The sequence below is a fragment of the Aquipseudomonas alcaligenes NBRC 14159 genome, from assembly GCF_000467105.1.
GTDB classification, from domain to species: domain Bacteria; phylum Pseudomonadota; class Gammaproteobacteria; order Pseudomonadales; family Pseudomonadaceae; genus Aquipseudomonas; species Aquipseudomonas alcaligenes.
Genome location: NZ_BATI01000010.1, coordinates 1 through 111,762 on the forward strand (window position 1 = coordinate 1; position 111,762 = coordinate 111,762).

The 111,762-nt window shown below is 65.7% G+C and carries 111 protein-coding genes, 1 tRNA gene and 2 pseudogenes (1 of these 114 only partly in view); 38 read left to right on the forward strand and 76 right to left on the reverse strand.

What is annotated here, in order from left to right; all coding sequences use genetic code 11:
- Both PA6_RS07410 and PA6_RS07415 read right to left on the reverse strand, forming a co-directional pair.
- A partial coding sequence (locus PA6_RS07410) for a hypothetical protein (protein WP_021700278.1) occupies positions 1–340 on the reverse strand: 340 nt, incomplete at its 3' end.
- A gap of 150 nt (positions 341–490) precedes the next feature.
- On the reverse strand, positions 491–2,095 hold the full coding sequence (locus tag PA6_RS07415; RefSeq protein ID WP_021700279.1) for a M28 family metallopeptidase: 1,605 nt from the start codon (positions 2,093–2,095) through the stop codon (positions 491–493).
- A gap of 277 nt (positions 2,096–2,372) precedes the next feature.
- Between PA6_RS07415 and yejK the strand changes: the two genes are divergently transcribed.
- From yejK to PA6_RS07430, 3 genes are read left to right on the forward strand one after another with little or no spacing between them, the layout of a single operon-like run.
- A complete protein-coding gene (gene yejK, locus PA6_RS07420; RefSeq protein ID WP_021700280.1) occupies positions 2,373–3,380 on the forward strand; it encodes a nucleoid-associated protein YejK in 1,008 nt (335 codons plus the stop codon).
- 3 nt (positions 3,381–3,383) lie between these two features.
- Positions 3,384–4,199, forward strand: a complete 816-nt coding sequence (locus PA6_RS07425; protein ID WP_021700281.1) for a polyphosphate kinase 2 family protein — start codon at positions 3,384–3,386, stop codon at positions 4,197–4,199.
- A complete protein-coding gene (locus PA6_RS07430; protein WP_021700282.1) occupies positions 4,196–5,026 on the forward strand; it encodes a DUF4344 domain-containing metallopeptidase in 831 nt (276 codons plus the stop codon). The genes PA6_RS07425 and PA6_RS07430 overlap by 4 nt, the downstream gene beginning before the upstream one ends.
- On the opposite strand, the gene PA6_RS07435 is transcribed toward PA6_RS07430, so the two are convergent.
- From PA6_RS07435 to PA6_RS07445, 3 genes are all read right to left on the reverse strand, one after another.
- On the reverse strand, positions 5,013–5,948 hold the full coding sequence (locus tag PA6_RS07435; protein ID WP_021700283.1) for a glutathione S-transferase family protein: 936 nt from the start codon (positions 5,946–5,948) through the stop codon (positions 5,013–5,015). The two genes, PA6_RS07430 and PA6_RS07435, sit on opposite strands and share 14 nt — an antisense overlap.
- A gap of 70 nt (positions 5,949–6,018) precedes the next feature.
- Entirely contained in the window at positions 6,019–6,303 is a 285-nt protein-coding gene (locus PA6_RS07440) for a GIY-YIG nuclease family protein (RefSeq protein WP_021700284.1), read from the reverse strand.
- Positions 6,304–6,343: 40 nt separating this feature from the next.
- Positions 6,344–6,814, reverse strand: a complete 471-nt coding sequence (locus PA6_RS07445; protein ID WP_043216436.1) for a nuclear transport factor 2 family protein — start codon at positions 6,812–6,814, stop codon at positions 6,344–6,346.
- A gap of 93 nt (positions 6,815–6,907) precedes the next feature.
- Between PA6_RS07445 and PA6_RS07450 the strand changes: the two genes are divergently transcribed.
- Entirely contained in the window at positions 6,908–7,867 is a 960-nt protein-coding gene (locus PA6_RS07450; RefSeq protein WP_021700286.1) for a GlxA family transcriptional regulator, read from the forward strand.
- A gap of 51 nt (positions 7,868–7,918) precedes the next feature.
- On the opposite strand, the gene PA6_RS07455 is transcribed toward PA6_RS07450, so the two are convergent.
- The 4 genes from PA6_RS07455 to PA6_RS07470 form a co-directional block, all read right to left on the reverse strand.
- Positions 7,919–8,680 carry an amino acid ABC transporter ATP-binding protein gene (locus PA6_RS07455; RefSeq protein ID WP_021700287.1) on the reverse strand — a complete coding sequence of 254 codons (762 nt, stop codon included), beginning with the start codon at positions 8,678–8,680 and terminating at the stop codon, positions 7,919–7,921.
- A 9-nt stretch (positions 8,681–8,689) separates the two neighbouring features.
- Entirely contained in the window at positions 8,690–9,787 is a 1,098-nt protein-coding gene (locus PA6_RS07460) for an amino acid ABC transporter permease (protein ID WP_021700288.1), read from the reverse strand.
- A gap of 10 nt (positions 9,788–9,797) precedes the next feature.
- A complete protein-coding gene (locus tag PA6_RS07465) occupies positions 9,798–10,982 on the reverse strand; it encodes an amino acid ABC transporter permease (protein WP_021700289.1) in 1,185 nt (394 codons plus the stop codon).
- Positions 10,983–11,081: 99 nt separating this feature from the next.
- Positions 11,082–12,110, reverse strand: coding sequence for an amino acid ABC transporter substrate-binding protein (locus tag PA6_RS07470; protein ID WP_021700290.1), 1,029 nt, complete (start codon positions 12,108–12,110; stop codon positions 11,082–11,084).
- 391 nt (positions 12,111–12,501) lie between these two features.
- Here PA6_RS07470 and PA6_RS07475 point away from each other — a divergent pair, with 391 nt between their 5' ends.
- The 4 genes from PA6_RS07475 (at position 12,502) to rhlB (ending at position 17,102) form a co-directional block, all read left to right on the forward strand.
- Entirely contained in the window at positions 12,502–13,161 is a 660-nt protein-coding gene (locus PA6_RS07475) for an alpha/beta hydrolase (protein ID WP_021700291.1), read from the forward strand.
- A gap of 245 nt (positions 13,162–13,406) precedes the next feature.
- Complete coding sequence (locus tag PA6_RS07480) at positions 13,407–14,345, forward strand: GGDEF domain-containing protein (RefSeq protein ID WP_021700292.1); 939 nt, start codon at positions 13,407–13,409, stop codon at positions 14,343–14,345.
- 102 nt (positions 14,346–14,447) lie between these two features.
- Positions 14,448–15,608, forward strand: a complete 1,161-nt coding sequence (locus PA6_RS07485; protein ID WP_021700293.1) for a dipeptidase — start codon at positions 14,448–14,450, stop codon at positions 15,606–15,608.
- 87 nt (positions 15,609–15,695) lie between these two features.
- A complete protein-coding gene (rhlB, locus tag PA6_RS07490) occupies positions 15,696–17,102 on the forward strand; it encodes an ATP-dependent RNA helicase RhlB (RefSeq protein ID WP_021700294.1) in 1,407 nt (468 codons plus the stop codon).
- 53 nt (positions 17,103–17,155) lie between these two features.
- Here the strand turns inward: rhlB and PA6_RS07495 are convergent, their stop codons facing one another.
- The 6 genes from PA6_RS07495 to xerD all read right to left on the reverse strand — a co-directional run bounded on the left by PA6_RS07495 (position 17,156) and on the right by xerD (position 22,956).
- Entirely contained in the window at positions 17,156–17,458 is a 303-nt protein-coding gene (locus tag PA6_RS07495) for a ribbon-helix-helix domain-containing protein (RefSeq protein WP_021700295.1), read from the reverse strand.
- Positions 17,459–17,599: 141 nt separating this feature from the next.
- Positions 17,600–18,166, reverse strand: a complete 567-nt coding sequence (locus tag PA6_RS07500; protein WP_021700296.1) for a DJ-1/PfpI family protein — start codon at positions 18,164–18,166, stop codon at positions 17,600–17,602.
- Positions 18,167–18,306: 140 nt separating this feature from the next.
- On the reverse strand, positions 18,307–19,716 hold the full coding sequence (thrC, locus tag PA6_RS07505; protein WP_021700297.1) for a threonine synthase: 1,410 nt from the start codon (positions 19,714–19,716) through the stop codon (positions 18,307–18,309).
- A 12-nt stretch (positions 19,717–19,728) separates the two neighbouring features.
- Positions 19,729–21,033 carry a homoserine dehydrogenase gene (locus PA6_RS07510; protein ID WP_021700298.1) on the reverse strand — a complete coding sequence of 435 codons (1,305 nt, stop codon included), beginning with the start codon at positions 21,031–21,033 and terminating at the stop codon, positions 19,729–19,731.
- A 110-nt stretch (positions 21,034–21,143) separates the two neighbouring features.
- Positions 21,144–21,872 (reverse strand): thioredoxin fold domain-containing protein, encoded by a 729-nt coding sequence (locus tag PA6_RS07515; protein WP_021700299.1) that lies wholly within the window; start codon positions 21,870–21,872, stop codon positions 21,144–21,146.
- 187 nt (positions 21,873–22,059) lie between these two features.
- On the reverse strand, positions 22,060–22,956 hold the full coding sequence (gene xerD / locus PA6_RS07520; RefSeq protein ID WP_021700300.1) for a site-specific tyrosine recombinase XerD: 897 nt from the start codon (positions 22,954–22,956) through the stop codon (positions 22,060–22,062).
- 78 nt (positions 22,957–23,034) lie between these two features.
- Between xerD and PA6_RS07525 the strand changes: the two genes are divergently transcribed.
- The gene (locus PA6_RS07525; RefSeq protein WP_021700301.1) at positions 23,035–24,825 is read left to right on the forward strand and encodes a cation:proton antiporter; all 1,791 of its coding nucleotides are present in this window, start codon (positions 23,035–23,037) and stop codon (positions 24,823–24,825) included.
- 26 nt (positions 24,826–24,851) lie between these two features.
- Here PA6_RS07525 and PA6_RS07530 read toward each other — a convergent pair whose 3' ends face one another.
- The 6 genes from PA6_RS07530 to ffh form a co-directional block, all read right to left on the reverse strand.
- A complete protein-coding gene (locus tag PA6_RS07530) occupies positions 24,852–25,262 on the reverse strand; it encodes an acyl-CoA thioesterase (RefSeq protein WP_021700302.1) in 411 nt (136 codons plus the stop codon).
- 117 nt (positions 25,263–25,379) lie between these two features.
- A complete protein-coding gene (rplS, locus tag PA6_RS07535; RefSeq protein ID WP_021700303.1) occupies positions 25,380–25,730 on the reverse strand; it encodes a 50S ribosomal protein L19 in 351 nt (116 codons plus the stop codon).
- A 39-nt stretch (positions 25,731–25,769) separates the two neighbouring features.
- Entirely contained in the window at positions 25,770–26,513 is a 744-nt protein-coding gene (gene trmD / locus PA6_RS07540) for a tRNA (guanosine(37)-N1)-methyltransferase TrmD (protein WP_021700304.1), read from the reverse strand.
- 10 nt (positions 26,514–26,523) lie between these two features.
- Complete coding sequence (gene rimM, locus PA6_RS07545) at positions 26,524–27,057, reverse strand: ribosome maturation factor RimM (RefSeq protein ID WP_021700305.1); 534 nt, start codon at positions 27,055–27,057, stop codon at positions 26,524–26,526.
- Positions 27,058–27,062: 5 nt separating this feature from the next.
- On the reverse strand, positions 27,063–27,314 hold the full coding sequence (gene rpsP / locus PA6_RS07550; RefSeq protein ID WP_021700306.1) for a 30S ribosomal protein S16: 252 nt from the start codon (positions 27,312–27,314) through the stop codon (positions 27,063–27,065).
- A 136-nt stretch (positions 27,315–27,450) separates the two neighbouring features.
- On the reverse strand, positions 27,451–28,824 hold the full coding sequence (gene ffh, locus PA6_RS07555) for a signal recognition particle protein (protein ID WP_021700307.1): 1,374 nt from the start codon (positions 28,822–28,824) through the stop codon (positions 27,451–27,453).
- 142 nt (positions 28,825–28,966) lie between these two features.
- Between ffh and PA6_RS07560 the strand changes: the two genes are divergently transcribed.
- Positions 28,967–29,767 (forward strand): cytochrome C assembly family protein, encoded by an 801-nt coding sequence (locus PA6_RS07560; protein WP_021700308.1) that lies wholly within the window; start codon positions 28,967–28,969, stop codon positions 29,765–29,767.
- Positions 29,768–29,830: 63 nt separating this feature from the next.
- Positions 29,831–30,679: pseudogene (locus PA6_RS07565) on the forward strand (transporter associated domain-containing protein); the annotation flags it as partial.
- Here PA6_RS07565 and PA6_RS07570 read toward each other — a convergent pair.
- The 5 genes from PA6_RS07570 to PA6_RS07590 are packed head-to-tail and all read right to left on the reverse strand — an operon-like array spanning position 30,660 to position 33,949.
- A complete protein-coding gene (locus PA6_RS07570; protein ID WP_081693957.1) occupies positions 30,660–31,391 on the reverse strand; it encodes an SGNH/GDSL hydrolase family protein in 732 nt (243 codons plus the stop codon). The pseudogene PA6_RS07565 and the gene PA6_RS07570 sit on opposite strands and share 20 nt — an antisense overlap.
- The gene (gene purT / locus PA6_RS07575) at positions 31,388–32,569 is read right to left on the reverse strand and encodes a formate-dependent phosphoribosylglycinamide formyltransferase (protein WP_021700311.1); all 1,182 of its coding nucleotides are present in this window, start codon (positions 32,567–32,569) and stop codon (positions 31,388–31,390) included. The genes PA6_RS07570 and purT overlap by 4 nt, the downstream gene beginning before the upstream one ends.
- Positions 32,570–32,601: 32 nt before the next feature.
- Entirely contained in the window at positions 32,602–32,808 is a 207-nt protein-coding gene (locus PA6_RS07580) for a DUF1289 domain-containing protein (protein ID WP_021700312.1), read from the reverse strand.
- Positions 32,805–33,329 (reverse strand): gamma carbonic anhydrase family protein, encoded by a 525-nt coding sequence (locus PA6_RS07585; protein WP_021700313.1) that lies wholly within the window; start codon positions 33,327–33,329, stop codon positions 32,805–32,807. The genes PA6_RS07580 and PA6_RS07585 overlap by 4 nt, the downstream gene beginning before the upstream one ends.
- Before the next feature lie 11 nt (positions 33,330–33,340).
- Positions 33,341–33,949: a CoA pyrophosphatase gene (locus PA6_RS07590; protein WP_021700314.1), complete on the reverse strand. Its 609-nt coding sequence runs from the start codon at positions 33,947–33,949 to the stop codon at positions 33,341–33,343.
- Positions 33,950–34,095: 146 nt separating this feature from the next.
- Here PA6_RS07590 and PA6_RS07595 point away from each other — a divergent pair, with 146 nt between their 5' ends.
- Positions 34,096–34,641 carry an NUDIX hydrolase gene (locus PA6_RS07595; protein WP_021700315.1) on the forward strand — a complete coding sequence of 182 codons (546 nt, stop codon included), beginning with the start codon at positions 34,096–34,098 and terminating at the stop codon, positions 34,639–34,641.
- Between the two features lie 52 nt (positions 34,642–34,693).
- Positions 34,694–34,924, forward strand: a complete 231-nt coding sequence (locus PA6_RS07600) for a DUF2789 domain-containing protein (RefSeq protein WP_021700316.1) — start codon at positions 34,694–34,696, stop codon at positions 34,922–34,924.
- A 1-nt stretch (position 34,925) separates the two neighbouring features.
- Here the strand turns inward: PA6_RS07600 and PA6_RS07605 are convergent, their stop codons facing one another.
- Complete coding sequence (locus PA6_RS07605; protein ID WP_021700317.1) at positions 34,926–35,798, reverse strand: DUF6910 family protein; 873 nt, start codon at positions 35,796–35,798, stop codon at positions 34,926–34,928.
- 128 nt (positions 35,799–35,926) lie between these two features.
- Here PA6_RS07605 and PA6_RS07610 point away from each other — a divergent pair, with 128 nt between their 5' ends.
- From PA6_RS07610 to PA6_RS07625, 4 genes are all read left to right on the forward strand, one after another.
- Positions 35,927–36,430 (forward strand): L,D-transpeptidase family protein, encoded by a 504-nt coding sequence (locus tag PA6_RS07610; RefSeq protein WP_021700318.1) that lies wholly within the window; start codon positions 35,927–35,929, stop codon positions 36,428–36,430.
- A 181-nt stretch (positions 36,431–36,611) separates the two neighbouring features.
- Complete coding sequence (locus PA6_RS07615; protein WP_021700319.1) at positions 36,612–37,061, forward strand: MarR family winged helix-turn-helix transcriptional regulator; 450 nt, start codon at positions 36,612–36,614, stop codon at positions 37,059–37,061.
- A gap of 191 nt (positions 37,062–37,252) precedes the next feature.
- A complete protein-coding gene (locus tag PA6_RS07620) occupies positions 37,253–37,681 on the forward strand; it encodes an organic hydroperoxide resistance protein (protein ID WP_021700320.1) in 429 nt (142 codons plus the stop codon).
- A 65-nt stretch (positions 37,682–37,746) separates the two neighbouring features.
- Positions 37,747–38,766, forward strand: a complete 1,020-nt coding sequence (locus PA6_RS07625) for an alpha/beta hydrolase (RefSeq protein WP_021700321.1) — start codon at positions 37,747–37,749, stop codon at positions 38,764–38,766.
- Positions 38,767–38,824: 58 nt separating this feature from the next.
- On the opposite strand, the gene PA6_RS07630 is transcribed toward PA6_RS07625, so the two are convergent.
- From PA6_RS07630 to purL, 3 genes are all read right to left on the reverse strand, one after another.
- Positions 38,825–39,142, reverse strand: coding sequence for a Nif3-like dinuclear metal center hexameric protein (locus tag PA6_RS07630; protein WP_021700322.1), 318 nt, complete (start codon positions 39,140–39,142; stop codon positions 38,825–38,827).
- 172 nt (positions 39,143–39,314) lie between these two features.
- Complete coding sequence (locus tag PA6_RS24470; RefSeq protein WP_306303608.1) at positions 39,315–39,611, reverse strand: CDGSH iron-sulfur domain-containing protein; 297 nt, start codon at positions 39,609–39,611, stop codon at positions 39,315–39,317.
- Between the two features lie 36 nt (positions 39,612–39,647).
- Positions 39,648–43,544, reverse strand: a complete 3,897-nt coding sequence (gene purL, locus PA6_RS07640; RefSeq protein ID WP_021700324.1) for a phosphoribosylformylglycinamidine synthase — start codon at positions 43,542–43,544, stop codon at positions 39,648–39,650.
- A gap of 139 nt (positions 43,545–43,683) precedes the next feature.
- Between purL and mltF the strand changes: the two genes are divergently transcribed.
- Complete coding sequence (mltF, locus tag PA6_RS07645) at positions 43,684–45,159, forward strand: membrane-bound lytic murein transglycosylase MltF (protein ID WP_021700325.1); 1,476 nt, start codon at positions 43,684–43,686, stop codon at positions 45,157–45,159.
- A 17-nt stretch (positions 45,160–45,176) separates the two neighbouring features.
- Here mltF and tadA read toward each other — a convergent pair whose 3' ends face one another.
- From tadA to PA6_RS07670, 5 genes are all read right to left on the reverse strand, one after another.
- Positions 45,177–45,662, reverse strand: a complete 486-nt coding sequence (gene tadA / locus PA6_RS07650; protein ID WP_021700326.1) for a tRNA adenosine(34) deaminase TadA — start codon at positions 45,660–45,662, stop codon at positions 45,177–45,179.
- Positions 45,662–47,032 (reverse strand): multicopper oxidase family protein, encoded by a 1,371-nt coding sequence (locus PA6_RS07655; RefSeq protein ID WP_021700327.1) that lies wholly within the window; start codon positions 47,030–47,032, stop codon positions 45,662–45,664. The genes tadA and PA6_RS07655 overlap by 1 nt, the downstream gene beginning before the upstream one ends.
- 127 nt (positions 47,033–47,159) lie before the next feature.
- The gene (guaA, locus tag PA6_RS07660) at positions 47,160–48,737 is read right to left on the reverse strand and encodes a glutamine-hydrolyzing GMP synthase (RefSeq protein ID WP_021700328.1); all 1,578 of its coding nucleotides are present in this window, start codon (positions 48,735–48,737) and stop codon (positions 47,160–47,162) included.
- A gap of 77 nt (positions 48,738–48,814) precedes the next feature.
- On the reverse strand, positions 48,815–50,284 hold the full coding sequence (gene guaB, locus PA6_RS07665; RefSeq protein WP_021700329.1) for an IMP dehydrogenase: 1,470 nt from the start codon (positions 50,282–50,284) through the stop codon (positions 48,815–48,817).
- 73 nt (positions 50,285–50,357) lie between these two features.
- Positions 50,358–50,906, reverse strand: coding sequence for a hypothetical protein (locus PA6_RS07670; RefSeq protein ID WP_021700330.1), 549 nt, complete (start codon positions 50,904–50,906; stop codon positions 50,358–50,360).
- Positions 50,907–51,005: 99 nt separating this feature from the next.
- Here PA6_RS07670 and xseA point away from each other — a divergent pair, with 99 nt between their 5' ends.
- From xseA to PA6_RS07700, 6 genes and pseudogenes are all read left to right on the forward strand, one after another.
- On the forward strand, positions 51,006–52,385 hold the full coding sequence (gene xseA, locus PA6_RS07675) for an exodeoxyribonuclease VII large subunit (protein ID WP_021700331.1): 1,380 nt from the start codon (positions 51,006–51,008) through the stop codon (positions 52,383–52,385).
- 3 nt (positions 52,386–52,388) lie between these two features.
- On the forward strand, positions 52,389–53,207 hold the full coding sequence (locus tag PA6_RS07680) for a M23 family metallopeptidase (protein ID WP_021700332.1): 819 nt from the start codon (positions 52,389–52,391) through the stop codon (positions 53,205–53,207).
- 101 nt (positions 53,208–53,308) lie between these two features.
- Positions 53,309–53,977 (forward strand): glutathione S-transferase, encoded by a 669-nt coding sequence (locus PA6_RS07685; RefSeq protein WP_021700333.1) that lies wholly within the window; start codon positions 53,309–53,311, stop codon positions 53,975–53,977.
- Between the two features lie 357 nt (positions 53,978–54,334).
- Positions 54,335–56,004: pseudogene (gene leuA, locus PA6_RS07690) on the forward strand (2-isopropylmalate synthase).
- A gap of 142 nt (positions 56,005–56,146) precedes the next feature.
- Positions 56,147–57,196: an NAD(P)-dependent alcohol dehydrogenase gene (locus PA6_RS07695; RefSeq protein ID WP_021700336.1), complete on the forward strand. Its 1,050-nt coding sequence runs from the start codon at positions 56,147–56,149 to the stop codon at positions 57,194–57,196.
- An 86-nt stretch (positions 57,197–57,282) separates the two neighbouring features.
- Positions 57,283–58,032, forward strand: coding sequence for a substrate-binding periplasmic protein (locus tag PA6_RS07700; RefSeq protein WP_043216440.1), 750 nt, complete (start codon positions 57,283–57,285; stop codon positions 58,030–58,032).
- A 1-nt stretch (position 58,033) separates the two neighbouring features.
- Here PA6_RS07700 and PA6_RS07705 read toward each other — a convergent pair whose 3' ends face one another.
- The 21 genes from PA6_RS07705 to trmJ form a co-directional block, all read right to left on the reverse strand.
- Positions 58,034–58,825: an amidohydrolase gene (locus PA6_RS07705; RefSeq protein WP_021700338.1), complete on the reverse strand. Its 792-nt coding sequence runs from the start codon at positions 58,823–58,825 to the stop codon at positions 58,034–58,036.
- Positions 58,813–59,961 (reverse strand): pyridoxal phosphate-dependent aminotransferase, encoded by a 1,149-nt coding sequence (locus PA6_RS07710; RefSeq protein WP_021700339.1) that lies wholly within the window; start codon positions 59,959–59,961, stop codon positions 58,813–58,815. Before PA6_RS07710 ends, PA6_RS07705 begins: the two co-directional genes overlap by 13 nt.
- Before the next feature lie 118 nt (positions 59,962–60,079).
- Positions 60,080–61,579: a ribosome biogenesis GTPase Der gene (gene der / locus PA6_RS07715; RefSeq protein WP_021700340.1), complete on the reverse strand. Its 1,500-nt coding sequence runs from the start codon at positions 61,577–61,579 to the stop codon at positions 60,080–60,082.
- Between the two features lie 67 nt (positions 61,580–61,646).
- Positions 61,647–62,798, reverse strand: coding sequence for an outer membrane protein assembly factor BamB (gene bamB, locus PA6_RS07720; RefSeq protein ID WP_021700341.1), 1,152 nt, complete (start codon positions 62,796–62,798; stop codon positions 61,647–61,649).
- Entirely contained in the window at positions 62,791–63,426 is a 636-nt protein-coding gene (locus PA6_RS07725; RefSeq protein WP_043216441.1) for a YfgM family protein, read from the reverse strand. Before PA6_RS07725 ends, bamB begins: the two co-directional genes overlap by 8 nt.
- 33 nt (positions 63,427–63,459) lie before the next feature.
- A complete protein-coding gene (gene hisS / locus PA6_RS07730; protein ID WP_021700343.1) occupies positions 63,460–64,746 on the reverse strand; it encodes a histidine--tRNA ligase in 1,287 nt (428 codons plus the stop codon).
- A gap of 12 nt (positions 64,747–64,758) precedes the next feature.
- Positions 64,759–65,871 (reverse strand): flavodoxin-dependent (E)-4-hydroxy-3-methylbut-2-enyl-diphosphate synthase, encoded by a 1,113-nt coding sequence (gene ispG / locus PA6_RS07735; protein WP_021700344.1) that lies wholly within the window; start codon positions 65,869–65,871, stop codon positions 64,759–64,761.
- 8 nt (positions 65,872–65,879) lie between these two features.
- Positions 65,880–66,914 carry a RodZ domain-containing protein gene (locus tag PA6_RS07740; RefSeq protein ID WP_021700345.1) on the reverse strand — a complete coding sequence of 345 codons (1,035 nt, stop codon included), beginning with the start codon at positions 66,912–66,914 and terminating at the stop codon, positions 65,880–65,882.
- Positions 66,914–67,675 (reverse strand): type IV pilus biogenesis/stability protein PilW, encoded by a 762-nt coding sequence (gene pilW, locus PA6_RS07745; protein ID WP_021700346.1) that lies wholly within the window; start codon positions 67,673–67,675, stop codon positions 66,914–66,916. Before pilW ends, PA6_RS07740 begins: the two co-directional genes overlap by 1 nt.
- Positions 67,676–67,689: 14 nt before the next feature.
- Positions 67,690–68,832, reverse strand: a complete 1,143-nt coding sequence (gene rlmN, locus PA6_RS07750) for a 23S rRNA (adenine(2503)-C(2))-methyltransferase RlmN (protein WP_021700347.1) — start codon at positions 68,830–68,832, stop codon at positions 67,690–67,692.
- Between the two features lie 24 nt (positions 68,833–68,856).
- On the reverse strand, positions 68,857–69,288 hold the full coding sequence (gene ndk / locus PA6_RS07755; RefSeq protein ID WP_021700348.1) for a nucleoside-diphosphate kinase: 432 nt from the start codon (positions 69,286–69,288) through the stop codon (positions 68,857–68,859).
- Positions 69,289–69,383: 95 nt separating this feature from the next.
- Complete coding sequence (iscX, locus tag PA6_RS07760; RefSeq protein WP_021700349.1) at positions 69,384–69,584, reverse strand: Fe-S cluster assembly protein IscX; 201 nt, start codon at positions 69,582–69,584, stop codon at positions 69,384–69,386.
- Between the two features lie 14 nt (positions 69,585–69,598).
- The gene (gene fdx, locus PA6_RS07765; RefSeq protein ID WP_021700350.1) at positions 69,599–69,940 is read right to left on the reverse strand and encodes an ISC system 2Fe-2S type ferredoxin; all 342 of its coding nucleotides are present in this window, start codon (positions 69,938–69,940) and stop codon (positions 69,599–69,601) included.
- Entirely contained in the window at positions 69,940–71,808 is a 1,869-nt protein-coding gene (gene hscA / locus PA6_RS07770) for a Fe-S protein assembly chaperone HscA (RefSeq protein ID WP_021700351.1), read from the reverse strand. Before hscA ends, fdx begins: the two co-directional genes overlap by 1 nt.
- A gap of 42 nt (positions 71,809–71,850) precedes the next feature.
- The gene (gene hscB / locus PA6_RS07775) at positions 71,851–72,372 is read right to left on the reverse strand and encodes a co-chaperone HscB (RefSeq protein WP_021700352.1); all 522 of its coding nucleotides are present in this window, start codon (positions 72,370–72,372) and stop codon (positions 71,851–71,853) included.
- 10 nt (positions 72,373–72,382) lie between these two features.
- Complete coding sequence (gene iscA, locus PA6_RS07780; protein ID WP_021700353.1) at positions 72,383–72,706, reverse strand: iron-sulfur cluster assembly protein IscA; 324 nt, start codon at positions 72,704–72,706, stop codon at positions 72,383–72,385.
- 15 nt (positions 72,707–72,721) lie between these two features.
- Positions 72,722–73,108 carry a Fe-S cluster assembly scaffold IscU gene (iscU, locus tag PA6_RS07785; protein WP_021700354.1) on the reverse strand — a complete coding sequence of 129 codons (387 nt, stop codon included), beginning with the start codon at positions 73,106–73,108 and terminating at the stop codon, positions 72,722–72,724.
- A gap of 48 nt (positions 73,109–73,156) precedes the next feature.
- Entirely contained in the window at positions 73,157–74,371 is a 1,215-nt protein-coding gene (locus PA6_RS07790; protein ID WP_021700355.1) for an IscS subfamily cysteine desulfurase, read from the reverse strand.
- Between the two features lie 31 nt (positions 74,372–74,402).
- A complete protein-coding gene (gene iscR / locus PA6_RS07795) occupies positions 74,403–74,894 on the reverse strand; it encodes a Fe-S cluster assembly transcriptional regulator IscR (protein WP_021700356.1) in 492 nt (163 codons plus the stop codon).
- A 135-nt stretch (positions 74,895–75,029) separates the two neighbouring features.
- On the reverse strand, positions 75,030–75,809 hold the full coding sequence (cysE, locus tag PA6_RS07800; RefSeq protein ID WP_021700357.1) for a serine O-acetyltransferase: 780 nt from the start codon (positions 75,807–75,809) through the stop codon (positions 75,030–75,032).
- Positions 75,802–76,581, reverse strand: a complete 780-nt coding sequence (gene trmJ / locus PA6_RS07805) for a tRNA (cytosine(32)/uridine(32)-2'-O)-methyltransferase TrmJ (protein ID WP_021700358.1) — start codon at positions 76,579–76,581, stop codon at positions 75,802–75,804. Before trmJ ends, cysE begins: the two co-directional genes overlap by 8 nt.
- A 149-nt stretch (positions 76,582–76,730) precedes the next feature.
- Here trmJ and suhB point away from each other — a divergent pair, with 149 nt between their 5' ends.
- On the forward strand, positions 76,731–77,546 hold the full coding sequence (gene suhB / locus PA6_RS07810) for a type III secretion system regulator SuhB (protein ID WP_021700359.1): 816 nt from the start codon (positions 76,731–76,733) through the stop codon (positions 77,544–77,546).
- A gap of 54 nt (positions 77,547–77,600) precedes the next feature.
- Here the strand turns inward: suhB and PA6_RS07815 are convergent, their stop codons facing one another.
- The 7 genes from PA6_RS07815 to PA6_RS07845 all read right to left on the reverse strand — a co-directional run bounded on the left by PA6_RS07815 (position 77,601) and on the right by PA6_RS07845 (position 84,634).
- The gene (locus PA6_RS07815) at positions 77,601–78,146 is read right to left on the reverse strand and encodes a glycine zipper 2TM domain-containing protein (protein WP_021700360.1); all 546 of its coding nucleotides are present in this window, start codon (positions 78,144–78,146) and stop codon (positions 77,601–77,603) included.
- A 183-nt stretch (positions 78,147–78,329) separates the two neighbouring features.
- A complete protein-coding gene (gene secF, locus PA6_RS07820; RefSeq protein ID WP_021700361.1) occupies positions 78,330–79,238 on the reverse strand; it encodes a protein translocase subunit SecF in 909 nt (302 codons plus the stop codon).
- Positions 79,239–79,251: 13 nt separating this feature from the next.
- A complete protein-coding gene (gene secD / locus PA6_RS07825; protein ID WP_021700362.1) occupies positions 79,252–81,120 on the reverse strand; it encodes a protein translocase subunit SecD in 1,869 nt (622 codons plus the stop codon).
- A 60-nt stretch (positions 81,121–81,180) separates the two neighbouring features.
- A complete protein-coding gene (gene yajC / locus PA6_RS07830) occupies positions 81,181–81,522 on the reverse strand; it encodes a preprotein translocase subunit YajC (RefSeq protein WP_021700363.1) in 342 nt (113 codons plus the stop codon).
- 107 nt (positions 81,523–81,629) lie between these two features.
- Complete coding sequence (gene tgt, locus PA6_RS07835; protein WP_043216455.1) at positions 81,630–82,748, reverse strand: tRNA guanosine(34) transglycosylase Tgt; 1,119 nt, start codon at positions 82,746–82,748, stop codon at positions 81,630–81,632.
- Positions 82,749–82,753: 5 nt separating this feature from the next.
- A complete protein-coding gene (queA, locus tag PA6_RS07840) occupies positions 82,754–83,809 on the reverse strand; it encodes a tRNA preQ1(34) S-adenosylmethionine ribosyltransferase-isomerase QueA (RefSeq protein ID WP_021700365.1) in 1,056 nt (351 codons plus the stop codon).
- A 72-nt stretch (positions 83,810–83,881) separates the two neighbouring features.
- Entirely contained in the window at positions 83,882–84,634 is a 753-nt protein-coding gene (locus PA6_RS07845; protein WP_043216443.1) for a substrate-binding periplasmic protein, read from the reverse strand.
- Between the two features lie 151 nt (positions 84,635–84,785).
- Between PA6_RS07845 and PA6_RS07850 the strand changes: the two genes are divergently transcribed.
- From PA6_RS07850 to PA6_RS07860, 3 genes are all read left to right on the forward strand, one after another.
- Positions 84,786–84,870 (forward strand) — tRNA-Leu (locus PA6_RS07850).
- A 254-nt stretch (positions 84,871–85,124) separates the two neighbouring features.
- Positions 85,125–85,337 carry a cold-shock protein gene (locus PA6_RS07855; protein ID WP_021700367.1) on the forward strand — a complete coding sequence of 71 codons (213 nt, stop codon included), beginning with the start codon at positions 85,125–85,127 and terminating at the stop codon, positions 85,335–85,337.
- A 122-nt stretch (positions 85,338–85,459) separates the two neighbouring features.
- Positions 85,460–85,954 carry an RDD family protein gene (locus PA6_RS07860; RefSeq protein ID WP_021700368.1) on the forward strand — a complete coding sequence of 165 codons (495 nt, stop codon included), beginning with the start codon at positions 85,460–85,462 and terminating at the stop codon, positions 85,952–85,954.
- 6 nt (positions 85,955–85,960) lie between these two features.
- On the opposite strand, the gene PA6_RS07865 is transcribed toward PA6_RS07860, so the two are convergent.
- Positions 85,961–86,878: a GIDE domain-containing protein gene (locus PA6_RS07865; RefSeq protein WP_021700369.1), complete on the reverse strand. Its 918-nt coding sequence runs from the start codon at positions 86,876–86,878 to the stop codon at positions 85,961–85,963.
- Position 86,879: 1 nt separating this feature from the next.
- Positions 86,880–87,449, reverse strand: coding sequence for a LemA family protein (locus tag PA6_RS07870; RefSeq protein ID WP_021700370.1), 570 nt, complete (start codon positions 87,447–87,449; stop codon positions 86,880–86,882).
- A 174-nt stretch (positions 87,450–87,623) separates the two neighbouring features.
- Between PA6_RS07870 and PA6_RS07875 the strand changes: the two genes are divergently transcribed.
- From PA6_RS07875 to PA6_RS07905, 7 genes are all read left to right on the forward strand, one after another.
- Positions 87,624–88,961 carry an imelysin family protein gene (locus PA6_RS07875; RefSeq protein WP_021700371.1) on the forward strand — a complete coding sequence of 446 codons (1,338 nt, stop codon included), beginning with the start codon at positions 87,624–87,626 and terminating at the stop codon, positions 88,959–88,961.
- Positions 88,962–89,154: 193 nt separating this feature from the next.
- The gene (locus tag PA6_RS07880; protein WP_021700372.1) at positions 89,155–90,567 is read left to right on the forward strand and encodes a di-heme oxidoreductase family protein; all 1,413 of its coding nucleotides are present in this window, start codon (positions 89,155–89,157) and stop codon (positions 90,565–90,567) included.
- Positions 90,568–90,577: 10 nt separating this feature from the next.
- The gene (locus PA6_RS07885; protein WP_021700373.1) at positions 90,578–91,639 is read left to right on the forward strand and encodes an imelysin family protein; all 1,062 of its coding nucleotides are present in this window, start codon (positions 90,578–90,580) and stop codon (positions 91,637–91,639) included.
- Positions 91,640–92,734 (forward strand): DUF1513 domain-containing protein, encoded by a 1,095-nt coding sequence (locus PA6_RS07890; RefSeq protein ID WP_021700374.1) that lies wholly within the window; start codon positions 91,640–91,642, stop codon positions 92,732–92,734. It begins immediately after the preceding gene.
- 175 nt (positions 92,735–92,909) lie between these two features.
- Positions 92,910–94,535 (forward strand): methyl-accepting chemotaxis protein, encoded by a 1,626-nt coding sequence (locus PA6_RS07895; RefSeq protein ID WP_021700375.1) that lies wholly within the window; start codon positions 92,910–92,912, stop codon positions 94,533–94,535.
- A 201-nt stretch (positions 94,536–94,736) separates the two neighbouring features.
- A complete protein-coding gene (locus tag PA6_RS07900; protein ID WP_021700376.1) occupies positions 94,737–95,864 on the forward strand; it encodes an efflux RND transporter periplasmic adaptor subunit in 1,128 nt (375 codons plus the stop codon).
- A gap of 74 nt (positions 95,865–95,938) precedes the next feature.
- The gene (locus PA6_RS07905) at positions 95,939–98,992 is read left to right on the forward strand and encodes a multidrug efflux RND transporter permease subunit (protein ID WP_021700377.1); all 3,054 of its coding nucleotides are present in this window, start codon (positions 95,939–95,941) and stop codon (positions 98,990–98,992) included.
- 61 nt (positions 98,993–99,053) lie between these two features.
- Here PA6_RS07905 and PA6_RS07910 read toward each other — a convergent pair whose 3' ends face one another.
- The 4 genes from PA6_RS07910 to PA6_RS07925 all read right to left on the reverse strand — a co-directional run bounded on the left by PA6_RS07910 (position 99,054) and on the right by PA6_RS07925 (position 102,240).
- Entirely contained in the window at positions 99,054–99,290 is a 237-nt protein-coding gene (locus PA6_RS07910) for a hypothetical protein (RefSeq protein WP_021700378.1), read from the reverse strand.
- A 141-nt stretch (positions 99,291–99,431) separates the two neighbouring features.
- Entirely contained in the window at positions 99,432–100,115 is a 684-nt protein-coding gene (locus PA6_RS07915; protein ID WP_043216456.1) for a lipopolysaccharide kinase InaA family protein, read from the reverse strand.
- 171 nt (positions 100,116–100,286) lie between these two features.
- Positions 100,287–101,567, reverse strand: a complete 1,281-nt coding sequence (locus PA6_RS07920; RefSeq protein ID WP_021700380.1) for a sensor histidine kinase — start codon at positions 101,565–101,567, stop codon at positions 100,287–100,289.
- Positions 101,557–102,240, reverse strand: a complete 684-nt coding sequence (locus PA6_RS07925; RefSeq protein WP_021700381.1) for a response regulator transcription factor — start codon at positions 102,238–102,240, stop codon at positions 101,557–101,559. The genes PA6_RS07920 and PA6_RS07925 overlap by 11 nt, the downstream gene beginning before the upstream one ends.
- A 160-nt stretch (positions 102,241–102,400) precedes the next feature.
- On the opposite strand from PA6_RS07925, the gene PA6_RS07930 reads away from it, so the two are divergent.
- Positions 102,401–104,350: an LTA synthase family protein gene (locus PA6_RS07930; RefSeq protein ID WP_021700382.1), complete on the forward strand. Its 1,950-nt coding sequence runs from the start codon at positions 102,401–102,403 to the stop codon at positions 104,348–104,350.
- The gene (locus tag PA6_RS07935) at positions 104,347–105,066 is read left to right on the forward strand and encodes a phosphatase PAP2 family protein (RefSeq protein WP_021700383.1); all 720 of its coding nucleotides are present in this window, start codon (positions 104,347–104,349) and stop codon (positions 105,064–105,066) included. Before PA6_RS07930 ends, PA6_RS07935 begins: the two co-directional genes overlap by 4 nt.
- Positions 105,067–105,133: 67 nt before the next feature.
- On the opposite strand, the gene groL is transcribed toward PA6_RS07935, so the two are convergent.
- The 4 genes from groL to PA6_RS07955 form a co-directional block, all read right to left on the reverse strand.
- Positions 105,134–106,774: a chaperonin GroEL gene (gene groL, locus PA6_RS07940; protein ID WP_021700384.1), complete on the reverse strand. Its 1,641-nt coding sequence runs from the start codon at positions 106,772–106,774 to the stop codon at positions 105,134–105,136.
- Positions 106,775–106,820: 46 nt separating this feature from the next.
- Entirely contained in the window at positions 106,821–107,114 is a 294-nt protein-coding gene (locus PA6_RS07945; protein ID WP_021700385.1) for a co-chaperone GroES, read from the reverse strand.
- A 225-nt stretch (positions 107,115–107,339) separates the two neighbouring features.
- Positions 107,340–107,789: an FxsA family protein gene (locus PA6_RS07950; protein WP_021700386.1), complete on the reverse strand. Its 450-nt coding sequence runs from the start codon at positions 107,787–107,789 to the stop codon at positions 107,340–107,342.
- 64 nt (positions 107,790–107,853) lie between these two features.
- Entirely contained in the window at positions 107,854–108,585 is a 732-nt protein-coding gene (locus PA6_RS07955; RefSeq protein ID WP_021700387.1) for a HugZ family pyridoxamine 5'-phosphate oxidase, read from the reverse strand.
- Positions 108,586–108,690: 105 nt separating this feature from the next.
- Here PA6_RS07955 and PA6_RS07960 point away from each other — a divergent pair, with 105 nt between their 5' ends.
- Entirely contained in the window at positions 108,691–109,449 is a 759-nt protein-coding gene (locus PA6_RS07960; protein WP_021700388.1) for an SDR family oxidoreductase, read from the forward strand.
- 201 nt (positions 109,450–109,650) lie between these two features.
- Here PA6_RS07960 and PA6_RS07965 read toward each other — a convergent pair whose 3' ends face one another.
- From PA6_RS07965 to PA6_RS07975, 3 genes are all read right to left on the reverse strand, one after another.
- Positions 109,651–110,538, reverse strand: coding sequence for a ChaN family lipoprotein (locus PA6_RS07965; protein WP_021700389.1), 888 nt, complete (start codon positions 110,536–110,538; stop codon positions 109,651–109,653).
- An 88-nt stretch (positions 110,539–110,626) separates the two neighbouring features.
- Positions 110,627–111,394, reverse strand: a complete 768-nt coding sequence (locus tag PA6_RS07970) for a heme ABC transporter ATP-binding protein (RefSeq protein WP_021700390.1) — start codon at positions 111,392–111,394, stop codon at positions 110,627–110,629.
- On the reverse strand, positions 111,394–111,762 hold the 3' end of the coding sequence (locus tag PA6_RS07975) for a FecCD family ABC transporter permease (protein WP_043216445.1). It continues 669 nt past the right edge of the window; only the last 369 of its 1,038 coding nucleotides appear in the window; the start codon falls outside the window, past its right edge — the gene reads right to left on this strand; it ends in the stop codon at positions 111,394–111,396. Before PA6_RS07975 ends, PA6_RS07970 begins: the two co-directional genes overlap by 1 nt.

Below are 111,762 nucleotides of genomic sequence, written 5' to 3' on the forward strand. Positions count from 1 at the left end.
AGAAGGCATCGGCCACCCAGTGGCCTTCCTGCTTGAACTTGAAACGAACGGTTTGCCCCGCGTGCTCGAATTCGAGCGTGACCGTGCCGTCCACAGCGCCCATGGTGCGCGGGTTACCGGGAACGAACTCCCCTAGCGTGGCCTGCGCGAACTCGGCCAACACACCCACATAGTGCACCGCTTCGCCGATGCACTTGGCATCAAATTCACAGATGCGCTCAGGCACCATGTGATGGAAGATCGCTTCCAGATTGGCGTTATCCCAATCCTTGGGCAGAGACTGGAAGTTAACGCCTGCTTTCTTGAGGATGGCGGTGATGTCCTTAACCACACTGTTCATGGGCAGATCCTTGCTATTTTAGGGCGCAGATATTGTCACATCCCCCGACACATGCTCTACGCCCCAAACCCACTCTCAGCCTAGGGACATTACTCGATTAAAAAAGCCCCGCCAGGGCGATCCTGGCGGGGCTTTTTGTTCAGGCGTGGATCACTTGATCCAGTGCTTGCCCCAGTGGGTGATGTCGTAGGCCTTGGCGGCGCGCTGCAGGCTCGGGCCTGCCGCCTTGCCGGCTTCGATCTGGTCGTCGATCACCTTGGTCGAGTGCGACAGCCAGCTGGTGACGAAGGCCATGGCATCACCATTGATTTCCAGCGCGCGCGCATCGATGTTGCCCAGGTTGTCACAAGCGGCGTGATAGCAGGGATCGAGGGCGATGCCGGCGGTGCCGCCGTAGCGCGCTGCCTGCTCCTCGGTCTTCAGCTCCTCGGCCCCGGTGAACAGCCCGCCGAAGGCGATGCCGTCGGTGAAGAACTGCGCATAGTCGGAGCGGAAGGTGATCTCGTCACCTTCGGACGGCAGGCCGCGCAGCGCGAAGTACTCCTCGAACAGCTTCTCGATCGCCGCCGAGCCGGGCGGGCCTTCCAGACCGAAGTCCGAGCCGTCGCCGTCATACACGAAGTAGGCGAAGTTCGGCGAGGCGATCATATCGAAGTTCAGGTACGCCTTGATCTTCGCCTTCTCTTCCGGCGGCAGCTGCTCCACGTAGTAGGTCGAGCCCACCAGCCCCGACTCCTCGGCGCCCCACCAGGCGAAGCGCAGCTTGTTGTTGGGCCTGACCTTGCGCAGCTGCACGGCCAGTTCCAGCAACGCGGCGCTGCCCGAACCGTTGTCGTTGATGCCCGCGCCCTCGAACACCGAGTCCAGGTGCGCACCGGCCATCACCACGTTGTTCGGGTTGCCGTACTTCGACTCGGCCACCAGGTTGTGGGTCTGGGTGCGCTCGCGTACCACGTCGGTGAACATGCGCAGCTGCAGCTCGGCGGTCTGCGCCAGGCCCACGCCGAGGTCGTAGGTGGCGAACAGCACCGGAATGCCACCGGCATAGGCATCGCCCAGGGTCGCATTGATCAGGCCCTTGCGGTCCTCGGTGTCACCCTGGTTGAAGATCACCACGCCGGCGGCCCCCGCGCTGGCGGCGTTCTCCGCCTTGATCGCGAAGTTGCACGCGCCGCGCTGCAGCAGGGCGATGGAGCCCGCCGGGAAGCCGGCGAAGTCTTCGGCCTCGCAGCCGCTGCTGGAGGTGTTGCCCGCCCCCAGGGCGATGTCCACCGGGGCCACGGCGGCGGTCACGTCACCGGCATCGGTCTGCGACAGGTAGGTGAAATCCACCTCCCACTGGTAGTCGGCCGGCGTCGGCGCCACGGCCTGCAGCACGCCCGGCCCCTGCGGGTAGAAGGCGCTGAACGGGAAGGCCTGCAGCGTGACCTGATAACCGGCGCGCTCCAGGGTCTCCTTCACGTAGTTCAGCGAACCGTCATAACCGGGCAGGCCGGCGGCGCGGTTGCCGTCGTTGGCCAGGGCGATGTCGTGGAGCATCTGCAGGTGCTGCTGGGTGTTCTGTGCCTGCATGCAGCGCGGCAACAGCAGCGGCGAGCTGTTCAGCAGGCCGGCGCGGCACTCCAGCGGACCCAGGCGGGTCGGACTCCAGAGCTTGTCGAACAGTTGCGAGAGGTCTTGGCTTGCGCTCGCCAGTGCCGGCGCGGCGGCGCTGGCCAGGAGAGCGGCGAACAACAGCTTCTTCTTGTCATGCATGGGGTCTTCTCCAATCCGTATTTGGAGCAAATGGATGCGGCAGCACTTGTGGCACTGCCGCGGGCCGTCCCTTTACTGCGTCGTGTGGACGCCAGAAACACTAGACGCAGTTTTCCCGGCAAGCGAAACGGATACGCACTTTTGTCCGAATAATTGCGGCAGTTCACCGAAGATACCGGCATTAAGCCATCACGCCTCCTGGCGACAGACGCGCCCGGCGCCGTTGTCGGGTAGACTTCTCGGCCTGTTTCCCGCGAATGACCGAAGACCGACACTCATGCCGATCCGCCACTGCATCGTCCACCTGATCGACAAGAAGCCCGATGGCTCGCCCGCCGTGCTGCACGCCCGCGACTCGGAGCTGGCCGCCTCGCAAGCCATGGAGAACCTGCTGGCCGACCTCAACGAGAGCTACAACGCCAAGCAGGGCAAGGCCTGGGGCCTGTTCCACGAGGAATCCGGCGCCTACCCCTTCAGCGGCTGGCTGAAGGCCTACCTGGATGGCGAGCAGGATTTCACCGCCTTCAGCCGCCAGGCCGTGGCGCACCTGCAGAAGCTGATGGAGGAGTCCAACCTGTCCACCGGCGGCCACGTGCTGTTCGCCCATTACCAGCAGGGCATGACCGACTACCTGGCCATCGCCCTGCTGCACCACAGCGAAGGCGTGGCGGTGACCGACGCGCTGGACGTGGCCCCGGCCAAGCACCTGGACCTCGGCCAGCTGCACCTGGCGGCGCGCATCAACATCTCCGAGTGGCGCAACAACGCCCACTCCAAGCAGTACATCTCGTTCATCAGGGGCAAGAACGGCAAGAAGGTCTCGGACTACTTCCGCGACTTCATCGGCTGCCAGGAAGGCGTCGATGCGCCAAGCGAGACGCGCACCCTGCTCAAGGCCTTCAGCGACTTCGTCGAGAGCGAGGACCTGGCCGAGGAAAAGGCCCGCGAGAAGACCGAGGCGCTGGTCGACTACGCCACCAGCCAGGCCAAGCTGGGCGAGCCGATCACCCTGGAAGAGCTGTCCGGGCTGATCGACGAGGAGCGCCCGCGCGCCTTCTTCGAGCACATCCGCAACAAGGACTACGGCATGGCCCCGGAATTTCCGGCGGACAAGCGCACCCTCAACCAGTTCCGCCGCTTCACCGGCCGTGCCGAGGGCCTGTCGATCAGTTTCGAGTCGCACCTGCTGGGCTCGGCCATCGAGTATGACGAAGCGCGCGACATGCTGATCATCCGTCAGCTGCCGACCCAGCTGAAGGACCAGCTCAAGCGCCGCAAGGACTGAGCCATGCGCCTGGCCGACGCCATGCTCGACGCCTGCCGCTGCGACGTGCGCGCGCCGCTGGCCGGCGACCCCGCGCGCGACTTCGGCCTCAGCAAGGAGCAGGCCAGGCAGGCCATGGCGGCGCTGCGGCCCTGGCTCAACGAGCGCCAGCGCATGCTCTGGGCGCAGCGCCGCGACGCCCTGCTGCTGATGCTGCAGGGGCCGGACTGCTCCGGCAAGGACGGCGTGATCCGCAAGGTGATCAATGCCTTCGACCCACAGGGCCTGAGCATCCACAGCTTCCAGATGCCCAACGCCGAGGAGCGCGGCGAGCACTTCCTGCAACGCTACCGCCGGCGTCTGCCGGCACCCGGCCTGCTCGGCGTGTTCAACCGCAGCCACTACGAGGCGCTGATCAGCGACCCGCTGGACGGGCTTTGCGCCGACGCGGACTTCCCCCGGCGCCTGGCCGAGGTGCAGGCCTTCGAGGCGCAGTGGCCGCCGCGCCACCTGCACGCACTCAAGTGCTACCTGCACATCTCCCGCGCGGAGCAGAAGGAGCGCCTGCTGAGCCGCCTGCAGCGCCCGGAGAAGCGCTGGAAACTGCATGCCAGGGACCTGCAGGCCTACCGCGAACACGACCTGCGCCAGGCGCGCTGGAGCGCCCTGCTGGCGGCCAGCCATACGACGGATGCGCCCTGGTACGTGATCCCGTCCGATCAGCGCTGGCTGCGCGACTGGCTGGTGGCCAGCCTGCTGGCCCGCGAACTGGAACGCCTCGACCTGGACTGGCCGGATACTCCGGCGCCCTTCTGCGCCGCCGATCTGGAGCAGCCATGAGGCGGTGCCTGGCGCTGCTCCTGCTGCTGGTCGCGCCGGCCTGGGCCGCGACGCCCGAGCCCTCGCCCGACGAACTGCGTTTCATCACCGCCAACGCCGAGTTCACCCTGCTGCACGAAATGGGACACCTGCTGATCAGCGAGCTGCAGCTGCCGGTACTCGGCCGCGAGGAAGACGCCGCCGACCAGCTCGGCTTCATGGGCCTGTTCCTGCTGTATGGCCAGCAGGCCGATGCCGACTTCTACGCCAGGCTGCTGGACGTGGCCGACTACTGGCGCCTGGAAGCCGAGCGCACCCGTGGCTCGGCCGAGCAGATTCCGCTGTGGGACAGCCATTCGCTGGACGAGCAGCGCTTCTTCAACATCGCCTGCCTGGCCTATGGCAGTGATCCACAGCGGCTGGAATGGATAGTCGCCAGCACCGGGCTGCCGGAGGAGCGCGCACTGTACTGCGATCAGGAATATGCCCAGGTCCACCATGCGGTGAACTGGCTGCTGGAGCGTTTCCACCGCCCGGTCGATCGCCCGGCGCGCGGGCGTATCGAGGTGGTGTATGACGAGCCGCCGGCCAACCTGGCCAACGGTCGCGCGATGCAGGCAGCCATCCGCGCCTCGGGCGAGCTGGAGCGGGTCGCCTCCAGGGCCAGCAGCAGCTTCGAGCTACCGCGCAATCTGACCCTGCGCGTCAGCGCCTGCGGTACGCCGGACGCCTGGTTCAACAGCGTCAGCGGGGAGCTGACGCTGTGCTACGAGTTGCTGGGGCACTTCCACGAACTGGCCAGAAGCCTGCCCGATCTGCAGCGCCGCCGCGCCGTCACACCGCGCTGAGGGCGAAGCCCAGGCGCGGGAAGTGCACATGCAGGGTACCGGCGCGCTCGTCCTGGCGCCGCAGGATGATGGCCTCGGCGGAGACGCAGAGCAGCTCGCCCTGCACCGGATCGACACCATAGTCGGTGGCCGCCACGCTGACCTGCTGGCCAACCTGGAAGCCCAACGCCTGGCTGAAGTCCTCGTCCGGCAGCGGCGCCGGTTGCGCTTCGCGGGCGATGGCGATGGCCTCCTCGCTGCTCAGCGGGCTGTGCGCGCCATGCCCGAAACCGAGCACGCGACCGAGCCAGGCCGCCACTTCCGGGTAGTCGTCGACCAGCGGCGCGGTGACGTGGGTGCCTTTGAGGAACCACAGCGGATGGGCCATGGCGAAGTCGGCGATCGACGGCTCGCCGCACAGGAAGTCGCCCTCCTCGCGCGCCAGCTGCTGTTGCAGGCGCGCCATCAGCACCGGCCACTGCAGTTTGGCCTGCGCAGCCGGCAGGCGGCTGGCGCTGCCACCGGCGAACAGTGCTGCGCGGTCGGCAACGAAGGCCTGCTGCGCCGCTGGCGGCAGCTTGCCCATGCGCACGGCAATGGATTCCGGCTGGAACACCAGGGTCACCGCGTGCTGGAACACCACGGCATCGGCCCACTGGGCGAAGCTGGCGGCGACGAACTCCTGGCCCTCGGGGAACAGGCTCGGCGTGGCCTTCTCGACCTCCAGGCGGCGGGCGATCAGAGCGGTGTCGCAGTAGATGTCGGCGCCGACCTGCAGCACCGGGGTCTTGCGATAGCCGCCGGTGAGCGCGGTCAGATCCGGCTTGGGCATGATCCGCGGGATTTCCACCGAGCGCCACGACAGCTGCTTGAAGCCCAGCATCAGGCGGGCCTTCTCGGCGAAGGGCGAGGCGTCGTAGTGGTGCAGGATCAATTCGGACATGGCGGGGCTCCGCTGCTGGTTGGAATTCGAGGCCGCAGCTTAGCCGCAGGCGGCGCCGCGGCCTACCCCTTCAATCTAATGACGGACCATCCAGCGCGCCTATCAGGGCCTCCTTGGCCGCCTTCTTCAGGCGCTTGATGGCGATCTCGCGGCGCAGCGCGGCGCCCTTGTCGGTGCAGGCCTCGACATACACCAGCGCCCGCGCCGGGCTGGCGTGGAAGAAGCGCGCGCCCCTGCCGCTGCGGTGCTGCTCGAAGCGCCGCTGCGGATCGTCGCTGATGCCACAGTAGAGCGCGCCGCTTTCGGCACGGACCAGGTAGACGAACCAGGGTTTGGCGGGTGGGGTGTCGGTCATGGCTCGGCAGCGCAGCGAAAGGCTGCCGAGCTTACGCCAGTCAGCGCCCGGCCTGCCAGGCACGCAGCCCGGCCATGGCCTGCTTGCCCACCGCCGCCTGCACCGGCGCCAGCCAGCCCAGCAGCAGGCCCTTGGCCCCCAGCGCCTGGCGCATCCAGCGCCACAGGTCGAAATGGTCGCGGTGCTCGACGATCTTGCCGTCGGCGAAGCGGAAGTGCGCCTCGATATGGTTCTCCACCATGCGCCCGGTGGCGCTGAACAGGTAGGTCGCCACCCAGCGCGCGCGGCCCTGCTGGTCGTCCGCTTCGAGCACTTGGTAGGTCAGCGAGAAATCCTTGGCCCGCGCGCAGAGCATGCGCCACATGTCGCCGGCATCGCGGCCGCGCAGGTCACGGAAGGCCGGATCGGAAAACTGCACCTGCTCGGCGTAGCAGGCCGCCATGGCCTCGGCATCGAGCTTCTGGAAGGCCTGGTAGAAACGGTCGATCAGTTCGGCATTGGGATGGACCATGGATGCTGCTCCGGATGAGGATGGACAGAGTATGGCTGCGCAGCCGATGGGCGGCGATTGGCGATAAAGACAACTTTGTGGCAATAATCGCCAATGATCCGTATCGCCCTCTACCTCTGCCCGCAGACCGTGCTGTCCAGCCTGAGCATGGCCGACGACGCCTTCCGCCTGGCCAACCAGCTGGCCGGCGAGGCGCTGTTCGCGCTGCAGCGGGTCAGCGTCGACGGCCAGCCGGTGCAGCTCGGCTATGCGCGACTGCAGGTGGACGGCGACCTGCTGCTGGCGGAAAGCGCCGACCTGCTGCTGATCCCCGCCACCGGCAGCGCGCTGGAGCGCACCTTGCAGCACAACGCCGCCCTGCTCGCCTGGCTAGCGCAGCGGCCCCTGCAGCAGCAACTGGCCAGCCTGTGCAGCAGCGCCTGCCTGCTGGCTGCCGCCGGCCAGCTGGATGGGCGCCGCGCGACCACCCACTGGGCGCTGGCGGAGCAGTTCCGCCAGCGCTTCCCCGGGGTGCGCCTGCAGATCGATGAACTGTTCACCGAGGACGCCAACCGCTTCTGCTCGGGCGGCGCCCAGGCCGGCCTGGACCTGTGCCTGCAGCTGATCGCCCGGCACGCCGGAGACTGGCTGGCGCAGCGCGTGGCCGGCGCCCTGGTGGTGGAACGCGAACGCGGCGGCCAGCGCCGCTTCGCCCCGCTGCTGCCACTGGCCGGCCACGACGACCCGCTGATCGGCCCGCTGCTGCACTGGCTGCAACTCAACCATGCCCAGGCCATCGACCTGGCGCGGCTGGCCGAGCGCGCCCACTGCTCCACCCGCACCCTGCTGCGCCGCTTCAAGGCGGCCACCGGGCTGACTCCCAACGACTATCTGCAGCGTCTGCGCATCAGCGCCGCGCAGAGCGCCCTGCGCAACCCGGCGCGCTCACTGGAACAGGTCGCCGCACAGGTTGGCTATGCCGACCGCGCCACCTTCGCCAAGCTGTTCAAGCAGCTCTGCGGCGAGACACCGGGCGCCTTCCGCAAACGCCTGCGCCAGCCGCTCAGCGAATAGCGGACAAAGAAAAAGGAGCCCGAGGGCTCCTTTCTCATGCTGCGCTCGACCTCAATGGAGGATCTGCCCGAGGAACAGCTTGGTCCGCTCGTTCTGCGGGTTGTCGAAGAAGGTGTTGGGTTCGTTCTGTTCGACGATCTCGCCACGATCCATGAAGATCACCCGGTTCGCCACGGTGCGGGCGAAGCCCATCTCGTGGGTCACGCAGAGCATGGTCATGCCGTCCTCGGCCAGGCCGATCATGGTATCCAGCACTTCCTTGACCATTTCCGGGTCGAGGGCCGAGGTCGGCTCGTCGAACAGCATGATCTTCGGCTTCATGCACAGCGCACGGGCGATGGCCACACGCTGCTGCTGACCACCGGAGAGCTGGCCCGGGTACTTGTGCGCCTGCTCGGGGATGCGCACGCGCTCGAGAAAGTGCATGGCGATCTCCTCGGCCTTGCGCTTGGGCAGCTTGCGCACCCACATCGGCGCCAGGGTGCAGTTCTGCAGCACGGTGAGGTGCGGGAACAGGTTGAAGTGCTGGAACACCATGCCCACTTCGCTGCGGATCGCCTCGATGTGCTTGAGGTCGCTGGTCAGCTCGGTGCCGTCGACCACGATGCGCCCCTGCTGGTGCTCCTCCAGGCGGTTGATGCAGCGGATGGTGGTGGACTTGCCCGAACCCGAAGGGCCGCAGAGGACGATGCGCTCGCCCTGCTGCACATCGAGGTTGATGTCCTTGAGCACGTGGAACTGGCCGTACCACTTGTTCACGCCCTGCAGCTGAATGATCGGCTCGGCGCTGGTCTGCTTGTTTGCTTCAGTCATGAATGGCTCCTAACGCTTGTGGCCGGTGTCCAGCTTGCGCTCCAGGCGCATGGAATAGCGGGACATGCCGAAACAGAAAATCCAGAACACCAGGGCGGCGAACACGTAGCCCTCGGTCGCCATGCCCAGCCAGGCCGGGTCGGTGGTGGCCTGCTTGATGCTGTTGAGCAGGTCGAACAGGCCGATGATGATCACCAGGCTGGTGTCCTTGAACAGGGCGATGAAGGTGTTGACGATGCCCGGGATCACCAGCTTGAGCGCCTGCGGCAGGATCACCAGGCCCATCATCCGCCAGTAGCCCAGGCCCATGGCCGCGGCCGCCTCGTACTGCCCCTTGGGAATGGCCTGCAGCCCGCCGCGCACCACTTCGGCGATGTAGGCGGACTGGAACAGGATCACCCCGATCAGCGCGCGCAGCAGCTTGTCGAAGGACAGACCTTCCGGCAGGAACAGAGGCAGCATCACCGAGGACATGAACAGCACGGTGATCAGCGGTACGCCGCGCCAGAACTCGATGAAGGTCACGCAGATCACGCGGATCGCCGGCATCTTCGAGCGCCGCCCAAGGGCCAGCAGGATGCCCAGCGGCAGCGCGCCGGCGATACCGACCGCGGCGATCACCAGGGTCAGCATCAGGCCGCCCCACTGGCTGGTTTCCACCTCGGACAGGCCGAGGAAGCCGCCGTGCAGTAGCCAGAAGGCCAGCAGAGGGTAGGCCACCAGGAACACCAGGCCGTACAGGGCCTTGCGCGGCATCATCGGCACGAACAGCGGCGCCGCGCCGATCACCACCAGCCACACGGTGAGGTCCACGCGCCAGCGCAGCTCTTCCGGGTAGAAGCCGTACATGAACTGGTCGAAACGCTGCTTGATGAACACCCAGCAGGCGCCTTCACTGGTGCAGTCGGCGCGGGTGGTGCCGGTCCAGTCGGCCTGGAACACCGCCCACTGCAGCAGCGGCGGCACGATCAGCCAGACCAGGTAGATGGCCAGCAGGGTCAACAGGGTGTTGAACCAGTTGGAGAACAGGTTGGACCGCAGCCAGCCGATGACGCCGACGCTCAGGCGTGGCGGCGGCAGGCTGGGACGGAATTGATGGACTTCCATGCGCTTCTCCTTACCGCTCGATCAGCGCGATGCGCTTGTTGTACCAGTTCATCAGGATCGAGATGCTGATGCTGATGGCCAGGTACACGCTCATGGTGATGGCGATGACCTCGATGGCCTGGCCGGTCTGGTTCAGGGTGGTACCGGCGAACAGCGAGACCATGTCCGGGTAGCCGATACCGGCCGCCAGCGACGAGTTCTTCACGATGTTCAGGTACTGGCTGGTCAGCGGCGGAATGATCACCCGCAGGGCCTGCGGCACGATGACCAGGCGCAGGGTCTTGCCGGCCGGCAGGCCGAGGGAGCGCGCCGCCTCGGTCTGGCCGTGGCTGACCGCCTTGATCCCGGAACGCACGATCTCGGCGATGAACGCCGCGGTGTACACGGTCAGCGCCAGGGTCAGCGCCATCAGCTCGGGAATCAGCACCCAGCCACCGCGGAAGTTGAAGCCCTTGAGCTCCGGCACCGTCCAGTGGAAGGGATCGCCGAATACCAGCGCGGCCAGGCTTGGCAGGCCGATGATCAGCACCAGGCTGGCAATCAGGGTCGGGAAACCCCGGCCGGTGGCCTCGAAGCGCTGCCGCGCCCAGCGCGCCAGGAGCCACACCGCCACCAGCGCCAGCAGCAGCGCGATGAAGCAGGCCCAGAAGCCCTCGGCCGCCGTCGGCGCCGGCATGTTCAGGCCGCGGTTGCTGAGGAAGAAGGTGTCGCTGATGTTCAGGCTCTGCCGCGGACCGGGCAACGGCAGGAACACGGCGAAGTACCAGAAGAAGATCTGCAGCAACGGCGGGATGTTGCGGAAGATCTCGATATAAATGGTGGCCAGCTTGCTGATCAGCCAGTTGGGCGACAGCCGCGCCACGCCGAGGATGAAGCCGAGCACGGTGGCCAGCACGATGCCGATCCCCGCCACCAGCAGGGTGTTGAGCAGGCCGATGACGAAGACGCGGCCGTAGCTGTCGCTCTCCGTGTAATCGATCAGGTGCTGGGAGATGCCGAAGCCGGCACTCTGCTCGAGGAAGCCGAAGCCCGACAGGATGCCGCGCTGGGCCAGGTTGTGCTGGGTGTTGTGGAACAGGTACCAGCCGATCGCCACGACGGCGACCACGGCTATGAGCTGGAATAGCCAGCCGCGCACCTGCGGATCGGTCCAGACCGATGTGCGGGGGCGCGGGGAAATGGGGGGATTCTGCATAACGGCCCTCATGGAAACTCCGCGCCCGTGGCTTGCGGCGCGGAGTTCACGAAATCAGGAACACCAGCGTCCCTCGCACGAGGGGCGCTGGCATGGCGGTCAGCGCACCGGCGGTGCGTACTGCAGACCACCCTTGTTCCACAGGGCATTGAGACCACGCTCGATCTTCAGCTCGCTGCCGGCACCGACGTTGCGATCGAAGATTTCACCGTAGTTACCGACTTGCTTGACGATCTGCACGGCCCAGTCCTTCGGCAGTTTCAGATCCTTGCCGAAGTCACCCTCGGCGCCCAGCAGGCGGGCGATGTCCGGGTTCTTGGTGGACTTGGCCATTTCTTCCACGTTGGCGGAAGTCACGCCCAGTTCCTCGGCATTGAGCTGGGCGTACAGGCTCCAGCGCACGATGTCGAACCACTCCTCGTCACCCTGGCGCACGGACGGGCCGAGCGGTTCCTTGGAAATCACTTCCGGCAGCACCACGTAGTCATCCGGCGCGGCCAGCTTGATGCGCTGGGCGTACAGCTGCGACTGGTCGGAGGTCAGCACGTCGCAACGGCCGGACTCCAGCGACTTGGCGCTTTCGTCGGAGGTGTCGTAGGTGATGGGGGTGTACTTCAGGCCATTGGCACGGAAGTAGTCGGCCAGGTTCAGCTCGGTGGTGGTACCGGCCTGGATGCACACGGTGGCGCCGTCCAGTTCCTTGGCGCTGGAAACGCCGAGCTTCTTGTTCACCAGGAAGCCCTGACCGTCGTAGTAGGTCACGCCGGTGAAGTTCAGGCCCATGGCCGCATCACGCGAGCTGGTCCAGGTGGTGTTGCGCGACAGCATGTCGACCTCGCCGGATTGCAGCGCGGTGAAGCGCTCCTTGGCGGTCAGCGGGCTGTACTTGACCTTGGAGGCGTCGCCGAACACGGCAGCGGCCACGGCACGGCAGACATCCACGTCGATGCCCAGGTAGTTGCCCTTGGCGTCGGCGTAGGAGAAACCGGGCAAGCCGTCGCTGATACCGCACTGCACGAAGCCTTTCTTCTTCACCGCATCCAGGGTGGCTCCCGCATGAGCGAAACCGCTCACACCGAGCACCGCAGCCGTGGTCAGTACTGCCAGGGTGGATTTCACCATCTTCATCAAAACCTCCAAGTGTTCTTGTTTGGTCGAGTCTCGGTCCTGCCGCCGTACCCTTGTGAGGCACGTTCGATCCCGCCACCATGGCAGGATCAACCGGGGTGCGAACCTGAAGGGAGTCTAGATGCCGATCCGCAGACCGGCGAATGACCCGCTCACTCCCCGTAGGTCTTACGGGAAAGAGACGCAGCAGAGTGTCCGGCTATTCCGCAGCATGCGGCCCCCACCGGACCCATTCGCTACAGCAAGGCGCGTACCAGCTTCGTGACCGAGCGGTATCCAAGGAAGGTCAATAGGTAAAGTTCTAGCGGTGCGACATCTTCTTAACGAAATCGACAGCACGCTGCGCACGCCCCGTACCAAAACCGATCATGCGCACCAAAGTGGAGCAAACATGCAAGAAGCCCTGATACTGGAGCCCTCCCGCGACGCCGATTCCTGCGTCATCTGGTTACACGGCCTGGGCGCCGACCGTTACGACTTCGAGCCGGTGGCCAAGATGCTGCAGCAGCAGCTGCCGAGCACGCGCTTCGTGCTGCCCCAGGCACCGACGCGGCCGGTGACCATCAATGGCGGCTGGTCCATGCCCAGCTGGTACGACATCCTGGCCATGAGCCCGGCACGGGCCATCGACAAGGAACAAATGGAAGCCTCGGCCCAGACGGTGATCGGCCTGATCGAAGCACAGCGCGACAGCGGCATCGATCCGGCACGCATCATCCTCGCCGGCTTCTCCCAGGGCGGCGCGGTGGTCTATCACAGCGCCTTCCTGCGCTGGCAGGGGCCGCTGGGCGGGCTGCTGGCACTGTCCACCTATGCCCCGACCTTCAGCGAGGACCTGCAACTGGATGCGCCGCGGCGCAACCTGCCGGTGCTCTGCCTGCACGGCAGTCAGGACGAAGTGGTGCCGCCCTTTATGGGCCGCGCCGCCTACGACGCACTCATCGCTCAAGGCGTCGCGACGCAATGGCGTGAGTACCCCATGGGCCACGAGGTGGTGCTGGAGGAGATCCAGGACATCGCCGCCTGGCTGCAGCAACGCCTGCCACGCTGAGCACGTCAAGCTTACGTCGACACCCCGACAGAGCTCGCTAACTGAACGAAATTCAGTCAAGTGAATGTCACTGTCCAGGCCCCCGTCCAGCCGCCTCGACCGCTGGTCGGGCAGCTCTAGCGCGGGGATTGCATAGGTAATAATGCTGGGAATAAGGTCAGGGGAAGTCAGGTTTTCGCCCTAAACAGGGAGTGTTTCGCGATGCCCGCCGCTCTATGCAGCCAGACAGGTTATTCATTCTTGCGATGAAAAACGCCCACTGGCAGGAGGATCTCCAGCAGATCCGCCAACTGCGACTCTTTCAGAACGTCACGGCCAGCAGCCTGCAGCAACTGCTGCGCGAGTTCCGTGCCTGCGAGCTAGAGGCCAGCGAGATCCTGCTCTCGCCCTTCAACCGCAACCAGCATCTGTATCTGCTGCTGGAGGGTGAGCGGAAGGTCTACCTCGGTTCACTCGACAACCAGCCGGTCAGCACCCTGCACCCAGGCGACTGCGCCGGGGAAATCAGCTTCATCGACAATGACCGCCCCTCTGCCTATGTCGTGGCGACGCAGCCCTCACTGGTGCTGCGCTTGCACCGCGAATCGCTGGTCAAGCTGTTCAACCAGTCGCCGGAACTGATGCAGAACCTGCTGGAACTGCTATGCGAGCGCGTGCGCCAGGGCAACCGGATCATCCTCGACAGCGAACAGAACGCCAATGTCGACATTCTCACCGGCTGCTTCAACCGGCGCTGGCTGGAGCACGTCTACGAGCGCGAGAGCACCCGCTGCGCCTTCAATGGCCAGCCGCTGAGCATGCTGATGCTCGATGTCGACCACTTCAAGGCCTACAACGACCAGCACGGCCACCTGGCCGGCGACTATGCCCTGTGCCTGGTGGCGCACACCCTGCGCAACCAGCTGCGGCCCAAGGACAGCATGGTGCGCTATGGCGGCGAGGAGTTCGTCATCCTTCTGCCGGAGCTGGACGCGGTGGAAGCGCGCACCATCGGCGAGCGCCTGCGCCAGAGCCTGGCGCAGATCGAATCGTTCTATTCGCCGGTCGGCATACTGCCGGGCGTCACCGTGTCCATCGGCATGGCGCAGATGCAGGACAAGGACGGCCTGGAAAGCCTGATCGCCCGTGCCGACTGCGCGCTGTACAAAGCCAAGCAACAGGGCCGCAACTGCCTGTACGGCTGAGGCCGCCCCGCCAAACTCCCCGGCGAATCCGCCACATCATCGCCAGCCGCTGACGCGCCTTGCTAGAGTCCGGCGAACAACAACAATGATCGGACATGCACCATGCCCAAGCTGCTGCTCGCCCTGCTGATCCTCGTGCCCGTGGGCGCGGGCACCTTCTTCACCTTGCCCAACCTGCTCGACCGGCAGATGAACAGCGTGGCGGCGCCGCCGCCCTACCCGGCCAGCGAACAGGCCACGCAGCTGCACCAGCGCCTGTTCGTCGCCGACCTGCACGACGATGCTCTGCTCTGGCAGCGCGACCTGCTCGAGCGCCACGACTACGGCCACTCCGATCTGCCGCGCCTGCTCGAGGGCCGTGTCGGCCTGCAGGTGTTTTCCACCGTCACCAAGACCCCGCGCGGCATCAACTACGAGAGCAACGGCGCCGACAGCGACAACATCACCCTGCTGGCCATGGCCCAGCGCTGGCCGCGGGAAACCTGGAGCAGCCTGCTGGCCCGTGCCCTGTACCAGGCCGACAAGCTGAAGCAGGCCGCTGCCGCCAGCGACGGTAAACTGGTGCTGATCCGCAGCCGCGGCGAGCTGGCCCGCTACCTGGAAGACTGGCAGCGCGACCCGCAGCGCCTGGCCACCGTGCTGGCCACCGAAGGGCTGCAGCCCATCGAGGGTAAGCTGGAGAACCTCGACCGCCTGTATGACGCCGGCTTTCGCATCGCCGGCCTGACTCACTTCTTCGACAACGAGGTCGGTGGCTCGGCCCATGGTCTGGTCAAGGGCGGGCTGACCCCGCTGGGCCGCCAGGTAATCGCCCACCTGGAGGAGAAGCGCATGCTGGTCGACCTGGCCCATGCCTCCAAGCCGCTGATCGACGACGTACTGGCCATGGCCAAACGCCCGGTCCTGGTCTCGCACACCGGCGTCGCCGGCACCTGCCCGGGACCGCGCAACCTCACCGACGACCACCTGAAACGCATCGCCGCCACCGGCGGGGTGGTCGGCATCGGCTACTGGGATGCAGCCGTCTGCGAAACCTCGGTCGGCGCCATCGTCCGCGCCATCCGCTATGCCGCGGACAAGGTCGGGGTGCAACACGTGGCCCTGGGCTCGGACTTCAACGGCACCGTGCACACGCCCTTCGACACCACCGGCCTGGCGCAGATCACCGAGGGCCTGCAGGGCGCCGGCTTCAGCGACGCCGACATCGCCGCGATCATGGGCGGCAACGTGCGCGACCTGCTCCTCGCCAGCCTCCCCGACTGACCGGGAGCAACCCGCGCGGCACTTCGCCGCGCGGGCATCTTGCTTTACACTGGCCTCCGTTCATTCCTTGACCAATACGAGACGGCCGTGCTCAAAGCACTCAAGAAAATTTTCCGTAAGGGCGAAGCCGAACAGCCCGCCAGCATCACTCCCACCCCCAGCGCTCCCAGCCAGCCGAGCGCCCCGCGTCACTCGCAGCCGAAGGCGGAGACGCCGCGCGAAACCAAGAAGCCGCGCACCGAGAAACCGCGCCGCGAGCGTCCGGCCAAGCCGGTGGATACCTGGAAGCTGGAAGACTTCGTGGTCGAACCGCAGGAAGGCAAGACCCGCTTCCATGACTTCCGCCTGGCCCCGGAACTGATGCACGCCATTCATGACCTCGGCTTCCCCTATTGCACCCCGATTCAGGCCCAGGTTCTCGGCCACACCCTCAAGGGCAAGGACGCCATCGGCCGCGCCCAGACCGGTACCGGCAAGACCGCCGCCTTCCTGATCTCGACCATCACCCAGCTGCTGCAGACCCAGCCGCCGAAAGAGCGCTACATGGGTGAGCCGCGCGCGCTGATCATCGCGCCGACCCGCGAGCTGGTAGTACAGATCGCCAAGGACGCCGAGGACCTGACCAAGTACACCGGCCTCAATGTCATGCAGTTCGTCGGCGGCATGGACTTCGACAAGCAGCTCAAGCAGCTGGAATCGCGCTACTGCGACATCCTGGTGGCCACCCCCGGCCGCCTGCTGGACTTCAACCAGCGCGGCGAAGTGCACCTGGACATGGTCGAGGTGATGGTGCTGGACGAGGCCGACCGCATGCTCGACATGGGCTTTATCCCGCAGGTCCGCCAGATCATCCGCCAGACCCCGATGAAGGGCGACCGCCAGACCCTGCTGTTCTCCGCCACCTTCACCGAGGACGTGATGAACCTGGCGCGGCAGTGGACGGTCAACCCGGCCATCGTCGAGATCGAACCGGAGAACGTCGCCAGCGACACCGTCGAGCAGCACGTCTATGCCGTGTCCAGCCAGGACAAGTACAAGCTGCTGTACAACCTGGTGACGCAGAACGACTGGCAGCGGGTGATGGTGTTCGCCAACCGCCGCGACGAGGTCCGCCGCATCGAGGAGAAACTGGTACGTGACGGCGTCAGCGCCGCGCAGATGTCCGGCGACGTGCCGCAGCACAAGCGGATCAAGACCCTGGAAGGCTTCCGCGAAGGCAAGATCCGCGTTCTGGTGGCCACCGACGTCGCCGGCCGTGGCATCCACGTCGACGGCATCAGCCACGTGATCAACTTCACCCTGCCGGAAGTGCCGGACGACTACGTGCACCGCATCGGCCGTACCGGCCGTGCGGGCAGCAGCGGCACCTCGATCAGCTTCGCCGGCGAGGACGATGCCTTCGCCCTGCCACCGATCGAAGAGTTGCTCGGCCGCAAGATCAACTGCGAAATGCCGCCGGAAGAGCTGCTCAAGCCGGTACCGCGCAAGCACTGATCGAACGCCCATAAAAAAGCCCGCTCAACGCGGGCTTTTTTATGGGCACTGACCTAGCGCGACTGCACCAGGCTGAGTACCTCCGCACTCTGCTGCGGGCGCTGCGCCAGGAAGCGGGTGCAGCTGACGCGCAGGAAGGAGGCGAAGTTGACCACCTCTCCACGGTAGTCCATGACCTCCTCGTACAGCTTGGTGATCAGCTGGTTGGTGGTCATGCCGTCGACTTCGGCGATCTCGCGCAGGATGTCCCAGAACTGGTTCTCCAGGCGCAGGGTGGTGACCACCCCGCGGATGCGCAGGGAGCGCGAGCGCGACTCGTAGAGGATTGGATCGGCCTTCACATAAAGCTCACACATCGCCTGCTCCCGAATCTGCTGCGCGTCGGCCATGCTGCGTTGAGAAGTGGCTCGGGCTGCTCATTTACCGTTCTTAAACTCCGCGCCCTCGCCTCTTCTCGCCTTGCCTGGCTCTAGCTCGCGAGATTCTCTTTTGTTTATTTAGCCCAGCACTTTCAGGAACGCCGCCAGCCAGGCCGGGTGCGCCGGCCAAGCCGGAGCGGTGACCAGGTTGCCGTCGACATGCACGCCATCCATCGGCACTTCCACGTACTCGCCACCGGCCAGGCGCACTTCCGGCGCGCAGGCCGGGTAGGCGCTGCAGCCGCGGCCCTTGAGCACGTCGGCGGCGGCCAGCAGCTGGGCACCGTGGCACACCGCGGCGATCGGCTTGGCGGCCTTGGCGAAGGCCTGCACCAGGGCGATCACCTCGGCATTCAGGCGCAGGTACTCGGGGGCGCGGCCGCCGGGGATCAGCAGGCCGTCATAGTCCTCGGCACGCACCTTGGCGAAGTCGAAGTTCAGCGCGAAGTTGTGCCCCGGCTTCTCGCTGTAGGTCTGGTCGCCCTCGAAATCGTGGATCGCGGTGCGCACGGTCTGCCCGGCGCTCTTGCCGGGACACACCGCATGTACGCTGTGGCCGACCATCTGCAGGGCCTGGAACGGCACCATGGTTTCGTAGTCTTCGGCGTAGTCGCCGACCAGCATCAGGATCTTCTTCGCCATCATGGCGGTGGCCTCCTCGGAGTGAATGTGGAGCCAGTCTGCTCCACTGCGCCTGCTTCAGGGTAACAGCTGGCTACTACAGGGCCAGACGCCACCCATAAAAAAGCCCCGCAGCAGGCGGGGCTTTTCGTCGCAGGGCCGCCTTACAGCGGCTTGCCGCGATTGCCGTGAGCGGCGACGAACTGCTGCACGGTCTGCAGATCGTTGGCCAGCACGGTGCAGCGCTCGTCGCGCTGGAACAGGTCGGCCAGGTGCGGCGGCAGCGCCGGCACCGCGTCGATGCCGGCCTTCTCCACCGCTTCCGGGAACTTGACCGGATGTGCGGTGCCCAGGGTCACCATGGGGATGGCCAGGCTGCGGCGGCATTCGCGCGCGGCGCGCACGCCGATGGCGGTGTGCGGGTCGAGCAGCTCGCCGCACTCGGCATACACTTCGGCGATGGTCTCGCAGGTCTGCTCGTCATTGACGGCCAGCGAGTCGAACAGCTTGCGCGCCTCGGTCCAGCGATCTTCCTCGACGCTGAAGCCGCCACCCTGCTTGAAGGTGTCCATCAGGCCCGCGATGGCGGCACCGTTGCGGCCGTGCAGGTCGAACAGCAGGCGCTCGAAGTTGGACGAGACCATGATGTCCATCGATGGCGACAGGGTCGGGTGCAGGGTGTCCTTGACGTACTGATTGCCGCTCATGAAGCGGTGCAGGATGTCGTTGCGATTGGTGGCGACGATCAGCTGGCTGATCGGCAGGCCCATGTTGCGCGCCAGGTAACCGGCGAAGATGTCGCCGAAGTTGCCGGTCGGCACCGAGAACGCCACGGAGCGCGCCGGGCCGCCGAGCTGCAGGGCCGCGTGGAAGTAGTAGACGATCTGGGCCATGATCCGCGCCCAGTTGATCGAGTTGACCGCGACCAGACGGGTGCCCTTGAGGAAGCCCTGGTCGGCGAAGCTGGCCTTGACCATCTCCTGGCAGTCGTCGAAGTTGCCTTCGATGGCGATGTTGTGGATGTTCTCGCCGAGGATGGTGGTCATCTGCCGGCGCTGCACCTCGGACACACGATTGTGCGGGTGCATGATGAAGATGTCGACATGCTCGCAGGCCTTGCAGCCCTCGATGGCGGCCGAGCCGGTGTCACCGGAGGTGGCGCCCATGATCACCACACGCTCGCCGCGCTTGCTCAGCACGTGGTCGAGCAAGCGACCGAGCAGCTGCAGGGCGAAGTCCTTGAAGGCCAGGGTCGGGCCGTGGAACAACTCCAGCACCCACTCATTGCCGTTGAGCTGGCGCAGCGGCGCCACGGCACTGTGGGCGAACACCCCGTAGGTTTCTTCGAGGATCTTCTTGAAGTCGGCGTCGGCGATGCTGCCGGCGACGAACGGGCGCATCACGCGGAAGGCCAGCTCGTGATACGGCAGGCCGGCCCAGGAGGCGATCTCCTCCTGGGTGAAACGCGGCAGGTTTTCCGGCACGTAGAGGCCGCCGTCGCTGGCCAGGCCGGCGAGCAGGACGTCTTCGAAATTGAGGGCCGGGGCCTGGCCGCGGGTACTGATATAACGCATGACTCTTCTACCTCAGACCAGTTGCTCGACGCGGATGCGCACCACTTTGCCGACCACATCGGCCAGCCCTTCGAGGGCGGCGATGGCGTCGTCGATGCGGGCTTCGACGACCCGGTGGGTGACCAGGATCATCGGCACCAGGCCGTCGTGTTCTTCGGCCTCTTTCTGCATGATCGATTCGATGTTGATGCCGCGCTCGGAGAGGATGCTCGCCACCTGGGCCAGCACGCCCGGGTGATCCTTAGCCTGGATGCGCAGGTAATAGGCGCTTTCGCACTCGCCGATCGGCAGGATCGGATGGTCGGACAGCGCGTCCGGCTGGAAGGCCAGGTGCGGCACGCGATTGGTCGGATCAGCGGTCATCGCGCGGACCACATCGACCAGGTCGGCGACCACGGAGGAAGCGGTCGGCTCCATGCCGGCACCGGCGCCGTAGAACAGGGTGCTGCCGGCGGCATCGCCATTGACCATCACCGCGTTCATCACGCCGTTGACGTTGGCAATCAGGCGGTCGGCCGGGATCAGGGTCGGGTGCACGCGCAGCTCGATGCCGGCCTCGGTGCGGCGGGCCACGCCGAGGTGCTTGATGCGGTAGCCCAGAGCCTCGGCGTAGTTGACGTCGGCGCTGGTCAGCTGGCTGATGCCTTCGGTGTAGGCCTTGTCGAACTGCAGCGGGATGCCGAAGGCGATGGAAGCCAGGATGGTCAGCTTGTGCGCGGCGTCGATGCCCTCGACGTCGAAGGTCGGGTCGGCCTCGGCATAGCCCAGGGCCTGGGCTTCCTTGAGTACGTCGGCAAAGGCACGACCTTTCTCGCGCATCTCGGTGAGGATGAAGTTGCCGGTGCCGTTGATGATGCCGGCCAGCCAGTTGATGCGGTTGCCGGCCAGGCCCTCGCGGATCGCCTTGATCACCGGGATGCCGCCGGCCACGGCGGCTTCGAAGGCGACGATGACGCCCTTCTCGCGCGCCTTGGCGAAGATCTCGTTGCCGTGCACGGCGATCAGCGCCTTGTTGGCGGTGACCACGTGCTTGCCGTTCTCGATGGCCTTGAGCACCAGTTCGTGGGCCAGGGTGTAGCCGCCGATCAGCTCGATGACCACGTCGATTTCCGGGTTGTTGGCCACGTCGAAGATGTCGGCGGTGATGGGGGTAGCGCCGGTTTCACACTTCGGGTTGGGGCGACGGGCGGCAATCTGCGCGACTTCGATTCCACGCCCGGCACGGCGGGCAATCTCCTCGGCGTTGCGTTTGAGTACGTTGAAGGTACCGCCACCGACGGTGCCCAGCCCACAGATGCCCACTTTCACCGGTTTCACGTTGTTTTCCCCATCTGCTACACGAAACGGCCGGGGCGAACCCCGGCCGCACAAAAGAGCCGCACTTTACGAAGCGCCAGCCCCCCAGGTCAATCGGCGCGACGGCCGGATCACTTGGCCTGCAGGGCAATCTCGGCCAGCTGCGGCGCCGGCTGGTAGCCCGGAATCAGCTCGCCATTACCGAGTACGATGGCCGGGGTGCCATTGACGCCGATCATCTGGCCCAGCTCGTACTGCTTGGTCACCGGGTTGTCGCAGGTGGCTGCCGGCACGTCATCGCGGGCTTTGGCCTTGTTCATCGCGGCCTGACGATCCTTGGCGCACCAGACGCTGACCAGGGTGTTGTAGCCGTGGCTGCCGACACCCTGGCGCGGGAAGGCCACATAGCGCACCTCGATACCACGGCGGTTAAGCTCCGGCACCTCGCTGTGCAGCTTCTGGCAGTAGCCACAGTCGGTGTCGGTGAATACGGTGATATGTGCCTTGGCCGGCTCCTTGGGCGAGAACACCACCATCTCGCTCAGCGGAATGGCATTGACCTCCTTGGCCACGCCCTTGCTCTCGGCCTGGCGAGTCAGGTTGACCGCGTCGTTGCCCTTCATCTGGTACAGGTTGCCCTGCATCAGGAACTGGCCGTCGGCACTGGCGTAGAGCATACGACCACCTTTGAGGTGCACCTGGTACAGGCCATTCATCGGGCTCTCGGCGATGGCCTCGATGGGCATGTCGGGTTGCAGCTTGATCAGCGTGGCACGAATGGCCTGGTCGGGATCAGCGGCCAGGGCCACGGAAGCGGCGAGGCCGAGAGCGGCTCCGCTGAGAACGCGAATTACGGACATGGAACACTCCTGTGACAGTGGCGCCAGACTACCACAGCCGGCCCGCAGCGCCGACCGCAGACGCCGGGCGGGCGCGCCGGACGGATGAATTGCGATGTGCTGCGCGGGCACGCACGCGGCGTGACTGACATCCCTGGTGCCCGGAGCGGTCGCTCGCCCTGTGCAACGCAATGCGTCGCCAGCGGGCTCACCCCCGGGGATGGTGCTGGGCGTGCAGCTCCTGCAGCCGCGCGCGGGCGATATGGGTGTAGATCTGCGTGGTCGACAGGTCGCTGTGGCCCAGAAGCATCTGCACCACGCGCAGGTCGGCGCCGTGATTGAGCAGGTGGGTGGCGAAAGCATGGCGCAGGGTGTGCGGCGACAGCGGCTTGAGAATGCCCGCCACCTTCGCCTGGTGCTTGATCCGGTGCCAGAAGGTCTGCCGGGTCATCTGCTCGCCGCGCAGGCTGGGAAACAGCACGTCGCTGGGCTTGCCATCGAGCAGAAAAGGCCGCGCCTCGCGGGTATAGCGCTCGACCCAGGCGATGGCCTCCTCACCCAGCGGCACCAGGCGCTCCTTGCTGCCCTTGCCGAACACCCGCAACACCCCCTGGCGCAGGTTGACCTGCTCCAGGGTCAGCGATACCAGTTCGGTGACGCGCAGGCCGCAGGCATACAGCACCTCGAGCATGGCGCGGTCGCGCAGGCCGATCGGATCGTCCAGCTCCGGCGCCGCCAGCAGCGCTTCGACATCCGCCTCGGACAGCGACTTGGGCAGCGGCCGGCCAAGCTGCGGCAGCTCGACCTGCAGGGTCGGGTCCTCGCTGATCAGGCCGTCGCGCAGCAGGTAGCGGTAGAAGCCGCGCAATCCGGAAAGCAGGCGCGCCGTCGAGCGCGCCTTGTAGCCCTGCTCCAGGCGCCAGCCGAGGTGATCGAGAATGCTGTCGCGCCCGGCCTGCTCGAGGGCAACGCCGCGCGCCTGCAACCAGGTATGGAAATGCCCGAGATCACTGCGATAGGCCGCCCGCGTGTGCGGCGAGAGGCCTTTTTCCAGCCACAGGGCATCGAGAAAGCGGTCGATCAGGGGATGGTCGAGAACGGGCATCGTGCGGCTGTTTTTCCTGGGCTCAGGCGCGCTAGTCTTCCACAGCCCCTCCCGCCCCACCAGCGACAAGGAGTCCTGATGAGCGAGTCGCATATCCTGCTCAGCCTCGGTGGCATCGGCGCCGCCGCACTGGCCAGCCAATGGCTGGCCTGGCGCCTGCGCCTGCCGGCGATTCTCTTCCTGCTGCTCTGCGGCATCCTCGCAGGGCCCCTGCTCGGCTGGCTGCACCCCGACGCACTGTTTGGCCCATTGCTGTTCCCGCTGGTGTCACTGGCCGTCGCCCTGATCCTGTTCGAGGGCAGCCTGACCCTGCACCTCTCGGAATGGCGCGAGATCGGCCAGGTGGTGCGGCGCATGGTGACCATCGGCGCACTGGCGACCTGGTCGGTGATCACGGTGGCTACCCACTACCTGCTGGATTTCCCCTGGGACCTGGCGCTGCTGTTCGGCACCCTGACCCTGGTCACCGGCCCCACGGTGATAGCACCCATGCTGCGGGTGATGCGGCCACGCGCCTCGGTAGGCAACATCCTGCGTTGGGAAGGTATTGTCATCGACCCCATCGGCGCCCTGCTCGCCGTGGTGGTGTTCAGCTTCATCATCAGCCGCAGCGGCAGTGCGCCACTGGGCACCTTCGCCGCCGTCATCGCTTGCGGCGCCTCGTTCGGCGCCGCAGGCGGCTTCCTCTTCGGCCTGGCACTGCGCCGCCACTGGCTGCCGGAATACCTGCACAACCTCGGCGCCCTGGCCTGCGTGCTGGGGATCTTCATCGGCAGCAACCAGCTGGTACACGAATCCGGGCTGCTGGCGGTCACCGTGATGGGCATGTGGCTGGCAAACATGCGCGGGGTGGAGGTGAAGCACATCCTGCACTTCAAGGAGAACCTCAGCGTATTGCTGATCTCAGGCCTGTTCATCCTGCTCGCTGCGCGCCTGGATCTGCAGGCGCTGCTGGCCCTGGGACCGGCCACCCTGGTGCTGCTGGCGGTGATCCAACTGGTGGCACGTCCGCTCAACGTCGCGCTCAGCACCTTCGGCTCCGGCCTGAACTGGCGCGAGCGCGGCCTGCTGGCCTGGATCGCCCCGCGCGGCATCGTCGCCGCCGCGGTCTCGGCGATCTTCGCCGAGCGCCTGCAGCAGCAGGGCTATGCCCAGGCCCAGCTGCTGGTGCCACTGACCTTCCTGGTGATCATCGGCACCGTGGTGCTGCAAAGCGCTACCGCCAGACCACTGGCGCGCCTGCTGGGCATCGCCGAGCCGGCCGCACGCGGCTTTCTGATCGTCGGCGCCAACCCGGTTGCCCGCGCCATCGGCAAGGCGCTGCACGCCCAAGGCAGCCGCGTGCTGCTGACCGACTCCAACTGGGACCACATTGCCGCCGCACGCATGGACGGCCTGCCCACCTACTTCGGCAATCCCGCCTCGCAGCACGCCGATGCCCATCTGGACCTGACCGGTATCGGTCAGTTGCTAGCCCTGTCACCCTCTGGCGAGCAGAACAACCTGGCCTGCACCCGCTTCCGTCCGGATTTCGGCAAGGCCAATCTGTACAGCCTGGCCAACGCCCGCGAGCTGCGCCTGAGCGAGAAACACCGCAGCAGCGCCGAGCACCGCGGCCGCGCCCTAGGCCTGCCGGCGCTGAGCTATGGACAACTGGCGGGGATGCTCGCCCGCGGCGCCGAGGTACGCAGCACTACCCTGACGGAGGCCTTTGGCTGGGCGGACTACCAGGCCCTGCACGGCGAGCGCGCGGTGTTGTTGCTGGCGATCGAGCCACGCGGCTGGATGCACGTGGCCAGTGAACCGCTGTCGTTCAGCCCGGCTGCCGGCTGGACCCTGCTGGCCCTGATCGAACCGGCAGCCCAATGAACAAGGCGCCCGCGGGCGCCTTGAATTCAGCTCAGATCCGGCAGCACCGGCACCGGTTTCTGGTCCTCGCCGATGGCGACGAAGCTGAACACCCCGGTGATGGCCTTCTCGCGACCACCGCAGTACATGCCCTCGACATACACCTCCACCTCGACCTTGAGGCTGGTGTTGCCGACCTTGATCACCCGGCCGATCAGCTCGACCAGAGAGCCGGCGGGAATCGCGTGCTTGAAGTCGATACGGTCGCTGGACACCGTCACCAGTGGCAGGCGGCAGAAACGCGTGGCGGCGATGAAGGACACCTCGTCCATCCAGGCCAGCGCGGTGCCGCCGAACAGGGTGTTGTGGTGATTGGTGGTGGGCGGGAACACCGCCTTGACGACGCGGGTTTCCGACAACTCGATACGCCGCTGGATCTCTTGCTCTCTGGGAGTCATGCCACTACTGCTCTCGATGGAAAATGGCCTGTTCGCCTGCGGCCCGACGGCCAGCAGGCCCCATAAACGAAAAAAGCAGCCCGGAGGCTGCTTCTTTAAGGTCGGAAGACCGTCCGATCAGGACAGTTTTTCCTTGATGCGAGCTGCCTTGCCGGACAGGTCGCGGAGGTAGTACAGCTTGGCCTTGCGCACGTCGCCGCGACGCTTCAGGGTGACGCTGTCGATCAGCGGGGAGTAGGTCTGGAAGGTACGCTCCACGCCCACGCCGTTGGAGATCTTGCGCACGGTGAAGGCGCTGTTCAGGCCACGGTTACGCTTGCCGATCACCACGCCTTCGAAGGCCTGCAGACGGGAACGGTCACCTTCCTTCACCTTCACCTGAACGATGATGGTGTCGCCCGGGGCGAAAGCCGGGATTTCTTTGTTCATCTGCTCGGCTTCGAGCATCTGGATAATCTTGTTGGTCATGCTGTGCTCCTAAGACAGACGCGGTCTGCCATCGATACCTTAACTATCGTCCCGCTGGCGGATGTATTCCTCCAGCAGCTTCTTCTCTTCTCCAGAAAGCGAGCGGCTATCCAGAAGATCGGCACGACGTTCCCAGGTTCGCCCAAGGGCTTGCTGGAGGCGCCAACGCCGGATGTGTTCGTGGTTGCCACTGAGCAACACATCAGGAACACGTTTGCCTTCGTACACCTCAGGTCGGGTGTAGTGCGGGCAATCGAGGAGGCCATCGCTGAACGAGTCCTCCTCGGCGGAATCTGCATGCCCAAGCGCACCCGGGAGCAGCCGCGTAACAGCATCGATCAGCACCATCGCCGGAAGCTCACCGCCGGAGAGGACGTAATCGCCAATCGACCATTCCTCATCGACATGCGCCTCGATGAAGCGCTCGTCGATGCCTTCGTAGCGGCCGGCGATAAGAATCAGCGCCTGCTCGCTAGCCAGTTCACGAACCCCCTGCTGAGTCAGCTGGCGGCCCTGCGGCGACAGGTAAATGACCTTCGCCGCGCCCCCGACATCCGCCTTGGCCGCAGCCAGAGCATCTTCCAGGGGTTGAATCTTCATCACCATGCCGGGGCCGCCGCCGAAAGGGCGATCGTCCACCGTCTGATGACGGTCGTGGGTGTAATCACGCAGCTGCCTGCAGTTCAACTGCAGCAAGCCCTGCTTCACCGCACGACTGGTAATGCCGTACTGACTGATGGCGGCGAACATCTCCGGAAAGATGCTGATGACTTCGACACGCATGGGGCGGGCTTCAGAAGTCCGCGTCCCAGTCCACCCGCATCTCGCCGGCGGCCAGGTCAACCTGTTGCACGCACTGCTCGGTGTAGGGCAGCAGGCGCTCACGGTCATCCAGGCTGCCCGGACAGGGCTTGACCACCATCACATCGTTGGAGCCGGTTTCCAGCAGGTGGTCGATGCGCCCGAGCAGCTGCCCTTGCAGGTCGATCACCTTCAGTCCTTCCAGCTGATGCCAGTAGTACTCGCCGTCATCCAGATCAGGTAGCAGCGCGCGGGGCACACAAATGTCGAAACCCGCGAAAGTGCGTGCCACTTCGCGGTCATCGAGCCCCTTGAGCTTGGCCACCAGGACTTTGCCCTGGAGGCGGCCACTGACCAGCTCCACCTGCTTGACCTCGCCGTCACGCTTGAGCGTCCAGGCGGTGTAGTCGAGCAGGTTGTCAATCGGGTCGGTGAAGGAATAGATCTTCACTTCCCCACGCACGCCGTGCACCGAAGTGATCTTGCCGAGGACTATCAGGTCCTCGACGGACGGCGTCGCGCTCATAGTGCTTAGGCTGCAGCCTTGGCCGCTTCCTTCAGCAGCTGAGCAACGCGCTCAGACGGCTGGGCGCCCTGGCTCAGCCAGTAGGTAGCGCGCTCTTGATTCACGGACAGCTTCACTTCGGCACCAGTGGCGACCGGGTTGAAGAAACCGATGCGCTCAACGAAGCGACCATCGCGCGCATTGCGGCTGTTGGTCACGGTCAGGTGGTAGAAGGGGCGCTTCTTGGAGCCGCCACGAGCAAGACGGATGGTTACCATTGAACTTCGTTCCTGTAATCGGTGCTAACTTAAAGGCACACACTTTTAATGGGCCTAGGCCCGAAAGGCCGCATATTCTAAGGATTATCCGGCCGTTTGCAAATCTCTTTTTCCGCCACCCATCGGCAGCCCCGGATCACAGCTTCGGCAGGCCACCCGGCATCATGCCGCCCAGGCCGCGCATCATCTTCATCATGCCGCCCTTGCTGGTGAACTTCTTCATCATCTTCTGCATCTGCTTGTGCTGCTTGATCAGCCGCCCGACGTCCTGCACCTGAGTGCCAGAACCCAGCGCAATACGGCGCTTGCGCGAGCCACTGATCAGCTCCGGATCGCGGCGTTCGGCCGGCGTCATGGAGTTGATGATCGCCTCCATCTGCTTGAACTGCTTCTCCGCCGTGCTCTGAGCACCCGCCACCTGGGACAGGTTGACGCCGCCGATGGACGGCAGCTTGTCCATCAGGCCGCCGAGGCCGCCCATGTTCTTCATCTGCTGCAGCTGGTCACGGAAGTCTTCGAGGTCGAAGCCCTTGCCCTTCTTCAGCTTCTTGGTGAGCTTCTCGGCCTTCTCGCGGTCGAGGGTCTGCTCGGCCTGCTCGATCAGGCTGAGCACGTCGCCCATGCCGAGGATGCGCGAGGCGATGCGGTCCGGGTGGAAAGGCTCCAGCGCCTCGCTCTTCTCGCCCATACCGATGAACTTGATCGGCTTGCCGGTGATCTGACGCACCGACAGCGCGGCACCACCACGGGCGTCACCGTCGACCTTGGTCAGCACCACGCCGGTCAACGGCAGCGCCTCGCCGAAGGCCTTGGCGGTGTTGGCAGCATCCTGACCGGTCATGGCATCGACCACGAACAGGGTCTCGGCCGGCTTGATCGCCGCGTGCACGGCCTGGATCTCGGCCATCATCTCTTCGTCGATGGCCAGGCGACCGGCGGTGTCGACGATTACCACGTCGATGAACTTCAGCTTGGCTTCGGCGATCGCCGCCTGGGCGATGGCCACCGGCTTCTGGCTGATGTCGGAAGGGAAGAAAGTCACGCCGATGTCACTAGCCAGGGTTTCCAGCTGCTTGATCGCCGCCGGGCGGTAGACGTCGGCGGACACCACCATCACCGACTTCTTCTTGCGCTCCTTGAGGAAGCGCGCCAGCTTGCCGGCAGTGGTGGTCTTACCGGCACCCTGCAGGCCGGCCATCAGCACCACGGCAGGCGGCGCGACGTTCAGGGCGAGGTCTTCGTTGGCCGCGCCCATCAGTTCTTCCAGCTCGGCGCGGACGATCTTCACGAAAGCCTGGCCCGGCGTCAGGCTCTTCGACACCTCGGTGCCGACCGCACGCTCCTTGACCTTGCCCACGAAGTCCTTGACCACCGGCAGGGCGACGTCGGCCTCGAGCAGGGCCATGCGCACCTCGCGCAGGGTGTCCTTGATATTGTCCTCGGTCAGCTTGGCCTTGCCGGTGACATGGCGCAGCGTCTGTGACAGGCGGTCGGTTAGGTTCTCGAACATGCGCGATCCTTTGAGCGGGTGCTTGCAGCAGGCCGCGGAGTATATCGAACTGGCCGGGCTGCCGACACCGCCGATGGTCTTTCGTGAAATGCGCCTTGTATGCCACACTCACGGCCTTTCGGGCCTAGCCATACACGGATTTATGCACCCTCTGCTGCCCAGTCTCGCCGCCGCCGGCCTGTATGCCGGCGCCACCCTCTACCAGGGATCGCGTTTCGCCCGCCACCAAGCGTCGGACAAGCGTCTGCTCGGCCTGCTCGGCGCGCTCGCCCTGCTCGCCCATGCACTCAGCCTGAGCCTGCAGCTGCTGCCGGGCAGCGGCCTCAATCTGGATTTCTTCAACGCCTCCAGCCTGATCGCCTGCGCCGTCATCGCCCTGATCCTGATCGGCACGACCCGCATCCCGGTGGAGAACCTGCTGCTGCCGCTGTTCCCGCTCGGTGCGCTGACCGTGCTGCTGGCCCAGTTTGCCCCGGCCGGCACCAGCCAGCCGATCCAGGAGGCGCCCGGCATCCTCGCGCACATCCTGCTGTCGATCCTGGCCTACGGCCTGCTGACCATAGCCATGTTCCAGGCCCTGCTGCTGTCGCTGCAGGATCACCAGCTCAAGCACAAGCACCCATCCGGGCTGATCCGCAACTTCCCGCCACTGCAGACCATGGAGAGCCTGCTGTTCGGCTTCCTCTGGGCCGGCTGGGTGGCACTTTCGCTGTCGCTGCTGTCCGGCTGGCTGTTCTTCGAGGACCTGTTCGCCCAGCACCTGGTGCACAAGACCGTGCTGTCATGCATCGCCTGGGTCGTGTTCGCCGTGCTGCTGTGGGGCCGCCACCAGCTGGGCTGGCGTGGGCACAAGGCGATTCGCTGGACCCTGGCCGGCTTCTGCCTGCTGATGCTCGCCTACTTCGGCAGCAAGCTGGTCCGCGAATTCATCCTGCATATCTGACGCGCCATGAACCTCGCCCCCTATGAGTGGTGGCTCGGCGCGGCAATCCTGCTGTTCGGCGGACTGCTCCTACTGCGCGAGCGCAACCTGCTGCCCTTCTCCCTGCGCCGCCCCAGCCGCCAGGACCGCACCCATGGTGCACCACGCCATGAGCGGCGCCGCACTCCACGAAGCGGCACGCTGCAGGAGGAACGCCAGCAGCGCCAGCACGCCCTGCTGCAACTGCTGGAGCTGGAGAAGGTCACGGTCGACGACATCATGATCCCGCGCAGCGAGATCGTCGGCATCGACCTGAACGACGAGCTGCCGCAACTGGTCGAGCAACTGCGTAGCGTCGGCCATACCCGCCTGCCGGTATATCGCGGCGATATCAACCAGATCGAGGGCATCGTGCACATGCGCCGCCTGGCGGCCCTGCTGACGCAGAACCGCCTGAGCCATGCAACACTGCTGGAAAGCTGCGTGCCCGCCTACTTCGTGCCCGAGGGCACACCACTGGCGACGCAACTGGTGAACTTTCAGGCCGAGAAGCGCCGCCTGGGGCTGGTGGTTGACGAGTATGGCGACGTACAGGGCATCGTCACCCTGGAAGACCTGCTGGACGAGATCATCGGTGACTTCAGCCACGCCGAAGGCGAGGAAAACCCGGACATCCACCCCCAGGCCGACGGCACACGGATCATCGATGGCTCGGCCAGCATCCGCGAGATCAACAAGACCCTCGGCTGGCACCTGCCCAGCGAAGGCCCGAAGACTCTAAACGGCCTGGTCACCGAAGCCCTGGAGACCATTCCGGACAGCCCGGTGTGCCTGAAGATCGGCCCCTACCGCCTGGAAATCCTCGACTCCGGCGACAACCGGGTAAAGAGCGTGCGCATCTGGCAGGGCCGGGTCAATCGCTCAGCGGAATAAGCTGCTCGGCCAGCCCCTCACCCCATACCCGGTAACCCAGCGCCGACGGGTGATAGCCATCGCGCGCCAGATACTCCTCGGCGAACTCCAGCTCTAGCCGCGCATACTGCGCGCACTCCTGCGCACTGAGGCGACGCAACTCGGCATCCAGCAGGGCCGCACGCAGCCCCAGCAGACGCCGCAGCAGCCAGGGTAAGGCGCTGAAGTGCTGGATCGGCGGCACGCCGGTGAACACAACCCGCTCCCCCCGTGCGCTCAACGCCCGACTGAGCGCACGCAGCGAGTCCTCCCAGCGCGCCAGCGAACTCAGGTGCGTGGTGTCATTGACGCCGAACACCAGCAGCACCAGGTCCGCCGGCTCGCTAAGCGCCAGGGGCAGCAGGCGCTCGCAGGCCTCGCCCGCCGTGATGCCGTTCTCGCCGCAGGCGCGCCAGGCCACCGGGCGCTGCAGGCGCGCCGCCAGGGCCTGCGCCAGCTGGCCCGCCAGCGCCGCCTCCTGGGCCTCGACACCGACGCCGGCGACCGTGGATTCGCCGATCAGCAGCAGGCGTAGCGGCGCACCGCCAAGCCCCGTGCCCGCCAGGCCGCTCTGCGCCCCGGCAGCCGGTGGCAGGCGCAGCGCGGTGCGCCGGGTATGCAGCGCCAGCGGCAAGGCCAGCGGCAATGAGGCGAGCGCCAGGCCCCACCACAGCCCGGCGCGCAGGCGGCTCACAGCTCGACCTTGACCGCCTCGGACGCCCGCATCGCCTTGGCCCGCGCCGCCTCGATGCTTTCGTCGCGGGCCAGGGCCACGCCCATGCGCCGCTGGCCGTCCACCTCCGGCTTGCCGAACAGGCGCAGCGCGGTGTCCGCCTCGGCCAGGGCCGCGCCGAGGTTGGCGAAGGCCACCTGCTGCGAGGTGCCCTCGACCAGGATCACCGAGGAGGCCGAGGGGCCGAACTGGCGAATCGTCGGGATCGGCAGGCCGAGAATCGCCCGTGCGTGCAGGGCGAACTCGGACAGGTCCTGGGAGATCAGCGTTACCAGGCCGGTGTCGTGCGGGCGCGGCGAGACTTCGCTGAACCACACCTGGTCGCCCTTGATGAACAGCTCCACGCCGAACAGACCACGTCCACCGAGGCCCTCGGTGACGGCCAGGGCCACCCGCTCGGACTCGGCCAGGGCCTTGGCGCTCATCGCCTGCGGCTGCCAGGACTCGTGGTAGTCGCCCTTGACCTGGCGATGGCCGACCGGCGCACAGAACGAAGTGCCACCGACATGACGCACGGTGAGCAGGGTGATCTCGTAGTCGAAGTCGATGAAGCCTTCCACGATCACCCGTCCCTTGCCGGCGCGGCCGCCTTCCTGAGCGTAGTCCCAGGAAGCCTGCAGGTCGGCGTAACTCTTCAGCACGCTCTGGCCCTTGCCGGAGGAGCTCATGATCGGCTTGACCACACAGGGGTAGCCGACCGCTTTCACCGCCTCGACATAGTCCTCGAAGGTGTCGGCGAAGTGGTAGGGCGAAGTCGGCAGGCCCAGCTCCTCCGCGGCCAGGCGGCGGATGCCCTCGCGGTTCATGGTCAGCTTGGCGGCGCGGGCGGTGGGCACCACGGTGAAGCCCTCGGCTTCCAGCTCGACCAGGGTGTCGGTGGCGATGGCCTCGATCTCCGGGACGATGTAGTGCGGCTGCTCCGCCTCGATCACCGCGCGCAGGGCCGCACCGTCGAGCATGCTGAGCACATGGCTGCGGTGCGCCACCTGCATGGCCGGGGCATTGGCGTAGCGGTCGACGGCGATCACTTCGCAGCCCAGGCGCTGCAGCTCGATCACCACTTCCTTGCCCAGCTCGCCGGAGCCACAGAGCAGGACGCGGGTCGCGGTGGGCGACAAGGGGGTGCCGATACGGGGCATGCGGATGTCCTCGGAAAAGGGAGAAAGGGAATTCAGGGGCGCGCGGGCTGTTGCAGAAACTGCCCGGCGGCGCGGGTGCGCTCGACGCAGCGTTGCAGCACGTCGCGGCGCTCGTCGTTGCTCATGCGCCCCCACAGGGTGATCTCGGCCGCCGTGCGCTGGCAGCCGATGCAGATGTCGTGGTCGTCCAACGCGCAGACACTCACGCAGGGCGACTTGACCGGTCGTTCGTCGCTCACGCTTCGTCCTCGACCAGGTCGCGGGCGTAACGCTGGGCGTTGTGTACGTAGTGGGCGGCACTGCCTTCGAGCATCTTCTTCTGCTGCTCGCTGAGCTCGCGAACCACCTTGCCCGGGCTGCCCATCACCAGGCTGCCGTCGGGGATCACCTTGCCTTCGGGGATCAGGCTGTTGGCGCCGATGATGCAGTACTTGCCGATCTTGGCGCCGTTGAGGATCACCGCGTTGATGCCGATCAGGCTGTAATCGTCCACCGTGCAGCCGTGCATCATCACGTTGTGGCCGACGGTGACGCCCTTGCCGAGGGTCAGCGGAAAACCCATGTCGGTGTGCATCACCGTGCCGTCCTGCACGTTGCTGTTCTCGCCGATATGGATCAGCTCGTTGTCGCCGCGCAGCACGGCGCCGAACCAGACGCTGGCGCCCTTGTCCAGGCGCACCTTGCCGATCACCGCCGCAGTCGGCGCGATCCAGCTCTCGGGATGGGCCTCGACGCGTGCGTCACCCAGGCGGTACTTCATGGTGAATCCTCTCAGACCTTGATGACCCGGACCGACGGTTGCGGCGGCTGCGCCAGGTCGATGCCGGCGCCGAAGGCGACATTGACCAGTTCGACGATCATCACCGCCGTCAGACCCCAGATCTTGTAGTTGTCGTAGTGATAACAGGGCACGTACCAGCTGCGCCCCTCGTAGTCGATGCGATGGGTGACCTCGCGCGGGGTCTCCAGGAAAAAGCGCAGCGGCACCGAGAACACCGAGGCGATCTCGTCGTCGTTGGCGCGGTACTCGACGTAGTCCGGCACCACGCCGACATAGGGCGTGACATGAATGCCGAAGCGCGACACCAGCGGGCTGAGCGGACCGACGATTTCCACCAGGCCGGGCGGCAGGCCCACCTCCTCCTCCGCCTCGCGCAGGGCGGTGAAGGCCAGGTCGGGGTCGGTGGCATCACGGCGGCCGCCGGGGAAGGCCACTTCACCACCGTGGGTGGACAGGCCGCTGGCGCGCAGGGTCAGCACCAGTTCCGGGTCGTCGCTGCGGGTCAGCGGCACCAGCACGGCCGCCTGCGGGTGCTGCCGGTCGGTCTCCAGGATGCGTGGACTGTGGCCGCGCACGCGCTGCAGGAGCTCGTCGAGCATGATGATTCTCGGTTCTTCAGGGTTCTGTTCTTCTGCCCGGCATCATGGCACGAAGGCGCGGCCCGCCCAATACCCCAGACGCGCCGGGCGGCTTGCCGAGCTCGCCCGGCGGCGCCAACATGGGCAACGAATCAGGAGAACGCGGCATGAAATTCTGCAGCCAGTGCGGCGGTCCGGTGGAGCAGCGCATTCCCCAGGGCGACAATCGCCTGCGCTACGTCTGCCCGCAGTGCCAGACCATCCATTACCAGAACCCGCGCATCGTCGCCGGCTGCCTGCCGGTATGGGGCGAGCAGGTGCTGCTGTGCCGTCGCGCCATCGAACCGCGCCGCGGCTTCTGGACCCTGCCGGCCGGCTTCATGGAGAACGGCGAGACCATGGCCGAGGCGGCCATGCGCGAGACCGACGAGGAAGCCTGCGCGCGGGTGCGTGACCTGCACCTCTACACCCTGTTCGACCTGCCGCACATCAGCCAGCTGTACGTATTCTTCCGCGCCGAACTGATCGACCTGGAATTCCGCGCCGGCGAGGAGAGCCTGGAGGTGCAGCTGTTCCACGAACACGAGGTGCCGTGGCAGGAACTGGCCTTCCCCACCGTCGGCCGCACCCTCAAGTGCTTCTTCGCCGACCGCCGCGAGCAGCACTACCCGATCCGCAACGAGGGCATGGCGCCGCTGCGCCCGCGCGACTGAGGGCGTCTATAGTCCTTGCTGGACCCGTGACCGGCCAGCACAAGGAGGCACCATGGACACCAGCGAACACAACCTGAGCGGCCTGTTCAAGCAGCTCGGCCTGGCCAACGGCAAGGCCGAGATCGAAGCCTTCCTGCGCGAGCACCGCCTGGCCGAGGGCCAGGCCCTGCCCAAGGCGCCATTCTGGAACAAGGCCCAGGCGCAGTTCCTCAGCGAGGCGCTGGCCGATGACTCGGACTGGGCCGAGCTGGCCGACGAACTGGCCGTGCTGTTGTCGCCCTGAATCAGAGCGCCAGCGGCAGCCGCAACAGGCTGGCCGCCACCAGCGGGTCGTCGGCGTCGGTCACCAGCAGCAGGTTGCCGTCTGCGGCCAGGGCGATACCCTCGACCTTCCACCGCCCCGCCAGCTGCGCCAGACGACGCACCCGCCCGTCGGCCTCCACCAGACCGATCACCGCCCCCAGACAGGCCCCGTCGTTGTAGCTGTCCGCAGTGTTCTCGGCCACCGCGCTGAACAGCCAGCGGCCATCGGCCAGTGCGGCACCATCGGTAAAGCCCAGGGCCACGCCCTGCAGTTCGCCCAGCTCCAGCCGCTGGATGGCGCGCGGCGCCGGCGCCTCGCCTGTACCCAGCAGCCAGTCACGCAGCGCGGGCCAGGCATAACGGACGGCGGCGTTGCTCGCTTGCCCCTGGTTGCCACGCTGCAGCAGGAGAAATTCGTCGCCGAGCAGGAAGCCGCCCTCGATATTCAGATCGGCAAACTGCGCGTGCAGCGGCCGGTACAGCGGCGCCAGGTCGATCAGCCTCGGCGCGGCCTGCTCGGTCAACCCCAGCAGCACCCCGCGCTGGCGGCCTGGGGTCGAACCGGAGCCCAGTGCCAGCAGCGCACCCTGGGCAAAATCGGCCATGGCCGGCAACAGCGCCAGCGCCTCCAGATCGGGTTTGGCCGCCTTGCGGGCCTTCTTCTCGGCCGGCAGGCTGCCTTCGAACAACCGCACCAGGCGTCCCGGCGCGGGGTCGCCAAGGTCGAACAGGCCAAGATGCAGCTCGTCGTCGGCCACCACGAACAGGCGCTCGGCCACCCGTACCAGGGCGCTGGCCGCACTCAGGTGCGCCTGCGGCAATTGCAGCTCACGTAACAGTTCGGGCTGGGACATCTTCATCTCCTGGGTCGGCGCCCGATGCTAACCAGGCTTCCGTCCGACTGGCGAGCATTGAACATCGTTCTCGGCATAGGCAGACTCTCGCGCTATAACAAACTCGATACTCTGCCCGGAACATCGCAATGCGCTGGTTGATCGCCCTACTCTGTATTTCTGTCGTCAGCCTGAGCCACGCTTCCACGGCCCCCACCCTGCGCGGCAAGCCGGTGGACAAGGTGCTGGTGGTCAAATCGGAGCGCAAGCTGCACCTGATGGGGCGCGGCGAAGTGCTCAAGTCCTATCGCATTTCGCTGGGCAAGGAGCCCACCGGCGCCAAGGTGCGCGAGGGCGACCTGCGCACCCCGGAAGGCTTCTACTGGATCGACTGGCGCAAGACCAGCGACAAGTACAACCTGTCGATGCACATCTCCTACCCCAACGCCCGCGATGCCGCGAATGCGCGCAAGAAAGGCGTTTCAGCCGGTGGCATGATCATGATCCATGGCACCCCGCTGGATGACGAATACCCCGAGTGGTTCTTCAGTACCCTGGACTGGACCGAAGGCTGCATCGCCATGCGCAACGCCGACATGCGCGAGGTGTGGAGCCTGGTGCAGGACGGCACGCTGATCGAAATCCGCCCCTGAGGATTGACTGCATGCCGGCCGTGCGTCGCGGGAAGACGCCCAGGCCCCAGCGCGCAGGTTCCTGGATCAGCCCCTGACCCCAGCTCCGAGTCGGGCGCCTTGTGCATGCGCCCGAACACCATTTGCCCCGCTTTAATTGGCGCGATAAATTGTTGCGCAGATATCGAGCAGGCATTCCACCATGAAACAAGCGCAATCCTGTGCCGCCCTGCAGCTGGACAACCAGCTGTGCTTCGCGCTGCACTCCACCTCCCTGCTGATGACCAAGGCCTACAAGCCCCTGCTGCAGAGCATCGGCCTGACCTACCCGCAATACCTGGCCATGCTGGTGCTGTGGGAAGGCGACGGCATCACGGTCGGCGACATTAGCGCGCGCCTGCTCACCGACCCCGGCTCGCTGACCCCGCTGCTCAAGCGCCTGGAGGCCGAGGGCCTGCTCACCCGCACCCGCAGCAGCGCCGACGAGCGCGTGGTGGAGCTGCGCCTGACCGAAAAAGGCCGCAGCCTGCAACAGCAAGCCGAACGCTTCCCTGCCTGCATCCTCGAAGCCAGCGGGCAGACACTGGAACAGATCAACGCCCTGCGTGACCAGATCGTTGCCCTGCGCGACCAGCTGCAGAAGTCTCTCTGACCCCCGCCGCCGCCCATTCCAGGGCGGCATCGGCGCACTCGCCCCCCCCCATCCTGCCGACGCATCGAATCCTTCGCATCGATTCATCTAAAAATTAACTTGCGCGCAAAATTAAATCGCACTAGATTTCGCACCAAGCACTTACTTAGTGCGCAAAATTTTAGCCAGCAAGTCAAATCGGAGATACCGCCATGCACAGCATCAAAGCCCTCTACACTGCTACCGCCACTGCCACCGGAGGCCGCGACGGCCGTGCTGTCTCCTCCGACGGCTTCCTCGACGTCAAGCTCACCACCCCGCGCGAACTGGGCGGCGCCGGCGGCGAAGCCACCAACCCCGAGCAGCTGTTCGCCGCCGGCTACTCCGCCTGCTTCATCGGCGCCCTGAAGTTCGTTGCCAGCCAGAAGAAGCAGGCCCTCCCGGCCGACGCCTCGATCACCGGCAAGGTCGGCATCGGTCAGATTCCCGGGGGCTTCGGCCTGGAAGTGGAGCTGAATATCAGCCTGCCGGGCCTGGACCAGGACAGCGCCCAGGCACTGGTCGACGCCGCCCACCAGGTCTGCCCCTACTCCAACGCCACCCGCGGCAACATCGACGTACGCCTGAACGTCAGCGTCTGACACCCACCGGGCGGGCCTGCCCCGCAGCGCCCGCCGCCATAGCCCGCGCCACGAGGACCCGAATCATGAAGAACGTCAGCACACTGCTTTCCGGCGCTGTTCTCGCAGTCGCCATCGGTAACGCCTTCGCCGCCGGCAGCCCCGGCGTGGAACACAATACCCAGGCCTTCCTCCAGGCTCTGGAAGCCGGCGGCGGCAAGCCGCTGGAAACCCTCAGCCCGCAGGACGCCCGCTCCGTGCTGGTCGGCGCCCAGGCCTCGGTCAAGGTCGATCTGTCCGGCGTTAGCGTGTCGGAGAAGACCATCCAGGCTGGCGGCCAATCGATTCCGCTGACCATCGTCCGCCCCGAGGGCGTGAAGGGCGAGCTGCCGGTATTCATGTTCTTCCACGGCGGCGGCTGGGTGCTCGGCGACTACGCGACCCACGCCCGCCTGATCCGCGACCTGGTGGTGAACTCCGGCGCCGTGGCCGTCTATGTCGGCTACACGCCGTCACCGGAAGCCCAGTATCCGACCGCCATCGACCAGGCTTATGCGGCCACCCGCTGGGTCGGCGAACACGGCAAGGAAATCCAGGTCGACAGCTCGCGCCTGGCCGTGGCCGGCAACAGCGTCGGCGGCAACATGGCCGCCGTCGTGGCGCTGAAAGCCAAGGAAGCGGGCACACCCAAGCTGAGTTTCCAGCTGCTGCTGTGGCCGGTGACCGATGCCAACCTGGAAACCGCTTCCTACAACCAGTTCGCCCAGGGCCACTTCCTGACCAAGCCGCTGATGAAATGGTTCTGGGACAACTACACCACCGACCCGAAGCAGCGCGCCGAGCGCTTTGCCTCGCCGCTGCAGGCCACCACCGAGCAGCTCAAGGGCCTGCCGCCGGCCCTGGTGCAGACCGCCGAGTTCGACGTGCTGCGTGACGAGGGCGAGGCCTATGCACGCAAACTGGACGCCGCCGGCGTCACCGTCACCGCGGTGCGCTACAACGGCATGATCCACGACTACGGCCTGCTCAACCCGCTGGCGCATATCCCGGCCGTGCAGGCCGCCCTGCGCCAAGCCGGTGCCGAGCTGAAGCAGCACCTGCAATAACCCGGCAGGCGGAAACGAAGAAGCCCCGGCATACCGGGGCTTCTTTTATTGGGGATGATCAGAATTGCAGGTCGGACAGCCGCCACACATCGAACGCCGGCGTCTCGTAGGGATGGGCCTTCTTCATGGCCTTGACCGTGTCGTGGATCAGCTCATCGGCCACCACCAGTTCCACCTTCCACTCGGCGACTTCCTCGACCTGGCCCGGCTGACCGATGAACGGCTCACTGCCGGCCAGCGGGCGGAACTGGCCCTGGCCCAGGGTCTGCCAGCAACAGCTGTCGTAATGCCCGACGCGTCCGGCACCCGCCGCGAAGATGGCGGCCTTCACTTCGTCCAGGTGGCTCTCCGGCACATAGAAACAGAATTTGTACATCCAGCCCCTCCGAGCTTCGACGAATACAGCGGCCTGAGCCGCACTGCCAAGGCGATAATGGCATTCTGCCTTATCAGCCTCGTGCGGCCTAGTTCGCAACTCTGCATTGGAGTCCCTGGAGGGCTAATCGTCCATTTACCGGATAGAGCCTTTAGCCATAAGACAGAGGGTCTTAATCACCCTTTGCGAAACGGCGCCAGCGTGCTCTCAGACCCTCGGCAGGCGGACTGTGGCTGCCATCGCAATAGGGCAGGCGCCGCGACAGGCCGCAACGACAGAGCAGCACGAACTGCTGGCGCACGGGCGCAAGACGCAGCCCTTCGGCGCATCCTGGAGAACAGTCGGGAAGCACGGGCGAGCGCCCGCAGCGGCACAGCAGATGGGTCTCGCCGGGGTTGACCTGGCGGACTTCGGGAAGCTTGGGATCTTGCGGGTCTGACACTAAAGCCCTCTCCCGCCCTCCGGGCACCCTCTCCCATCGCTGGGAGAGGGGTGACGGCCGGTGTTAGTCGACCCAGACGCGCGCGTTGCGGAACATGCGCATCCAGCCGGCGTCTTCCTGCCACTCGTCCGGGCGCCAGGAGTTCTGCACGGCGCGGAACACCCGCTCCGGGTGCGGCATCATGATGGTCACGCGGCCGTCGCGGCTGCACAGACCGGTGATACCGCGCGGCGAGCCGTTCGGGTTGGCCGGGTAGCTCTCGGTGACCTTGCCGTGGTTGTCGATAAAGCGCATCGCCACGGTGCCGGACAGATCAGCTTCCAGCAGCGCCTCCTCGCTCTCGAACTCGGCATGGCCTTCGCCGTGGGCGATGGCGATCGGCATGCGCGAACCGGCCATGCCACGCAGGAAGATCGACGCCGACTCCTGCACCTGGACCATGGCCACACGGGCCTCGAACTGCTCCGAGCGGTTGCGCACGAAGTGCGGCCAGAACTCGGTGCCGGGGATCAGCTCGTGCAGGTTGCTCATCATCTGGCAGCCGTTGCACACGCCGAGGGCGAAGCTGTCCTTGCGCTCGAAGAACGCCTGGAAACCATCGCGGGCACGAGCGTTGAACAGGATCGACTTGGCCCAGCCCTCACCGGCGCCGAGCACGTCACCGTAGGAGAAGCCACCGCAGGCCACCAGGCCCTTGAACTCATCCAGGCTGACGCGACCGGCGAGAATATCGCTCATGTGCACGTCGATGGCGCTGAAGCCGGCGCGATCGAAGGCCGCAGCCATTTCCACCTGGCCGTTGACGCCCTGCTCGCGGAGGATCGCCACCTGCGGACGCACGCCCTTCTTGATGTAGGGCGCGGCGATATCCTGGTTGACGTCGAAGCTCAGCTTGGTCGACAGGCCCGGGTTGTCCTCATCGAGGATCAGGTCGAATTCCTGGTCGGCGCAGTCGGCGTTGTCGCGCAGGCGCTGGATCTGGTAGCTGGTCTCGGCCCACTGGCGCTGCAGCAGGCGGCGCTGGCCGCCGAACACAGGCTCGCCATTGAAGCTGATGGCCACGTCGCTGCCATTGACCGGCTGACCGATCACCGCCACGCAGTCGTCGAGGCCGGCGGCGCTGAACTGGGCGAGGACTTCCGGGGTGGCATCCTGGCGCACCTGGATCACCGCCCCCAGCTCCTCGTTGAACAGCACGGCGGCCAGTTCGGCAGCCTCGTCGGCCAGGCCGTCGAGGAACAGGTTGAGGCCGCAGTGGCCGGCGAAGGCCATTTCCAGCACGGTGGTCAGCAGACCGCCGTCGGAGCGGTCGTGGTAGGCCAAGAGGTGGCCGTCAGCATTCAGGCCCTGGATCACCGCGAAGAAGGCCTTGAGGTCTTCGGCGTCGTCCACGTCCGGCACGGCCTGGCCGAGCTGGGCATGGGTCTGCGCCAGGATCGAGCCGCCCATGCGGTTCTGCCCGCGGCCGAGGTCGATCAGGATCAGGTCGGTCTCGCCCTTGTCCAGGCGCAGCTGCGGGGTCAGGGTCTGACGCACGTCCTGCACCGGGGCGAAGCCGGAGATCACCAGCGACAGCGGCGAAGTCACGCTCTTGTCCTGGCCCTCGTCCTGCCAGCGGGTCTTCATGGACATGGAGTCCTTGCCCACCGGAATGGTGATACCCAGCGCCGGGCACAGCTCCATGCCCACCGCTTTCACGGTGTCGTACAGGCGCGCGTCCTCGCCCGGGTGGCCGGCGGCGGCCATCCAGTTGGCGGACAGCTTGATGTCGGACAGCTTGTCGATGCGCGCCGCCGCCAGGTTGGTGATGGTCTCGCCAACGGCCATGCGGCCGGAAGCCGGCGCATCCAGCAGGGCCAGCGGCGTGCGCTCGCCCATGGCCATGGCTTCACCGGTGTAGACGTCGAAGCTGGTGGCGGTCACGGCGCAGTCGGCCACCGGCACCTGCCACGGACCGACCATCTGGTCGCGAGCCACCAGGCCGGTGATGGTGCGGTCGCCGATGGTGATCAGGAAGCTTTTGCTGGCCACGGCCGGGTGACGCAGCACGCGCTCGACCGCGTCGTCGAGATCGACTCGGGCAGCGTCGAAGTCATCGCCCTGCTCCGCTTCGCGGGTCACGCTGCGGTGCATGCGTGGCGGCTTGCCCAGCAGCACTTCCAGCGGCATGTCCACCGGCTTGTTGCCGAAGTGGCTGTCGGAGACGGTCAGGTGCGGCTCGGCAATGGCCTCGCCGACCACGGCGAACGGGCAGCGCTCGCGCTCGCAGATGGCCTTGAAGCGCTCGAAGTCGGCGGCGTCCACGCTCATCACGTAGCGTTCCTGCGACTCGTTGCACCAGATTTCCAGCGGGGCCATGCCCGGCTCGTCATTCGGCACGGCGCGCAGCTCGAAGCGACCGCCACGACCGCCGTCGTTGATCAGTTCCGGCAGGGCGTTGGAGATACCGCCGGCACCGACGTCGTGGATGAACTTGATCGGGTTGTCGGCGCCCAGCTGCCAGCAGCGGTCGATCACTTCCTGGCAACGACGCTCCATTTCCGGGTTGTCGCGCTGCACCGAGGCGAAGTCCAGGTCGGCGGAGCTGGCGCCGGTAGCCATGGAGGAGGCAGCACCGCCGCCCAGGCCGATCAGCATGGCCGGGCCACCGAGCACGATCAGCTTGGCGCCGACGGAGATCTCGCCCTTCTGCACATGCTCTTCACGGATGTTGCCGAGGCCGCCGGCCAGCATGATCGGTTTGTGGTAGCCGCGTACTTCCTCACCGCGCGGGCTTTGTACGGCCTGCTCGAAGGTGCGGAAGTAGCCGTTCAGCGCCGGACGGCCGAATTCGTTGTTGAACGCGGCGCCGCCCAGCGGGCCCTCGATCATGATGTCCAGCGCGGTGACGATGCGCTCGGGCTTGCCGTAGGGCTTCTCCCAGGGCTGCACGAAACCGGGGATGTTCAGGTTGGACACGGTGAAGCCGGTCAGGCCGGCCTTCGGCTTGGCGCCGCGGCCGGTGGCGCCTTCGTCGCGAATCTCGCCGCCGGAGCCGGTGGAGGCGCCAGGGAACGGGGCGATGGCGGTCGGGTGGTTGTGGGTTTCCACCTTCATCAGGATGTGCACCGGCTCCTGGGTCGCGCCGTACTCGCGGGTGGCCGGGTTGGGGAAGAAACGCCCGGCCTGATGGCCGACGATCACCGAAGCGTTGTCCTTGTAGGCGGAAAGCACGCCGTCGCGGTGCATTTCGTAGGTGTTCTTGATCATGCCGAACAGCGACTTGTCCTGGCTCTCGCCGTCGATGTCCCAGCTGGCATTGAAGATCTTGTGGCGGCAGTGCTCGGAGTTGGCCTGGGCGAACATCATCAGCTCGACGTCGTGCGGGTTGCGCCCCAGCTCGACGAAGCTTTTCACCAGGTAATCGATCTCGTCCTCGGCCAGGGCCAGGCCCAGCTCGACGTTGGCTTTCGCCAGTGCGGCGCGACCACCACCGAGCACGTCCACGGCGGTGAGCGGTTTGGGCTCGGCATGGCTGAACAGGCCGGCGGCCTCTTCCAGCGCGCCCAGCACCAGCTGGGTCATGCGGTCGTGCAGCACGGCGGCGACGGCCTGCTGGTCAGCGGCGCTGAGTTCGCCGGAGACGTAGTAGGCGATGCCGCGCTCCAGCCGCTCGATCTTGGCCAGGCCGCAGTTGCGGGCGATGTCGCTGGCCTTGCTCGACCAGGGCGAGATGGTGCCGAAACGGGGAATCACCAGGAACAGCTGGCCGCTGGGCTCCTGCACCGGCACGCTCGGGCCGTACTTCAGCAACCGGGCCAGTACCTGCTCTTCGGAGGCGTCAAGTACACCGGTCACTTCGGCGAAGTGCGCAAACTCGGCATACAGCCCGGTCACGGCAGGGACCTTGGCGGTCAGTTGCGAAAGCAGTTTGCCGTGGCGGAAGGCGGAAAGAGCGGGCGTGCCGCGCAGGATCAACATCGTGAACAGCCTCAGGGGGTGCTTAGAGGCCGTGCATTCTAGCCTAAAGCACCGCGCCGCGGCACCCTCGGCAGCGCTAGCAGAGCGCCGTAATACTGTCGAGATATGGCGCCTATCAGGCTTTGCGTATACTGCGCCGATGTTTGCACACACCGCGTTGCGCATCCGTTCGGCCGCCGGCCTGCTGGCGACTGCTTTCTTCCTGCTGCTCGCGGGCTGCGATGACTCCCCGGAGGCCCGCCAGCCCAGCACTCTCGAGCGCGTTCAGGAGGAAGGCGTGCTGCGCGTGGTCACCCGCAACAGCCCCACCACCTACTTTCAGGACCGCGCCGGCGAGACCGGGTTCGAGTACGAACTGACCAAGCGCTTCGCCGAGCAGCTCGGCGTCGAACTGAAAGTGGAGACCGCGGACAGCCTCGACGACCTGTTCACCCGCCTCAATCAGCCAGGCGGCCCGGTCCTGGCCGCGGCCGGCCTGGTCGCCAGTGAAGGGCGCAAGAGCCAGGCCAACTTCTCCCGCGCCTACCTGGATGTCACCCCCCAGGTGGTCTACCGCGATGGCCAGCGCCGCCCCAGCCGCCCCGAGGACCTGATCGGCCGACGCATCCTGGTGCTCAAGGGCAGCAGCCATGCCGAGCAGCTGGCCGAGCTGAAGCAGACCCTGCCGGAGCTGCAGTACGAGGAATCCACGGATGTCGAGGTGGTCGACCTGCTGCGCATGGTCGACGAAGGCCAGGTCGATCTGACCCTGGTCGACTCCAACGAGCTGGCCATGAACCAGGTGTACTTCCCCAACGTGCGCGTGGCCTTCGATCTGGGCGGCGCGCGCAGCCTGGGCTGGGCCGTGGCCGCCGGCAGCGATCAGAGCCTGCTGCAGGAGGTCGATCGCTTTCTCGCCCAGGTCGAGGAGAACGGCACCCTGCAGCGCCTCAAGGAGCGCTACTACGGCCATGTCGATGTACTCGGCTACGTCGGCGCCTACACCTTCGCCAAGCACCTGCAGCAACGCCTGCCGCGCTACGAGCAGAGCTTCCGCCAGGCTGCCGAAAAGCACCGGGTCGACTGGCGCCTGCTCGCCGCCATCGGCTACCAGGAATCGCTGTGGACCCCGGACGCCACCTCCAAGACCGGCGTGCGCGGCCTGATGATGCTGACCCAAGACACAGCCCAGGCCATGGGCGTGGTCAACCGCCTGGACCCACGGCAGAGCATCGCCGGCGGCGCCAAGTATTTCGCCCTGGTACACAGCGGCCTGACCGAGGACATGAGCGAGCCGGACCGCACCTGGTTCGCCCTGGCCGCCTACAACATCGGCATCGCCCACCTGGCCGACGCGCGCAAGCTGGCCCAGGCCGAAGGCCTGAACCCGAACAAATGGCTGGATGTGCAGAAGATGCTGCCACGCCTGGCGCAGAAACGCTGGTACAGCAAGACCCGTTACGGCTACGCGCGCGGCGGCGAAACCGTGCACTTCGTACGCAACGTGCGACGCTACTACGACATCCTCAACTGGGTAACCCAGCCGCAACTGGAAGGCAGCCGCGTCGCCGAGAGTGGCCTGCATGTGCCTGGGGTGAACAAGACCATCCCCAAGGAAGAGCCCACTCAGCTGTAGCTCGGATGCAATCCGGGCTACCGATCGCCGTTACGCCGCGCCTTGAAGAAGGCGCTGAGCATTTCGCTGCACTCCTGCGCCAGCACCCCGCCCTCGATCAACACCCGGTGGTTGAGGAAGTCCTGACTGAAGAACTGCCCGCGGCTGACCGCCACCCCGGCCTTGGGCTCGGTGGTGCCGTAGACCACCCGAGCGATGCGCGAATGCACGATCAACCCCGCGCACATGCTGCAGGGCTCCAGGGTAACGTACAGGGTGCTGCCGGGCAGCCGGTAGTTCTGCACGGCGGCAGCGGCGGCGCGGATCGCCACCATCTCGGCATGGGCACTGGGGTCACTGGTGGAGATCGGGCAGTTGAAGCCACGCCCGATCACCTCGCCGTCCTGCACCAGCACGGCGCCCACCGGTACTTCGCCGCGTTCGGCACCTTGGCGGGCCAGCTCCATGGCCTCGCGCATAAAGCGCTCATCCTGGCTGCGGTCGATGATCTTCGGTTGGCGCATCAGACCACCTCGATAGCGGCCATCAGGCCGGTTTCCATATGGTCGATCACGTGGCAGTGGAACATCCACACCCCCGGATTATCGGCGACGAAGGCGATGCGCGCCGTCTCGTTCTTGCCCAGCAGGTAGGTGTCGGTGAAGTACGGCACGATGTCCTTGCGGTCCGAATCCAGCACCTTGAAGCTCATGCCGTGCAGATGAATCGGGTGCTGGTACTGCGCCATGTTGCGCAGCACGAAGATGTAATGCCCACCCTGCCTGAGGCTGGCAATGGGCCGCTCGGCACAGCGTTTGTCGTTGATGTCCCAGGCCTGGCCGTTGATCTGCCAGTACTTGTAGCTGCCGCCCTGACTCACGTCGCCGGACAGCGCGGCGGCCCACTCGAAGTTGAAACGCAAGGTCTCGGCGCGCGCCAGATCCGGCTCGGCCAGCGGGTTGGCCGGCAGCGCCGGCGGCCAGTCGCCAGCGCCCTCGGCACTGGCCACGCTCCGGATCGTGGCGAGGCGCAGCGGGCCGTTGCGCAGCGGCAGCTCGGCACCGGCAGCCGGCACCTTAAGCGCCAAATCCAGGCGCATGCCCGGGCCCAGCCAGTAATCCTTGCCCAGCGGCCGCGGCGCCACGGGATTGCCATCCAGCGCATAGATGCGCGCCTCGCCACCCGGCAGGTTGAGGCGGTAGGTGATGGTGTTGTCGACGTTGATCAGGCGCAAGCGCACCACCTGACCGGCTGGCAGCTCCAGGGTCGGGTTGGGCACGCCGTTGATGCTCGACAGACGCCCGCGCGTACCTTCGCGCGCGGCCTGGCGCGGCACCAGAAACTCGGTGAAGGCACCCTGCTCGTCCACATGCCAGGTCTTCAGGCACAACGTGCGCTCATGAACGAAGCCGCTCGGCTCACGCTCCTCGACGATCAGCGGACCGACCAGACCACGCCCCAGTTGCTCGTGGCTGGCGGTGTGCGGGTGATACCAGTAGCTGCCAGCGTCCGGGCAGATGAAGTCGTAATCGAAGAACTCGCCAGGCTTGACCGGCAGCTGCGACACATAGGGCACGCCGTCCATCTCCAGCGGCAGGCGGATACCGTGCCAGTGGATGGTGGTTTCCACCTCCAGCCGGTTGATGAAACGCACGCGCAGGCGCTCACCCTGCCGGCAGCGCAGCTCCAGGCCTGGCGCCTGGCCACCATAGGCCCAGGCCGGGGTAACCCGGCCCGGCACCAGCTCCAGGTCCAGCGGCGCGGCGATCAGTTCGTAGTCGTGGGTCGCCACATTCTCCGGACGGCCCAGCCAGTAGCGCACGCCACCGGCGCCAAGGCCGGCCACACCCAGCCCGGCGATGCCGGCAAGTATCTGTCTGCGGGTAAAGGCCATCATCATCCCCATCGGCCAGGTATTTGCGACATCTTCTCATTACCAGCGCAGTGCGGCGAGTCGCAGATTGCCGCAGGCAGAAACGACAAGGGCAGCTCGCGCTGCCCCTGTTCACGCCTTCAGGCGCTTATTCCCACTCGATGGTCGCCGGCGGCTTGCTCGACACGTCGTAGGTGACGCGGGAGATGCCCTCGATCTCGTTGATGATGCGGTTGGAGACCTTCTCCAGCAGCTCGTAGGGCAGGTGCGCCCAGCGTGCGGTCATGAAGTCGATGGTTTCCACGGCGCGCAGGGCGACGACCCAGGCGTAGCGACGGCCGTCGCCGACCACGCCAACCGATTTCACCGGCTGGAACACCACGAAGGCCTGGCTGGTCTTGTGGTACCAGTCGAAGTTGCGCAGCTCTTCGATGAAGATGTGGTCGGCCAGACGCAGCAGGTCGGCGTACTCCTTCTTCACCTCGCCGAGGATACGCACGCCCAGGCCCGGGCCCGGGAACGGGTGGCGGTAGACCATGTCGTAGGGCAGGCCCAGCTCCAGGCCGATCTTGCGCACCTCGTCCTTGAACAGCTCGCGCAGCGGCTCGACCAGCTTGAACTGCATGTCCTCCGGCAGGCCGCCGACGTTATGGTGCGACTTGATCACGTGGGCCTTGCCGGTCTTGGCGCCGGCCGACTCGATCACGTCCGGGTAGATGGTGCCCTGGGCGAGGAACTTCACGTCCTGCAGCTTGGTGGCTTCCTGGTCGAACACTTCGATGAAGGTGCGACCGATGATCTTGCGCTTCTCTTCCGGGTCGGACACGCCGGCCAGGCGACCGAGGAACAGGTCTTCGGCGTTGGCGCGGATCACCTTGACGCCCATGTTCTCGGCGAACATGGCCATCACCTGGTCGCCTTCCTGATGACGCAGCAGGCCGTTGTCGACGAACACGCAGGTCAGCTGGTCGCCGATGGCCTTGTGCAGCAGGGCTGCGACCACCGAGGAGTCGACGCCGCCGGACAGGCCCAGCAGCACCTTGGAGGAGCCCACCTGGGCACGCACGGTGGCGATGGCGTCGTCGACGATGTTGGCCGGGGTCCACAGCGCTGCGCAGCCGCAGATATCGAGGATGAAGCGCGAGAGGATGCGCCCGCCCTGCTTGGTGTGGGTCACTTCCGGGTGGAACTGCACGCCGTAGTAGGCGCGGCTGTCGTCAGCCATGGCGGCGATCGGGCAGCTCGGGGTACTGGCCAGGATGTGGAAGCCGGCGGGCATGGCGGTGACCTTGTCGCCGTGGCTCATCCACACGTCCAGACCGAGCACGCCGTCGGTATCCACATGGTCTTCGATGCCGTCGAGCAGGCGCGCCTTGCCGACGATATCGACGCGGGCATAGCCGAACTCGCGCAGGTCGGAACCTTCCACCTTGCCGCCGAGCTGCTCGGCCATGGTCTGCATGCCATAGCAAATACCGAAGATCGGCACGTTCAGGTCAAACACCGCCTGCGGCGCGCGCGGGCTGCCCGCCTCGTGCACCGACTCCGGACCACCGGCGAGGATGATGCCGCGCGGGGCGAAGGCGCGAATGGCGGCGTCTTCCATGTCGAACGGATGGATCTCGCAGTACACGCCGATTTCGCGCACACGGCGGGCGATCAGCTGGGTGTACTGGGAACCGAAGTCCAGAATGAGGATGCGGTGGGCGTGAATGTCGTGGGCCATGGCCGTCTCTCGTAGCGGAATTCACAAATGACACGGGGCTGATCAGTCAGCCCCGTGTCGAGTCAATGCAATGGACCTTAGCCCACGCGGTAGTTCGGGGCTTCTTTGGTGATCTGTACATCGTGCACATGCGACTCGGCCATGCCGGCGCCGGTGATACGCACGAACTGCGGCTTGGTGCGCATCTCCTCGATGGAGGCGCTGCCGGTGTAGCCCATGGAGGCGCGCAGGCCGCCCATCAGCTGATGCACGATGGCACCCATCGCACCCTTGTACGGCACGCGGCCTTCGATACCTTCCGGCACCAGCTTCTCGGCACCAGCCGCAGAGTCCTGGAAGTAGCGATCCGAGGAGCCCTGGGCCTGGGCCATGGCGCCGAGCGAGCCCATGCCACGGTAGGCTTTGTAGGAGCGGCCCTGGAACAGCTCGACTTCGCCCGGCGCCTCTTCGGTACCGGCCAGCATGGAACCGATCATCACGGCGGAGGCCCCGGCGGCGATGGCCTTGGCCAGGTCGCCGGAGAAGCGGATACCACCGTCGGCGATCAGCGGTACGCCGGTACCGGCCAGGGCGGCGGCGACGTTGGCCACGGCACTGATCTGCGGTACGCCGACGCCGGCGACGATACGGGTGGTGCAGATGGAACCCGGGCCGATGCCGACCTTGACGCCGTCAGCGCCGGCTTCGGCGAGGGCCTTGGCGGCTTCGCCAGTGGCGATGTTGCCGCCGATCACCTGGACGTCCGGGAAGTTCTGCTTGACCCAGCGCACGCGGTCGATCACGCCTTTGGAGTGGCCGTGGGCAGTGTCGACGATAATCACATCGACGCCAGCGGCAACCAGCGCTGCCACGCGATCGCCGGTATCCGCGCCGGTACCAACGGCTGCGCCGACGCGCAGGCGGCCCTGATCGTCCTTGCTGGCCAGCGGGTAGGCCTTGGCCTTCTCGATGTCGTTGACGGTCATCATGCCTTTCAGGCGGTACTGGTCATCGACGATCAGCACGCGTTCGATACGGTGCTTGTGCAGCAGCTTGCGCACGGCGTCCTTGTCTTCACCTTCCTTGACGGTGACCAGGCGCTCTTTCGGCGTCATCACCTCACGCACCTTAGCGTCCAGACGGCTCTCGAAGCGCACGTCGCGGGAGGTGACGATGCCGACCAGATCACCGTGGTGCAGCACCGGCACGCCGGAGATGTTGTGCTGGCGGGTCAGATCGAACAGGTCGCCCACGGAAGCGTCGGCTTCGATGGTGATCGGATCCTTCACCACGCCGGACTCGTAGCGCTTGACCTTGCGCACTTCGGCAGCCTGCTGCTCGATGGTCATGTTCTTGTGGATGATGCCGATGCCGCCTTCCTGGGCCATGGCGATGGCCAGGCGCGCCTCGGTGACGGTGTCCATGGCTGCGGACAGCAGCGGAATGTTCAGCTCGATGCCACGGGTCAGGCGGGTCTTGAGGCTGACGTCCTTGGGCAGGACTTCCGAGTAACCGGGGATGAGCAGGACGTCGTCGAAGGTGAGTGCTTCTTGGCTGATACGCAGCATGGCGGGGCTCCCGGGAGGGAAAAATAAGAAGCGCGGCATTATACCCAGGCGAGTGCCTTCGCTCAATGCGCGCTCAGCGCTTTACCTGCACTTGTGCCAATGGGTAGCCCAGGCGCTCGGCAAACTCATCGAGGAAGGCCTGGCGAAAGCCGGCCTGTCCCCAGCCATTGAAGACGAAGCCCAGGTTGGAAAAGGCGCAGGGCTGCAGAAACAGGAAGCCGTTGACGTCATCCTCATGGCCGCACTGCGGACAGCTGAAGTTGTCGGTGTCACCGGGCATCCACTCATCCAGACTGTCGAACAGCGCCTCGCCGATCTCCTGGCGGCATTCGGGGCAGCCGGCCTCTTCGAGGAAGCCCTCGGTCGGCGTATAGATGCAGCGCTTGCTGACGATCTGCAGGCCGTTGAGCGCCTGGCCGAACGGCAGCAGTTCCGGCCGCTCGACGATCCGCCGCGCGCCCGCGCCGATGGAATGGGCCATGCCGTTGCCGAGGGCGCCGCAGGTGCTCGGCAGCTCCGCGACGATCTCGCGCTTGACCAGCCAGCGCAGCAGCAGGCGCGCCCGCGCCTCGTGCTCGGGCAGAGTGGAGATACGGGGGACGAGAATGATCTGCTCGCTCATGGACCAAGCCTGACATGGAAAGGCCGCGCAGCTTAATCGCGCCGACGCAGCGGTCAAGTGCGCCTATGGCCGACCGGACAAAGCCTTTATCATGCCGCCATGCTCAATGATCCCTTCCAGCGCCTCGGTCTCGACCGCGAAGCGCTCAGCGTCAGCCAACTGAACAACCGCGCCCGCCTGCTGCTGGAGGACGTGTTCGCCCAGGTCTGGGTCGAAGGCGAAATCTCCAACCTGGCCAAGCCGGCTTCAGGCCACCTGTATTTCACCCTCAAGGACAGCCAGGCCCAGGTGCGCTGCGCGCTGTTCCGGCAGAACGCCGCCCGCGTGCGCCAGGCCCTGCGCGACGGCCTGGCGGTCAGGGTGCGCGGCAAGGTCTCGCTGTTCGAGGGGCGCGGCGACTACCAGCTGATCCTCGACACGGTCGAGCCGGCCGGCGATGGCGCCCTGCGCCTGGCCTTCGAGGCGCTCAAGGAAAAGCTCTCCGCCGAAGGTCTGTTTGCCAGCGAGCGCAAGCGCGCCCTGCCCGCCCACCCGCAGCGCATCGGTATCGTCAGCTCGCCCACCGGTGCGGTGATCCGCGACATCATCAGCGTATTCCGCCGCCGTGCGCCGCAGGTGGCGCTGACCCTGATCCCTACCGCCGTGCAAGGCCGCGAGGCCACCGCGCAGATTGTCCGTGCCCTGCAGCTGGCCGACCGCGCCGGCTTCGACGCGATCATCCTGGCGCGCGGCGGCGGCTCACTGGAGGACCTCTGGTGCTTCAACGAGGAAGCCGTGGCCCGCGCCGTGGCGGACTGCGTCACGCCCATCGTCAGCGCCGTCGGCCATGAGACCGATGTGTCGATCAGCGACTTCGTCGCCGATGTGCGCGCGCCGACGCCATCGGCCGCCGCCGAGCTGCTGGCCCCGGACAGCTCCGATCTGCAGCGCCGCCTGGACAGCCTCAACCGTCGTCTGGCGCTCAGCCTGCGTAGCCGACTGAGCCGTGAACAACTGCGCCTGGACGGCCTGGCCCGGCGCCTGCGCCACCCCGGCGAGCGCCTGCGCCAGCAGGCCCAGCGCCTGGACGACTTGGACATGCGCCTGCGCCGCGCCTTCGCCCAGCAGTCCACCAGTCGCCATGAGCGCCTCGCCCGCCTGGACGGCCGCCTGCACGCCCAGCACCCGGGCCGCGCCCTGGCCCTGCTGCGTCAGCGCCTGGACAGCCTGGGCGAACGCCTGCCACGCGCCATCGAACTGCAGCTACGCCAACAGCGCCAGCAGCTGGAAAATCTCGTGCAAACGCTGCATATCGTCAGCCCGCTGGCCACCCTTGGACGCGGTTACAGCATCCTCCTCGACGAGCGCGGCCAGGCCGTGCGCAGCGCCGCCCAGACCCGCCCCGGCCAGCGCCTCAAGGCGCGCCTAAGCGAGGGCGAGCTGGACGTGCGCGTCGAAGACAACCACCTGACTCCGGTCACCCTCTCGCTTCTGGACTGAAACGTGCGCCCGCTTATCGCCCTGCTGCTCTGCCTCGCCCTGCCTGCACATGCGGAAGGCTTTATCACCCGCCTGCTGAACAAGCCGGTGCCCGGCGGCGTGGCGGTAGTCGACCTGGGCGAAGGCTCAAGCGCACCCCAGGCGCGCTACCAGGGCAAGCCGGTGCTGGTGGTCAAGGAAGAAGGCAGGCGCTGGATCGCCATCGTCGGCATCCCGCTGACGGTCAAGCCGGGCACGCAGCAGATCGAGGCGAACGGCCAGGCGCTGAGTTTCACAGTCGGCACCAAGTACTACCGCGAGCAGCGCATCACCCTGAAGAATCAGGAGCAGGTCAACCCGAGCCCGGCCAACCTCAAGCGCATCGAGCGCGAGCTGGCCGAACAGACCCGCGCCTACCAGCAGTTCAGCCCGCGCCAGCCAAGCAACCTGCTGTTCGACAAGCCGGTCGACGGCCCGCTGTCCTCGCCCTTCGGCCTGCGCCGCTTCTTCAATGGCGAGGAACGCAATCCGCACTCCGGCCTGGACTTCGCCGTGGGCGCCGGCACGCCGATCAAGGCGCCGGCAGCCGGCAAGGTGACACTGATTGGCGACTACTTCTTCAATGGCAAGACGGTGTTCGTCGACCATGGCCAGGGCCTGATCAGCATGTTCTGTCACCTGTCCAAGGTCGATGTGCAGCTGGGCCAGGAGCTGCCGCGCGGCGGCGTGCTCGGCCGCGTCGGCGCTACCGGCCGCGCAACCGGGCCGCACATGCACTGGAACGTCAGCCTGAACGACGCACGGGTCGATCCGGCGATCTTTATCGGCGCATTCAAGCCCTGAACACGACGCAGGATGTTCGCGTATAACTGGCGGCTACCCGCTGATCGCCCTGTGTGACCCGCTGTAATGGCCATCGGCATCGTCCCCGACCAGGAGCCACAATGATCATCGTCCACCACCTGAACAACTCGCGCTCGCAGCGCATCCTCTGGCTGCTCGAAGAACTGGGCGTGGAGTACCGCATCCAGCGCTATGAGCGCGACCCCAAAACCATGCTCGCCCCGCCAGAGCTGCGCGCGGTGCACCCGTTGGGCAAGTCACCGGTGATCAGCGACGGCGAGCTGACCCTAGCCGAATCCGGCGCCATCATCGACTACCTGGCCAACCGCTACGGCCAGGAGCTGCTGCCGCCGGCCGGCAGCCCCGAGCGCCTGCGCTGCAACTACTGGCTGCACTATGCGGAAGGCTCGGCCATGCCGCCCCTGTTGCTCAAGCTGGTGTTCGACAAGGTGGAAAGCAGCCCGATGCCCTTCTTCATCAAGCCGATCGCCCGTGGCATTGCACAGAAGGTCAAGCGCGCACTGATCAACCCGCAGCTGCAGCTGCACCTGGACTACCTGGAAGGCGAACTGGGCAAGAGCACTTGGTTCGCCGGCGAGGCCTTCAGCGCCGCCGACATCCAGATGAGCTTCCCGCTGGAGGCCGCAACCTCGCGCGGCGGCCTGGATGGCAGCCGGCCACGACTCAAGGCCTTCCTCGAGCGCATCCATGCCCGTCCGGCCTACCGCCGCGCCCTGGAAAAGGGTGGCGATTACGCCTACGCCAACTGAGACCGCCATCTGCCACTGATGCCGGCCAGCCGCCGGCGTCGGGGCAATAGCCGGCGACAGGGCCGCCCCGGACAGAAACGCCTCGCAATTCAGTCGCAGAAAAATCTGAAAGACTGGCAGTTATTCCTGCAAATCCGACAAAAGAGCAATAAATCACCGTTTTCCCAGCAAGGCTTGCCAGCTTTAACCTATAGCTTTAGGGTTGGCAGTATGAATATCGCCCATACCCTCATTCTTCTGCGTCAGCACGCCTGCCAGCGCCTGGTCAGCCCGCGACTGCGTGGCTAAACCGCTCGCCCCGCCGTTTCGCCCCTTTTCGTTTTGCCCGGCCTGCCTGTCACCCCAAGGATTTCCGCCATGACCATGCTCAAAGACCCGTCGAAGAAATACCGTCCCTTTACCCCGATCCAGTTGCCGGATCGCACCTGGCCGGACCAGATCATCGACAAGGCACCGATCTGGCTGTCCACCGACCTGCGCGACGGCAACCAGTCGCTGATCGAGCCGATGGACGCCGAGAAGAAGATGCGCTTCTTCAAGTGCCTGGTCGCCGTGGGCCTGAAGGAAATCGAAGTGGGCTTCCCGTCCGCCTCGCAGACCGACTTCGACTTCGTCCGCGAGCTGATCGAGGGCGGCCACATCCCCGATGACGTGACCATCCAGGTGCTGACCCAGGCCCGCGAGGACCTGATCACCCGTACCTTCGAGTCGCTCAAGGGCGCCAAGAAGGCCATCGTCCACTACTACAACGCCACCGCGCCGAGCTTCCGCCGCATCGTCTTCAACCAGGACAAGGCCGGCGTGGTCGAGATCGCCACCAGCGCCGCGCGCATCATCAAGCGCCTGGCCGCCGCGCAACCGGAAACCCAGTGGGGCTTCGAGTACTCGCCGGAAGTATTCAGCTCCACTGAGACCGACTTCGCCGTCGAAGTGTGCAACGCGGTGATCGGCGTGTTCGAGCCGACCCCGGCACAGAAGCTGATCCTCAACCTGCCGGCGACCATCGAGTGCGCCACGCCGAACAACTACGCCGACCAGATCGAGTGGTTCGGCCGCCGCATCGACCGCCGCGACAGCGTGTTAATCAGCGTGCACACCCACAATGACCGCGGCACCGGCGTAGCGGCCTCGGAACTGGCCGTGATGGCCGGTGCCGACCGCGTGGGAGGCTGCCTGTTCGGCAACGGCGAGCGCACCGGCAACGTCTGCCTGGTGACCCTGGCGCTGAACCTCTATACCCAGGGTGTCGACCCCGAGTTGGACTTCTCCGACATCGATGCCGTGCGCAAGGTGGTGGAAGAGTGCAACCAGCTGCCGGTGCACCCGCGCCACCCCTATGTCGGCGACCTGGTCCACACCGCGTTCTCCGGCTCGCACCAGGATGCCATTCGCAAGGGCTTCGCCCAGCAGGACCCGGAAGGCATCTGGGAAGTGCCGTACCTGCCGATCGACCCGGCCGACATCGGCCGCGACTATGAGGCGGTGATCCGCGTCAACAGCCAGTCCGGCAAAGGCGGCATCACCTTCCTGCTCGAGCAGGAGTACGGCATCAGCCTGCCGCGCCGCATGCAGATCGAGTTCAGCCAGGTGGTGCAGCGCGAGACGGACCGCCTCGGCCTGGAGATGACCGCCGCGCAGATTTACAGCCTGCTGGAAAGCGAGTACCTGCAAGCCGACAGCCCTACGTGCTCAAGGGCCACCGCCTGCAGGAAGAGAACGGCATCTGCACCGTCGACGTGGAAGTTGCCTACGACGGCGAAACCCGGCGCAAGCACGGCACCGGCAAAGGTCCGCTGGAGGCGCTGGTCGCCGCGCTGCCGCAGAACATCGAGATCATGGACTACCACGAGCACGCCATCAGCGCCGGCACCAACGCCCAGGCCGTGGCCTATATCGAGGTACGCCTGAACGGTGGCCGACCGCTGCACGGCATCGGCATCGACGAGAACCTCACCACCGCGACCTTCCGTGCCCTGTTCAGCGCCCTCAACCGCGCCCTGGAGCAGGCCGAGGCCCAGGCCGCCTGAGCGCACAGCGAGTGATCGAGGGGGCTTCGGCCCCCTTTTTCATCCCCGCATCTCTGGGCATGGAATCGGCAGGATCAGGCAAGCCCGCTTGGCGCCCTTGCACTAGCCTCTCCCAAGTCCACGATCGACCCAGGAGATTTCCATGAGCAAGACCCTCGCCTATGCCGCCCAGGCTCCGCACACCCCGCTGGCGCCCGTCGAGATCGAGCGCCGCGCCGTCGGCCCGGATGACGTCGCCATCGATATCCTTTACTGCGGCGTCTGCCACTCGGACCTGCACACCGCGCGCAACGAATGGCACAACACCCTGTACCCGTCGGTGCCAGGCCACGAGATCGTCGGCAAGGTCACGGCCGTCGGCAGCAATGTGTCGAAGTTCAAGGTCGGCGACGTCGCCGGCGTCGGCTGCATGGTCGACAGCTGCCGGCACTGTGCCTCCTGCAACGAGAGCCTGGAGCAGTATTGCGAGAGCGGCTTCACCGGCACCTACAACGGCCCGGTGTTCGGCGGCGAGAACACCTTCGGCGGCTACTCCCAGCACATCGTGGTCGACCAGCGCTTCGTCCTGCGCATCAGCCATACCGACCCCGCCCAGTTGGCTGCCGTAGCGCCACTGCTGTGCGCCGGCATCACCACCTACTCGCCGTTGCGCCAGTGGAAGGTCGGCCCGGGGCAAAAGGTCGGCATCGTCGGGCTGGGTGGCCTCGGCCACATGGGTGTAAAGATCGCCGCCGCCATGGGCGCCCATGTCGTACTGTTCACCACCTCGCCGAACAAGCGTGAGGACGCTCTGCGCCTGGGCGCCAGCGATGTGGTGGTGTCGAAGAACGCCGAGGAGATGGCCGCGCATGCCGGCAGCTTCGATTTCATCCTCAACACCGTGGCCGCGCCGCACGACCTCAACCCCTTCCTCAACCTGCTCAAACGCGACGCCACCCTGTGCCTGGTCGGCGCGCCGGATTCGCCGCACCCGCCGGCGGACGTGTTCGGCCTGATCTTCAAGCGCCGCCGCATCGCCGGCTCGCTGATCGGCGGCATCGCCGAGACCCAGGAGATGCTCGACTTCTGCGCCGAACACAGCATCGTCTCGGACATCGAGATGATCCCCATGCAGGCGATCAACGAGGCCTACGAGCGTATGCTGAAAAGCGATGTGAAGTACCGCTTCGTCATCGATATGGCATCGCTCTGAGTGAACGCACGATCGCCCTGCCGGGCGGTCGTGCGGCCGCGGCGAGACGCTCTAGACTGGACAATAACCCGTCAAGGAGCGATGCCATGACCTCGCCGCTGCGCAGCCTGCTGCTCATCCTGGCCCTGGCCTGGACGGGCGCTGCGCTGGCCGACGACGTGGTCATGGCCTTCGGCGAAAAGATTCCCCCCTACTGTTTTCCGGAAAGCGACAGCGGCATCGAGCTGGACGTGATCGGTGAGGCCCTGGCCTACCGCGGCCATCGCCTGGTTCCGCGCTACTTCCCACTGACCCGTGTCCCCCTGGCCTTTCGCCAGGGCGAAGTACAGGCGGCGATGACCGACCTCGGCCAGGATCTCAGCACCCAGGGCGCCCACTACGGCGAGCCGGCCGTGCTCTATCGCAATGTGCTGGTCAGCCTGCAGGGGCGCCGCCTGAAGATCGAGAAGCCCGAGGACCTGCAGGGGCTGAGCATCGTCGCCTTCCAGGGCGCCGCCAAGCGCTACCCGGAGTGGCTGGCCGCCAGCGAGGCCGCCGGACTGTACTTCGAACAGAACAACCAGGAACTGCAGGTGCTGGGCCTGAACAAGGGCCGCTACGACGTGGTGCTGAGCGACCAGCGCATCTACCAGTACTTCGAGCAACTGCTCGAGCGCACCAGCCTGTTCAAGGCCAAGGCCGTGGTGTTCCACCCCTTCGTCGAAGAAGACCCGCAGAACTACCGGCCGCTGTTTCGCTCGCAGCAGATCCGCGACGATTTCAACGCCGGCCTGCGCCACCTCAAGGCCAGCGGGCGCTACCAGGCCATCTACGACAGCTACCTGAAACAGCCCTGACTCAGTTCAGCGCAAAGGCATCCGCATCCAGGTGGGCCGGGAAGCGCTCACGGTAAGCCGCCAGCTCCTTGGCCGAAAGACTCACGCGGAACACCCCGGCGGCAGCCCCCGGAGCCAGCAGGGACTCGCCCTGGAAATCCAGCACCTGGGAGTCGCCCGTGTAGGCATGGCCCTTGCCATCCGTACCGATGCGATTGACCGCTGCGACGTAGCACAGGTTCTCGATGGCCCGCGCCGGCAGCAGGCGGTTCCAGTGGTGGCGCCGTGCGCCCGGCCAGTTGGCGGTATAGAGCAGCAGGTCGGTGTTATGCGGGTCGCGGCTCCATACCGGGAAGCGCAGGTCGTAGCAGATCAGCGGGCGCACCTGCCAACCCTTCACGTCCAGCAGCACCTGCTCGTCACCGGCGGCGTAATGCTTGTGCTCGCCGGCCATGCGGAACAGGTGGCGCTTGTCGTAGTGCGCCAGGGTGCCGTCCGGGCGCACCCACAGCAGGCGGTTGCGATAGCTGCCATCAGCGGCCTGGATGATCAGGCTGCCGGTCACCACCGCGCCGAGAGCCATGGCCTGCTCGCGCAGCCAGGCCGTGGTCGGCCCCTCTTCTGGCTCGGCCAGCTCCGCCGAGTGCATGGAAAAGCCGGTGCTGAACATCTCCGGCAGGATCACCAGGTCGGCGCCACGGGCCTGCTCTAGCAGAGGTTCGAAGCGTGAGCGGTTGGCGGCAGCGTCGTGCCAGTCCAGTTCGCTCTGGATCAGCGCCAGTTCGAGATCAGGCAACAGGTTCAGATCGCGCATAGTTTTTCCGCTGCCAGGCGCAGCGTCTCCTCGCGTTTGGCGAAACAGAAGCGCACCAGGCGCATCCCGGCCGGTGCCTGCTGGTAGAACACCGAGACCGGAATCGCCGCCACGCCGTGCTCGCGGGTCAGCCATTCGGCCATGGCCACATCGTCCAGGTCCGGGCGGATCGCCGAATAGTCGGCCAGCTGGAAGTAGGTGCCGGGGGCGCGAGTGAAGCGGAAACGCGAGCCGGCCAGTAGGTCGCAGAACAGGTCGCGCTTGGCCTGGTAGAAGGCCGGGAGCTCCTCGACGTGCTCGGGATTCGACGCCATGAAATCGGCCAGGGCGTGCTGCAGCGGCGTCACGCCGCAGAAGTTGACGTACTGGTGGATCTTGCGCAGCTCGGCGGTCAGCGCCGGTGGTGCCACCACGTAGCCGGTCTTCCAGCCGGTGACGTGATAGGTCTTGCCGAACGAGCTGACCACGAAGGCGCGCGCGTACAGCTCCTCGTGGGCCAGCACGCTGGCATGGCGGGCGCCGTCGAAGATCAGGTGCTCGTAGACCTCGTCGCTGATCACATGAATATCGCGGCCGCGGATCAGTGCGGCCAGTTGGTCCAGGTCGTCACGGCTGAGCAGCGCGCCACTGGGGTTGTGCGGCGAGTTGATGAAGATCAGGCGGGTACGCGGAGTGATGGCATCGGCCAGGCGCTGCCAGTCCACGGCGAAGTCCGGCGACGCCAGCGGTACGTGCACGCAGCGGCCACCGGCCAGTTCCACCGAGGGCTCGTAGCTGTCGTAGCAGGGATCGAGGACGATGGCCTCGTCGCCCGGATGGATCAGCGCCTGCACGGCACAGAAAATCGCCTCGGTGGCGCCGGGGGTGATGGTGATCTCGCTGTCGGCATCGCGCTGCACGCCGTAGCTGCGGGCAATCTTGGCCGCCACCTGCTGGCGCAGGCCCGGCAGGCCGGTCATCGGGCAGTACTGGTTACGCCCCTCCAGCACATGGCGGGCAACGGCCTCGCGCAGCGCCTGCGGGCCGTCGAAATCGGGAAAGCCCTGGGACAGGTTGATGGCGCCGACTTCAGCGGCGAGCTGGGACATGCGGGTGAAGATGGTGGTGCCGACATTGGGCAGCTTGCTGACGAGCATCGGGACTTCCTGCTGGCGTGAGGCGAGCCGCGAGGATAGCCGATGGCCGACAGCGGCAGAAATGAAAAAGGCGCAGGAGCTTATGCTCTTGCGCCTTTCGGATGGCCTGCCGGGAGAATCAGCGCTTTTTGTCCTTGCGCTTCTTCTCGGCCTTCTTGTGGTGGCTCATCAGGCGCTTCTTGCGGTTGACCTGGCGCTCGGTGAGCTTGTTCTTCTTGCCCTCGTAGGGGTTGTCACCGCCCTTGTATTCGATGCGGATCGGCGTGCCGACCAGCTTGAGCACACGGCGGTAGGTGTTCTCCAGGTAACGGGTGTAGGTCTTGGGGACCGCGTCGACTTGGTTGCCGTGGATCACGATCAGCGGCGGGTTGGCGCCACCCAGGTGGGCATAACGCAGCTTGATGCGGCGGCCGTTGACGGTCGGCGGCTGGTGCTCCTGCACGCAATCCTCGAGGATCTGCGTCAGGCGGTTGGTCGGCCAGCGGGTGACGGCAGCCTTGAAGGCGGTCTGCACCGACTTGTACAGGTGGCCGACGCCGGTGCCGTGCTTGGCGGAGATGAAGTGGATGTCCGCCCAGTCGACGAACATAAGCCGGCGCTCCAGCTCGGTCTTCACGTAGTCCTTCTCGCCCTGCTCCATGCCGTCCCATTTGTTCAGGGCGATGACCAGCGCGCGGCCGGTCTCCAGCACGAAGCCGAGCAGGTTGAGGTCGTGCTCGACCACGCCCTCGCGGGCGTCCATCACGAAGATCACCACGTTGGCGTCCTGGATGGCCTGCAGGGTCTTGACCACCGAGAACTTCTCGACGGCCTCGAAGATCTTGCCGCGGCGACGCACGCCGGCGGTGTCGATCAGGGTGTACTTCTCTTCATCGCGCTCGAAGGGGATGTAGATGCTGTCGCGGGTGGTGCCGGCCTGGTCATAGACGATCACCCGCTCTTCACCGAGCATGAGGTTGACCAGGGTCGACTTGCCGACGTTGGGGCGGCCGATGATGGCGATCTTGATGCCATCCTTCTCGCTTGGACCGGGGATGCGCTTGGCCTCCTGGCCCTCGGCGACCACCTCTTCGGCCTTGGGCTCCGCGCCCTCCTCGCCTTCCACCGGCTCGGGCTCGCCATCATCACGCGGGAAGATGCCCAGCGCCGCTTCCAGCATCTGGCTGACGCCACGGCCATGGGCAGCGGCGATCGGCAGCGCATCACCCAGACCCAGCGGGCTGAATTCGGCGCGGGCAATGTCCGGATCGACGGTGTCGACCTTGTTGGCGATCAGGAAGCTGCGCTTGTTCCGCTTGCGCAGGTGCTCGGCGATCATCTGATCGGAAGCGGTCATGCCCGCCCGCGAGTCGACCATGAACAGCACGGCATCGGCTTCCTCGATGGCCTGCAGCGACTGCTCGGCCATCTTCGCATCGATGCCTTCCTCGTCGCCGGAGATGCCGCCGGTATCGATGACGATGTAGGTGCGCCCCTGCCACTTGGCCTCGCCGTACTGGCGATCACGGGTCAGGCCCGCGTATTCGGCGACGATGGCGTCGCGGGTCTTGGTCAAGCGATTGAATAGCGTCGACTTGCCGACGTTGGGGCGGCCCACCAGGGCGATTACCGGAACCATTGGCTCCTCCTCAAAAACACAAAGGCCGCTGCCGGAAAACGGCAGCGGCCGGACATTGCAGAACAGCTTAGCGGATGGTCAGGCCAACCAGCTTGCCGCTGTTGCCGTAGGCGTAGATCCAGTCGCCAACCACCAGCGGACGGGCCCGCAGGCCATCGCCATCGATCTTCTTGCGGCCGACGAAATGGCCATCCACCTGGCTCAGCAGGTGCAGGTAGCCTTCGAAGTCGCCCACGGCCACGTAGCTGGAGAACACTTCCGGCGCGGACAGCTGGCGACGCAGCAGTGCATCGTTGCTCCACAGCGACGTAGTGGAACGCTCATCGACGCTTTCGACGGCACCATTGGCCAGGCTAACGTAGACGTTGCCGAAGCCCTGGGCCAGGCCGACATAGCTGGAAGCATCACGATTCCACAGCTGGCGACCGCTCTCGGCATCAAAGGCAGCGACTTTGCCCTGGTAGGTCACGACATACAGGTTGCCGCCGGAGAGCAGCAGATTGCCGTCGATGTCGACCACGCGCTCCAGTTCGGAGCGGCCCTGCGGGATGGCCACGCGCTGCTCCCAAACCGGGATGCCACGGCTGGCGTCCAGCGCCAGCAGCTTGCCGGTGGACAGGCCGGCGATCACCATGCGGTTGGTCATCACTGGGCTGCTGGTGCCGCGCAGAGTCAGTACGGCCGGGCTGTTCTCGTAGATCCAGCGCTGTTCGCCAGTGCTGGCATCGAAAGCGATCAGACGGTCGTCCTGGGTCTGCACCACAACGACGTCGCCGTTGGTGGCCGGCGCAGAGAGCACTTCGCTGGTGACGCGGGCGCGCCACTTCTCTTCGCCGTTGCTGGCATCCAGGGCGATCACTTCGCCCTTGAGGGTGCCAACCAGCACCAGGCCGTAGCCGGCGCCGACGCCACCGGAAACCGGCAGATCCAGCTCGACTTCCCAGAACTTGTCACCGGTCAGGCGATCGAGGGCGACCACTTCACCGTTAACGGCCGCGGCATACAGCCGCTCGCCATCCACGGCCGGGGTCAGCAGGTTGTACAGTTCGCCCTGACCATCGCCGATGGAGCGGCTCCACTGGGCATCCAGGCGCACTTCCTCCTGGATATCGGGCAACTCGTTCGGCGGCAGTTCCTTCTTGCTGTTGCTGCTGCACCCAACGGCCATCACGGCCAGGGCCAGCACGGCGGCATTCTTCCAACGCATCACGTCAGGCATCCCCTTTCGCCAGGTCATCGAGTTTCATCTGCAGGCCACCGACGGCAGCATCTTCGTGCAGAGCGTCCTTGGCCTTCTGATAGGCCTTGTGTGCTTCGTCGCCACGACCCAGCTGCACCAGCAGGTCGCCACGCAGTTCTTCGCGCGCAGCCAGCCAGGCCTTCTCGGCCTCGCCGTCGAGCAGCTTGAGACCTTCCTCGGCCTTGCCCTGGGCGGCGAGTACACGAGCCAGGCGCTGGCGCGCCAGCTCGCCGATGGCGGCATCGCGGGGCTTGTCCAGCAGCGGCTTGAGCTCGGCAGCGGCATCATCCAGCTTGCCGTTCTCCACGGCTACCTTGGCGACGAACAGACTCGCGTACTGGGCATAGTGAGTGCCGGCGAAGTCACTCTTGAGCTTGCCCGCCAGCTCGGTGACCTTGCCGATATCCGGCTGGCCACTGGGCGTCAGGGTGGTTTCCAGCAGTTGCTGATAGAGGGCGCCAGCGCCCTGGGCCTGGTTGGTCTGATACTGCTGCCAGGCCTGCCAGCCGAACACCAGGGCCAGAGCCAGGGCGCCGCCGGTCAGCAGGGGTTTGCCGTTGCGCTGCCACCAGTCCTTCATCTGCGCAATCTGTTCTTCTTCGGTCATGCTCACCCCAATAACTCCTTATTCGTCTCGTTCTCAGGCCTGCAGGCAGGCAGCCAGGTGCGCCGGCAGCGCATCCCAGCCAATGTTCTGTTGCTGTGCGTCGTCGCGCAGGGGCTTGCAACCTACCACGCGGGCAGCCAGTTCGTCCTCACCCAGGATCAGGGCGAAGCGCGCGCCGCTCTTGTCGGCCTTCTTGAACTGGCTCTTGAAGCTGCCGCCACCGCTGTTGACCAGCAGACGCAGGCCCGGGATGGCGTCGCGCAGGCGCTCGGCCAGGGCCAGGCCAGCGAGCTCGGCTGCCTCGCCGAAGGCGCAGAGATAGAGGTCCGCCGGGGCATTCAGCTCTTCCGGCAGCAGCTGCAGGGCTTCCAGCAGCAGGATCAGGCGCTCGACACCCATGGCAAAACCCACGCCCGGCGTCGGCTTGCCGCCCAGCTGGGTCACCAGGCCGTCGTAACGACCACCGGCGCACACGGTGCCCTGGGCGCCGAGTTTGTCGGTAACCCACTCAAACACGCTGCGGTTGTAGTAATCGAGACCACGCACCAGCTTGTGGTTGATCTCGTAGCGGATGCCCACCGCGTCCAGGCGCGCCTTGACGCCCTCGAAGTGCAGACGCGACTCCTCATCGAGGTAGTCAGCCAGGGTCGGCGCACCGACCAGCAGGGCCTGGGTCTGGGCATTCTTGCTGTCGAGGATACGCAGCGGGTTGGTGGTCAGGCGGCGCTGACTGTCCTCGTCGAGCTGCGCGAAACGCTCCTGCAGGTAGGCCACCAGGGCGTCGCGATAGGCGGCGCGCGCCTCGCTGGAACCCAGGCTGTTGAGCTGCAGGGTCACCGAATCGGCCAGACCGAGCCTCTGCCACAGGCGCCAGGTGAGCACGATGAGCTCGGCGTCGACATCCGGCCCCGCCAGGTTGAAGGCTTCCACACCGATCTGGTGGAACTGGCGGTAGCGGCCTTTCTGCGGCTTCTCGTAGCGGAACATCGGCCCGGTGTACCAGAGCTTCTGCACCTGACCACCGCCGGACAGGCCATGTTCGAGCACGGCGCGCACGCAGCCGGCAGTACCTTCCGGACGCAGGGTCAGCGACTCCTCGTTGCGGTCGAGGAAGGTGTACATCTCCTTGTCGACAACATCGGTGCCTTCACCGATGCCACGGGCGAACAACTCGGTGAACTCGAGGATGGGCAGGCGGATTTCACTGTAGCCATAGCCGTCCAGCAGCTCGGCGACCGTGCGCTCCAGGTAGCGCCAGGCAGGCGTCTGCTCCGGCAGGATGTCGTTCATGCCACGGATGGCTTGTAGGGACTTGCTCACGAATCTTCCTTATCAGCCGCGGGCGATCACAGCCGCGTCGGCCTCGGCCTTCTCGGCCGCCTTGCGGCGGATCAGCTTCTCCAGCTCATCCACCAGGTTGTCGTTGGTCAGCTTCGAGGCCGGAGCGCCGTCGATGTAGACCAGATTGTTCGGCGTGCCACCGGTGAGGCCGATGTGCGCCTCCTTGGCCTCGCCAGGGCCATTGACCACGCAGCCGATCACGGCAACGTCGAGCGGTACCAGCAGGTCTTCGACCCGCTGCTCCAGCTCGTTCATGGTCTTGACCACGTCGAAGTTCTGCCGCGAGCAGCTCGGGCAGGCAATGAAGTTGATGCCGCGCGAGCGCAGACGCAGGGACTTGAGGATGTCGTAACCGACCTTGATCTCCTCCACCGGATCGGCGGCCAGGGAGATACGGATGGTGTCGCCGATGCCCTCGGCCAGCAGCATGCCCAGGCCCACCGCCGATTTCACGGTACCGGAACGCAGGCCACCGGCCTCGGTAATGCCCAGGTGCAGCGGCTGCTCGATCTGCTTGGCCAGCAGGCGGTAAGCCTCGACGGCCATGAACACGTCGGACGCCTTCACGCTGACCTTGAAGTCAGGGAAGTTCAGGCGATCGAGATGCTCGACATGGCGCAGCGCCGACTCGACCAGCGCCTCGGGCGTCGGCTCGCCGTATTTCTTCTGCAGGTCCTTCTCCAGCGAACCGGCATTGACGCCGATGCGGATCGGAATGCCTTTGTCACGCGCAGCCTCGACCACCGCCTTGACGCGGTCTTCCCGGCCGATATTGCCCGGATTGATACGCAGGCAGTCGACCCCCAGCTCGGCAACGCGCAGGGCGATCTGGTAGTCGAAATGGATGTCGGCAACCAGCGGTACGCGCACCTGCTGCTTGATCCGGCCGAACGCCTCGGCCGCCTCCATGGACGGCACCGAGACGCGCACGATATCGGCCCCGGCGTCTTCCAGACGGCGAATCTGGCCGACGGTGGCCTCGACGTCACAGGTTTCGGTATTGGTCATGCTCTGCACGGCGATCGGCGCATCGCCGCCGACCGGTACCGAGCCGACCCAGATCTTGCGGGACGGGCGACGCTTGATGGGGGATTCGCAATGCATGTTCTGGCTCACTGCCCCAGTTTGAGGCGGGCGGTCTCACCGTGGGTGGAGGAAGCGACATCGACCGCCTGGCCGTTGACCAGTACCACGGCGCCGCGGGCGTATCCGAGGCGCAGCTCCAATGGGGCCTTGCCGACCAGTTCGACACTGTCGCCACGGCGCTTCAGGGCACTGACCAGCACCTTGCCATCGGCATCGGTGAGCTGGGTCCAGCAGTCGGCGGTAAATTGCAGATTGACCAGCGCCTCACCGGCAGCCGGAGCGACCGGAGCCGCGGGGGCCGGGGTTTCAACGACGACCGGGGCTGCAGACTGAGCCGGCGGGGTGACCACGGGCGCAGCGACCTGCGCGGCAGGCGCGGTCTCACCGGCTTCAGCCGGCACCACAGCACTCGGAGCCGCGGGCGCTTGCGGGTCAGACGGTGCGCTCTGCGCGATCGCCGCGGGTGGTGCTACTTCGGGCGCCGCCGGATCAGCGGTAACGGGCGCCGGCTCCAGCGGAGCTTCGACCTGCGCCTCGGCAACGGCCTGGTCTTCCGGCTCATCCAGGGGATGAATCTCGGTGGTGCCGTCGGCGGTCTCCACTTCGACGTGTTCCATTCCGGCGCCCGCTGCCGAGCCGGCCAAGCGCTGGCTCTCGCCCTGCCACCAGAAGAAACCGGCACCGCCGAGGGCGACCAGCGCCACGACGCTGAACACCTTGAGCAGGCTCTGCGATACCCGGGCCGGCTCCTCGATGCGTGCCAGGCTCGATACGCTACTGCCGCTGGCATCGGTGCCGGTGAACTGGTCGAACTCCAGGACCAGCCGATCGCCGTCCATGCCCATCAACTTGGCATAGGCACGCACGTAACCACGAGCAAAGGTGTGTCCCGGCAGCTGCTCGAAGGCCCCCGCCTCCAGATTGCGCAGGGCCTGGGCCGTCAGATTGAGCTGCACGGCGACATCGTTCAGGGCCAGGTTCTTGCTTTCGCGTACCTTGCGCAGCGTCTCCCCGGGATTGACCCGATGCGCGGCGGCAACTTCAGGGTGCGAGGCTTTCATCACTGCTCCGACAGGTATTGCTGATATTCGGGCGTACCCGGGTAGAGGCGCTTGAGCTGCAGCCCCAGACTGGCGGCCTGGTCCCGGTCCTCGAAGACACGCGCCAGGCGTATACCGAGCAGCAGGCTCTGCGGCGTCTGCCGCGCCTGCTGGCTGAAGCCGGCATAGTAACTACGCGCAGCCACATAGTTCTTGTCTTCGAGGGAGAGCTGCGCCATCTGCAACAGCGAGGTGGGTCGCTGGCTATTGAGACGCAGCGCCTTTTCGAAATGCTGCTTGGCCTCTTCGCGCTTGCCTAGTTGCAGCGCCGTCAGGCCAAGGTTCTCGAAGACCCGGGAGCGCTCGGAGTAGAGCGTGTCCTCGGAGGCCTTCAGGTACTGGGCATAGGCTTCCTTGTAGCGCTTCTGCTCGAAGAGGAAGCCACCATAGTTGTTGAGTACACGCGTCTCACCATCACTCAGCGAAATGGCCTTGCGGTAGCTATCATCGGCCAGCTTGGGCTCCAGTTCATACTGATAGACCACGGCCAGAGCGGAGTAAGCTTCTGCGCTGGAAGAATCGAGCTCAAGCGCCATGCGCAGGGGCTCCTTGGCCTTCTCCGTCGACCCCTGCTGCAGATGGCCGATACCGAGCTGGATATAGGCGTCGCGCGCCTGGGCGCGGCCTTCCTTGGTGCTCATGGGGTCGACCGTGCCGCCGGTCCTGACGCAGCCCGCCAGCAGAATGGCAAAAGACAGATAGAGCGCAGGGCGCAAGGTCATGGAGTTCCTCCCCTTCAATTTCGGTTGGCGGTGCGCGGCTCTTCGGCCTCGCTACCCAGCTGACGTACGGCGATATAGCGTTCGCTGCGACGGGTGCGGTCCTGTACCTGACCGACCAGCTGCCCACAGGCGGCGTCGATGTCATCACCGCGCGTGGTACGCACGGTGACGTTGAAGCCGGCCTTGTGCAACAGGTCCTGGAAGCGACGGATAGCGTTGTTGCTCGGCCGTTCGTAACCGGAGAAGGGGAAGGGATTAAACGGAATCAGATTGATCTTGCAAGGAAAATCCTTGAGAAGTGCGATCATCTGCGCAGCGTGTTCGGGCTGGTCGTTGACGTCCTTGAGCAGGGTGTACTCGACGGTCAGGAAGCGCTTCTCGCCCAGGCCCTCGATGTAGCGGCGGCAGGAAGCCAGCAGCACATCCAGCGGGTACTTCTTGTTGAGCGGCACCAGCTGGTTGCGCAACTCGTCGTTCGGTGCGTGCAGCGACAGGGCCAGGGACACGTCGGTGACGGTTGCCAGCTTGTCGATCATCGGCACCACGCCGGAGGTGGACAGGGTCACCTTGCGCTTGGAAATGCCGTAGCCGAGATCGTCCATCATGATCTGCATGGCCGGCACGACATTGTCGAAATTCAGCAGGGGCTCGCCCATGCCCATCATCACCACGTTGGTGATGGCACGGTCGATCTTGGCCGGTACGGTGCCGAAGGATTTGTTGGCGATCCACACCTGACCAATGATTTCCGCGGCAGTCAGATCGCTGTTGAAGCCCTGCTTGCCGGTGGAACAGAAACTGCAATCCAGCGCACAGCCGGCCTGCGACGACACACAGAGGGTGCCACGGCCGCCTTGCGGGATGTATACGGTCTCGACGCAGCTGCCGGACGCCACGCGCACCACCCATTTGCGGGTACCGTCGGCGGAGATGTCCTGGCTGACCACTTCGGGGCCGCGAATCTCGGCGCAGGCACTGAGCTTTTCGCGCAGGGCCTTGCCGAGATTGCTCATGGCGTCGAAGTCCTCGACGCCAAAATGGTGAATCCACTTCATGACCTGACCGGCACGGAAGCGCTTTTCCCCGATGCTCTCGAAGAAGCTTTCCATTTCGGGCTGGGTCAGCCCCAGCAGGTTGGTCTTGGCTACATCAGTCATGGATTCACCCTCGCCGGTTCGCGCTTAGCGAATGCGAGCGCACACCTCGGTGGCGGAGAAGAAGTACGCGATCTCGCGAGCGGCGGAAGCCTCGGAGTCGGAACCGTGTACGGCGTTCTCGTCGATGGAAACGGCGAAGTCGGCGCGGATGGTGCCGGCAGCAGCTTCTTTCGGGTTGGTGGCGCCCATCAGCTCACGGTTCTTCAGAACGGCGTTCTCGCCTTCCAGAACCTGAACGATGACCGGACCGGAAGTCATGAAGGCAACCAGATCCTTGAAGAAACCGCGCTCGCTGTGCTCGGCGTAGAAACCGGCAGCTTCGCGCTCGGACAGCTGAACCATCTTGGAGGCAACGACGCGCAGGCCGGCCTTTTCGAAACGGCTGGTGATTTCACCGATGACGTTCTTGGCAACGGCATCCGGCTTGATGATGGAGAAAGTACGTTGAACAGACATGTGAAGCTCCAGAGGGTTAAAGCGAAAAATTAAACCCGCGAATTATACGCGGGTTAGGGGGAAATGCGTAGGGCAGCGCCCGGAGGCGGGACCGCTCAGTCGAGCTCTTCGATCCAGGCCGCCTGAATGGCCTCCAGCACCTTCTCGCCGCCGCGCTGCGGGTCATCGGCAAAATCCGGCAACTCCAGCACCCAGCGATGCAGGTCGACGAAGTTGACGTAGCGCGGATCGACTTCAGGCTTGCTCTCGGCCAGCTCGATGGCGACATCCAGCACATCGGTCCATTTCAGGCTCATGACGGCTCCTCGAATCAGTGCGGCGCTTCGGCGGCGTGGTTGAGCGAGTACTTGGGAATCTCGACCGTCAGGTCTGCGTTACCGACCTTGGCCTGGCACGCCAGGCGCGACTGCGCCTCCAGCCCCCAGGCGCGATCGAGGAAGTCCTCCTCCAGCTCGTCCGCCTCTTCCAGCGAATCGAAGCCTTCGCGAATGATGCAGTGGCAGGTGGTGCAGGCACAGACCCCGCCACAGGCACTTTCCATCTCGATATGGTGCGCATGCGCCAGCTCGAGGATGGAAGTGCCGGGCTCGGCCTCTACGACCATGCCTTCAGGGCAGAACTTCTCGTGCGGCAGAAAAATGACCTGTGGCATCAGTTGTCCTCGATTTCGTTGAGTCGGCGCCCGGACAGGGCCGCCTTGACGGTAGCGTCCATTCGACGGGCGGCAAAGGCATCGGTGATCTGCGACAGACGCTTGGTCTGCTGCTCGATGGCATGCGCATCATCACCACCGGCCAGGACACGCAGTTCGTCCATGGTCGCGACAATAGCCAGGCGCTCGTCCTCGTCGAGCAGGCGCTCGCCATCGACATCCAGCGCCGCCTGTACGGCCTCAAGCAGACGCTCGGCCTCGACCTGCTGCTCGCGCAGCACTCGGGCAGCCTTGTCGTCGCCGGCATTCTTGAAGGAATCCTGCAGCATGCGCGCGATCTCGCCATCGGTCAGGCCATAGGATGGCTTGACCTGGATGCTCGCCTCCACACCGGAGCCCAGCTCGCGTGCAGCGACGCTGAGCAGGCCGTCCGCGTCAACCTGGAAGGTCACGCGGATCTTCGCTGCCCCGGCCACCATCGGCGGAATGCCGCGCAGCTCGAAGCGCGCCAGCGAGCGGCAATCCTTGACCAGTTCACGCTCGCCCTGCAGCACCTGGATGGCCATGGCCGTCTGGCCGTCCTTGTAGGTGGTGAAGTCCTGGGCCCGCGCCACCGGAATCGTGGTGTTGCGCGGAATCACCTTCTCCATCAGGCCGCCCATGGTTTCCAGCCCCAGGGACAGCGGAATCACATCAAGCAGCAGCAACTCTTCACCATTGCCGCGCTGGTTGCCGGCCAAGGTGTCGGCCTGGATCGCGGCGCCAATGGCCACCACCTGATCCGGATCGATGTCGGTCAGCGGCGCACGCCCGAACAGCTCACCCACCGCCTCGCGCACGCGCGGCACGCGGGTCGAGCCACCGACCATGACCACCGCCTCGACCTCCTCGACCTCGATGCCGGCGTCGCGCACGGCGCGGCGGCAGGCCTTGAGGCTGCGGGCGATCATCGGCTCGATCAGCGCCTCGAACTGGTCACGACTGAGCGAGCCCGCCCAGGCGCCGTACTGGACCACGACACTCGCGCTGTCGGTCAGTGCTTCCTTGGCCGCACAGGCAGCCTGCAGCAGGCGGCGCTGGGCCGCCGGATCGAGGTCCTGGGACAGCCCGGCCTGCTCGATGATCCAGCCGGCGATGGCGTGATCGAAATCATCGCCACCCAGGGCGCTGTCGCCACCGGTGGCCAGCACCTCGAACACACCGCGGGTCAGGCGCAATACGGAAATATCGAAGGTGCCGCCGCCCAGGTCATAGATGGCGACCACGCCCTCGGTGCCTTTATCCAGGCCATAGGCCACGGCGGCGGCGGTCGGCTCGTTGAGCAGGCGCAGCACATTGAGACCGGCGAGACGCGCGGCATCCTTGGTGGCCTGGCGCTGCGCATCGTCGAAATAGGCGGGCACGGTGATCACCGCACCGACCAGCTCGCCACCCAGGCTGGCCTCGGCGCGCTGGCGCAGGGCCTTGAGAATCTCGGCCGAGACTTCCACCGGACTCTTGGCGCCCTGCACCGTCTCGATGAACGGCATGTGCGACTCGCCCTCGGCGAAACGATAGGGCAGCTGGTCGCCGAGCTGTTTGATGTCCTCGACGCCGCGCCCCATCAGACGCTTGACCGACAGCACGGTATTCAGCGGATCGACCGCGGCGGCGGCCTTGGCCTCGTGCCCCACCTCAACGCGATCGGCGTGATAGCGCACCGCGGACGGCAGGATCACCCGCCCGGCCGCATCGGCTAGCGGCGCGGACAGGCCGCTGCGCACGGCAGCGACCAGCGAATTGGTGGTACCCAGGTCGATGCCCACGGCCAGGCGGCGTTGATGGGGTTGCGGGCTTTGCCCGGGCTCGGCGATCTGCAGTAGGGCCATGGTGTTCCGATCATCAGGCGCGCAGCGTGAGCTGCGCCATGGTTAGTCGTCGAGGCGCTCTTCGAGATCGCGCACTTCGTGGGCCAGCTTGTCGAGGAACTGCATGCGACGCACCAGGCGCTCGGCCTCTTCGCGTCGCGCGACATCGTCCCAGCAGGCGGCAAAATCTTGATCCAGCTCGTCCTGAGCCACCTTCAGGCGTTTCTTGAAGGTCGCCACGCCAGCCAGATCGGCACTGTCCTGCAGATCCTCCAGCTCCTCACGCCAGCGCATCTGCTGCAGGAGAAACTCGGGGTCCTGCACCGTCACTTCGAGCGGCAGCTCGCGACCACGCAGGGCCAGCAGGTAGAGGGCACGGCGCGGTGCGCTCTTGAGGGTCTGGTAGGCCTCGTTGAGGCGAGCCGACTGCTCCAGCGCCAGGCGCTGCTCGCGATCGCCGGCGTCGGCGAAGCGATCGGGGTGCACGGCCTTGGCCAGCTCGCGATAGCGCGCCGACAGCTGCGCCTGATCCACCAGAAAGGCCGGCTGCAGCTCGAACAGCGCAAAATGACAGGGACTACCCACAACAACCGCCTTAGACGTTGAAGCTCTCGCCGCAACCGCACTCGCCGCGCACGTTGGGGTTGTTGAACTTGAAGCCCTCGTTGAGACCTTCGCGCACGAAGTCCAGCTCGGTGCCGTCGAGGTAGGTCAGGCTCTTCGGGTCGATGATCACCTTGACCCCGAAGCTCTCGAACACCTCATCCTCACCCGCCACTTCGTCGACGAACTCCAGCACGTAGGCCAGGCCCGAGCAGCCGGTGGTACGCACGCCGAGGCGGATACCCTCGCCCTTGCCGCGCCCCTCCAGGGAACGCTGCACGTGGCGGGCGGCGGCTTCAGTCATGGTGATGGCCATAGCGACTCCTCGAGATCAGAGCAGACCTTTCTTCTGCTTGTAGTCGCGCACGGCCGCCTTGATGGCGTCCTCGGCGAGCACGGAGCAGTGGATCTTCACCGGCGGCAGGGCCAGTTCCTCGGCCAGCTGGGTGTTCTTGATGGTCTCGGCCTCATCCAGGGTCTTGCCCTTCATCCACTCGGTGGCGAGGGAGCTGGAGGCGATGGCCGAACCGCAACCGTAGGTCTTGAACTTGGCGTCTTCGATCACGCCCTGCTCGTTGACCTTGATCTGCAGGCGCATGACGTCGCCGCAGGCCGGTGCACCGACCATGCCGGTGCCGACATTGGGATCCTCGGCGTCGAGCTTGCCGACGTTACGCGGATTTTCGTAGTGGTCGATGACCTTCTCACTGTATGCCATGTTGCCAATCCTCTCTCATCAGGTGCCGCTCTACAGGCGACTCGAAAATCAGTGTGCCTGCCACTCGACCTTGGAGATGTCGACACCTTCTTTGAACATGTCCCACAGCGGCGACAGCTCACGCAGCTTGCTCACCGCCTCCAGCACCTTGGTGGCCGCGTAATCCACTTCTTCCTCGGTGGTGAAGCGACCGAAGGTGAAACGGATCGAGCTGTGCGCCAGCTCGTCGTTGCGCCCCAGGGCACGCAGCACGTAGGAAGGCTCCAGCGAGGCGGAGGTACAGGCCGAACCGGAGGAAACCGCCAGGTCCTTGAGCGCCATGATCAGCGACTCGCCTTCGACGTAGTTGAAGCTCAGGTTGAGGTTGTGCGGTACGCGCTGGGTCAGACTGCCGTTGACGTACAGCTCTTCCATGCCCTCGAGCTGCTTGTAGAAGCGATCACGCAGCGCCAGCACGCGCTGGCTCTCCTGCGCCATCTCTTCCTTGGCGATGCGGAAGGCCTCGCCCATGCCGACGCACTGGTGCGTGGCCAGGGTGCCGGAGCGCATGCCGCGCTCATGGCCGCCACCGTGGGTCTGCGCTTCCAGGCGCACGCGCGGCTTGCGGCGCACGTACAGGGCGCCGACACCTTTCGGGCCGTAAGTCTTGTGCGCGGAGAAGGACATCAGGTCGACCTTCATCTTCTCCAGGTCGATCTCGACCTTGCCGGTGGACTGCGCCGCATCGACATGCAGCAGCACGCCGCGGGAACGGGTCAGCTCACCGATGGCGGCGATGTCGTTGATGGTGCCGATCTCGTTGTTGACGTGCATGACCGACACCAGCACGGTGTCCTCGCGCAGCGCCGCCTCGACCATCGCCGGCGTGATCAGGCCGTCTTCGCCCGGCTCGATGTAGGTCACTTCGAAGCCTTCGCGCTCGAGCTGACGGCAGGTATCCAGCACCGCCTTGTGCTCGATCTTCGAGGTGATGATGTGTTTGCCCTTGGTGCTGTAGAAGTGCGCAACACCTTTGATCGCCAGGTTGTTGGACTCGGTGGCACCGGAGGTCCAGACGATCTCGCGCGGGTCGGCATTGACCAGCTCGGCGACCTGGCGACGGGCGTTCTCGACCGCTTCCTCGGCCTTCCAGCCGAAAACATGGGAGCGCGACGCCGGGTTGCCAAAGTTGCCATCCACCAGCAGGCACTCGCTCATCTTTTGCGCCACGCGCGGGTCGACCGGGGTGGTGGCGGAATAGTCGAGGTAAATCGGCAATCTCATCAGATATCTCCTATTCAGGCAGGCGCCCTGCTCACTCGATGGCGGACGCTTCGATCTTGTCCAGCTGTGGCATCCTGCCATTGCAGCGACGCTGATCCTGACGCTGGGCGACTTCCTGCACTTCGCGCCGGGTCACCAGATCAGCCAGGCTGATGCCGCTGAGGAATTCGTGAATCTGCTGACTGAGGTCGCACCACAGGTGGTGGGTCAGACAGGTATCGCCGGAGTGGCAATCGCCCATGCCCTGGCAGCGGGTGGCATCGACCGACTCGTTGACCGCGTCGATCACCTGCGCGACCTGGATCACCCGCATGTCGCGCGACAACTGGTAGCCGCCACCGGGGCCGCGCACACTGCTGACCAGGTTGCCACGGCGCAACTTGGCGAACAGCTGCTCCAGATAGGACAGGGAAATTCCCTGCCGCTCGGAGATGTCGGCCAGCGACACAGGCCCGTTCTGGGCATGCAGCGCCAGATCGAGCATGGCTGTGACGGCGTAGCGACCTTTGGTGGTCAGGCGCATGGCGTTTGCACCGCGTATGAACTTGAGTTGCCGCTAGTATCCCCTTTTCCGACTATTTAGGTCAACTATAAGACCGATTGAAATAGTCAGGTATAGCGGCGACTCGGGGCGCAAATGATAGCAGACTATGCGTCTTCAGGCAGCCGGCTTGTCGCCAGGCTCCTTGCAGACGTCAGCGAAGTCCTCGTCGCGCAGGACCGGCAGGTCCTTGGCGCAGTAGTCGCTGCCCAGCGCCTTGAGCGCCGAGCACATCCCCTCCAGACGACCATCCACCGCATGCAGGTGATCGAGCAGCTGACCGATGGCGCGCGCCACCGGATCCGGCATGTCCGGACCGACACCGTAGGCATCGAAACCCAGCTTCTCGGCCATGGCCTGGCGCTTGGCCTCCTGCTCATCATCACTCTTGACGATGATTCGCCCGGGGATGCCGACCACGGTGGCGCCCGCCGGCACCGCCTTGGTGACCACGGCATTGGAGCCGACCTTGGCCCCCGCCCCCACCGTGAAGGGGCCGAGCACCTTGGCCCCGGCGCCGACCACCACGCCATTCTCCAGCGTCGGATGGCGCTTGCCCTTGTTCCAGCTGGTGCCACCCAGCGTCACACCCTGGTAGAGAGTGACGTCGTCACCGATCTCAGCGGTCTCGCCAATGACGATGCCCATGCCATGATCAATGAAGAAGCGCCGCCCGATCTTCGCCCCCGGATGAATCTCGATACCGGTCATCCAGCGCCCGAAGTTGGACACCACACGCGCCAGCCACTTCCAGCCACGCACCCACAGCGCATGCGCCACTCGATGCAGCCACACGGCGTGCAGCCCCGGGTAGCAGGTCACCACCTCAAAGGCATTACGCGCCGCCGGATCGCGATGAAACACGCTCTGAATATCTTCGCGCACACGCTCAAACATCGTCTTTGCTCCGCTTGTGGGACTCGCCGCGCACTGCCTTCTGGGTCTCGGTCAGGATGCCGCGCAGGATATTCATTTCCAGCTTGCTGATGGCCGAGCGCCCGTACAGGCGGCGCAGACGGGACATCAGGTGGCGCGGCTTGGCCGGATCGAGGAAGCCGATCTCCACCAGCGTACTCTCCAGATGACCGTAGAACAGCTCCAGCTCATCCGTGGTCACCGGCTGGGTATTGAGCATCGCCGTGGTTTCCAGCTTGCTCATCTTGGTCGGCTGCCCCTGGGCAGCCAGCCAGGCCATGCGCACCTCGTAGGCCAGCACCTGCACCGCCGCGGCCAGATTCAGCGAGCTGAACTCGGGATTGGACGGAATGTGCACATGGAACTGGCAGCGCTGCAGCTCGTCATTAGTCAGGCCGGCATACTCGCGACCGAACACCAGCGCCACCTCGCCACCCAGCTCGACCTGCTGCAACGCAGTGGTCGCGCACTCGCGCGGATCCAGCAGCGGCCAGGGGATGCGCCGATCGCGCGCACTGGTGCCCAGCGCCACGCTGCAACCGACCAGCGCCTCTTCGAGGGTGGCCACGACCACGGCATTGTCGAGGATGTCGGTAGCGCCGGAGGCACGCGCCACCGCCTCGCCACTGGGGAAGTCTTCAGGATCGACCAGCACCAGACGCGACAGGCCCATGTTCTTCATGGCCCGTGCGGCACCACCGATATTGCCGGGATGGCTGGTATTGACCAGCACCACGCGAATGTTCTGCAGCAACGCCAGCTCCGCTCAAGAATGCGAAAGGGCCATGAATGTTACAGAAGGCCCCAGCTCAATACCATGCACAGCGACGAGCCGGCTGCACATAAAAAGCTAGTCTGCTAGAATGGCCGGCTTTCTTCTTTAACGATCCAGGTGAACCTTCCATGCAGCCCATGCTGAATATCGCGCTGCGCGCTGCGCGCAGTGCCGGCGAACTGATCATCCGCTCCATCGAACGCCTGGACGTCATCTCGGTCAACGAGAAGGATGCCCACGACTACGTGAGCGAAGTCGATCGCGCCGCCGAGCAGACCATCATCCAGGCGCTGCAGAAGGCCTATCCGACCCACGGCTTCCTTGGCGAGGAAGGCGGCAGCATCGTCGGCAGCGGCGACGGCGCCGATTACCAGTGGATCATCGACCCGCTGGACGGCACCACCAACTTCCTGCGTGGCGTGCCGCACTTCGCCGTCAGCATCGCCTGCAAATATCGCGGCCGCCTCGAACACGCCGTGGTGCTCGACCCGGTGCGCCAGGAAGAGTTCACCGCCAGCCGTGGCCGTGGCGCCGCCGTCAACGGCCGCCGCATCCGCGTCAGCAACCGCAAGAGCCTGGACGGCGCCCTGCTGGGCACCGGCTTCCCGTTCCGCGCCGAGCAGGTGGACAACCTGGACAACTACCTGGGCATGTTCCGCAGCCTGGTCGGCCAGACCGCCGGCATCCGCCGCGCCGGCGCCGCCAGCCTGGACCTGGCCTATGTCGCCTCCGGCCGCTACGACGCCTTCTGGGAGTTCGGCCTGTCCGAGTGGGACATGGCCGCAGGTGCCCTGCTGATCCAGGAAGCAGGCGGCCTGGTCAGCGACTTCAACGGTGGCCATGACTTCCTCGAAAAGGGCCAGATCGTCGCCGGCAACACCAAGTGCTTCAAGGCCGTGCTGACCGCCATCCAGCCGCACCTCGCGCCGTCGATGAAGCGCTGATAGACGGCTCCAATAAAAAACCGCCCCTCGGGGCGGTTTTTTTATGCAAGGCGGTTACTGAGCGACCGGCTGCTGCACCAGCACCAGCTGCCCCTGATCATTGACCGGGATCTGCATGCCGGGATCGCGATCCATGCGCACCTGGCCGATCTTGCCGTCCAGCTGGTACTTCACGTCATAGCCGACCAGCTTCTCGCTGGTATCGGTCACGGTGTGGCAACGGGTTTCGGTCGTGGTGTAGGTGTCACGCTCCTGCATGCCCTCCTGCACCTTGTTGCCTGCATAGCCACCACCCACGGCGCCCGCCACGGTGGCGATCTTCTTGCCGTTGCCACCACCGACCTGGTTACCCAGCAGACCACCGACCACCGCACCGATGGCGGTCCCGGCGATCTGGTGCTGATCCTTGACCGGCGCCTGACGGGTTACCGCCACGTCCTTGCACACCTCACGCGGCGTCTTGATGGTCTCCTTGATCGGCTGCACGGCCAGCACTTCGGCATACTGCGGACCACTGACCAGACTGTAGGTGGCCACCGCGCCTCCGGCCGTCACGCCCACGGCGCCCAGCACCGCGCCCACTATCATCGACTTGTTCATTCGACCCTCCTCAAGGCATCTGTCCGGGCGTATTTTCGCCCCTATTCCCAGCCTTGGATGGAGCGCCGCCGGCTGAGTTCCTCAATCGAGCAGGCAACACCGACAAATGGGAGCGCGATCACAGCCCGAAAACGACGAGGCCCGGCATCAGCCGGGCCTCGTAGAGCGGGAGAGCAACGGTGATCAGGGGCGATCATCCACCTCTTCCGCCTCAACCGGCGGAATCAGATCCTCGCGGGTCAGCTTCAGCCAGATCAGCAGGATGCTGGCGATGTACACCGAGGAATAGGTACCCGCAGTCACGCCAATGAACAGCGCCAGCGAGAAGCCCCACAGATTCTCACCACCAAATACCATCAGCGCGACGACCGCCAGCAGCGTGGAAATCGAGGTCGCCAGAGTACGCAGCAGGGTCTGCGTGGTCGAGATGTTGATGTTCTCGATCAGATCAGCCTTGCGCAGCACGCGGAAGTTCTCGCGGATACGGTCGAACACCACGATGGTGTCGTTCAGCGAGTAACCGATCAGCGCCAGCACGGCAGCCAGCACGGTCAGGTCGAAGGGGATCTGGAAGAAGGAAAACACACCGAGGGTGACGATCACGTCGTGGATCAGCGAGACGATGGCACCGAAGCCGAACTTCCATTGGAAGCGGAAGGCCACGTAGATCAGGATGCCACCGAGAGCCAGCAGCATGCCCAGCCCGCCCTGGTCACGCAGCTCCTCACCCACCGCCGGACCGACGAACTCGACCCGCTTGACGCTGAATTGCTCGGCACTCACCTTGTCCAGATCCGCCGCCAGCCTGTTGCCCAGCTGCGGATCATCGCCCTGCAGGCGCACCACCACATCAGTGGTGGCACCGAAGTGCTGCACCAACGCATCGCCATAACCGGCCTCCGCCAGCTGCCCACGAACCTTGGCCAGATCGGCCGGCTGCTCGTAGTTGAGTTCGATCAGGGCACCACCGGTGAAGTCCAGACCGAAGTTAAGCCCTTTGACCGCCAGGCTGCCGAGCGACACCAGGGTCAGCAGCACCGTCACCGCGAAAGCGGCATGACGGATGCCCATGAAGTTGATTACACGTTTCATCGCAGGCAGCCCCTTAGATCCACAGCTTCTTGAAATCACGGCCACCGAAGATCAGGTTGACCATGGCACGGGTCACGAAGATGGCCGTGAACATCGAGGTAATGATGCCGAGCGACATGGTCACGGCGAAGCCCTTGACCGGACCGGTGCCCATGGCGAACAGGATGCCACCGACCAGCAGGGTGGTCAGGTTGCCGTCGATGATCGCCGAGAAGGCACGATCGAAGCCTTCATGGATGGCACGCTGCACAGAGAGGCCATTGGCGATTTCCTCGCGGATACGCGAGAAGATCAGCACGTTGGCGTCCACCGCCATACCCATGGTCAACACGATACCGGCGATACCCGGCAGGGTCAGGGTCGCGCCCAGCACCGACATCAATGCCAGCAGCAGGACCATGTTGAAACCCAGGGCCACGGTCGCCAGCCCGCCGAAGAAGCGGTAGATGGCGATAATGAACAGGGATACGAAGACCATACCCCAGATCGACGCATCGATACCCTTGGCGATGTTGTCAGCACCCAGGCTCGGACCGATGGTGCGCTCCTCGGCGAAGTACATCGGCGCAGCCAGGCCACCGGCACGCAGCAGCAACGCCAGTTCGGACGACTCACCCTGACCGTTGAGGCCGGTGATGCGGAACTGGCTACCCAGTGCGGACTGGATGGTGGCTAGACTGATGATCTTCTTCTCTTCCTTGAAGGAGGGCACCGCCACCTCCTTCTCGACGCCGTCGACCACCTGCTTGACGTAGCGGGTCAGCGGCTTTTGCTCGATGAAGATCACCGCCATGCTGCGCCCGACGTTGTTGCGGGTGGCACGGTTCATCAGCTCGCCGCCATGGCCGTCGAGGCGGATGTTCACCTGCGGACGACCATTCTCGTCATAGCTGGCCTGGGCATCGGTGACCTGGTCACCGGTGATGATCAGGCTGCGCTCCAGCGCCACGGCCGGACGTCCGGCCTCACGGAACTCGAAGGACTCGGTGGAGGCGCGCGCCGCATCCGGCTCGGCCTGCAGGCGGAACTCCAGGTTGGCGGTCTTGCCGAGGATACGCTTGGCCTCGGCAGTGTCCTGTACACCCGGCAGTTCGACCACAATACGGTTGGCACCCTGACGCTGCACCAGCGGCTCGGCCACACCCAGCTCGTTGACCCGGTTGCGTACGGTGGTCAGGTTCTGCTTGATCGAGTACTCGCGGATCTCCGCGCGCTTGGCCTCGGTCAGCGCGATGCGCAGCACCTGCTGCTCGTTACGCGAAGAGGAGGTCAGCTCGAAATCGTTGAAATTCTTGCGAATGATCGCCTGCGCCTGCTCCAGCGACTCGCCATCGGCGAAGCCCAATTGCACGGCACCATCCTGCTGCGGCAGGCTGCGATAGCGCACACGCTCCTTGCGCAGCAGACTCTTGATCTCGCTCTCGTAGACCTTCATGCGCGCGTCCATGGCCTTGTCCATGTCCACTTCCAGCAGGAAGTGCACACCACCGGACAGGTCCAGGCCCAGCTTCATCGGCCCGGCGCCCAGACTACGCAGCCACTGCGGCGTGGTCGGCGCCAGGTTGAGGGCTACCACATAATCGTCGCCAAGCAGTTTGCGTACCAGCTCCTTGGCCGGCAACTGGTCGTCCTGCTTGCCCAGCCGCACCAGTGCGCCCTTGCCCTGCTTGCTCAGATCAGCCGACTTGACGGCGATACCAGCCTGTTTCAGGGCCTGGCTTATACGTTCGAGATCGGCCTGACCGACTTCCAGCGCGGTACTGGCTCCGCTGATCTGAATGGCCGGATCGTCCGGGTAGAGGTTGGGTGCGGAATAAATGAAGCCAACCGCCAGCACTGCCAGGATCAGCAAGTACTTCCACAGGGGGAATTTATTGAGCATGACGCCGCCCGTTATGACACGGGGCGCCTTAGGCGCCCCGTAGTGGTGAACGAAGAATCGTTAGATGGATTTCAGCGTGCCTTTCGGCAGGGTCGCCGCAATGGCCTGCTTCTGGAACTTCAGCTCGACATTGTCGGAGATTTCGACCACCACGAAGTCGTCGGTGACCTTGGTGACCTTGCCGATGATGCCACCGCTGGTCACCACTTCGTCGCCCTTCTGCAGGCCGCCGAGCAGGTTCTTGTGCTCCTTGGCGCGCTTGGCCTGGGGACGCCAGATCATCAGATAGAAGATGACCAGGAAGCCGATCAGGAACACCCACTCGAAACCACTGCCGGCGGGACCGGCGGCAGCGGCCGGTGCAGCGGCGTCGGCATAGGCGGCGGGAATCAGAAAGCTCATGGAAAACTCCTATTGCAAGGTCTTGAAGCTGGATGTGGCCGACCGCGAACGGCGGCGGGAGCGGGAACACCTCTTAATGGGGCGCTGCCCGGTCGATTTCAATCCCGTCAGGGTTCCAGCGGCGGCGTCGGCAGGCCGCGCCGGGCGTAGAAGGTATCGACAAAGGCGGCCAATGTACCCTGTTGAATTGCCTCGCGCAAACCAGCCATCAGGCGCTGATAATGGCGCAAGTTGTGGATGGTATTGAGCATGCTTCCCAGCATTTCGCCACACTTGTCCAGATGATGCAGGTAGGCACGGGAGAAGTGCTTGCAGGTGTAGCAGTCGCAGGCCGGGTCCAGCGGCGAATCGTCATGCTTGTGCACCGCATTGCGGATCTTGATCACCCCGGTATCGATGAACAGGTGGCCATTGCGCGCGTTGCGGGTCGGCATCACGCAGTCAAACATGTCCACGCCACGGCGCACGCCCTCGACCAGGTCCTCCGGCTTGCCCACCCCCATCAGGTAGCGCGGCTTGTCCGTCGGCAGGTGCGGCGGCAGGAAGTCCAGCACGCGGATCATCTCTTCCTTGGGCTCGCCCACCGACAGGCCGCCGATGGCCAGGCCGTCGAAGCCGATTTCCATCAGCCCCTCCAGCGAGCGCAGGCGCAGCTCTTCGTGCATGCCGCCCTGGACGATACCGAAGAGTGCCGACGGATTACCCTCGTGGGCATTCTTCGAGCGCTTGGCCCAGCGCAGCGACAGCTCCATGGAGCGCTTGGCGGTATCGAAGTCGGCCGGGTACGGGGTGCACTCGTCGAAAATCATCACGATGTCCGAGCCCAGGTCGCGCTGCACCTGCATGGACTCTTCGGGCCCCATGAACACCTTGGCGCCATCGACCGGCGAGGAGAAATACACGCCCTCCTCCTTGATCTTGCGCATGGCGCCCAGGCTGAACACCTGGAAACCACCGGAGTCGGTGAGGATCGGCCCCTGCCACTGCATGAAGTCGTGCAAGTCGCCATGGCGCTTGATCACTTCGGTGCCCGGACGCAGCCACAGATGGAAGGTGTTGCCGAGGATGATCTGCGCACCAATGCCCTCGATGTCGCGCGGCAGCATGCCCTTGACCGTGCCGTAGGTGCCGACCGGCATGAAGGCTGGGGTTTCCACCACGCCACGCGGGAAGGTCAGGCGGCCACGGCGGGCACGGCCGTCGGTGGCCAGCAGCTCGAAGGACATATGGCTCATGGGGTCTCCTCGGGACCGCGCGGGTCGGGGTTGCGGGTGATGAACATGGCATCACCGTAGCTGAAGAAGCGGTACTGCTGTTCCACGGCGGCTGCATAGGCGGCCATGGTCTCGGGATACCCGGCAAAGGCCGAGACCAGCATCAGCAGGGTCGACTCCGGCAGGTGGAAGTTGGTGACCAGGGCATCGACCACATGGAAGCGCTTGCCCGGGTAAAGAAAGATGTCGGTGTCGCCACTGAAGGCCTTCAGCTCGCCATCGCGCGCGGCGCTCTCCAGCGAGCGCACGCTGGTGGTGCCGACGGCGATCACCCGGCCGCCGCGGGCACGGCAGGCAGCCACAGCATCGACCACATCCTGACCGACCTGCAGCCACTCGCGGTGCATGTGGTGGTCCTCGATGCGCTCCACGCGCACCGGCTGGAAGGTACCGGCACCGACGTGCAGGGTGACGAAGACGGTATCGATACCCTTGTCGCGAATGGCCGTCAGCAACGCCTCGTCAAAGTGCAGACCGGCCGTCGGTGCAGCCACGGCACCGGCCTTGGACCTGTCCGAGTAGACGGTCTGGTAGCGCTCGCGGTCAGCAGCTTCGTCGGGGCGATCAATATAGGGCGGCAGCGGCATGTGGCCGACGCGATCCAGCAGCGGCAGCACCGGCTCGCTGAAGCGCAGTTCGAACAGCGCATCGTGACGAGCCAGCATCTCGGCCTCGCCACCACCTTCTATATGGATCAGCGAACCCGGCTTGGGCGACTTGCTCGAACGCACATGCGCCAGCACCCGGTACTCGTCGAGCACACGCTCGACCAGGACTTCCAGCTTGCCGCCGGAGGCTTTCTGGCCGAACAGGCGCGCCGGAATCACCCGGGTATCGTTGAACACCATCAGGTCGCCGGGGCGCAGGTACTCCAGCAGATCGGCGAACTGCCGGTGAGCGAGCGCGCCCGTCGGGCCGTCGAGCACCAGCAGACGGCTGGCACGCCGCTCGGCCAGGGGGTGACGGGCAATCAGGGAATCGGGAAGGTCGAATTGGAAATCAGCAACACGCATGACAGGCACATCTCCGCGGGGCGCCAAGCTTACCGGAAAGCCCCCCGCACGACCACGCGCCAGCTGTCACCACTACTGCGACGGCGGTGCGTAGCGGCTCATGATGCGCTGCAAGCTGCCATCCCGGCGCAGCTGCGCGATTGCGGCGTTGAGCGCCGGCAACAGCTCGGCACGCGAACGGTGTAGGCGGATGCGCAACTCGGAGCTGTTGATCACCGGTCCTTCCTCCACGCGCGCAGCGCCCGACTGCAGCTGCGGATGCCCATGGCGCAGATAGGCCAGCTCCAGTCGGTCGATGATGCCGGCCTGGCTGCGCCCATGCGCCACCTTGTACAGCAGGGCAATGGCATCGGGACTGTCATGCCGGCGAAAGTACTCGCTACCGACATAGCCGTAGCCGCGCACGGTGGCGATGGTCTTGCCGCGCAGGTCGGCCAGCTGCGTGAAGGCAAAGGCATGCCCCGGCGCAAACACCAGCACCTCGTGCGCCTCGAGCACCCGTTCGGTCCACAGGGTCACCTCGACCTGCTCGGGCGCCGTACGCCATTGCTGGCTGACGCAGCACTCGAGCTGCACCTGACCGTCGCGGAACATCTTCTGCGCCCGCAGCGGCGGCGCCGGGCGCGCGGCCTGCAGGTCGACGGCCAGCCGCTCATCCAGCGCATGCATGACATCGCTGAACACGCCACTGACCTGGCCGTCGTCGACCATCCAGTAAGGCACCCAGCTTTCATCGGTCACGGCATAGGTCAGGGTATCGGCTGCCGCCATCATTGGCAGCGTGAAGACCAGGCCGACAAGCCCACTGCGAACAACTTCGAGCACCCGCCTCTCCCCCACCGGATCTCATCGGCGCGAGGATAGCCGACAATCTTGACGATCGTCGCCAGCTTTACCGCCTGCCGCAGCTCTTGAAACCATGCCCGTGGCGCGATTGACCACCCCCGGTCGCCTCCCTATACTGCGCGCCCATCGTGCCTCGGTGGCGGAATCGGTAGACGCGGCGGATTCAAAATCCGTTTTCGAAAGGAGTGAGAGTTCGAGTCTCTCCCGGGGCACCACGATTTCTTCCCTCAAAACTGCCTGCAAAGCCTCTGGAATCAGCTGTTTCAGGGGGGTTGGCAAATCCGTTTGAGTTAGCGTAGAGTGGGTCAACTGTGTTTGCATGGGTCGCCTTGAATCGTGACCTGGTGCAGTAGATCCTAGATCCGCTACATCCCGCTCGACTTCTCTTACTCTCTGCAACCAGTTCCAGCCCTCGTGCGCCAAAAATCCGCGAGGCTGTCATCAACTCTAGTTTCAAGGAAATAAGACAATGTCGAATCGTCAAACCGGCACCGTCAAGTGGTTCAACGACGAGAAGGGCTTCGGCTTCATCACCCCCGAGAGCGGTCCGGATCTGTTCGTGCACTTCCGCGCTATCGAAGGTTCGGGCTTCCGTAGCCTGAAAGAAGGCCAGAAGGTCACCTTCGAAGCCGTGCAAGGCCAGAAAGGCATGCAAGCTGATAAGGTCCAGGTTCTGGGCTAATCGCTGCTGCTACGAAAGAGCCCCTGATGGCGACATCAGGGGCTTTTTTTCGCCTGCCGTTTTTTGTTCCAGCTCCCGACACCCCGTACAATCCCGCGCAATTCTCTGCACCCGAGCCAACCATGCCCAAGCACATGCTGCGCCCCCAGGGCGAATTCCCCAGCGCCGGACTGATCCGCCGCTGCGCCGCGATCTTCTACGACTTCCTGCTGAGCATCGCCCTGCTGATGGTGGTTACCCTGCTCTACAAGATGGCGCAGATGGCCATCGTCGGTGAGCAGCAGCTGCGTCAGATGTCCGATGCCGGCGCCCTGGACGGCGACCCGCTGCTATCGACCCTGCTGGTCATGAGCCTGTTCGGCTTCTTCGCCAAATTCTGGACCCACAACGGCCAGACCCTGGGCATGCAGGTCTGGGGCCTGCGCATCCAGAACGCCGACGGCTCGGCCATCACCCTGTGGCAGGCGCTGCTGCGCTTCGTGGTGGCCATCGGTTCCTGGCTGTTCTGCGGCCTGGGCTTTCTCTGGGTGCTGTGGGACAAGGACAAGCGCAGCTGGCACGACATCTACTCGGAAAGCCGCGTCGTCCAGCTGCCAAAGAACATCCACAAGAAGTAACCGGCTTCAGCCGGCGGCCAGCCCCGGCAGCAGCACATTGCCGACCAGCCAGGCGCTGGCCAGTGCGCCCAGTAAGCAGAGCAGCGCCCCGCCGGCAGCCTGCCAATAGAAGCCGCGAGCCAGCTCATCCTCGCCATAATTGGAGAGAATGAAGGGGTAGGCCTCGCCCGGCTTGCGCAGCTGGTGATGCACCGGCACCTCGCCACGCCCGACTTGCCGGCGCTGCGCCTCGACTCTTGCCGATTCGCGCATGCGCTCCCATTCGGCCGGGTCCAGCTGGCCATCGCCATTGCTGTCGAAGCGCTGCAGCATGCCGGCGAAATCACTCTTCCACTCGCGCACCACCGCCCCTTGCGCCAGGGTCAGGTCGAACGCCTCGGTGCCACCCTGGGTGCGGAAGTCGCCGATGGCGTAGAGCGGCTGCCCGACATGCAGGCGCTCCTCGGTGTAACGGTACTGGCTGCCCGCGGAGAACAGCATGCCGAGCAACCCGACGCCCTCACTGAGACCGCGCGGATGACGTTCGCTACCGCTCCAGACCTGGCGCGTGCTCGGCCGCACTTCGGCGCCCTTGGGGTTGATCAGGCACTCGCCAGTGGCGTCCTTGAGGCGCACCAGGGCCTCGCTGACGCCGCTCTCGATCACTCGCCAGCGTTTGCGCTTGCCATCGTCGTCGTACTCTTCGATCTTGAAGCGCCACCACAGGCACGGCGTGCCGGTCAGCGGCGCCCGCAGCTGGCCGTCGGGCAGCTCGTCCAGCACGCCATACAGCTCGACGTAACCCTGCGCCGCCGAGCGGATCTTCGACGTGGGCGTGTTGAGCAGGAAGCGCGCCTCGGACAGGCGCTTGATGCACCACCAGCCACCACCGACGCAGGCGCCGACACTGAAGGCCATGCTGATGGCCAGCCCACCAACATCCATCTCAGTTGAACAGCGACTTGAGGTCGACGTCGGCCTTCTCTTCCTCGCTGAACTGCAGCAGTTCAGCCGCCTTGAAGGCGAACATGCGCGCCAGGATCACGTCGGGGAACTGCTCGATACGCACGTTGTTGAGGTTGACCGCCTCGTTGTACAGCTCGCGGCGATCGGCGATGGCATTCTCCAGACCGGAGATGCGCTGCTGCAGGTGCTGGAAACTGTCGTTGGCCTTGAGATCCGGGTAGTTCTCGGCCAGCGCGAACAGCTGACCGAGGCCGGCCCGCAGACTGCTCTCGGCCTTGCCCAGGGCGCCCACGTCATGCTGCTCGCGGGCGCTGGCCACGGCGCTGCGGGCGGCGATCACGCGCTCCAGCGTCGTGCGCTCATGCTGCATGTACTGCTTGCAGGTCTCTACCAGCTTGGGCAGCTCATCGTGGCGCTGCTTGAGCAGCACGTCGATGTTCGACCAGGCCTTGCTCACCCCGTGCTTGAGGCGCACCAGGCCGTTGTAGAGCACCACCGCCCAGGCGGCGAGAAGAAACAGCACGACGAAAACGACAACAGTGGTCAGCATGGCAACACTCCTTGTGAACTGCCGGCATTCTAGCGAGGGCGGGCAACGCGTCCACTGCCTGATGCGCGAGGCGAGATCAAATCGCCTTTGCATGAAATGCAAATCTTTCGCATTATTGAGCGGTTTTCCGGTGCATTTGCACGGCTTTCCCAATACCTACACAAGGACTTCGCCATGACTCGCATGCCCCTGGCCACCGCCAGCCTGCTGGCTCTCGCCATTTCCCTCGCCGGCTGCGGCGATGACAAGCAAGAGGCCGCCGCACCGCAGACCTCCGCACCGGCCACAGCCACGGCCAGCAGCGCAGCCGCCGGCAAGGTCGACGAAGCCGCCGCCAAGGCCGTGGTCAGCCACTATGCCGACCTCGCCCTCGCCGTATTCAGCGATGCCGCCAGCACCGGCAAACAACTGCAGAGCGCCATCGATGCCCTGCTGGCCAACCCCAGCGAAGACAACCTGAAAGCCGCCAAGCAGGCCTGGCTGGCTGCCCGCGTGCCTTACATGCAGACCGAAGTCTTCCGCTTCGGCAACGCCGTGGTCGACGACTGGGAAGGCCAGCTCAACGCCTGGCCGCTGGACGAGGGCCTGATCGACTACGTGGCCAAGGACTACCAGCACGCCCTGGGCAACCCCGGCGCCAGTGCCAACATCATTGCCAACACTACCCTCCAGGTCGGCGAAGACAAGATCGACGTCAGCGAAATCACCGGCGAGAAGCTGGCCGAGCTGAACGAGCTGGGCGGTTCCGAAGCCAACGTCGCCACCGGCTACCACGCCATCGAGTTCCTCCTCTGGGGCCAGGACCTGAACGGTACCAACCCGGGTGCCGGTGCCCGTCCGGCCAGCGACTTCCTGGTCGGCGCCGGCGCTACCGGCGAGCACAACGAACGCCGTCGCGCCTACCTGAAAGCCGCCACCGACCTGCTGGTCGCCGACCTGGACAGCATGGTCGTGCAGTGGCAGGCCGGCAGCGCCGACAACTACCGCGCCAAGCTGGAGGCCGAGCCGGCCGAGAGCGGCCTGCGCAAGATGCTGTTCGGCATGGGCAGCCTGTCCCTTGGCGAGCTGGCCGGCGAGCGCATGAAGGTCGCTCTGGAAGCCAACTCCACCGAAGACGAGCACGACTGCTTCAGCGACAACACCCACAACTCGCACTTCTACAACGGCAAGGGTATTCGCAACGTCTACCTGGGCGAATACAAGAAGGCCGACGGCACCACCCTGAGCGGCCCGAGCCTGTCTGCCCTGGTCGCCAAGCTGGACGCCCAGGCCGATGCCACCCTGAAGGCCGACCTGGAAGCCACTGAAGCCAAGCTGCAGGTGCTGGTCGACAGCGCCGAGAAGGACAACGTGCACTTCGACCAACTGATCGCCGCCGAGAACAACGAAGGCCAGCAGAAGGTCCGCGATGCCATCGCCGCCCTGGTCAAGCAGACCGCTGCGATCGAGAAGGCCTCCGCCACCCTGGGTATCAGCGACCTGAACCCGGACACCGCCGATCACCAGTTCTGATACCCGCAGAACTGTCCGGAACGGATGCGCCCACAAGGCGCATCCGTTTTTTTATGCGCGCAAGCAACGCCCCGCACCCGACACAGCAGCGGCCCGCGACAATCTGGCCGAGGCACAAACGCTAATCCCTCTTATTTGACTTCCATTAGCCTGCTAAGATTGCCCGCCTGATTATCCGCTCAGGTTGTTCCCGATGCCCTCCGCGCTGCGCCTCTGCCTCCTGCCGCTGGCCCTGCTTCTCTCGGCCTGCGAACGCACACCGGCACCGGCAGAACCTGGCGAAGCCCTGTCCGGCGGCGCCACCACGGTGCGCCAGAGCGACCGCAATGCGTTCTCCCTGCCCTCCGCCAACCTGTCACCGTCGCGCCGCCTGGATTTCGCGGTGGGCAACAGCTTCTTCCGCAACCCCTGGGTGATCGCCCCATCCACCACCACGGCGCGCGACGGCCTCGGCCCACTGTTCAACACCAACGCCTGCCAGAACTGCCATATCAAGGACGGCCGCGGCCATCCGCCGGCGGCGAACGCCGCCAGCGCCGCCTCGATGCTGGTACGCCTGTCCATTCCCGCGAATGACTCGGCCGCGCACGCCGAACTGCTGCGCCGCCAGGGCGTGGTGCCCGAGCCGGTCTACGGCGGCCAGCTGCAGGACATGAGCAACCCCGGCGTGGCGCCCGAGGGCAAGGTCCGCGTGGAGTACGACCTGCTCACGGTGACCCTCGGCGACGGCACCCAGGTCGAGCTGCGCAAGCCGCGCCTGCGGATCAGCCAGCTCGGCTACGGCGAGATGCACGCCGACACCCTGTTCTCCGCCCGGGTAGCCCCGCCGATGATCGGCCTGGGCCTGCTGGAAGCGATTCCGGAGAGCGCGATCCTGGCCGGCGAAGACCCGCAGGATCGCGACGGCGACGGCATCCGCGGGGTGGCCAACCGGGTCTGGGACGATGCCCGTGGCGCAACCGTGCTCGGCCGCTTCGGCTGGAAGGCCGGCCAGCCCAACCTCAACCAGCAGAACGTGCACGCCTTCTCCAGCGACATGGGCCTGACCACCCGCCTGCTGCCCCACGACGAATGCACGGCGGCGCAGACCGACTGCCGCGCCATGCCGCACGGCGGCGAGCCCGAAGTCAGCGACAACATCCTCGCCAGCGTGCTGTTCTACACGCGCAACCTGGCGGTGCCGGCGCGCCGGGACGTGGACGCCCTGGAGGTGCGCCGCGGCAAGCAGCTGTTCGTCGACGCCGGCTGCGCCAAGTGCCACACGCCCAGCTTCGTGACTGCGGCGGATGCCGCCGAGCCGGAACTGGCCCGGCAGACCATCCGTCCCTACAGCGACCTGCTGCTGCACGACATGGGCGACGGCCTGGCCGATGACCGCCCGGAGTTCCAGGCCAGTGGCCGGCAGTGGCGCACCGCGCCGCTCTGGGGCATCGGCCTGACCGAGACGGTCAATGGCCACACCCAGTTCCTGCATGATGGCCGTGCGCGCAACCTGCTGGAGGCCATCCTCTGGCATGGCGGCGAAGCCGAACAGGCGCGTCAGGCCATCAGCGATTTCGATGCCAGCGAGCGCGGCGCGCTGCTGGCCTTCCTCAACTCCCTGTAAGGAGTTCGACATGCACCGCTCCCCCCTCGCCATCGCCCTGCTCGCCCTCGGCCTCGCCGCCTGCAGCCCGCAGGACCCGCAGCAGCGCGTCAGCGCGGCGCTCACCGACAGCGTGCTGCTGCCGGCCTATGGCGCCTGGCACCAGTCCAACCAGAAGCTGGCCGAGAGCGCCCAGGCCTTCTGCGCCGGCCAGCAGGACCTCGGCGCCGCGCAACAGGTGTTCCTCACCGACGCGGCCAGCTGGGCAGCCCTGCAGCCGCTGCTGGTCGGCCCGCTGGCCGAAGGCAACCGCGCCTGGCAGGTACAGTTCTGGCCGGACAAGAAGAACCTGGTACAACGCCAGGTCGAGGCCCTGCTGAAGAACAAGCCGCAGCTCAGCCAGGCTGACGTGGAACAGGCCAGCGTGGTGCTGCAGGGGTTGACCGCCTATGAATACGTGCTGTTCGACGCCGCCATCGACCTCTCCGACGCCGACCAGAAGGCCCGCTACTGTCCGCTGCTGATCGGCATCGGCGCACACCAGCAGAAGCTCTCCGGCGACGTGCTCGAGCAGTGGCAGGCCAAGGACGGCATGGCCGCGCAACTGCGCGCATTCCCCAACGCCCGCTACGCCGAAGCCCCCGAGGCAGTGGCCGAACTGCTGCGCGCCCAGGTCAACGCCCTCGACGGCATGAAGAAGAAGCTCGGCGCCGCCCTTGGCCGCCAGAGCAAGGGCGTACCGCAGCCCTACCAGGCCGAGTTCTGGCGCAGCAATGCCAGCCTGGCCAGCCTCGCCGCGGCCCTGGCCAGTGCCGAACGCCTGTGGCTGGGCGCCAACCAGGACGGCCTGCGCAGCCTGCTCGGTGACGACCAGCAGGCGCTGGCCACGCGCATCGACCAGCAGTACGCCAGCACCCGTCAGCAGCTGGCCGCGCTGCAGCGTCCGCTTGGCGAGATGCTCGCCGACGAGGCTGGTCGCGCCGAACTGAATGCCTTCTACGACAACCTCAACCAGATCCATCGCCTGCAGGGCGGCGAGCTGGCCAAGGTGCTCGGCGTGCAACTGGGCTTCAACGCCCACGACGGTGACTGAATGAAGCGCAGAGCCTTTCTCGGCCTCGGCAGCCTGGCCCTGGCGGCCGGCGCACTGGGCGGCTGGAAGTTGCTCGGCCATGGGCCACAGCCGCTGCTGCTATCGGCCCGTGACGACGCCGACGGCCACCACTATGCCGTCGGCTACCGGCTGGACGGCAGCAAGGCCTTCGCCACCCGCGTCACCGAGCGCTGCCACGACGTGGTGCCGCACCCCAGCCTGCCGTTGGCGGTGTTCGTCGGTCGCCGGCCAAGCCGCGAGAGCTACCTGATCGATACCCGCGACGGCCGCCTGCTGCAGACGCTGGCCTCGGCACAGGACCGACACTTCTATGGCCACGGCCTGTTCCACCGCGACGGCGAGTGGTTCTACAGCACCGAGAACGACACCCGCAAGCCCGGGCGTGGCGTACTCGGCGTCTATCGCCTGCAGGACAACCAGCTGCAGCGGGTGGGCGAGCACGCGACCCATGGCGTCGGCCCGCACCAGCTGCTGTGGCTGCCCGGCGGCGAGGAGCTGGTGGTGGCCAACGGCGGCATCCGCACCGAGGCCGACAGCCGGGTGATGATGAACCTCGATGCCATGGAGCCGAGCCTGGTGCTGATGCGCCGCGATGGCAGCCTGATCAGTAAGGAGCAGTTGCCGCAGCGGATGAACAGCGTGCGTCACCTGGCCGTGGCCGCCGACGGCACCATCGTCTCCGGCCAGCAGTACGAGGGTGATCCGCAGGACAGCGTGCCGCTGCTGGCGATCAAGCGCCCTGGCCAGGCCTTCCAGCCCTTCCCCCTGGGCGAGGCACAGCGCGCGGCGATGAACCAGTACACCGCCAGCCTGGCGATCCACGACGAGCTGCGCCTGCTGGCGCTGACTGCGCCACGCGGCAATCGCTTCTTCATCTGGAACCTGGACAGCACCGAGCTGCTGCTCGACGCCCCGCTGCCGGACTGCGCCGGGGTCGGCGCGGTGGCCGACGGCTTCGTGGTCACTTCCGGCCAGGGTCGCTGCCGCCTCTACGACTGCCGCGGCGAGCAGATCGCCGTGCGCCCGCTGGAGCTGCCTGCCGGGCTCTGGGACAACCACCTGCGCCTGGCCTGACGCGGAGAAAGTCCCCGCCGAAGGCTCAAGGCCAGCCACACAGTGCCGACCTATACTGAAGTCGACAGCGCCAGGCGCTGTCACCGGCCTGTCATCGCCGACGGATAGGGATATCCGCAATGCCGCCACCCACTCGGGTGGCGGAGGGTTACTACCCGCCACGAGGTCCCCCCCCATGTTTTTGCAAAAATCCCTGCGCGCACAGATTCTCGCGCTGCTCGGCGGCAGTCTGGCGCTGATCCTGATCACCGCCCTGGCCTGCTTCAGCTTCCTTTCCGGCGGCATGCAGGCCTATCGCGGCCTGCTCGAGGGGCCGCTGGAAGCTTCCCGGCTGATCGACTCGGCCAACGTCGAATTCAAGATCCAGGTGCAGGAGTGGAAGAACGTCCTGCTGCGCGGTCAGGACAGCGACAGCCTGAACAAGTACTGGAGCCAGTTCGAGGCCCAGGAGCGCAAGGTGCAGGACATCCTCGGCGAGCTGGCCGTACTGGCCAGCGATGATGCCGCGCTGAAGAATCAGGTCGAGCGCCTGCGCAGCGAGCACCAGACCCTCGGCGCCAACTACCGTAAGGGCCGCGATGCCTTCGTCGCCGCCGGTGGCGACAGCAAGGCCGGCGATGCCGCGGTCAAGGGTATCGACCGTGCCGCCAGCGAGCAGATGAGCGCGCTGGTCAGCCAGCTGCACGAGCAGGGCCTGGCGCAGGCAAAGCAGATCAATGCCGGTGCCGAACGCACCATCCTGCTGGGTAGCCTGGTGATGCTGGCCGCCAGCGTGGTGATCGCCCTGTTCAGCCTGTGGCTGGTCAACCGCCACCTGATCATCCCGATTCGCCACCTGATCAGCCATGTCGACCAGCTCAGCCACGGCCGCTTCGGCCAGCGGGTCGACTCCTCGCGTCAGGACGAGCTGGGCATGCTGGCCCGCGCCGCCAACACCCTGCGCGACTTTCTCGCCAGCACCACCGAGAGCCTGCGCCTGAGCAGCGGCAACCTGAACAACGCCAGCGGCGAGCTGAACCAGATCGCCTCGCGCATGACCCTGGGCATCAACGAGCAGTTCGAGCGCACCGACCAGGTCGCCACCGCCATGCACGAGATGTCCGCCACCGCCCAGGAAGTGGCGCGTCATGCCGTCGAGGCCGCGCATGCGGCTGATGATGCGGACAGCTCGGCCCGCCAGGGCGGCAAGGTGATGGAATCGACCATCCAGACCATCACCGGCATGCGCAGCGAGATCGCCAACACCGCCGAGGTGATCCGCCGTCTGGAGGCCGATAGCGGGCGCATCGGCAAGGTCCTCGAAGTGATCCGCGGCATCGCCGAGCAGACCAACCTGCTGGCGCTCAACGCCGCCATCGAGGCGGCCCGGGCTGGCGAGCAGGGCCGCGGCTTTGCCGTGGTGGCCGACGAGGTCCGCCACCTGGCCCAGCGCACCGCCGAGTCCACCGCCGAGATCAACCAGATCATCGATACCGTGCAGACCGGCGCGCTCAACGCCGTGCGTGCCATCGAGAGCGGGCAGAGCCGCAGCGAGGAAGGCGTGACCCAGGTCACCGAAGCCGGCGCCATGCTGCAGCGCATCACCGGCGCGGTGGAGGCGATCCGCGACATGAACCGGCAGATCGCCACCGCCGCCGAGGAACAGACCTCGGTGGCCGAGGACATCTCGCGCAATCTCACCGAGATCACCGCCATCGCCAGCGCCAACCAGGAAAACGTCGAACGCACCCAGGCCGCCAGCCATGCCCTGCACGATCTGTCCGGCGAGCTGAGCGAGGTCACCCAGCGCCTGACCGCCTGAGCGGCAGGCGAGTTGCGCCGAAACGATACAGGGATGTAGCGTTTCTACGGCTATCTGTGTGGTTCTTGCAACGATCTGTTGCGTCATAATGGCCTGGCAAACTTTTGCAAACGCCAGGCTTTTGACTTGCCGGTCAAGTGGCACTATGGTGCCCGTCTTGCCTATTCCCAGGCCCCTTCTGCCCAGCCAAGGAACCGGAATATGTTGCTCCGCCGCATGCTGATCATGCTGGGCGTCGTACTCGCCGTGGTGCTCGCCCTCGCCGCCTACAAAGGCTTCTCCATCTACCAGCAGATCCAGATGTTCTCGGCGCCACAGCCGGCCATCAGCGTGTCTGCCGCCGTCGCCCGCGAGCAGCCCTGGCAGAGCCGTCTGCCGGCCATCGGCACGCTCAAGGCGTATCAGGGCGTGGACTTGACGGCCGAGGTGCAGGGCACGGTCAAGGAAGTGCTGTTCCAGTCCGGCGAGAAGGTCACCCTCGGCCAGCCGCTGCTGCAGCTGGACAGCGAGGTCGAGCGCGCCATCCTCGCCACCGCCGAGGCGGTGCGCGCCCTGGCCCGCGTCGAATATCAGCGCGGCCAGGACCTGATCAAGCGCCAGGCCATCTCCAAGAGCGAGTTCGACCGTCTCAACGCCGAACTGCTCAAAGCCGAGGCCAGCGTCACCCAGCTCAAGGCCGAACTGGACAAGAAGCGCATCCTCGCGCCCTTCGCCGGCACCATCGGCATTCGCCAGGTGGACACCGGTGACTACCTGAGCCCCGGCACCTCCTTCGCCACCCTGCAGGACCTGTCCAGGCTGTACGTCGACTTCTTCCTGCCGGAGCAGGACTACCCGCAACTGGCCATCGGCCAGAGCGTGCGCCTGTCGCTGGCCGCCTACCCGGGCGAGGTCTTCAGCGGCGAGATCAGCGCACTCAACCCCAAGGTCGAGGAAACCACGCGCAACGTGCAGGTCCGCGCCATGCTGCCCAACCCGGACAACAAGCTGCTGCCGGGCATGTTCGCCAACCTCGAGGTTCTGCTGCCGGGCGAGAAGCCGCAGGTACTGGTACCGGAAACCGCCATCACCTACACCCTCTACGGCAACTCGGTGTACGTGATCGGCGAGCAGAAGGACGACCAGGGCGCCGTGGTCAAGGACGAAAAGGGCCAGCCCCGCCTGGTGGTCGAACGCCGCTTCGTCGAGACCGGCGAGCGCCGCGACGGCCAGGTCCTGGTACTCAAGGGCCTGAAGGCCGGCGAGCAGGTGGTCACGGCCGGCCAGCTCAAGCTCGACAACGGCGCCCACGTGGCCATCGTCGAAGACCAGGCCCAGGTCCTCAAGTAGACCCAAGCCAGCACTGATCACAGGGGCGGGCCTGCACCAGCAGCCCGCACCGACTCAGACTCCAGGAGCCAAGCATGGCTTTCACAGATCCCTTTATCCGGCGCCCGGTCCTGGCGACCGTGGTCAGCCTGCTGATCATCCTGCTGGGCTTCCAGGCCTTCAGCAAACTGGTGATCCGCCAGTACCCGCAGATGGAAAACGCCCTGATCACGGTGACCACCGCCTACCCCGGGGCCAATGCCGAGACCATCCAGGGCTACATCACCCAGCCGCTGCAGCAGAGCCTGGCCAGCGCCGAAGGCATCGACTACATGACGTCGTCGAGCCAGCAGAACTTCTCCACCATCTCCATCTATGCGCGCATCGGTGCCGATACCGACCGCCTGTTCACCGAGCTGCTGGCCAAGGCCAACGAGGTGAAGAACCAGCTGCCGCAGGATGCCGAGGACCCGGTGTTGTCCAAGGAAGCGGCCGATGCCTCGGCGCTGATGTACGTCAGCTTCTACAGCGACCAGCTGTCCAACCCCCAGATCACCGACTACCTGTCGCGCGTGATCCAGCCCAAGCTGGCCACCCTGCCCGGCATGGCCGAAGCCGAGATCCTCGGCAACCAGGTATTCGCCATGCGCCTGTGGCTGGACCCGGTGAAGATGGCCGCCTACGGCATCGCCGCCACTGACGTGACCAGCGCCGTGCAGCGCTACAACTTCCTCGCCGCCGCCGGCGAAGTGAAGGGCCAGTACGTGGTCACCAGCATCAACGCCACCACCGACCTCAAGTCGCCCGAGGCCTTCGGCGCCATTCCGGTGAAGACCGATGGCGACAGCCGCGTGCTGGTGCGTGACATCGCCCGGGTGGAGATGGGTGCGGCCAACTACGACTCGATCAGCTCGTTCGACGGCATCCCGTCCGTCTACATCGCCATCAAGGGCACACCCAGCGCCAACCCGCTGGACGTCATCAAGCACGTGCGCGCCGCCCTGCCGGAGCTGGAAGCGCAGCTGCCGCCGAACCTCAAGGTGTCCATCGCCTACGACGCCACCGAGTTCATCCGCGCTTCCATCGACGAGGTGGTGAAGACCCTGGCCGAGGCCGTGCTGATCGTCATCGTCGTGGTCTTCCTGTTCCTCGGCGCATTCCGCTCGGTGCTGATCCCGGTGATCACCATCCCGCTGTCGATGATCGGCGTGCTGTTCTTCATGCAGCTGATGGGCTACTCGATCAACCTGCTGACCTTGCTGGCCATGGTCCTGGCCATCGGCCTGGTGGTGGACGACGCCATCGTGGTAGTGGAGAACATCCACCGCCACATCGAGGAGGGCAAGACGCCCTTCGATGCGGCCATCGAGGGCGCCCGCGAGATTGCCGTGCCGGTGATCTCGATGACCATCACTCTGGCCGCGGTGTACGCGCCCATCGGCTTCCTCGAGGGCCTGACCGGCGCCCTGTTCAAGGAGTTCGCCCTGACCCTGGCGGGCGCGGTGATCATCTCCGGCGTGGTGGCGCTGACCCTGTCGCCGATGATGTGCTCCAAGCTGCTGCGCCACGAGGAGAACCCCTCGGGCCTGGCGCACAAGCTGGACCAGATCTTCGACCGCCTCAAGCGCCGCTACCAGAAGGCCCTGCACGGCACCCTGAATACCCGCCCGGTGGTGGTGGTGTTCGCCGTCATCGTGCTGTGCCTGATCCCGGTGCTGCTGATGTTCAGCAAGAGCGAGCTGGCGCCGGAGGAAGACCAGGGCATCGTGTTCCTGTTCGCCAACGCGCCGCAGCCGACCAACCTCGACTACATGAACGCCTACACCGACCAGTTCGTGAAGATCTTCAAGGAGTTCCCCGAGTACTACTCGTCCTTCCAGATCAACGGCTTCGACGGCGTGCAGGCGGGCATCGGCGGTTTCCTGCTCAAGCCCTGGGACGAGCGCGAGCGCACCCAGATGGAGCTGCTGCCGATCGTCCAGGGGCGCCTCAACGACATCCCCGGCCTGCAGATCTTCGGCTTCAACCTGCCGTCGCTGCCCGGCACCGGCGAGGGCCTGCCGTTCCAGTTCGTGATCAACACGCCGAACGACTACGAGTCGCTGCTGCAGGTGGCCGAACGGGTCAAGCAGAAGGCCATGGAGTCCGGCCAGTTCGCCTTCCTCAACGTCGACCTAGCGTTCGACAAACCCGAGGTGGTGGTCGATATCGACCGCGAGAAGGCCGCGCAGATGGGCGTATCCATGCAGGATCTGGGCGCCACCCTGGCCATCCTGCTCGGCGAGGGCGAGGTCAACCGCTTCACCATCGACGGCCGCAGCTACAAGGTGATCGCCCAGGTCGAACGCGCCTACCGCGACAATCCGGGCTGGCTGAGCAACTACTACGTCAAGAGCGAGAGCGGCCAGATGGTACCCCTGGGCACCCTGATCAAGGTCAGCGACCGCGCCCGGCCGACCAAGCTCAAGCAGTTCCAGCAGCTCAACGCGGCGATCATCGAAGGCGTGCCGATCGTCAGCATGGGCGAAGCCGTGGATACGGTGGCGCAGATTGCCCGCGAGGAAGCGCCGCGCGGTTACACCTTCGACTACGCCGGCGCCTCGCGCCAGTACATCCAGGAAGGCAGTGCGCTGTATGCCACCTTCGGCCTGGCCCTGGCGATCATCTTCCTGGTGCTGGCCGCGCAGTTCGAGAGCTTCCGCGACCCGCTGGTGATCCTGGTCACCGTGCCGCTGTCGATCTGCGGCGCGCTGATCCCGATCTTCCTCGGCCTCTCGAGCATGAACATCTACACCCAGGTAGGCCTGGTGACGTTGATTGGCCTGATCAGCAAGCACGGCATCCTGATCGTCGAGTTCGCCAACCAGCTGCGCCGCGAGAAAGGGCTGAGCATCCGCGAGGCCATCGAGGAAGCCGCCTCGATCCGCCTGCGCCCGGTACTGATGACCACGGCGGCGATGGTGTTCGGCATGGTACCGCTGATCCTCGCTACCGGTGCCGGCGCGGTGAGCCGCTTCGACATCGGCCTGGTGATCGCCACCGGCATGTCGATCGGCACCCTGTTCACCCTATTCGTGCTGCCCTGCGTCTACACCCTGCTGGCCAGCCCGGACAAAGCCCCCAAGCCCGCCGGCGTAGCGGCTCACTGAGCCTTAAGCCGCCACAAAAAAGCCCCGCCTAGGCGGGGCTTTTTTCATACACCGAGCTCGATTACTGCTCGGCCTTCATGGCATGGGACAGGCCGTATACCAGCAGCAGCAGATTGTCGCTGTCGGCTTCGATCTTGCTGATATCCACATGGCGGCTGGACACCACCGGGCATGGCTGTGCGCCACAGCTGGCGGCATCCAGCACCCGCGGCGCCGGCTCCTGCCAGGCGGCGGTAGCCAGGGCCGTGACACTGAGGGCACCGACGAGGAACAATCCTCTAGCGATTTCTAATTTCATTTCGATAACCCCTTGATAGCGCTGCCAAACGCCTAACAACAAAACTAGTTCAGACCATTCCTTGGCAACGCCCCGACCGACGAGTGGTGTGTCGGCCTGGGGATCGGCGCTCATCTGAGCGCCGCGCGAGCGCGAAGTTCCTCAGCCCAGCGGCGGCAATTCCCTGCCCCACTGCTGGCGGTAACCCTGCAACAGCAACTGCCAGTCGCCGTCGTTCCAGGGCGAGTGGCGCCGCAACTGCCGCAGGTCATGCCGCGCCGCACGCTGGCGGCTGAGACGCCGGCGGCTCTTCTCCAGGTCGAGCAGGGCCACCTCCACACCGTCGCTCGCCACTTTCACGAACACGTGCTTGGCGTACAGGCAGCCATGCTGCCAGCGCCCCTGATGCATGCGCGCCAGGGTCGCACCTATTTGTTGCAGTAATGCGTCGTGCTGCTGCCCCGCACGTTCACGACCACCAGCGGCATACCAGCTCTCGATATCGCTGAAGCCGTCCAGCGCCTCGCTGACCAGCAGTCCCCGCCAGCCCTGCCCGGCCTGGCGACTGGCGCCGCAATAGACCAGGCGCGGCACGCGGATACCCAGGCGACTCAGCCCCAGCAGGGCATCGCGCTCGCGCAGCACGGTGGGCCGGCCGAACGGGTGACTGAGGCTGCGGCAAAGATGTCCGACCTGGCGCTTGGCATAGAGCAGCTGCCCCTGGTCAACCTGCAGGCGCTGCACGCCGCTTTCCCCGCCCCTGCGCTGGTTGGGCTCTTCGACCCATTCCCCCTGCAGTTGCCACCATTGCTCGAACTGGCTCAAGCCACCTGAAAACGCGAACACGGACAATCTCGACTCCCCGGAATATCTACCCAAACCGCCTCTACAGGGGTAACAACAGGTAACAGAATGAAGGCAAATGCCTGGATATGAAGCGCAAATCCAGGGCTTTTGCCGAAAACTGCGTCGACTTTGCAAGTGGCGTACCGACCTGACCCATGCGCCAGGATGGGCTCATGCCAGGTTGACCAGAAAGCGACACCCGCTCGGCTCCGCGTCAGACAACTCGACGCTCCAGCCCTGGCTCTCGCAGATCCGCTGCACCAGCGACAACCCCAGGCCGAGGCCCTCGCCGCGCGCCGAGCCGCCGCGTACGAAGGGCTGGAACATCGCCTCGCGCTCGGCGGCGGGAATGCCCACGCCGCTGTCCTCGACCAGGAAGCCATGCTCGCCCAGGCACAGCACGATGCGTCCCTGTTCGGTGTAGTGCCAGGCGTTGCGCAGCAGGTTGCCCATCACCGAACGCAGCAGCGGGCCGTTGTACTGGCCGTTGCCGGCGTGCTGCGGCCGGTACTCGAAGCGCAGCCCCTTGGCCTCGATGGCGGGGCGCCACTGCTCGACCAGCGCATCGGCCACCTCGCGCACACTGGACTGAGTGACGCCGCCGTCGTCCTGGCGCGAGCGCGCCAGCAGCAGGAAGGTCTGCACCAGACCGCGCATTTCCTCGGTGGCGGCGGCCATGCGCCGCACCCGGTCACGCCCGCGCTCGTCCAGGCCCGGGCTTTCCAGCAGCAGCTCACAGGAACTGGCCAGCACCATCAGCGGCGTGCGCAGCTCATGGCTGACATCGCTGGTGAACAGCCGCTCGCGCATCAAGGCGCGACGCAGCAGGCCCAGCGTGGTGTCGAAGGAAGCGGCCAGCTGGCCCACCTCGTCGCCGGCATAGTCACGCGCCAATTGTGGCGCCTCGTCGAGCAGCTGATCCGGCTGACGCACCTGGCGCGACAGGCGCACCACCGGCTCGATCACCTTGCGCGCCAGCAGCCAGCCGAGCAGGCCGGACAGCGCCAGGCTGATCAGGAAGCCCACCAGGACCACGGCGAACAGCAGCTGCTCGCGATCCTCGAATTCGCTCTGGTCCTGCAACAGCACATAGCGCCGGCCATCGACCAGCTGGACGAAACCGTGAAACGACTTGTCCTCGCGAAAGACTTCATGGAAGCCCGGTGACAGCTCCTGCAGATCCGCCGGCAGGGCGAAATCACCAAGGCCTCCGCTGAAATAGAACAGTTGCCCGGGCTCCGGCTCATGGCGCCAGTCGGACAGGCTTTCCATCTGCAGGAAGCGCCCGAGGTCGCCACCCAGCTCGCTGGAAATCAGCCGTTCCTCGACCTGATGCACTGTCTCGACGATGCCAACAGAGAACGTACCGCCAACCAGCAGGGTCATCAGTACGAAGGCGATGACGATGCGCCGCGACAGGCTTTGCCTGGACAGACCGTGGTTAAACGCCATCGACCCGCTCCGCCAGCCGGTAGCCGACGCCATGCACCGTGTGCAGCAGCGGCTGGCCGAAGGGTTTGTCGATCACCTGACGCAACTGGTGCACATGGCTGCGCAGGCTGTCACTGTCCGGGCAGTCGTCGCCCCACAGCGCTTCCTCCAGGACCTCGCGCCGCACCACGTGCGGGCTCTTCTGCATCAGCAGGGCGAGCAGCTTGAGCCCCACCGGGTTGAGCTTGAGCGGCTTGCCGCCACGGACGATCTCCAGGGTGTCGAGGTCGTAGCTCAGGTCGCCCACCTGCAGCAGGCGCTTGCCGCCGCCCAGGCTGCGGCGCAGCACCGCCTCGATGCGCGCGGCCAGTTCGGAGAGGGCGAACGGCTTGACCAGATAATCGTCGGCGCCGGCCTGGAATCCCTGCAGGCGGTCATCCAGCTGATCGCGGGCGGTGAGCATGATCACCGGCGTATCGCGGCGCGCGTCCTCGCGCAGGCGCCGACACAGGGTGTAGCCGTCGATACCCGGCAGCATGATGTCCAGCACCAGCAGGTCGTAGTGCTCGCTGCTGGCCAGGCGCAGGCCGGCCAGCCCGTCCTGGGCGCAATCCACCGTGTAGCCCTTGATCTGCAGGTAGTCGGCCATGTTGGCCAGGATGTCGCGATTGTCCTCGACCAGGAGGATGCGCATGAAAAACTCCTGTTCGGCCCTTGGCCGCTGAAAGTGGCGCAACGATATCCCAGCCTGGCGCCAGGTTCCGTGAATTGACGGCTTTTTCACATGGTTTTCACCGTCCTGCGACGCACCGCCGCGGAAACTGCCGCGCATCTCCGCTGCCATGGAAACTAGCATGCACCTGCTTCGCACCGCGCCCCTGCGCTACCTGTCCCTGTTGCTGGCCTGCTGGCTGGCGATTTTCCTCGCCACTCGCGGCCTGCTGCTGGTCAGCCACTGGCAGGAGGCCGGCGGTTTCGCGCCATCCGTGTTCATCGTCGGCCTGCTCTACGACCTCGGCTTTCTCGCCTACGCGGCACTGCCACTGGGCCTCTACCTGCTGCTGTGCCCGCCGTCCCTGTGGCAACGCCGTGGGCACCGGCTGATGCTCGGCCTGCTGCTGCTCACGAGTCTCTTCGCCATGCTGTTCGTGGCCACGGCCGAATGGCTGTTCTGGGACGAGTTCGGCGTGCGCTTCAACTTCATCGCCGTGGATTACCTGGTGTACTCCGACGAGGTGCTGAACAACTTGCTCGAATCCTATCCCCTGGGCCTGCTGCTGAGCGGCCTCGGGGTGCTTGCCGCGCTCCTGGCGCTGGCCCTGCGCGCGCCGCTGAGCAAGGCGCTGCTGGCGCCGCTGCCCAGTGGGCGCGACCGCGGCCTGGGCATCGCCGGCCTGCTGCTGATGGCGGGGCTGAGCCTGTTCCTGCTCGACCAGGACAGCCCGCGCGGCCTCGGCGGCAATGCCTACCGCCACGAGCTGGCGAGCAACGGTCCGTATCAGTTCTTCGCCGCGTTTCGTAACAACGAGCTGGATTACCGCCAGTTCTACTCCACCCTGCCGGACAGCCAGATCGCGCCGATCCTGCGCCAGGAGCTGAACGAGCCGACCGCAACCTTCACCGGCAGCGACCCGCTGGACATACGCCGCCAGATCGACAACCCCGGCATGCCGCGCAAACTGAATGTGGTGCTGGTGACCATCGAGAGCCTGTCGGCCAAGTACCTGGGCAGTTTCGGCGACCCGCGCGGCCTGACACCGAACCTCGATGCCCTGCGCCAGCAGAGCCTGTTCTTCAACAACTTCTATGCCACCGGCACCCGCACCGACCGCGGCCTGGAGGCCATCACCCTGGCGATTCCGCCAACGCCCGGACGCTCCGTGGTGAAGCGCATCGGCCGTGAGAGCGGCTATGCCAGCCTCGGCCAGCAACTCAGCGCGCAGGGCTATGACAGCGTGTTCGTCTATGGCGGCCGCGGCTATTTCGACAACATGAACGCCTTCTTCAGCGGCAACGGCTACCGTGTGGTGGACCAGAGCAGCGTCGACGAGGCGGACATCCACTTCAAGAATGCCTGGGGTATGGCCGACGAGGACCTGTATGCCCAGGCCATGAAGGTCGCCGATAGCGACCACGCCGCCGGCAAGCCCTTCTTCCTGCAGCTGATGACCACTTCCAACCACCGCCCCTACAGCTATCCGGACGGTCGTATCGATATCCCCTCGGGCGACGGCCGCGAGGGCGCGGTCAAATACACCGACTGGGCCATCGGCCGCTTCCTCGAACAGGCCAGGAACAAACCCTGGTTCGCCGACACCCTGTTCGTCTTCGTGGCCGACCACTGCGCCGGTAGCGCCGGGACGGAGGACCTACCGGTCGCCAACTACCACATTCCGCTGTTCATCCACGCGCCGAAGTGGCTGCCGCCGCGCCAGGACGGCCAGCTGGCCAGTCAGATCGACCTGGCACCGACCCTGCTGGGGCTGCTCAACCTGGACTACGAGTCCACCTTTTTCGGCCGCGATCTGCTCAAGCCCAGCAGCAACCCGCCGCGCGTGGTGCTCGGCAACTACCAGCACCTCGGCCTGTTCGACGGGCATGATCTGGCCATTCTCAGCCCGCGCCAGCACATGCGCCGTCACGATGATGCGCTGGGCGCCAGCCAGGAATATCGGGTGGATAGCCACGACCCGCTACTGCAGCGCGATATCGCCTACTACCAGGCCGCCAGCCATGGCTTCCAGCACGGGCTGCTGGCCTGGAAAGGCACACAACGTACGGAACTGCAGGTGGGCCAGCAATGAACACCTCGCCACACTTCGACCGCCGCTGGTGGTACGGCCTGCCGCTGGCCCTGCTCGCACTGATGCTGGCGTTCGAGCCCAGCGCCCTGGACTTCGCCTTCTCCGATCTGTTCTTTGTTCAGGGCCAGGGCTTCATCGGGCGCCGCAACGACTTTCTCGAGGACGTGCTGCATGACCGCGCCAAGCAGCTGGTGATCGTCATCGGCGTGCTGGCCATCGCCGGCTTCCTGCTCAGCCTGCTGCCGACGCGCCTGCGCCCACTGCGCCGCACCCTGGGTTATCTGGTGCTGGCCATGGCTCTGTCCACCAGCTTCGTCACGCCACTGAAGAAGGTCAGCCAGATGCACTGCCCGTGGAGCCTGCAGCAGTACGGCGGCGTGGAGCATTTCTCACCGCTGCTCGGCCCGCGTGCCGAGCCGGTGGAGAAACCGGGTAACTGCTGGCCTGGCGGCCATGCCGCCGCCGGCTTTGCCCTGTTCGCCCTGTTCTTCGCCCTGCGCAACAGCCACCCGCGCAGCGCCAGGGCCGCACTGATCGCAGCCCTGACGCTTGGCTCGCTGTTCTCCCTGGTGCGCATCGCCCAGGGCGCGCACTTTCTCTCGCACAACCTGTGGACCGCCCTGCTCTGCTGGCTGATCTGCCTGGGCCTGTACGACGCCATGCTGTATCGCCCGCAACGCGCGGCACTGCCCCTGCCGGCAGCGGCCAGGGCCTGAATCGCAGGCAAGAAAAAGCCCCGCACCAGGCGGGGCTTTTTCATGACAGCTCAGGGAGCAGGTCGGCTTACATCATGCCGCCCATGCCACCCATGCCGCCCATGTCCGGCATGGCCGGAGCGGCTTTGTCTTCGACGATGTCGGCGACCATGGCTTCGGTAGTGATCATCAGACCGCCGATGGAGGCCGCAGCCTGCAGGGCGGAACGGGTGACCTTGGCCGGGTCCAGGATGCCCATCTCGATCATGTCGCCGTAGGTGTCGGTGGCGGCGTTGAAGCCGAAGTTGCCGGAACCGTTCTTCACCTTGTCGACCACTACGCTCGGCTCGCCGCCGGCGTTGGAGACGATCTGGCGCAGCGGCGCTTCAACAGCGCGACGCAGCAGGGCGATACCGACGTTCTGGTCTTCGTTGTCGCCTTTCAGACCTTCGATGGCCTGCAGGGCACGTACCAGAGCCACGCCGCCGCCAGGTACCACGCCTTCTTCGACGGCAGCACGGGTAGCGTGCAGGGCGTCTTCGACACGGGCCTTCTTCTCTTTCATCTCGACTTCGGTGGCAGCGCCGACCTTGATCACGGCAACACCGCCGGCCAGCTTGGCCAGACGCTCTTGCAGCTTCTCTTTGTCGTAGTCGGAAGAGGTTTCTTCAACCTGCTTGCGGATCTGCGCCACGCGGGCTTCGATGTCGGCCTGAGCGCCGGCACCGTCGATGATGGTGGTGTTTTCCTTGTTCAGCACAACGCGCTTGGCGTTACCCAGGTGCTCCAGAGTGGCGCCTTCCAGCGACAGGCCGACTTCCTCGGAAATCACGGTACCGCCGGTCAGGATGGCGATGTCCTGCAGCATGGCCTTGCGGCGGTCGCCGAAGCCCGGAGCCTTGACGGCAGCCACTTTGACGATGCCGCGCATGTTGTTGACCACCAGGGTGGCCAGGGCTTCGCCTTCGACGTCCTCGGCTACGATCAGCAGCGGACGGCCGGACTTGGCCACGGCTTCCAGCACCGGCAGCAGTTCGCGGATGTTGGAGATCTTCTTGTCGACCAGCAGCAGCAGCGGGCCTTCCAGCTCGGCCACCATGGTGTCCGGCTTGTTGATGAAGTACGGCGACAGGTAGCCACGGTCGAACTGCATGCCTTCCACGACGGACAGTTCGTTTTCTAGGCCGGAGCCTTCTTCAACGGTGATCACGCCTTCCTTGCCAACTTTCTCCATGGCTTCGGCGATGATGTCGCCGATGGAGTTGTCGGAGTTGGCGGAGATGGTGCCGACCTGGGCGATGGCCTTGGTGTCGGTGCACGGCTTGGCCAGGTCTTTCAGCTGGGCAACGATGGCCGCGGTGGCCTTGTCGATGCCGCGCTTCAGGTCCATCGGGTTCATGCCGGCAGCAACCGACTTCAGGCCTTCGTTGACGATGGCCTGGGCCAGTACGGTGGCGGTGGTGGTGCCGTCACCGGCAGCGTCGTTGGCCTTGGACGCAACGTCCTTGACCAGCTGGGCGCCCATGTTCTCGAACTTGTCTTTCAGCTCGATTTCCTTGGCCACGGACACACCGTCCTTGGTGATCAGCGGAGCACCGAAGCTGCGATCCAAGACCACATTGCGGCCTTTCGGGCCGAGGGTGGCTTTGACGGCGTCGGCCAGGACGTTGACGCCAACCAGCATTTTCTTGCGAGCGGAATCGCCGAATTTGACTTCTTTAGCAGCCATTTTGCTTGTTCCTCAATTCTGTACGTTAAGACGGAGATGCGTCGGATCAGGCTTCGATGACGGCGAGGATTTCGTGCTCGCCCATCACCAGCAGGTCTTCGCCGTCGACCTTGACGGTGTTGCTGCCGCTGTACGGGCCGAACACCACCTTGTCACCGACCTTGACGGCCAGCGGGCGAACTTCGCCGTTGTCCAGGACTTTGCCGGTACCGACGGCGACGACTTCACCCTGGTTCGGCTTCTCGGCGGCCGAACCCGGCAGCACGATGCCGCCAGCGGTTTTGGTCTCTTCTTCGCTGCGACGGATGACGACGCGGTCATGCAGAGGACGAAGCTTCATTGTCGATCTCTCCTGATAGTGGTTTCACTGGCCGGCGAATGCGCCGGCGGGTTAGGCAAAACCGGCTTGGGGCCGGGCGCGGCACGCCGGTGGCGAGCCGCGGAAGTCTGTTCCACCAGCGGTGGAAACCTTGCGGTGAAAGCTAGATAGGGGCGCTCAAGGGCATTTCAAGGGCGGCGGGTGAAAATTTTTCTGCCTCAGCACCGCCCCGGCGTGCAGCGGCGCTCAATCGCGGCGCTGGTACTCGCCTTCGATGACCTGCGGCTGGGTCTGGCCGCTGCGCGCGGCCGGGTCATCGAAGAACGCACGCTGACGCAGCGCCTGCTCCTGGGCACGGCGCTGCAGCCGGCCGATCATCAGGCGGCGGGTGAAGGGAATCAGGCAGAGCAGGCCGAACACATCACTGATGAAGCCCGGCAACAGCAGCAGGCCGCCACCGACGGCAATCAGCAGGCCCTCGAACATCTCCTGCTCGGGCATCTCGCCACGCGCCAGCTTCTCGCGGGCACGCCAGGCCGTGGCCACACCGGCCACGCGCAGCAGCACGCTGCCGAGGATGGCGGTACCGATCACCAGCAACAGGGTGGGCAGCACGCCGATGGCGCTGCCGACCTGGATCAGCACGGCCAGTTCGAGGATGGGGAACAGCAGGAACAGAAACAGAAAAGCGCGCATCGCGAGGGTCCTTGGCGGAAGAACGGCTTCCGATGGGAATGAAGTATGGGGCCGGCGGCTTAATTCAAGCTGAGACCTGCCCGGCGGTCGGCCAGGCCTCGGCCCGAGCCAGCAAAACCAGGGCCTGGCGCACCGCGCCAGGGTTGTTACAGGATGTTGGAAAGGCCAGCCAGTGCAGACCCTTGCCGATGCGCAGGTGGAAACCTTCGCTGTCGATGCCGACCAGTTGGGCCGGCGTATGCGTGGGCAGCCCGGCCAGTTGTACGTAGTGGGCGATCGCGGCGGCGTGATCGGCGTTCATGTGCTCGAGCATGCCGCGCTCGGCGTCGCCGGCGTGCGGATTGGCCAGCTCGACGTCCTGCAGCCAGTGGATCGCGCCAAAGCCACCGATGAAGCGCCAGCGCACCGGCTGCAGCACCCAGAAATCGAAGTCATGGGCGCTGTGGTAGTCGCGCGAGTCGGGAAAATAGCGGTAGTAGCGCTCGGCAGCCGCCTCGATGGCGGAGGGTTCGACCAGCTGGCGCGCCTCGGCCAGCAGGGTCAGGCGTCCGGCGGCCTGCACATCCTCGGCGCCACGCTCGCCGACCAGCAGCGAACATTTGCCATCGCGCTGCAGATTGTGGGTGTGCTGGGCGATGCGGCTGATCAGGATCAGCGGCCGCCCCTGCGCATCCAGGCAGTAGGGCACCACTGATCCGAAAGGAAAGCCCGGCATGCTCTTGGAGTGGGTGGAAAGCACCCCGCGGTATTCCTTGAGCAGCAATTCTCGGGCATTCTTGGCGGCGTTTTCGCTCAATTTATGACTCCTCGCAGAGAATTCGTCGAAAACAAGACGAACAGGCGTTCGTAATCACCGAAACGCTGGCGAGGCCACCTGCTAGACCATTTGAGGGGTAGTGTTATGGAACTCAAAGACAAAGTCATCATCATCACCGGCGGCTGTCAGGGCCTGGGCCGGGCCATGGGCGAATACCTCGCCGCCAAGGGCGCCAAGCTGGCCCTGGTCGACCTCAACCAGGAGAAACTCGACGACGCCGTTGCCGCCTGCAAGGCCGCCGGTGGCGACGCCCGCGCCTACCTGTGCAACGTGGCCAACGAAGAGCAGGTGACCCACATGGTCGCCCAGGTGGCCGAGGACTTCGGCGCCATCAACGGCCTGGTCAACAACGCCGGCATCCTGCGCGATGGTCTGACCATCAAGATCAAGGATGGCGAGATGACCAAGATGAGCCTGGCCCAGTGGCAGTCGGTGATCGACGTCAACCTGACCGGCGTGTTCCTCTGCACCCGCGAAGTGGCCGCCAAGATGATCGAGCTGAAGAACACTGGCGCCATCGTCAACATCTCCTCGATCTCCCGCGCCGGCAACATGGGCCAGGCCAACTACTCCGCGGCCAAGGCCGGCGTTGCTGCCGACACCGTGGTGTGGGCCAAGGAGCTGGCGCGCTACGGCATCCGCGTAGCGGGCGTGGCACCGGGCTTCATCGAAACCGAGATGACCGGCAGCATGAAGCCGGAAGCTCTGGAGAAGATGACCTCCGGCATCCCGCTGCGCCGCATGGGCAAGCCGGCCGAGATCGCTCACTCGGTGGCCTACATCATGGAGAACGACTACTACACCGGTCGGATCCTGGAGCTCGACGGCGGCCTGCGCCTTTAACTTGGGTTTCGATCTGCTGCGCGTCGGCCAGGCGTTGTTGGAGAAGGCCCTGGGTCGCCAGCCCGGTCGGGCTGCTCATTTACACTCAGTAAACTCCGCGCCCTCGGCCCTTCTCCGCCTAGCCTGGCTCTAGCTCGCGAGATCGATCCGCCAGTCCGTAAAAAGCCCCGCATTGCGGGGCTTTTTGCATTCCAAGGAGCGCTACTTCTTACGCAACTTGGCGCAGTGATCCTCCGGCGCATTGGCGGCGGTGTACCAGACGTAATCGGCGCTGTCGGCAGCCGGTTGCTTGCCGACTTCGGCGAGGATCAGCACCAGGTTGCCTTCGCCGGCACCGAGGTCGGCCAGGTGCAGCGGCACGCCGAGGTCCTTGCGCACATGGAAGGCACCGGCCAGCAGCATGGCCGGTTGCGGCGCGGCAAGCAGGCGCTCGGCCATGCGTCGGTCGCGCTGCTGCTGCACGGCAAGCATGGCCGGGATCTGGCTGTCCGGCAGCAGGCCGCAATGCGACTCGCGAATGTCTGCCTGCAGCTTTTCCTGCACCGCCGGCGCGGCGGAGGCCGTGCCCTGCAAGGTCGGACGCGCCCGATAGATCTGCATGATCTCGGCCCGGTCCAGGTTGGCCGCCAGCAGCGGATAGGGCTGGCGCAGCTGGTACTGCACCAGCGCGCCATACAGCGACCAGTCCCAGCCTGGCTGCCAGGCCAGCGCGGCGATGGTATCCCGCGGCGCACGGCCGGCGCGCACCTCGGCCTGTACCTGCTCGACCCTGGCCTGCTGGTCGGGGTTGAGCATCTCCAGCAGCAGGCTGCCTTGCGCGCGCTGCGCCGCCAGTTCGCGCGACAGCCACAGCTGCAGGGCGTGATGATCGGGGTTGTCGTGCTGTTCGCCGACCAGCACCCGCGGCGCCTTGGCCAGGCGCTCGACCAGTTGCTGCGGGGTGATGACCTGGCCGCTTGCCAGCTCGACGATCTGCCCCAGCTGGGCATGGTCTCGCCCCTCGGGCGCGATGGGCGCCGGCGGCGGCAGCACACCACGCGATTGGCAGGCAGCCATCAGGGGTATGAGGCAGAGCAGCAGGATGCGCATGGTGAGTCCTCGTTGGTTCGATTACTGATATCAGCCGTAGCCCGGATGCAATCCGGGGCAGCCCATCCCGGATTGCATCCGGGCTACCTCAGCGCGCAATGATCAGCGGATGGCCACGCTCCGGGTGGCGCTGGATCAGCACGTCGAGGCCGAACACCTGGCGCAGCGGCTCGGCCTGCAGCACCTCGTCCGGCGTGCCGTAACCGTGTGGCCGCCCGCGCTGCAGCAGGAGGATACGGTCACAGTAGCGCGCCGCCAGATTAAGGTCGTGCAGGATCACCAGCACCGCCGCACCCTGGCTGGCGAAATCGCGCACGGCCTGCAGGGTGGTGTGCTGGTGCAGTGGGTCGAGGGCCGAAGTCGGCTCGTCGAGCAGCAGCACCTGCCCTGCCCCGCCCGGCCACAGCTGTGCCAGCACCCGCGCCAGGTGCACACGCTGGCGCTCGCCGCCGGACAGCGCCAGGTAGCTGCGCCCGCGCAGGTGCTCGGCGTCTGCGGCACGCAGCGCCGCCTCGACGATTTCGCCATCGCGTACGCGGCCGCTGGCATGCGGAAGGCGCCCCATGCCGACCACGTCGAGCACCGGGAAGGCGAAATTCAGGGTCGAACTCTGTGGCAGCACCGCCAGGCGCCGCGCCCGCTCCTGGCCGGACCAGGCACCCAGCGCGCGCCCGTCCAGGGTCACGCTGCCGGCGGCGGCCTCCAGCTCGCCACTCAGGGCACCGAGCAGCGTGCTCTTGCCGGCCCCGTTGGGGCCGAGCACGCCGAGCACCTGGCCCGGCTGCAGGTGCAGGTCGATATCGGCCAGCACGGTGCAGGGCCCGCGCCGGACACTGAGATTATCGGCACGCAGCATCAGGCTCGCCCCCGCACCAGCAGATAAAGGAAGAAGGGCCCGCCGAGCAGCGCCGTGATGATGCCGATCGGCAGCTCGGCCGGCGCCAGCACCAGGCGTGCGGCGAGGTCAGCCAGCAGCAGCAGGCTGGCTCCGGCTAGCAGGGAAGCCGGCAGCAGCACCCGATGATCCGGCCCGACCAGCAGGCGCATCAGGTGCGGTACCACCAGGCCGATGAAACCGATCAGGCCGGCAGCCGCCACGGCAGCACCGACGCCGAGGGCAGTGCACAGCACCAGCTCCAGCTTGATCCGTTCGACGTTGAAGCCCAGGTGGCGGGCCTCCGATTCCCCCAGCAGCAGGGCATTGAGCGCGTCGGCGCGGCGTGG

Coding starts and splice junctions, on each gene's coding strand:
- PA6_RS07415 (WP_021700279.1), bottom strand. CDS start 2,095: ATGCATGACAAGAAGAAGCTGTTGTTCGCCGCTCTCCTGGCCAGCGCC.
- yejK (WP_021700280.1), top strand. CDS start 2,373: ATGCCGATCCGCCACTGCATCGTCCACCTGATCGACAAGAAGCCCGAT.
- PA6_RS07425 (WP_021700281.1), top strand. CDS start 3,384: ATGCGCCTGGCCGACGCCATGCTCGACGCCTGCCGCTGCGACGTGCGC.
- PA6_RS07430 (WP_021700282.1), top strand. CDS start 4,196: ATGAGGCGGTGCCTGGCGCTGCTCCTGCTGCTGGTCGCGCCGGCCTGG.
- PA6_RS07435 (WP_021700283.1), bottom strand. CDS start 5,948: ATGTCCGAATTGATCCTGCACCACTACGACGCCTCGCCCTTCGCCGAG.
- PA6_RS07440 (WP_021700284.1), bottom strand. CDS start 6,303: ATGACCGACACCCCACCCGCCAAACCCTGGTTCGTCTACCTGGTCCGT.
- PA6_RS07445 (WP_043216436.1), bottom strand. CDS start 6,814: ATGGTCCATCCCAATGCCGAACTGATCGACCGTTTCTACCAGGCCTTC.
- PA6_RS07450 (WP_021700286.1), top strand. CDS start 6,908: ATGATCCGTATCGCCCTCTACCTCTGCCCGCAGACCGTGCTGTCCAGC.
- PA6_RS07455 (WP_021700287.1), bottom strand. CDS start 8,680: ATGACTGAAGCAAACAAGCAGACCAGCGCCGAGCCGATCATTCAGCTG.
- PA6_RS07460 (WP_021700288.1), bottom strand. CDS start 9,787: ATGGAAGTCCATCAATTCCGTCCCAGCCTGCCGCCGCCACGCCTGAGC.
- PA6_RS07465 (WP_021700289.1), bottom strand. CDS start 10,982: ATGCAGAATCCCCCCATTTCCCCGCGCCCCCGCACATCGGTCTGGACC.
- PA6_RS07470 (WP_021700290.1), bottom strand. CDS start 12,110: ATGAAGATGGTGAAATCCACCCTGGCAGTACTGACCACGGCTGCGGTG.
- PA6_RS07475 (WP_021700291.1), top strand. CDS start 12,502: ATGCAAGAAGCCCTGATACTGGAGCCCTCCCGCGACGCCGATTCCTGC.
- PA6_RS07480 (WP_021700292.1), top strand. CDS start 13,407: ATGAAAAACGCCCACTGGCAGGAGGATCTCCAGCAGATCCGCCAACTG.
- PA6_RS07485 (WP_021700293.1), top strand. CDS start 14,448: ATGCCCAAGCTGCTGCTCGCCCTGCTGATCCTCGTGCCCGTGGGCGCG.
- PA6_RS07495 (WP_021700295.1), bottom strand. CDS start 17,458: ATGTGTGAGCTTTATGTGAAGGCCGATCCAATCCTCTACGAGTCGCGC.
- PA6_RS07500 (WP_021700296.1), bottom strand. CDS start 18,166: ATGATGGCGAAGAAGATCCTGATGCTGGTCGGCGACTACGCCGAAGAC.
- thrC (WP_021700297.1), bottom strand. CDS start 19,716: ATGCGTTATATCAGTACCCGCGGCCAGGCCCCGGCCCTCAATTTCGAA.
- PA6_RS07515 (WP_021700299.1), bottom strand. CDS start 21,872: ATGTCCGTAATTCGCGTTCTCAGCGGAGCCGCTCTCGGCCTCGCCGCT.
- xerD (WP_021700300.1), bottom strand. CDS start 22,956: ATGCCCGTTCTCGACCATCCCCTGATCGACCGCTTTCTCGATGCCCTG.
- PA6_RS07525 (WP_021700301.1), top strand. CDS start 23,035: ATGAGCGAGTCGCATATCCTGCTCAGCCTCGGTGGCATCGGCGCCGCC.
- PA6_RS07530 (WP_021700302.1), bottom strand. CDS start 25,262: ATGACTCCCAGAGAGCAAGAGATCCAGCGGCGTATCGAGTTGTCGGAA.
- rplS (WP_021700303.1), bottom strand. CDS start 25,730: ATGACCAACAAGATTATCCAGATGCTCGAAGCCGAGCAGATGAACAAA.
- trmD (WP_021700304.1), bottom strand. CDS start 26,513: ATGCGTGTCGAAGTCATCAGCATCTTTCCGGAGATGTTCGCCGCCATC.
- rimM (WP_021700305.1), bottom strand. CDS start 27,057: ATGAGCGCGACGCCGTCCGTCGAGGACCTGATAGTCCTCGGCAAGATC.
- rpsP (WP_021700306.1), bottom strand. CDS start 27,314: ATGGTAACCATCCGTCTTGCTCGTGGCGGCTCCAAGAAGCGCCCCTTC.
- ffh (WP_021700307.1), bottom strand. CDS start 28,824: ATGTTCGAGAACCTAACCGACCGCCTGTCACAGACGCTGCGCCATGTC.
- PA6_RS07560 (WP_021700308.1), top strand. CDS start 28,967: ATGCACCCTCTGCTGCCCAGTCTCGCCGCCGCCGGCCTGTATGCCGGC.
- purT (WP_021700311.1), bottom strand. CDS start 32,569: ATGCCCCGTATCGGCACCCCCTTGTCGCCCACCGCGACCCGCGTCCTG.
- PA6_RS07585 (WP_021700313.1), bottom strand. CDS start 33,329: ATGAAGTACCGCCTGGGTGACGCACGCGTCGAGGCCCATCCCGAGAGC.
- PA6_RS07590 (WP_021700314.1), bottom strand. CDS start 33,949: ATGCTCGACGAGCTCCTGCAGCGCGTGCGCGGCCACAGTCCACGCATC.
- PA6_RS07595 (WP_021700315.1), top strand. CDS start 34,096: ATGAAATTCTGCAGCCAGTGCGGCGGTCCGGTGGAGCAGCGCATTCCC.
- PA6_RS07600 (WP_021700316.1), top strand. CDS start 34,694: ATGGACACCAGCGAACACAACCTGAGCGGCCTGTTCAAGCAGCTCGGC.
- PA6_RS07605 (WP_021700317.1), bottom strand. CDS start 35,798: ATGTCCCAGCCCGAACTGTTACGTGAGCTGCAATTGCCGCAGGCGCAC.
- PA6_RS07610 (WP_021700318.1), top strand. CDS start 35,927: ATGCGCTGGTTGATCGCCCTACTCTGTATTTCTGTCGTCAGCCTGAGC.
- PA6_RS07615 (WP_021700319.1), top strand. CDS start 36,612: ATGAAACAAGCGCAATCCTGTGCCGCCCTGCAGCTGGACAACCAGCTG.
- PA6_RS07620 (WP_021700320.1), top strand. CDS start 37,253: ATGCACAGCATCAAAGCCCTCTACACTGCTACCGCCACTGCCACCGGA.
- PA6_RS07625 (WP_021700321.1), top strand. CDS start 37,747: ATGAAGAACGTCAGCACACTGCTTTCCGGCGCTGTTCTCGCAGTCGCC.
- PA6_RS07630 (WP_021700322.1), bottom strand. CDS start 39,142: ATGTACAAATTCTGTTTCTATGTGCCGGAGAGCCACCTGGACGAAGTG.
- purL (WP_021700324.1), bottom strand. CDS start 43,544: ATGTTGATCCTGCGCGGCACGCCCGCTCTTTCCGCCTTCCGCCACGGC.
- mltF (WP_021700325.1), top strand. CDS start 43,684: ATGTTTGCACACACCGCGTTGCGCATCCGTTCGGCCGCCGGCCTGCTG.
- tadA (WP_021700326.1), bottom strand. CDS start 45,662: ATGCGCCAACCGAAGATCATCGACCGCAGCCAGGATGAGCGCTTTATG.
- PA6_RS07655 (WP_021700327.1), bottom strand. CDS start 47,032: ATGGCCTTTACCCGCAGACAGATACTTGCCGGCATCGCCGGGCTGGGT.
- guaA (WP_021700328.1), bottom strand. CDS start 48,737: ATGGCCCACGACATTCACGCCCACCGCATCCTCATTCTGGACTTCGGT.
- guaB (WP_021700329.1), bottom strand. CDS start 50,284: ATGCTGCGTATCAGCCAAGAAGCACTCACCTTCGACGACGTCCTGCTC.
- PA6_RS07670 (WP_021700330.1), bottom strand. CDS start 50,906: ATGAGCGAGCAGATCATTCTCGTCCCCCGTATCTCCACTCTGCCCGAG.
- xseA (WP_021700331.1), top strand. CDS start 51,006: ATGCTCAATGATCCCTTCCAGCGCCTCGGTCTCGACCGCGAAGCGCTC.
- PA6_RS07685 (WP_021700333.1), top strand. CDS start 53,309: ATGATCATCGTCCACCACCTGAACAACTCGCGCTCGCAGCGCATCCTC.
- PA6_RS07695 (WP_021700336.1), top strand. CDS start 56,147: ATGAGCAAGACCCTCGCCTATGCCGCCCAGGCTCCGCACACCCCGCTG.
- PA6_RS07700 (WP_043216440.1), top strand. CDS start 57,283: ATGACCTCGCCGCTGCGCAGCCTGCTGCTCATCCTGGCCCTGGCCTGG.
- PA6_RS07705 (WP_021700338.1), bottom strand. CDS start 58,825: ATGCGCGATCTGAACCTGTTGCCTGATCTCGAACTGGCGCTGATCCAG.
- PA6_RS07710 (WP_021700339.1), bottom strand. CDS start 59,961: ATGCTCGTCAGCAAGCTGCCCAATGTCGGCACCACCATCTTCACCCGC.
- der (WP_021700340.1), bottom strand. CDS start 61,579: ATGGTTCCGGTAATCGCCCTGGTGGGCCGCCCCAACGTCGGCAAGTCG.
- bamB (WP_021700341.1), bottom strand. CDS start 62,798: ATGCCTGACGTGATGCGTTGGAAGAATGCCGCCGTGCTGGCCCTGGCC.
- PA6_RS07725 (WP_043216441.1), bottom strand. CDS start 63,426: ATGACCGAAGAAGAACAGATTGCGCAGATGAAGGACTGGTGGCAGCGC.
- ispG (WP_021700344.1), bottom strand. CDS start 65,871: ATGCATTGCGAATCCCCCATCAAGCGTCGCCCGTCCCGCAAGATCTGG.
- PA6_RS07740 (WP_021700345.1), bottom strand. CDS start 66,914: ATGAAAGCCTCGCACCCTGAAGTTGCCGCCGCGCATCGGGTCAATCCC.
- pilW (WP_021700346.1), bottom strand. CDS start 67,675: ATGACCTTGCGCCCTGCGCTCTATCTGTCTTTTGCCATTCTGCTGGCG.
- rlmN (WP_021700347.1), bottom strand. CDS start 68,832: ATGACTGATGTAGCCAAGACCAACCTGCTGGGGCTGACCCAGCCCGAA.
- ndk (WP_021700348.1), bottom strand. CDS start 69,288: ATGTCTGTTCAACGTACTTTCTCCATCATCAAGCCGGATGCCGTTGCC.
- iscX (WP_021700349.1), bottom strand. CDS start 69,584: ATGAGCCTGAAATGGACCGATGTGCTGGATGTCGCCATCGAGCTGGCC.
- fdx (WP_021700350.1), bottom strand. CDS start 69,940: ATGCCACAGGTCATTTTTCTGCCGCACGAGAAGTTCTGCCCTGAAGGC.
- hscA (WP_021700351.1), bottom strand. CDS start 71,808: ATGGCCCTACTGCAGATCGCCGAGCCCGGGCAAAGCCCGCAACCCCAT.
- iscA (WP_021700353.1), bottom strand. CDS start 72,706: ATGGCCATCACCATGACTGAAGCCGCCGCCCGCCACGTGCAGCGTTCC.
- iscU (WP_021700354.1), bottom strand. CDS start 73,108: ATGGCATACAGTGAGAAGGTCATCGACCACTACGAAAATCCGCGTAAC.
- PA6_RS07790 (WP_021700355.1), bottom strand. CDS start 74,371: ATGAGATTGCCGATTTACCTCGACTATTCCGCCACCACCCCGGTCGAC.
- iscR (WP_021700356.1), bottom strand. CDS start 74,894: ATGCGCCTGACCACCAAAGGTCGCTACGCCGTCACAGCCATGCTCGAT.
- cysE (WP_021700357.1), bottom strand. CDS start 75,809: ATGTTTGAGCGTGTGCGCGAAGATATTCAGAGCGTGTTTCATCGCGAT.
- suhB (WP_021700359.1), top strand. CDS start 76,731: ATGCAGCCCATGCTGAATATCGCGCTGCGCGCTGCGCGCAGTGCCGGC.
- PA6_RS07815 (WP_021700360.1), bottom strand. CDS start 78,146: ATGAACAAGTCGATGATAGTGGGCGCGGTGCTGGGCGCCGTGGGCGTG.
- secF (WP_021700361.1), bottom strand. CDS start 79,238: ATGAAACGTGTAATCAACTTCATGGGCATCCGTCATGCCGCTTTCGCG.
- secD (WP_021700362.1), bottom strand. CDS start 81,120: ATGCTCAATAAATTCCCCCTGTGGAAGTACTTGCTGATCCTGGCAGTG.
- yajC (WP_021700363.1), bottom strand. CDS start 81,522: ATGAGCTTTCTGATTCCCGCCGCCTATGCCGACGCCGCTGCACCGGCC.
- tgt (WP_043216455.1), bottom strand. CDS start 82,748: ATGTCCTTCGAGCTGCTGGCCACCGACGGCCGTGCCCGCCGTGGCCGC.
- queA (WP_021700365.1), bottom strand. CDS start 83,809: ATGCGTGTTGCTGATTTCCAATTCGACCTTCCCGATTCCCTGATTGCC.
- PA6_RS07855 (WP_021700367.1), top strand. CDS start 85,125: ATGTCGAATCGTCAAACCGGCACCGTCAAGTGGTTCAACGACGAGAAG.
- PA6_RS07860 (WP_021700368.1), top strand. CDS start 85,460: ATGCCCAAGCACATGCTGCGCCCCCAGGGCGAATTCCCCAGCGCCGGA.
- PA6_RS07865 (WP_021700369.1), bottom strand. CDS start 86,878: ATGGATGTTGGTGGGCTGGCCATCAGCATGGCCTTCAGTGTCGGCGCC.
- PA6_RS07870 (WP_021700370.1), bottom strand. CDS start 87,449: ATGCTGACCACTGTTGTCGTTTTCGTCGTGCTGTTTCTTCTCGCCGCC.
- PA6_RS07875 (WP_021700371.1), top strand. CDS start 87,624: ATGACTCGCATGCCCCTGGCCACCGCCAGCCTGCTGGCTCTCGCCATT.
- PA6_RS07880 (WP_021700372.1), top strand. CDS start 89,155: ATGCCCTCCGCGCTGCGCCTCTGCCTCCTGCCGCTGGCCCTGCTTCTC.
- PA6_RS07885 (WP_021700373.1), top strand. CDS start 90,578: ATGCACCGCTCCCCCCTCGCCATCGCCCTGCTCGCCCTCGGCCTCGCC.
- PA6_RS07890 (WP_021700374.1), top strand. CDS start 91,640: ATGAAGCGCAGAGCCTTTCTCGGCCTCGGCAGCCTGGCCCTGGCGGCC.
- PA6_RS07895 (WP_021700375.1), top strand. CDS start 92,910: ATGTTTTTGCAAAAATCCCTGCGCGCACAGATTCTCGCGCTGCTCGGC.
- PA6_RS07900 (WP_021700376.1), top strand. CDS start 94,737: ATGTTGCTCCGCCGCATGCTGATCATGCTGGGCGTCGTACTCGCCGTG.
- PA6_RS07905 (WP_021700377.1), top strand. CDS start 95,939: ATGGCTTTCACAGATCCCTTTATCCGGCGCCCGGTCCTGGCGACCGTG.
- PA6_RS07910 (WP_021700378.1), bottom strand. CDS start 99,290: ATGAAATTAGAAATCGCTAGAGGATTGTTCCTCGTCGGTGCCCTCAGT.
- PA6_RS07920 (WP_021700380.1), bottom strand. CDS start 101,567: ATGGCGTTTAACCACGGTCTGTCCAGGCAAAGCCTGTCGCGGCGCATC.
- PA6_RS07925 (WP_021700381.1), bottom strand. CDS start 102,240: ATGCGCATCCTCCTGGTCGAGGACAATCGCGACATCCTGGCCAACATG.
- PA6_RS07930 (WP_021700382.1), top strand. CDS start 102,401: ATGCACCTGCTTCGCACCGCGCCCCTGCGCTACCTGTCCCTGTTGCTG.
- PA6_RS07935 (WP_021700383.1), top strand. CDS start 104,347: ATGAACACCTCGCCACACTTCGACCGCCGCTGGTGGTACGGCCTGCCG.
- groL (WP_021700384.1), bottom strand. CDS start 106,774: ATGGCTGCTAAAGAAGTCAAATTCGGCGATTCCGCTCGCAAGAAAATG.
- PA6_RS07945 (WP_021700385.1), bottom strand. CDS start 107,114: ATGAAGCTTCGTCCTCTGCATGACCGCGTCGTCATCCGTCGCAGCGAA.
- PA6_RS07950 (WP_021700386.1), bottom strand. CDS start 107,789: ATGCGCGCTTTTCTGTTTCTGTTCCTGCTGTTCCCCATCCTCGAACTG.
- PA6_RS07960 (WP_021700388.1), top strand. CDS start 108,691: ATGGAACTCAAAGACAAAGTCATCATCATCACCGGCGGCTGTCAGGGC.
- PA6_RS07965 (WP_021700389.1), bottom strand. CDS start 110,538: ATGCGCATCCTGCTGCTCTGCCTCATACCCCTGATGGCTGCCTGCCAA.
- PA6_RS07970 (WP_021700390.1), bottom strand. CDS start 111,394: ATGCTGCGTGCCGATAATCTCAGTGTCCGGCGCGGGCCCTGCACCGTG.